General features: G+C 63.6%; 112 protein-coding genes and 2 tRNA genes (1 of these 114 running past the window's edge). 66 read left to right on the top strand and 48 right to left on the bottom strand.

The window, feature by feature from the left end; translation table 11 throughout:
- A partial coding sequence (locus tag HJO_RS18510; RefSeq protein WP_051617866.1) for a flavin-containing monooxygenase occupies positions 1–1,328 on the top strand: 1,328 nt, incomplete at its 5' end.
- A 4-nt stretch (positions 1,329–1,332) separates the two neighbouring features.
- Here HJO_RS18510 and HJO_RS00010 read toward each other — a convergent pair.
- From HJO_RS00010 to HJO_RS00060, 12 genes are all read right to left on the bottom strand, one after another.
- On the bottom strand, positions 1,333–1,812 hold the full coding sequence (locus HJO_RS00010; protein WP_206741783.1) for a GNAT family N-acetyltransferase: 480 nt from the start codon (positions 1,810–1,812) through the stop codon (positions 1,333–1,335).
- Positions 1,813–1,821: 9 nt separating this feature from the next.
- On the bottom strand, positions 1,822–2,544 hold the full coding sequence (locus HJO_RS00015) for an SDR family NAD(P)-dependent oxidoreductase (protein ID WP_035612309.1): 723 nt from the start codon (positions 2,542–2,544) through the stop codon (positions 1,822–1,824).
- 21 nt (positions 2,545–2,565) lie between these two features.
- Positions 2,566–4,017, bottom strand: a complete 1,452-nt coding sequence (purF, locus tag HJO_RS00020; protein WP_035612311.1) for an amidophosphoribosyltransferase — start codon at positions 4,015–4,017, stop codon at positions 2,566–2,568.
- 42 nt (positions 4,018–4,059) lie between these two features.
- Complete coding sequence (locus HJO_RS00025) at positions 4,060–4,605, bottom strand: CvpA family protein (RefSeq protein WP_051617868.1); 546 nt, start codon at positions 4,603–4,605, stop codon at positions 4,060–4,062.
- Entirely contained in the window at positions 4,598–5,980 is a 1,383-nt protein-coding gene (radA, locus tag HJO_RS00030; protein WP_035612313.1) for a DNA repair protein RadA, read from the bottom strand. Before radA ends, HJO_RS00025 begins: the two co-directional genes overlap by 8 nt.
- A 9-nt stretch (positions 5,981–5,989) precedes the next feature.
- Positions 5,990–6,583 (bottom strand): hypothetical protein, encoded by a 594-nt coding sequence (locus HJO_RS00035; protein WP_035612316.1) that lies wholly within the window; start codon positions 6,581–6,583, stop codon positions 5,990–5,992.
- A gap of 80 nt (positions 6,584–6,663) precedes the next feature.
- Entirely contained in the window at positions 6,664–7,428 is a 765-nt protein-coding gene (locus tag HJO_RS00040) for an ABC transporter ATP-binding protein (RefSeq protein ID WP_035612318.1), read from the bottom strand.
- Positions 7,425–8,237 (bottom strand): MlaE family ABC transporter permease, encoded by an 813-nt coding sequence (locus HJO_RS00045; protein WP_422120062.1) that lies wholly within the window; start codon positions 8,235–8,237, stop codon positions 7,425–7,427. The genes HJO_RS00040 and HJO_RS00045 overlap by 4 nt, the downstream gene beginning before the upstream one ends.
- Positions 8,215–9,267 (bottom strand): alanine racemase, encoded by a 1,053-nt coding sequence (gene alr / locus HJO_RS00050; protein WP_051617872.1) that lies wholly within the window; start codon positions 9,265–9,267, stop codon positions 8,215–8,217. The genes HJO_RS00045 and alr overlap by 23 nt, the downstream gene beginning before the upstream one ends.
- Positions 9,268–9,299: 32 nt before the next feature.
- Positions 9,300–10,751, bottom strand: a complete 1,452-nt coding sequence (locus HJO_RS00055; protein ID WP_035612321.1) for an MFS transporter — start codon at positions 10,749–10,751, stop codon at positions 9,300–9,302.
- Between the two features lie 91 nt (positions 10,752–10,842).
- On the bottom strand, positions 10,843–11,034 hold the full coding sequence (locus tag HJO_RS18300) for a NepR family anti-sigma factor (RefSeq protein WP_156945353.1): 192 nt from the start codon (positions 11,032–11,034) through the stop codon (positions 10,843–10,845).
- Between the two features lie 209 nt (positions 11,035–11,243).
- A complete protein-coding gene (locus HJO_RS00060) occupies positions 11,244–11,603 on the bottom strand; it encodes a hypothetical protein (protein WP_035612323.1) in 360 nt (119 codons plus the stop codon).
- Positions 11,604–11,901: 298 nt separating this feature from the next.
- On the opposite strand from HJO_RS00060, the gene HJO_RS00065 reads away from it, so the two are divergent.
- From HJO_RS00065 to HJO_RS00135, 15 genes are all read left to right on the top strand, one after another.
- Positions 11,902–12,363, top strand: coding sequence for a DoxX family protein (locus tag HJO_RS00065; protein ID WP_035612325.1), 462 nt, complete (start codon positions 11,902–11,904; stop codon positions 12,361–12,363).
- A 75-nt stretch (positions 12,364–12,438) separates the two neighbouring features.
- A complete protein-coding gene (locus HJO_RS00070) occupies positions 12,439–13,641 on the top strand; it encodes a DUF2336 domain-containing protein (protein WP_035612326.1) in 1,203 nt (400 codons plus the stop codon).
- 95 nt (positions 13,642–13,736) lie between these two features.
- Positions 13,737–14,225: a Na+/H+ antiporter subunit E gene (locus tag HJO_RS00075; RefSeq protein WP_035612328.1), complete on the top strand. Its 489-nt coding sequence runs from the start codon at positions 13,737–13,739 to the stop codon at positions 14,223–14,225.
- Entirely contained in the window at positions 14,222–14,530 is a 309-nt protein-coding gene (locus tag HJO_RS00080; protein ID WP_035612331.1) for an MrpF/PhaF family protein, read from the top strand. Before HJO_RS00075 ends, HJO_RS00080 begins: the two co-directional genes overlap by 4 nt.
- On the top strand, positions 14,523–14,897 hold the full coding sequence (gene mnhG / locus HJO_RS00085) for a monovalent cation/H(+) antiporter subunit G (protein ID WP_035612333.1): 375 nt from the start codon (positions 14,523–14,525) through the stop codon (positions 14,895–14,897). The genes HJO_RS00080 and mnhG overlap by 8 nt, the downstream gene beginning before the upstream one ends.
- Complete coding sequence (locus HJO_RS18580) at positions 14,894–15,532, top strand: DUF4040 domain-containing protein (protein WP_051617874.1); 639 nt, start codon at positions 14,894–14,896, stop codon at positions 15,530–15,532. Before mnhG ends, HJO_RS18580 begins: the two co-directional genes overlap by 4 nt.
- Positions 15,529–15,981: a Na(+)/H(+) antiporter subunit B gene (locus tag HJO_RS18585; RefSeq protein WP_035612336.1), complete on the top strand. Its 453-nt coding sequence runs from the start codon at positions 15,529–15,531 to the stop codon at positions 15,979–15,981. The genes HJO_RS18580 and HJO_RS18585 overlap by 4 nt, the downstream gene beginning before the upstream one ends.
- 3 nt (positions 15,982–15,984) lie before the next feature.
- Entirely contained in the window at positions 15,985–16,500 is a 516-nt protein-coding gene (locus tag HJO_RS00100) for a cation:proton antiporter subunit C (protein WP_035612338.1), read from the top strand.
- Entirely contained in the window at positions 16,497–18,029 is a 1,533-nt protein-coding gene (locus HJO_RS00105) for a monovalent cation/H+ antiporter subunit D family protein (protein ID WP_035612340.1), read from the top strand. The genes HJO_RS00100 and HJO_RS00105 overlap by 4 nt, the downstream gene beginning before the upstream one ends.
- Entirely contained in the window at positions 18,026–19,534 is a 1,509-nt protein-coding gene (locus tag HJO_RS00110; protein ID WP_051617876.1) for a proton-conducting transporter transmembrane domain-containing protein, read from the top strand. The genes HJO_RS00105 and HJO_RS00110 overlap by 4 nt, the downstream gene beginning before the upstream one ends.
- The gene (locus HJO_RS00115; protein ID WP_051617878.1) at positions 19,531–19,971 is read left to right on the top strand and encodes a hypothetical protein; all 441 of its coding nucleotides are present in this window, start codon (positions 19,531–19,533) and stop codon (positions 19,969–19,971) included. The genes HJO_RS00110 and HJO_RS00115 overlap by 4 nt, the downstream gene beginning before the upstream one ends.
- Positions 19,971–21,719: a Na(+)/H(+) antiporter subunit D gene (locus HJO_RS00120; protein ID WP_035612342.1), complete on the top strand. Its 1,749-nt coding sequence runs from the start codon at positions 19,971–19,973 to the stop codon at positions 21,717–21,719. The genes HJO_RS00115 and HJO_RS00120 overlap by 1 nt, the downstream gene beginning before the upstream one ends.
- A gap of 132 nt (positions 21,720–21,851) precedes the next feature.
- A complete protein-coding gene (locus HJO_RS00125) occupies positions 21,852–22,268 on the top strand; it encodes a Ros/MucR family transcriptional regulator (protein ID WP_084141269.1) in 417 nt (138 codons plus the stop codon).
- Positions 22,269–22,413: 145 nt separating this feature from the next.
- Positions 22,414–22,914, top strand: coding sequence for a PAS domain-containing protein (locus HJO_RS17415; RefSeq protein WP_051617880.1), 501 nt, complete (start codon positions 22,414–22,416; stop codon positions 22,912–22,914).
- A 101-nt stretch (positions 22,915–23,015) separates the two neighbouring features.
- Positions 23,016–23,360 (top strand): helix-turn-helix domain-containing protein, encoded by a 345-nt coding sequence (locus HJO_RS00135; RefSeq protein WP_051617882.1) that lies wholly within the window; start codon positions 23,016–23,018, stop codon positions 23,358–23,360.
- Between the two features lie 6 nt (positions 23,361–23,366).
- Here the strand turns inward: HJO_RS00135 and HJO_RS00140 are convergent, their stop codons facing one another.
- Positions 23,367–23,786, bottom strand: a complete 420-nt coding sequence (locus tag HJO_RS00140) for a SufE family protein (RefSeq protein WP_035612344.1) — start codon at positions 23,784–23,786, stop codon at positions 23,367–23,369.
- A gap of 91 nt (positions 23,787–23,877) precedes the next feature.
- A complete protein-coding gene (locus HJO_RS00145) occupies positions 23,878–24,855 on the bottom strand; it encodes a hypothetical protein (RefSeq protein WP_156945354.1) in 978 nt (325 codons plus the stop codon).
- A gap of 149 nt (positions 24,856–25,004) precedes the next feature.
- Here HJO_RS00145 and HJO_RS00150 point away from each other — a divergent pair, with 149 nt between their 5' ends.
- The 4 genes from HJO_RS00150 to HJO_RS00165 all read left to right on the top strand — a co-directional run bounded on the left by HJO_RS00150 (position 25,005) and on the right by HJO_RS00165 (position 29,180).
- On the top strand, positions 25,005–26,618 hold the full coding sequence (locus tag HJO_RS00150; RefSeq protein ID WP_035612348.1) for a sensor histidine kinase: 1,614 nt from the start codon (positions 25,005–25,007) through the stop codon (positions 26,616–26,618).
- 50 nt (positions 26,619–26,668) lie between these two features.
- The gene (locus HJO_RS00155; protein ID WP_035612350.1) at positions 26,669–27,016 is read left to right on the top strand and encodes a DUF1491 family protein; all 348 of its coding nucleotides are present in this window, start codon (positions 26,669–26,671) and stop codon (positions 27,014–27,016) included.
- 96 nt (positions 27,017–27,112) lie between these two features.
- A complete protein-coding gene (locus HJO_RS00160; RefSeq protein WP_035612352.1) occupies positions 27,113–27,487 on the top strand; it encodes a hypothetical protein in 375 nt (124 codons plus the stop codon).
- A 94-nt stretch (positions 27,488–27,581) separates the two neighbouring features.
- A complete protein-coding gene (locus HJO_RS00165; protein ID WP_035612354.1) occupies positions 27,582–29,180 on the top strand; it encodes a peptide chain release factor 3 in 1,599 nt (532 codons plus the stop codon).
- On the opposite strand, the gene HJO_RS00170 is transcribed toward HJO_RS00165, so the two are convergent.
- Entirely contained in the window at positions 29,177–29,650 is a 474-nt protein-coding gene (locus tag HJO_RS00170) for a PAN domain-containing protein (protein ID WP_162173734.1), read from the bottom strand. The genes HJO_RS00165 and HJO_RS00170 overlap by 4 nt on opposite strands.
- Positions 29,651–29,714: 64 nt before the next feature.
- A complete protein-coding gene (locus HJO_RS00175) occupies positions 29,715–31,529 on the bottom strand; it encodes an ABC-F family ATP-binding cassette domain-containing protein (protein WP_035612358.1) in 1,815 nt (604 codons plus the stop codon).
- A 354-nt stretch (positions 31,530–31,883) separates the two neighbouring features.
- Here HJO_RS00175 and HJO_RS00180 point away from each other — a divergent pair, with 354 nt between their 5' ends.
- Complete coding sequence (locus HJO_RS00180) at positions 31,884–32,846, top strand: peptidoglycan-binding domain-containing protein (protein ID WP_035612360.1); 963 nt, start codon at positions 31,884–31,886, stop codon at positions 32,844–32,846.
- Between the two features lie 213 nt (positions 32,847–33,059).
- Positions 33,060–34,127 carry a GGDEF domain-containing protein gene (locus tag HJO_RS00185; RefSeq protein WP_035612362.1) on the top strand — a complete coding sequence of 356 codons (1,068 nt, stop codon included), beginning with the start codon at positions 33,060–33,062 and terminating at the stop codon, positions 34,125–34,127.
- Between the two features lie 20 nt (positions 34,128–34,147).
- On the opposite strand, the gene HJO_RS00190 is transcribed toward HJO_RS00185, so the two are convergent.
- The 3 genes from HJO_RS00190 to HJO_RS00200 are packed head-to-tail and all read right to left on the bottom strand — an operon-like array spanning position 34,148 to position 37,926.
- Positions 34,148–34,849: a pseudouridine synthase gene (locus HJO_RS00190; protein WP_035612364.1), complete on the bottom strand. Its 702-nt coding sequence runs from the start codon at positions 34,847–34,849 to the stop codon at positions 34,148–34,150.
- The gene (locus tag HJO_RS00195; protein WP_035612365.1) at positions 34,846–35,886 is read right to left on the bottom strand and encodes a class I SAM-dependent methyltransferase; all 1,041 of its coding nucleotides are present in this window, start codon (positions 35,884–35,886) and stop codon (positions 34,846–34,848) included. The genes HJO_RS00190 and HJO_RS00195 overlap by 4 nt, the downstream gene beginning before the upstream one ends.
- Positions 35,887–35,931: 45 nt before the next feature.
- Positions 35,932–37,926: a transglycosylase domain-containing protein gene (locus HJO_RS00200; protein ID WP_084141273.1), complete on the bottom strand. Its 1,995-nt coding sequence runs from the start codon at positions 37,924–37,926 to the stop codon at positions 35,932–35,934.
- A gap of 233 nt (positions 37,927–38,159) precedes the next feature.
- Between HJO_RS00200 and HJO_RS17420 the strand changes: the two genes are divergently transcribed.
- Positions 38,160–38,582 (top strand): c-type cytochrome, encoded by a 423-nt coding sequence (locus HJO_RS17420; protein ID WP_051617885.1) that lies wholly within the window; start codon positions 38,160–38,162, stop codon positions 38,580–38,582.
- Between the two features lie 4 nt (positions 38,583–38,586).
- Here the strand turns inward: HJO_RS17420 and HJO_RS00210 are convergent, their stop codons facing one another.
- Both HJO_RS00210 and rsmI read right to left on the bottom strand, forming a co-directional pair.
- Entirely contained in the window at positions 38,587–38,958 is a 372-nt protein-coding gene (locus tag HJO_RS00210; protein ID WP_035612367.1) for a YraN family protein, read from the bottom strand.
- Entirely contained in the window at positions 38,951–39,874 is a 924-nt protein-coding gene (gene rsmI / locus HJO_RS00215; protein WP_084141274.1) for a 16S rRNA (cytidine(1402)-2'-O)-methyltransferase, read from the bottom strand. Before rsmI ends, HJO_RS00210 begins: the two co-directional genes overlap by 8 nt.
- Here rsmI and HJO_RS00220 point away from each other — a divergent pair.
- From HJO_RS00220 to HJO_RS00230, 3 genes are all read left to right on the top strand, one after another.
- Positions 39,868–41,166, top strand: coding sequence for a penicillin-binding protein activator (locus tag HJO_RS00220; protein ID WP_156945355.1), 1,299 nt, complete (start codon positions 39,868–39,870; stop codon positions 41,164–41,166). The two genes, rsmI and HJO_RS00220, sit on opposite strands and share 7 nt — an antisense overlap.
- A gap of 96 nt (positions 41,167–41,262) precedes the next feature.
- Positions 41,263–42,417 carry a molecular chaperone DnaJ gene (gene dnaJ, locus HJO_RS00225; RefSeq protein WP_035612372.1) on the top strand — a complete coding sequence of 385 codons (1,155 nt, stop codon included), beginning with the start codon at positions 41,263–41,265 and terminating at the stop codon, positions 42,415–42,417.
- 60 nt (positions 42,418–42,477) lie between these two features.
- The gene (locus HJO_RS00230; RefSeq protein ID WP_035612374.1) at positions 42,478–42,840 is read left to right on the top strand and encodes a SpoIIAA family protein; all 363 of its coding nucleotides are present in this window, start codon (positions 42,478–42,480) and stop codon (positions 42,838–42,840) included.
- On the opposite strand, the gene HJO_RS00235 is transcribed toward HJO_RS00230, so the two are convergent.
- From HJO_RS00235 to HJO_RS00250, 4 genes are all read right to left on the bottom strand, one after another.
- Positions 42,837–43,724 carry an alpha/beta hydrolase family protein gene (locus HJO_RS00235; RefSeq protein WP_084141278.1) on the bottom strand — a complete coding sequence of 296 codons (888 nt, stop codon included), beginning with the start codon at positions 43,722–43,724 and terminating at the stop codon, positions 42,837–42,839. The genes HJO_RS00230 and HJO_RS00235 overlap by 4 nt on opposite strands.
- A 113-nt stretch (positions 43,725–43,837) precedes the next feature.
- Positions 43,838–45,082, bottom strand: coding sequence for an acetyl-CoA C-acetyltransferase (locus HJO_RS00240; RefSeq protein WP_035612376.1), 1,245 nt, complete (start codon positions 45,080–45,082; stop codon positions 43,838–43,840).
- A gap of 155 nt (positions 45,083–45,237) precedes the next feature.
- Entirely contained in the window at positions 45,238–45,609 is a 372-nt protein-coding gene (locus tag HJO_RS17425) for a hypothetical protein (RefSeq protein WP_051617888.1), read from the bottom strand.
- Positions 45,610–45,760: 151 nt separating this feature from the next.
- A complete protein-coding gene (locus HJO_RS00250) occupies positions 45,761–46,594 on the bottom strand; it encodes a DUF2306 domain-containing protein (RefSeq protein WP_035612378.1) in 834 nt (277 codons plus the stop codon).
- Positions 46,595–46,698: 104 nt separating this feature from the next.
- Here HJO_RS00250 and HJO_RS00255 point away from each other — a divergent pair, with 104 nt between their 5' ends.
- Positions 46,699–47,727, top strand: a complete 1,029-nt coding sequence (locus tag HJO_RS00255; RefSeq protein ID WP_035612381.1) for an AraC family transcriptional regulator — start codon at positions 46,699–46,701, stop codon at positions 47,725–47,727.
- Here HJO_RS00255 and HJO_RS00260 read toward each other — a convergent pair.
- Positions 47,709–50,534, bottom strand: a complete 2,826-nt coding sequence (locus tag HJO_RS00260) for a phosphoenolpyruvate carboxylase (protein WP_035614092.1) — start codon at positions 50,532–50,534, stop codon at positions 47,709–47,711. The two genes, HJO_RS00255 and HJO_RS00260, sit on opposite strands and share 19 nt — an antisense overlap.
- 194 nt (positions 50,535–50,728) lie before the next feature.
- Between HJO_RS00260 and HJO_RS00265 the strand changes: the two genes are divergently transcribed.
- Entirely contained in the window at positions 50,729–51,151 is a 423-nt protein-coding gene (locus tag HJO_RS00265) for a hypothetical protein (RefSeq protein WP_156945356.1), read from the top strand.
- Positions 51,152–51,155: 4 nt separating this feature from the next.
- Here HJO_RS00265 and HJO_RS00270 read toward each other — a convergent pair whose 3' ends face one another.
- Positions 51,156–52,079 (bottom strand): hypothetical protein, encoded by a 924-nt coding sequence (locus HJO_RS00270; protein ID WP_156945357.1) that lies wholly within the window; start codon positions 52,077–52,079, stop codon positions 51,156–51,158.
- Positions 52,080–52,127: 48 nt separating this feature from the next.
- The gene (locus HJO_RS00275) at positions 52,128–52,946 is read right to left on the bottom strand and encodes a TrmH family RNA methyltransferase (RefSeq protein WP_035614094.1); all 819 of its coding nucleotides are present in this window, start codon (positions 52,944–52,946) and stop codon (positions 52,128–52,130) included.
- 114 nt (positions 52,947–53,060) lie between these two features.
- Between HJO_RS00275 and HJO_RS00280 the strand changes: the two genes are divergently transcribed.
- Positions 53,061–53,145, top strand: a tRNA-Tyr gene (locus tag HJO_RS00280).
- A 33-nt stretch (positions 53,146–53,178) separates the two neighbouring features.
- Positions 53,179–53,252: transfer RNA gene (locus tag HJO_RS00285), tRNA-Gly, on the top strand.
- A gap of 16 nt (positions 53,253–53,268) precedes the next feature.
- Here HJO_RS00285 and HJO_RS00290 read toward each other — a convergent pair.
- The 3 genes from HJO_RS00290 to HJO_RS00300 all read right to left on the bottom strand — a co-directional run bounded on the left by HJO_RS00290 (position 53,269) and on the right by HJO_RS00300 (position 57,090).
- A complete protein-coding gene (locus HJO_RS00290) occupies positions 53,269–54,114 on the bottom strand; it encodes an SMP-30/gluconolactonase/LRE family protein (protein ID WP_035612387.1) in 846 nt (281 codons plus the stop codon).
- A 92-nt stretch (positions 54,115–54,206) separates the two neighbouring features.
- Positions 54,207–54,800 (bottom strand): class GN sortase, encoded by a 594-nt coding sequence (locus HJO_RS00295; protein WP_051617892.1) that lies wholly within the window; start codon positions 54,798–54,800, stop codon positions 54,207–54,209.
- A gap of 115 nt (positions 54,801–54,915) precedes the next feature.
- Positions 54,916–57,090, bottom strand: a complete 2,175-nt coding sequence (locus HJO_RS00300; protein WP_162173736.1) for a marine proteobacterial sortase target protein — start codon at positions 57,088–57,090, stop codon at positions 54,916–54,918.
- Between the two features lie 316 nt (positions 57,091–57,406).
- Here HJO_RS00300 and HJO_RS18620 point away from each other — a divergent pair, with 316 nt between their 5' ends.
- Positions 57,407–57,964, top strand: a complete 558-nt coding sequence (locus HJO_RS18620; protein ID WP_206741784.1) for a hypothetical protein — start codon at positions 57,407–57,409, stop codon at positions 57,962–57,964.
- Positions 57,924–59,063, top strand: a complete 1,140-nt coding sequence (locus HJO_RS00310; RefSeq protein ID WP_035612393.1) for a DNA-packaging protein — start codon at positions 57,924–57,926, stop codon at positions 59,061–59,063. Before HJO_RS18620 ends, HJO_RS00310 begins: the two co-directional genes overlap by 41 nt.
- Here the strand turns inward: HJO_RS00310 and HJO_RS00315 are convergent.
- Both HJO_RS00315 and HJO_RS00320 read right to left on the bottom strand, forming a co-directional pair.
- Complete coding sequence (locus tag HJO_RS00315; protein WP_035612395.1) at positions 59,060–59,521, bottom strand: hypothetical protein; 462 nt, start codon at positions 59,519–59,521, stop codon at positions 59,060–59,062. The genes HJO_RS00310 and HJO_RS00315 overlap by 4 nt on opposite strands.
- Complete coding sequence (locus HJO_RS00320) at positions 59,518–60,402, bottom strand: ParA family protein (RefSeq protein ID WP_035612397.1); 885 nt, start codon at positions 60,400–60,402, stop codon at positions 59,518–59,520. Before HJO_RS00320 ends, HJO_RS00315 begins: the two co-directional genes overlap by 4 nt.
- A 339-nt stretch (positions 60,403–60,741) precedes the next feature.
- Here HJO_RS00320 and HJO_RS00325 point away from each other — a divergent pair, with 339 nt between their 5' ends.
- The 10 genes from HJO_RS00325 to HJO_RS00370 all read left to right on the top strand — a co-directional run bounded on the left by HJO_RS00325 (position 60,742) and on the right by HJO_RS00370 (position 68,543).
- Positions 60,742–60,990 carry a hypothetical protein gene (locus tag HJO_RS00325; RefSeq protein ID WP_035612399.1) on the top strand — a complete coding sequence of 83 codons (249 nt, stop codon included), beginning with the start codon at positions 60,742–60,744 and terminating at the stop codon, positions 60,988–60,990.
- A gap of 52 nt (positions 60,991–61,042) precedes the next feature.
- Positions 61,043–61,537, top strand: a complete 495-nt coding sequence (locus HJO_RS00330; RefSeq protein WP_035612401.1) for a GNAT family N-acetyltransferase — start codon at positions 61,043–61,045, stop codon at positions 61,535–61,537.
- A 158-nt stretch (positions 61,538–61,695) separates the two neighbouring features.
- Positions 61,696–62,568, top strand: a complete 873-nt coding sequence (locus HJO_RS00335; protein ID WP_035612402.1) for a DnaJ C-terminal domain-containing protein — start codon at positions 61,696–61,698, stop codon at positions 62,566–62,568.
- Positions 62,569–62,634: 66 nt separating this feature from the next.
- Positions 62,635–62,952: a PepSY domain-containing protein gene (locus HJO_RS00340; protein WP_051617893.1), complete on the top strand. Its 318-nt coding sequence runs from the start codon at positions 62,635–62,637 to the stop codon at positions 62,950–62,952.
- A gap of 34 nt (positions 62,953–62,986) precedes the next feature.
- Positions 62,987–63,670, top strand: a complete 684-nt coding sequence (locus tag HJO_RS00345) for a response regulator transcription factor (RefSeq protein ID WP_035612405.1) — start codon at positions 62,987–62,989, stop codon at positions 63,668–63,670.
- Between the two features lie 25 nt (positions 63,671–63,695).
- Entirely contained in the window at positions 63,696–65,123 is a 1,428-nt protein-coding gene (locus tag HJO_RS00350) for an ATP-binding protein (RefSeq protein ID WP_051617895.1), read from the top strand.
- Positions 65,120–65,731 carry a tetratricopeptide repeat protein gene (locus tag HJO_RS00355; RefSeq protein WP_156945358.1) on the top strand — a complete coding sequence of 204 codons (612 nt, stop codon included), beginning with the start codon at positions 65,120–65,122 and terminating at the stop codon, positions 65,729–65,731. Before HJO_RS00350 ends, HJO_RS00355 begins: the two co-directional genes overlap by 4 nt.
- A 67-nt stretch (positions 65,732–65,798) precedes the next feature.
- Positions 65,799–66,239, top strand: a complete 441-nt coding sequence (locus tag HJO_RS00360) for a cytochrome c maturation protein CcmE (RefSeq protein WP_035612408.1) — start codon at positions 65,799–65,801, stop codon at positions 66,237–66,239.
- 1 nt (position 66,240) lies between these two features.
- Positions 66,241–68,127, top strand: coding sequence for a heme lyase CcmF/NrfE family subunit (locus HJO_RS00365; protein WP_035612410.1), 1,887 nt, complete (start codon positions 66,241–66,243; stop codon positions 68,125–68,127).
- A 26-nt stretch (positions 68,128–68,153) separates the two neighbouring features.
- Positions 68,154–68,543, top strand: a complete 390-nt coding sequence (locus HJO_RS00370) for a cytochrome c-type biogenesis protein (RefSeq protein ID WP_084141284.1) — start codon at positions 68,154–68,156, stop codon at positions 68,541–68,543.
- Here HJO_RS00370 and HJO_RS00375 read toward each other — a convergent pair.
- Positions 68,540–69,085 (bottom strand): prepilin peptidase, encoded by a 546-nt coding sequence (locus tag HJO_RS00375; RefSeq protein WP_051617899.1) that lies wholly within the window; start codon positions 69,083–69,085, stop codon positions 68,540–68,542. The genes HJO_RS00370 and HJO_RS00375 overlap by 4 nt on opposite strands.
- A gap of 170 nt (positions 69,086–69,255) precedes the next feature.
- Between HJO_RS00375 and HJO_RS00380 the strand changes: the two genes are divergently transcribed.
- The 9 genes from HJO_RS00380 (at position 69,256) to HJO_RS00420 (ending at position 79,161) form a co-directional block, all read left to right on the top strand.
- Complete coding sequence (locus HJO_RS00380) at positions 69,256–70,500, top strand: bifunctional alpha/beta hydrolase/OsmC family protein (RefSeq protein ID WP_035612414.1); 1,245 nt, start codon at positions 69,256–69,258, stop codon at positions 70,498–70,500.
- An 87-nt stretch (positions 70,501–70,587) separates the two neighbouring features.
- Positions 70,588–72,123 carry a Do family serine endopeptidase gene (locus HJO_RS00385; RefSeq protein WP_035612416.1) on the top strand — a complete coding sequence of 512 codons (1,536 nt, stop codon included), beginning with the start codon at positions 70,588–70,590 and terminating at the stop codon, positions 72,121–72,123.
- A 36-nt stretch (positions 72,124–72,159) separates the two neighbouring features.
- Positions 72,160–72,831: a response regulator transcription factor gene (locus HJO_RS00390; RefSeq protein ID WP_035612418.1), complete on the top strand. Its 672-nt coding sequence runs from the start codon at positions 72,160–72,162 to the stop codon at positions 72,829–72,831.
- A gap of 33 nt (positions 72,832–72,864) precedes the next feature.
- On the top strand, positions 72,865–74,265 hold the full coding sequence (locus HJO_RS00395) for a sensor histidine kinase (protein ID WP_051617901.1): 1,401 nt from the start codon (positions 72,865–72,867) through the stop codon (positions 74,263–74,265).
- A 6-nt stretch (positions 74,266–74,271) separates the two neighbouring features.
- Entirely contained in the window at positions 74,272–76,959 is a 2,688-nt protein-coding gene (locus HJO_RS00400) for a bifunctional [glutamine synthetase] adenylyltransferase/[glutamine synthetase]-adenylyl-L-tyrosine phosphorylase (protein WP_035612420.1), read from the top strand.
- A 56-nt stretch (positions 76,960–77,015) separates the two neighbouring features.
- A complete protein-coding gene (locus HJO_RS00405; RefSeq protein WP_051617903.1) occupies positions 77,016–77,519 on the top strand; it encodes an EF-hand domain-containing protein in 504 nt (167 codons plus the stop codon).
- Between the two features lie 159 nt (positions 77,520–77,678).
- Positions 77,679–78,221, top strand: a complete 543-nt coding sequence (locus HJO_RS00410; protein WP_035612422.1) for an RNA polymerase sigma factor — start codon at positions 77,679–77,681, stop codon at positions 78,219–78,221.
- On the top strand, positions 78,218–78,664 hold the full coding sequence (locus HJO_RS00415; RefSeq protein ID WP_156945359.1) for a hypothetical protein: 447 nt from the start codon (positions 78,218–78,220) through the stop codon (positions 78,662–78,664). Before HJO_RS00410 ends, HJO_RS00415 begins: the two co-directional genes overlap by 4 nt.
- Entirely contained in the window at positions 78,661–79,161 is a 501-nt protein-coding gene (locus HJO_RS00420; RefSeq protein ID WP_035612426.1) for a periplasmic heavy metal sensor, read from the top strand. The genes HJO_RS00415 and HJO_RS00420 overlap by 4 nt, the downstream gene beginning before the upstream one ends.
- Positions 79,162–79,173: 12 nt before the next feature.
- Here the strand turns inward: HJO_RS00420 and HJO_RS00425 are convergent, their stop codons facing one another.
- The 5 genes from HJO_RS00425 to HJO_RS00445 form a co-directional block, all read right to left on the bottom strand.
- Positions 79,174–79,569: a GFA family protein gene (locus HJO_RS00425; RefSeq protein ID WP_035612428.1), complete on the bottom strand. Its 396-nt coding sequence runs from the start codon at positions 79,567–79,569 to the stop codon at positions 79,174–79,176.
- A complete protein-coding gene (locus tag HJO_RS00430; protein WP_035612430.1) occupies positions 79,569–79,781 on the bottom strand; it encodes a hypothetical protein in 213 nt (70 codons plus the stop codon). The genes HJO_RS00425 and HJO_RS00430 overlap by 1 nt, the downstream gene beginning before the upstream one ends.
- 15 nt (positions 79,782–79,796) lie before the next feature.
- Positions 79,797–81,245: an amidase gene (locus HJO_RS00435; protein WP_035612432.1), complete on the bottom strand. Its 1,449-nt coding sequence runs from the start codon at positions 81,243–81,245 to the stop codon at positions 79,797–79,799.
- Between the two features lie 57 nt (positions 81,246–81,302).
- Positions 81,303–82,349 carry a sensor histidine kinase gene (locus tag HJO_RS00440; protein WP_051617905.1) on the bottom strand — a complete coding sequence of 349 codons (1,047 nt, stop codon included), beginning with the start codon at positions 82,347–82,349 and terminating at the stop codon, positions 81,303–81,305.
- Positions 82,350–82,450: 101 nt separating this feature from the next.
- Positions 82,451–82,771, bottom strand: a complete 321-nt coding sequence (locus HJO_RS00445) for a YbjQ family protein (RefSeq protein ID WP_035614108.1) — start codon at positions 82,769–82,771, stop codon at positions 82,451–82,453.
- Positions 82,772–82,925: 154 nt separating this feature from the next.
- On the opposite strand from HJO_RS00445, the gene HJO_RS00450 reads away from it, so the two are divergent.
- On the top strand, positions 82,926–83,348 hold the full coding sequence (locus HJO_RS00450; RefSeq protein WP_035612434.1) for a hypothetical protein: 423 nt from the start codon (positions 82,926–82,928) through the stop codon (positions 83,346–83,348).
- Between the two features lie 16 nt (positions 83,349–83,364).
- Here HJO_RS00450 and scpA read toward each other — a convergent pair whose 3' ends face one another.
- The gene (scpA, locus tag HJO_RS00455; protein ID WP_035612437.1) at positions 83,365–85,521 is read right to left on the bottom strand and encodes a methylmalonyl-CoA mutase; all 2,157 of its coding nucleotides are present in this window, start codon (positions 85,519–85,521) and stop codon (positions 83,365–83,367) included.
- A 70-nt stretch (positions 85,522–85,591) separates the two neighbouring features.
- Between scpA and HJO_RS00460 the strand changes: the two genes are divergently transcribed.
- On the top strand, positions 85,592–86,245 hold the full coding sequence (locus HJO_RS00460; RefSeq protein WP_035612439.1) for an outer membrane beta-barrel protein: 654 nt from the start codon (positions 85,592–85,594) through the stop codon (positions 86,243–86,245).
- A 26-nt stretch (positions 86,246–86,271) separates the two neighbouring features.
- Here the strand turns inward: HJO_RS00460 and HJO_RS00465 are convergent, their stop codons facing one another.
- Positions 86,272–88,146: a methylmalonyl-CoA mutase family protein gene (locus HJO_RS00465; protein ID WP_035612441.1), complete on the bottom strand. Its 1,875-nt coding sequence runs from the start codon at positions 88,144–88,146 to the stop codon at positions 86,272–86,274.
- A 200-nt stretch (positions 88,147–88,346) separates the two neighbouring features.
- On the opposite strand from HJO_RS00465, the gene HJO_RS00470 reads away from it, so the two are divergent.
- Entirely contained in the window at positions 88,347–88,910 is a 564-nt protein-coding gene (locus HJO_RS00470) for a carboxymuconolactone decarboxylase family protein (RefSeq protein ID WP_035612443.1), read from the top strand.
- A 162-nt stretch (positions 88,911–89,072) separates the two neighbouring features.
- The gene (locus tag HJO_RS00475) at positions 89,073–90,173 is read left to right on the top strand and encodes a hypothetical protein (RefSeq protein ID WP_156945360.1); all 1,101 of its coding nucleotides are present in this window, start codon (positions 89,073–89,075) and stop codon (positions 90,171–90,173) included.
- 115 nt (positions 90,174–90,288) lie between these two features.
- On the opposite strand, the gene HJO_RS00480 is transcribed toward HJO_RS00475, so the two are convergent.
- On the bottom strand, positions 90,289–90,891 hold the full coding sequence (locus tag HJO_RS00480; RefSeq protein ID WP_035612447.1) for a TetR/AcrR family transcriptional regulator: 603 nt from the start codon (positions 90,889–90,891) through the stop codon (positions 90,289–90,291).
- Positions 90,892–91,059: 168 nt separating this feature from the next.
- On the opposite strand from HJO_RS00480, the gene HJO_RS00485 reads away from it, so the two are divergent.
- Positions 91,060–91,614, top strand: a complete 555-nt coding sequence (locus HJO_RS00485) for a carboxymuconolactone decarboxylase family protein (protein ID WP_035612448.1) — start codon at positions 91,060–91,062, stop codon at positions 91,612–91,614.
- 81 nt (positions 91,615–91,695) lie between these two features.
- Here HJO_RS00485 and HJO_RS00490 read toward each other — a convergent pair whose 3' ends face one another.
- On the bottom strand, positions 91,696–93,138 hold the full coding sequence (locus tag HJO_RS00490; protein ID WP_035612449.1) for an 8'-apo-carotenoid 13,14-cleaving dioxygenase: 1,443 nt from the start codon (positions 93,136–93,138) through the stop codon (positions 91,696–91,698).
- A 52-nt stretch (positions 93,139–93,190) separates the two neighbouring features.
- Between HJO_RS00490 and HJO_RS00495 the strand changes: the two genes are divergently transcribed.
- The 5 genes from HJO_RS00495 (at position 93,191) to glpK (ending at position 98,439) form a co-directional block, all read left to right on the top strand.
- The gene (locus HJO_RS00495) at positions 93,191–93,796 is read left to right on the top strand and encodes a TetR/AcrR family transcriptional regulator (protein ID WP_035612451.1); all 606 of its coding nucleotides are present in this window, start codon (positions 93,191–93,193) and stop codon (positions 93,794–93,796) included.
- 93 nt (positions 93,797–93,889) lie between these two features.
- Positions 93,890–94,891 (top strand): NAD(P)H-dependent flavin oxidoreductase, encoded by a 1,002-nt coding sequence (locus HJO_RS00500; RefSeq protein WP_035612452.1) that lies wholly within the window; start codon positions 93,890–93,892, stop codon positions 94,889–94,891.
- 119 nt (positions 94,892–95,010) lie between these two features.
- Positions 95,011–95,478 carry a hypothetical protein gene (locus HJO_RS00505; protein ID WP_035614109.1) on the top strand — a complete coding sequence of 156 codons (468 nt, stop codon included), beginning with the start codon at positions 95,011–95,013 and terminating at the stop codon, positions 95,476–95,478.
- A 47-nt stretch (positions 95,479–95,525) separates the two neighbouring features.
- Entirely contained in the window at positions 95,526–96,890 is a 1,365-nt protein-coding gene (locus HJO_RS00510; RefSeq protein ID WP_051617907.1) for an amidase family protein, read from the top strand.
- A 61-nt stretch (positions 96,891–96,951) separates the two neighbouring features.
- Positions 96,952–98,439: a glycerol kinase GlpK gene (gene glpK / locus HJO_RS00515; RefSeq protein ID WP_035612454.1), complete on the top strand. Its 1,488-nt coding sequence runs from the start codon at positions 96,952–96,954 to the stop codon at positions 98,437–98,439.
- 103 nt (positions 98,440–98,542) lie between these two features.
- Here glpK and HJO_RS00520 read toward each other — a convergent pair whose 3' ends face one another.
- Positions 98,543–101,548 (bottom strand): TonB-dependent receptor plug domain-containing protein, encoded by a 3,006-nt coding sequence (locus tag HJO_RS00520; protein ID WP_035612457.1) that lies wholly within the window; start codon positions 101,546–101,548, stop codon positions 98,543–98,545.
- A 432-nt stretch (positions 101,549–101,980) separates the two neighbouring features.
- On the opposite strand from HJO_RS00520, the gene HJO_RS00525 reads away from it, so the two are divergent.
- Complete coding sequence (locus HJO_RS00525; RefSeq protein WP_051617909.1) at positions 101,981–103,879, top strand: alpha/beta hydrolase family protein; 1,899 nt, start codon at positions 101,981–101,983, stop codon at positions 103,877–103,879.
- Positions 103,880–104,085: 206 nt separating this feature from the next.
- Here HJO_RS00525 and HJO_RS00530 read toward each other — a convergent pair whose 3' ends face one another.
- On the bottom strand, positions 104,086–104,865 hold the full coding sequence (locus HJO_RS00530) for a glycosyltransferase family 2 protein (protein ID WP_035612458.1): 780 nt from the start codon (positions 104,863–104,865) through the stop codon (positions 104,086–104,088).
- 386 nt (positions 104,866–105,251) lie between these two features.
- Here HJO_RS00530 and HJO_RS00535 point away from each other — a divergent pair, with 386 nt between their 5' ends.
- Both HJO_RS00535 and HJO_RS00540 read left to right on the top strand, forming a co-directional pair.
- Positions 105,252–105,689 carry a plasmid mobilization relaxosome protein MobC gene (locus HJO_RS00535; protein ID WP_051617911.1) on the top strand — a complete coding sequence of 146 codons (438 nt, stop codon included), beginning with the start codon at positions 105,252–105,254 and terminating at the stop codon, positions 105,687–105,689.
- Positions 105,686–107,005 carry a relaxase/mobilization nuclease domain-containing protein gene (locus HJO_RS00540; protein WP_035612460.1) on the top strand — a complete coding sequence of 440 codons (1,320 nt, stop codon included), beginning with the start codon at positions 105,686–105,688 and terminating at the stop codon, positions 107,003–107,005. The genes HJO_RS00535 and HJO_RS00540 overlap by 4 nt, the downstream gene beginning before the upstream one ends.
- An 18-nt stretch (positions 107,006–107,023) precedes the next feature.
- Here HJO_RS00540 and HJO_RS00545 read toward each other — a convergent pair whose 3' ends face one another.
- Both HJO_RS00545 and HJO_RS00550 read right to left on the bottom strand, forming a co-directional pair.
- On the bottom strand, positions 107,024–107,467 hold the full coding sequence (locus HJO_RS00545; protein ID WP_035612463.1) for a hypothetical protein: 444 nt from the start codon (positions 107,465–107,467) through the stop codon (positions 107,024–107,026).
- Positions 107,468–107,469: 2 nt separating this feature from the next.
- On the bottom strand, positions 107,470–107,988 hold the full coding sequence (locus HJO_RS00550; RefSeq protein ID WP_035612465.1) for an antirestriction protein ArdA: 519 nt from the start codon (positions 107,986–107,988) through the stop codon (positions 107,470–107,472).
- 381 nt (positions 107,989–108,369) lie between these two features.
- Here HJO_RS00550 and HJO_RS00555 point away from each other — a divergent pair, with 381 nt between their 5' ends.
- Positions 108,370–109,491 carry an AAA family ATPase gene (locus HJO_RS00555; protein WP_035612467.1) on the top strand — a complete coding sequence of 374 codons (1,122 nt, stop codon included), beginning with the start codon at positions 108,370–108,372 and terminating at the stop codon, positions 109,489–109,491.
- Positions 109,488–111,710 carry a S8 family peptidase gene (locus tag HJO_RS18030; protein ID WP_084141287.1) on the top strand — a complete coding sequence of 741 codons (2,223 nt, stop codon included), beginning with the start codon at positions 109,488–109,490 and terminating at the stop codon, positions 111,708–111,710. Before HJO_RS00555 ends, HJO_RS18030 begins: the two co-directional genes overlap by 4 nt.
- 48 nt (positions 111,711–111,758) lie before the next feature.
- Here the strand turns inward: HJO_RS18030 and HJO_RS00560 are convergent, their stop codons facing one another.
- On the bottom strand, positions 111,759–112,061 hold the final stretch of the coding sequence (locus HJO_RS00560) for a DUF3800 domain-containing protein (RefSeq protein ID WP_035612469.1). Its footprint extends 819 nt past the window's final position; 303 of the gene's 1,122 nt are visible here — the last part of the coding sequence; its start codon lies beyond the right edge, outside the window — the gene reads right to left on this strand; it ends in the stop codon at positions 111,759–111,761.

The following is a 112,061-nucleotide window of genomic DNA, read 5'->3' on the forward strand; positions in this document are numbered from 1 at the left end:
CCTGCCTGCAGACCGAGATCACGGGCCTGGCATGGGACGGCCAACGCAAGGTCTGGCTGGTCGAGACCGACCGGGGAGACCGCATGACGGCCAACCATGTCATCATGTCGAACGGGCCGCTCAACCGCCCGAAACTGCCGGGTATTCCGGGCGTCGAGACGTTCGCCGGGCACAGCTTTCACACCAGCCGCTGGGACTATGCCTATACCGGCGGCGACGCGTCCGGCGGGCTTGCAGGCCTCAAGGACAAGCGCATCGGCATCATCGGAACGGGGGCGACAGCGGTGCAATGCGTGCCGCATCTCGCCGAGGGCGCCAAGGCGCTCTACGTGTTCCAGCGCACGCCGTCGTCGATTGACGTGCGGGCGAACCGGCCGACCGATCCGGAGTGGGCAGCCAGCCTGGAACCCGGCTGGCACCGGCGGCGGATGGAGAATTTCAACACGCTGGTCTCGGGCGGTTACGAGCCGGAAGACCTGGTGATGGACGGATGGACCCATATCATCCGCAACCTGCTTTTCATTGCGTCGCAGGAAGGCAACCAGGATCTCGATCCGGCGAAGCTGGAAGAATTGGCCGAACTGGCCGATTTCCAGAAGATGGAACAGGTGCGCTCGCGGGTCGACGAGATTGTCACGGACGCCGCGACGGCCGAGGCGCTGAAGCCCTGGTACCGGCAGTTCTGCAAGCGGCCTTGCTTCCATGACGACTATCTCGCCGCGTTCAACCGGCCGAATGTCACGCTGGTCGATACCAATGGGCAGGGCGTGGAACAGATCACGGAGTCGGCGATCATCGCGAATGGTGAAACCTACGAGATCGACTGCCTGATCTATGCGACGGGGTTTGAAGTCGGCACCGAGTTCACGCGCCGGGCCGGCTATGATGTTGCCGGCGAGGGCGGGCGTCTCCTGTCGGACCATTGGGCCGACGGCTATCGCAGCCTGCATGGCGTGCATGTGAACGGGTTCCCGAACCTGTTCGTGATGGGCACGGTGCAGGCCGGGTTCACGGCGAACTATCCCCACCTGCTGGACGAGCAGGCCCGCCACATCAGCTATATCATCGGCGAGGCTGCCCGCCGGAAGGCCCGCACGATCGAGGTGACGCCCGAAGCGGAAGCTGCTTGGGTCGCCGAGATTGTCGACAATGCCCGACTGCGCGAAAGCTTCTTCGAGGAATGCACGCCGGGTTATTACAACAATGAGGGCAAGCTGAGCGACCGGGCGCGCCAGAATACGGCCTATGGCGCAGGCTCGAACGCCTATTTCGCCATTCTCGACCGCTGGCGCGAGAGCGGCGCGATGGAGGGGCTTAGCCTCAGCTAAGCGGTCATTCGTCGAGATTGAACCGCATTTCGGTGATGTGCGACGCGAACCCCGCCTTTTCGTAGGCGCGAATGGCTGGCGTATTCTCGCTGTAGACGGTCAACTGGATCTCCGGAAGGCCCTTCGCCCGCGCCCAATCGAAGAGGTGGTCGAGAAGGCGCTTGTTGATGCCTTGCCCCCGATGCTCGGGCACGACGTACATGAAGCCGAGAAAGGCAAAATGCATGTGCTTCAGGTAGTCCCTGGCCGATCGCTTGTGCGCATAGCCTGATGCGATGATGACGCCGCCCGCCTCGACCACGGCCACTTCCGCGTCGTCGGAATCAATCAGGGCGCCGAGGTCATAATAACTGATCGGGTCGGGTTTGAGCGTATGATCATATGGCCGCTCGGCTGTTATGATCCCCTGTTCGAAGGCTTTCAGGACAGGCAGGTCCGCCTGGCTGGCAGAGCGAACGGTCAGGCCTGTATCAGCGGGCGGCACGGCCTGGCCTCAAGCGGTTGTAGCAGCGATTTCGCGATAGCGGATGCGTTCGCCGGTCCGGGATTCTTCGGCCGCCACGAGCTTGACCAGTTCTGCGGCAACCTGGTCTGCGGTCGGCAGCGTCATCGGATCTTCGCCGGGGGCGGCGGTGGCACGCATTTCGGTGCGGGTGGCGCCCGGATCGAACAAGTTGACGCGCAGCGCCATTTTTTCGGTCTCGTCGGCCCAGCCGAGAATCATGGCCTCGAGCCCGGCCTTGGACGCCTGGTAGGGCCCCCAGAATGCGCGGGGGTGGGAAGCGACACTCGAGGTCACGAACACGGCCCGGGGCGCGGCGGCCTGGTGCAGCCAGGGGGCGAGCGCGGCGATCAGGCGCCAGTTGGCGGTGAGGTTGACCTCGATCGTTTCCTCGAAACTGCGCCGACCGCTGGTTTCCAGCGGGCCGAGGGTGCCGAGCACGCCGGCGTTGCCGATCAGGCCGTCGAGGCGGCCGAACTGATCGCCGATGACCTTGCCGAGGGTCTCGATGCCCTTGGCGTCCTTGAGGTCCAGCGGCACGAGGATGGCTTCGTTGCCCTCGGCGCGGATGGCGTCGTCGAGCTGTTGCAGTGCGGTCTTGGACCGGGCGACAGCAACGACCATATGGCCGGCGCGCGCGAGCTGGAGCGCAGCAGCACGGCCGATCCCGCGCGAGGCACCGGTAACGAGTATCAGTCTGGGGTGTTCAGTCATGCGGCGCGTTTAGCGCAGCGCTTACACATCGTCCAGCAGCGAGAGTTGCTGTTCCTTGTCGGATTCGTCGTGCTGGTGATCGACCAGCGCGGTCGGGTAGTCGCCGGTAAAGCAATGGTCTGCGAATTGCGGCTGCATGCCGTTGCGAACAGGTTCGCCAATCGCCTTGTAGAGGCCCGGAACGGAGAGAAAGCCGAGGCTGTCGACCTTGAGTTCACGCACCATTTCCTCATGCGTGTGGATGGCGGCGAAGAGTTCGGACTTGGCGGCCATGTCGATGCCGTAGAAATCCGGGTTCACGATTGGCGGGCTGGCCGAACGCAGGTGGACTTCCTTGGCGCCCGCTTCGCGAACCATCTGGACGATCTTCTTCGAGGTGTTGCCGCGAACGATGGAATCATCGACCAGGATGACGCGCTTGCCTTCGAGGACCGCGCGGTTCGGGCTGTGTTTCTTCGAGATTGCGGCCTGACGGCCGACATTGGTCGGCTGGATGAACGTCCGCCCGACATAGTGGTTGCGGATGATGCCCATGCCGAAGGGAATGCCGGAAGCCTCGGAATAGCCGAGCGCGGCAGGCACGCCGCTGTCTGGCACCGGCACGACAACGTCTGCCTCCACCATCGTCTCGGCCGCGAGATTGTGGCCCATGCGGCGGCGCACTTCATAGATGGACCGGCCCTGCACAACGCTGTCGGGCCGGGCAAAATAGACGTATTCGAAGACGCACGGGCTGGCCGTGCGCGGCGGGAAGGCCCGGATCGATTCAATGCCATCATCGGTGATGACGACGATCTCGCCATTCTCGACTTCGCGCACGAATTCGGCGCCGATAATGTCGAGCGCGCAGGTCTCGGATGCCAGGACATAGGCTTCGCCCAGCTTGCCGATCACGAGCGGACGCAGGCCGATCGGGTCACGCGCGCCGATCAGTTTCTTGCCGGTCAGGCCGACAAGGGCATAGCCGCCTTCGATCTGCTGAAGCGCGTCAACCAGGCGGTCGAGGAAGCGTGGCTTGGCGCTGCGCGCGACCAGGTGGAGGATGACTTCGGTGTCCATCGTGGACTGGAAGATCGCCCCTTCGCGCACCAGTTCGTGCCGCAGTTGACGGGAATTGGTCAGGTTGCCGTTATGGGCAACGGCAAAGCCGCCGAAGGAGAGGTCGGCGAAAATCGGCTGGATGTTGCGCAAGGTCGGCCGGCCTTGCGTGGAATAGCGGTTGTGGCCGATCGCGGCAAAGCCGGGCAGGCGGGTCCGCAGGTCGCCGCCGAAATGCTCGCCGACGAGGCCCATGTGGCGCTCGGACGGGAAGCGCTTCCCGTCAAAGGTGGTGATGCCGCAGGCTTCCTGACCGCGATGCTGAAGGGCGTGAAGCCCGAGCGCAGCGTAAAGACTTGCTTCGTTGTTGCCGTAGATTCCGAAAACACCGCATTCTTCACGGGGTTTGTCATCGTCATGATCGAATAGGATCATATGAGACCGGAGCCTCCCTCGTGCGTGACGGGTTCGTGACGTCTATAGGCCTGTTTCGGCCGTCGAGGGAAGGGCGGTTCGTGCATCCTGACCAACTTTCGTGGCATTCTCGTTCACATAATCAGCAACACTGCTGAGAGCGGGGTACACGGCAGCGTTCTGGATGAAGGCGGGAATCCTGCTCTCATCAAGGGCGAGGTGGAGGAGGACGACAAAGAATACAAGGGCGATTATGCCGCGGGCGACGCCAAAGGCCAGCCCGGCAAAATGATCGAACATGCCGATTCCGTCTGCGCCCTGGATGTTCTTCGACAGGCGCTGTCCGAACCAGGCAACAAGCACGTAGACCACGATGAAGGCGCCGACGACGAGTATTCCGTCCGCCAGCAATTCATGCGAGCCTTCGGGCAGCAGGGCCTGTAGCGGGTCATGCAGGAACTTGCGGGCATAGAAGGCAGCCGTCAGTGCGCCGATGAATGCGCCGAGCGTTGCAAGCTCTCTCAGGAACCCCCTGGCAAACGCCATGATGGCGGAAATGACGATAACAGCCACGGCGATGGCGTCGAAAGCTGTAACGGAATCAAGCATTCAGGGCGTCCGGGGCAAGTAGGTCCACAAGCTCGATAAGCCTCTTTATCGGGGTGATCGTCAAGCCATCGACTGTGGCCGGACTGCCTTCGGGCACATAGGCGCGGGTGAATCCGAGCCGTGCGGCTTCCTTCAGGCGCTGCTCGATCCGGGCCACTGGCCGGACGGCGCCGGAGAGGGCGACTTCGCCGAAGAAGACCGAGCGTTCCGGCGCGGCGGCGGCTGACAGCGAGGTCAGGAGGGCGGCGGCGGCGGCGAGGTCGCCGGCCGGTTCGCTGATACGATAGCCGCCCGCAACCGAGAGATAGACGTCCATCCCGGCGAGGCTGATGCCGCAGCGGGCTTCGAGTACGGCAAGCAGCATGGCGAGGCGGCCGGTATCCCAGCCGACAACGCTGCGCCGGGGCGTGCCATAGGCGCTCTTGGCGACAAGCGCCTGCACTTCGGCAAGGACGGGGCGCGAGCCTTCCATGGCCGCAAACACCGCCGCGCCGCCTTCGGCGCCGCCATCAGCCGACAGGAACAGGGCGGAGGGTTCCTTGGCCGGCGCAAGGCCGTACTGGTGCATCTCGAAAATGCCGATTTCGTCAGTCGGGCCGTAGCGGTTCTTCACCGCGCGCAGGATGCGGAACTGGTGGCCGCGTTCGCCTTCGAAATAGAACACGGTGTCGACCATGTGTTCGACCACGCGGGGGCCGGCAATCGTGCCCTCCTTGGTGACGTGGCCAACAAGAACGAGGGCGGCGCCGGAGCGTTTGGCCCAGCGTGTCAGTTCCTGCGCGCAGGCGCGGACCTGGCCGACCGAGCCGGGCGCGGCTTCAAGGCTGTCCGACCACATGGTCTGGATCGAATCGATCACGACGAAATCCGGCTGGGCCGCCTTGAGGGCGGACAGGATCTTGCGCAGGTCGGTTTCGGTGGCGAGCTGGACCGGGCTTTCGGCGACCTTCAGGCGCACGGCCCGCTCCTGGATCTGGGCGGCGGCCTCTTCGCCGGAGACATAGACGGTCTTCAGGCCGTTGCGGGCAAGGCGGGCCGCGACCTGCAGCAGCAACGTCGATTTGCCGATGCCGGGATCGCCGCCGATCAGCGTGGCGGACGCGGGCACCAGCCCGCCGCCGAAGGCGCGATCGAGTTCCTCGACCCCCATGACGATGCGCTGTGGCGCTTCAGTCTTGGCATTGAGGGCGACGAATTCGGTCTTGCTGGAGCGTTTGGTGCCGGATTTTGCCGGTGCGAGGCCACCGGGCACGGCGCCCACGGCTTCCTCGACCAGCGTGTTCCACTCGCCGCACCCATTGCACTTGCCGGTCCATTTGGAATGAACCTCGCCACAGGACTGGCAGACGAAAGCAGAGGTCGCGGTTTTGGCCATGCGCGCAAGCTAGGGCGTGTCGGCCGCGGGCGAAAGACCGTCAGCTGGCAAATCTCCCGATGCCGGCGGTACGCAGACGAAGGCGGGCACGCCGCCGGGCATCTTTCCGTCAGTCAGGCGCACGGCGCGGGCGGGGCCGCGGGCGTTGCCGGCGGTGAAGGCGAACGTGCCGTCCAGCACGTCGGCATTGCGCTGGTAGAAGGGCAGGTAGCCGGAGAACAGGCGCTTGGAGAGGGTCGGATGGAACTCGAAGCGGCCCGTGGAGGCGCGGCGGGCGCCCTCGAACCGGCCGGTCAGTGTGACCGAGTTGATTTCCTTGGTGCCGACGAGGCGGACCGGATAGCGCGCGGCAGCCGGAATGGGCTTGAACGCTTCCTCGATCTTCTCGCCATCGCCGACCACCGGGGCCGAGAGCGGGTCGTCCGACAGGAAGACGCGCCAGGCGAGGTGGAGGCCTTCATAGGATTCCAGGTCGGCCTCAACCGTGCAGGTGTCGATATGCCATTCGCCGTCGAGCCGGAATTTCTCGTATTGCAGCCAGCCGGTGAAGCCGAGCGAGAGCGCCGTGAACGCAATCGATACATACTTGATGAAGTCCATCATGGCATTGCTCCCCCCGCGGTGCCGTCAGGGAGCGTAACCCGGCGTTCCGCCGAGGCAAACCTCGCATTTCACCGTTGCTGTCAGATCGCCGGCTGGATCGGCCCGTCGGCGCGGCCGTGGACGAACTGGTCGACATATTCGTTGCCGCTGTGGTCGACATCGCTGGCCTTGCCGCGCCAGATGATCTTGCCCTCGAACAGCATGGCCACTTCGTCGGCGATCTTGCGGGCGGACGCCATGTCATGGGTGATCGACACGGTGGCGGCGCCCAGACTGCGCACCTGCTCGATGATCAGGTCGTTGATGGCATCGGCCGTGATCGGGTCGAGGCCGGTGGTCGGCTCGTCGAAGAAGATCAGGTCCGGTTCGGATATGATCGAGCGGGCCAGCGAGACGCGCTTCTGCATGCCGCCGGAAATCTCGGCCGGATAGAGCCCGGCGACATCAGAGCCGAGCCGTACCTTCTTCAGCGTGGCGAGGGCGCGCTCCTTGGCGTCACGGCGCTTGACGCCGTCAGCATGGATCAGGCGGAAGGCGACGTTTTCCCAGACCGTGAGACTGTCGAACAAGGCGCCGGACTGGAACAGCATGCCGACGCGGGCGCGCATGCGTTCGCGCGTCTTGCCCTTCGACTGGGTGACATCATGCCCGTCAAAGAAGACCTTGCCGGCGTCAGGCGTCATCAGGCCGAGCGCGTTCTTCAGCATGACCGACTTGCCGGAGCCCGATCCGCCGATCACGACAAGGCTTTGCCCGGGCGCAACATCAATGTCGACGCCGCGCAGGACTTCGTTGCGGCCGAATGATTTCACCACGCCTTCCAGTTTCAGGATGGGCTGGGTCACAGGCCAATCTCCACGAACAGGTTGGACATCACGTAATTGGACGCCAGCACGAGCACGGCGGCGCCGACCATGGAGAGGGTCGCTGCGCGGCCGACGCCGGTGGCACCAGCCTGCGACCGGTCACCCTGGTAACAGCCCATCAGCGCAATGACGCCGCCGAACACGACAGCCTTGATCAGGCCGACGATGATGTCTTCCGTCGTCACGAAATCCAGCGTGTTGCGCAGGTAGGTCGTGGAGTCGAACCCGAGGCTGTAGACGCTGACCAGCCAGCCGCCCATCACGCCGATAATGTCGGACGCGGCCACCAGGATCGGCAGGGTGATCAGGGCTGCGAGGAAGCGGGGGGCGTAGAGATAGCGATAGGGAGAGGCGGAGAGGGTTTCGAGGGCGTCGATCTGCTCGGTCACGCGCATGGCGCCGATCTCGGCTGAAATGCCGGCCGACACGCGCCCGGCCAGCATCAGGCCGGTGATCACCGCGCCGAGTTCGCGCGTGATGCCCAGCACGACGATGTTCGGCACGAACTGTTCGGCGCCATAGCGGCTGCCACCTGTGTAGATGTTGAGGGCGAGCGCCGCACCGATGAACACGGCCGACATGCCGACGACCGGGAAGGAATAGAACCCGATCCGGATCATCTGGCGCCAGATTTCGCCCCAGAACCAGCGCGGCGTGAAGGCTGCCAGCTTGACCCGGGCGGAGAAGACCGACAGCCGGCCGATCTCGGCGAACAGGCCGAGCACGCTGGCACCGATCCAGCGCAGGGGGTTGGGAAATCCGCTTTTATGCGTAGACACGTTCGACACGATTGCTGAGCCCTGTAAGTAGTTCATAGCCAAGCGTACCCGCGCGGGCGGCCTGATCCTCAAGTTTGGCATGCTCGCCGATGAATTCAACGCGCACACCGGCTTTTGCTTTGTCCTGTGCCTTTGTTACATCAATGATGGTCAGGTCCATGGAAATCCGGCCGACAACCGGACAGGCGACATCTCCGATATAGGCCAGCAGCTTTCCAGACCCGCTGCGCAGCAGGCCGTCGGCATAGCCGATGGAAACCGTCGCGAGCCGCGTGTCTTCGGTCAGTGTCTGCGTGGCGCCATACCCGACCGTTTCGCCTGCCTTCGCATCGGAGACGCAGAGGATTTCCGCGTCGAGCGTCACGCCGGGGCGGATCGTTACGCCTTCCGGCGGCACTGATCCGCCATAGAGGGCGATGCCGGGCCGGGTCAGGTCATAGCCCCAGCCCCGGCCGAGATAGCAGCCGGCGGAATTGCTGATGCTGGCCGGCACGTCGGCAAAGCTCTCGCAGATTGCGTCGAAATCGGCCCTCTGGCGGGCGTTCATCGGATTGCCGGGGTCATCGGCGCAGGCAAGGTGAGTCATCACCAGTACCGGCTGCAACTTGCGCAACCCGGCTGCGTCCTCGGCCGACAGGCCGCGGAAGCCGAGCCGGTTCATGCCCGTGTCGAACTGGATCGCACAACTGCCTTTCGGCGCCGTTGCCCATGCGGCCGCCTGGGCCCGGTTCGAGAGAACCGCCGTCAGCTGGGCGCCCTTGTATGTGCTGGCCTCGCCCGGCCGCGGGCCGTTCAGGACCAGAATGCGCGGGCCGAGCCCCAGTGCCTTTCGCAGCGCGAGACCCTCGGCCAGGTAGACGACGAAAAAGGTCGAGCAGCCCGCCCTCAGCAGCGCGCGCGCAACCGGCACGGCCCCGAGGCCATAGGCGTCAGCCTTCACCACTGCGGCCGTTGTCGTCCCGGGATGCAGGGCGTCCAGCGTCAGCCAGTTCGCGACGATGTTCGACAGGTGGATTGTGGCGCGCGGCATCGAATTCATGGCCGCCGATTTAGGACGCTTCGGGCCCGGTGTCACTTCTTCGCCGCATGCGCTTCCCAGGCAGCGCCTTTCATGTTCCAGACCGGCGTGAAGAAGATCATCCACAGAATGATCAGCGCCATGCCGCCAGCCGGAACGATGGCGATCTTCTGCGGGCCGAACAGGTCGACCAGCGCGCCCATCAGGGCTGCGCCGATGGGCGCCCCGGCCATGAATCCGAGCTGGTAGATCGACAGGACACGCGCCAGCTTTTCCTTCGGCGCGGCGTCCTGCACGATCGACCGGCTCATCGCGATCGAGATGCCGCCGGCCAGGCCCCAGGCGAACACGATGCCGAGAAAGGCCCAGTGGGGAATCTCCCACATCATGGCCAGGATGCTGCTGGACCCCAGCAGTTGCGCGATCAGCATGAGACGGCCCTGCCGCTTGATGCGCTTGAAGATCGACAGCACGACGGACGAGACAAAGGCGCCCATCCAGAACGTGACGAACATGTCGCGAATGCCGTCGGACCCAAAGCCGTAGACGTCCCGGTTGATGATTGGCAGCACGACAAGGAATGCGCCGATCACGAAAATGCCGACGCCAAACATCAGGGCCGTCATCGCCCAGAGCTTGCCGTCCGATCGCACGGCGCGGAATCCCTCGGCAATGTCACCGAAGGCAGCGCCCATGCCGCGCCGACCGGTGCGTACCTGCCGCCCCTTGGCGAGGTACAGCGCAAACATCGATCCGAACACGAGGATGATGCCCTGCGCCACCAGCAGCTTTTCCGCCGCGATCGGCCCGATTCCGAAGCCGCCCATCCATTGCGGCATCCGGGTCATCTTGTCAGCGTAGCCAGCCAGGATCAGGCCGGCGATCTGCGCCAGGAACTGTGCCATCGTGGCGAGCGTCACGCCGAGCTGGAGCGTCACGCCGGAGCCGACGCGCATCCGCCGTTCGACCACTTCGTTCACGATGGAATCCCGGGCCGGCATCATGAAGGCGCCGACCGTGCCGATCACAAGGCCGTAGGCGATCATCGCGGGATAGGACAAATGCCCCCGCGCAACCGCCAGACCGAGAATGAGGGCAGGCACAGCGGCCAGGAGATGGAGGATTATCAGCAGGCGCCGACCGTCCGCGCGTTCCGCGACAACGCCGCCCAGAAGAAGGAAAAGCACCGAAGGCGCCGACAGGGCCATATTGGCCAACCCGAGCGCCAGGCCGTCGAGATGCAGGTGGTTCTGGCCGGTGATCAGGTAGGGAAACAGCACCATCTGCAGGCCGAACGCCATGAACCAGCTGCACTGGACGAGCAGGTAGGCCGGCAATTCGATGCGCACGCCACGCCGCAATTGCCGGGCGCGCCAGTGTGAGGCGGTGGAGAGCAGCGATGCACCCGCGCCCATGGCTTCGCTGACGCCGCTGACCGGGGACGTCACGTCGCCAGCCGCGTCCTCGGCCATGTCGTCTACGAGTTCCTCGATGCGGTCTGTCATTCCTGCTCCCTGGAACAATCCCGACTGTAGGGATGCGGAGGGGGCAAGAAAAGGAAATTCCCCTCATGCGCAACGGGCGCTGGTGCCGCAGTCAGCGCCGCTTGTTTTCCGCCGAGCGGATATCCTGGAGCAAAGCCGCCAGCGTATCGGGCAGGGGTTCCTGAATCACGCTTTCGTATCGGGCGCGCAGGGCGGCGCGCAAATTCAGGGACAGGGCGTCGCTGCCGGTGTCTGACATGCCGTCGTGCACGGGCTCTCCCCAATTGTCGCTCTTGTCGTTCACGAGTGCGCCATTCCGTTCGTCCCCGCCGGGTCGTCTAGCGTTGATCGGTTGGAGACTCAACGCGCGAATTCGAATTTCGCAAAATGACAGGGCTAACATGTCCCAATGCGTGCAAATTGTACTGAATTCGGGCGGAAATGGTCTCAGGTCGAGCGTCTTGTGGCCTGTTCCGATCCAAGCCGGCCTGGCCGTGCACAGATGTGAAAGGCTTATTTCAGGATCGCCATCAGGTCGGTCAGCGGCATGTGGGCGATCGCATATGTGCCATCCTCATTGCGCGCCAGGTGAACCGGATGGACGCACGTATCGCGCACATCGTCGACATAGGCGACAAAGGCCGCTTCGAGTTCGTTCTCATCAACCGGGCCATTGGCAAACGCCGCGTCACGGTGAACGCGGCTTACGAAACCGGCGACAAGATTGAGGGCCTGCTCCGGATCTTTCACGACGAGAACGGCAACGGCGTGATAATGCGCGACAACGGCGTCGAGCGCATCCGGCAAGGATGCGTGGCGCCGGGCGCCAGTCCCGCTGGTGTCGGGCAAGATGGGTCGGGATGGCTTGTTCATGGTTGCGGTAGTTCCCTGAAAAATCATTCTCGCCTCTGTGGTCATCGTCCTCTGGCGGCCGCTGCGTTGGGGCATTCCCGGTGCTCCGGCCTGACCAATCAGTGGAACGGGTGGGATATCGGCTTTGTTCCGTCCACTTCGCACCTGCGCCGGCTGAGCGTGCGAGCGACAGGGGTGTACGGTCCGTTCCGTGACCGATTCGCCACACCTGATGCGCCAGTGTCAGTTGCCATCAGCGCCCCGGCTTTGTAGCGTCGTGGCGTGGCATCCTGCCTCAGCAAGCCATGGGTGGAGTAACATGAGACTGTTCCGGCATCTCGTCAGTTGGGCGTTGGCCCTGTTCCTGATCGCCATGTTTGTGCAGGCGACGATTCATCCTCTGCCCAATCCGCCTGCCGGATCGGTCAAATTCTTCGACCCGCCGGGGGAGAACATCATCTTCCAGACCATAGCCGAACGCTCCGGCCTGACGCTCTTCGAGCCTGCAGGGCGTGTCATGACGGGACTTCTGGAACTGGTGGCTGCGCTGTTCCTGCTATTGCCGATGACACGGCGGTTCGGTGCCATCCTGTCCACGATCGTTCTTGGGGGCGCTGTCGCGTTCCACTTGTCACCGTGGCTTGGCCGCGAGGTCCCGATTTCCCTTGATCCCGCAAGTACAGCTACAGATGGCGGCAGTCTGTTCATGCTCGCGATCCTGATGCTGGTGGCCAGCCTGCTGGTTCTGGTGGTGCATCCGGGCGCGCGGGGGCGCACCTGACATTTCCGGCTTATCGGCTACCCCTCGTTAACGGTTTACGGTCACTCTGGCGCGTACGTGCAACCGGGCCCGCATATGACTGTCCAGCAAGAGCCATTACAGCCACCGCGCATCGGACGCGCGCGGGACGCCCTTCTCAGGCGGCTGGTTGACCTTGTTGCCATGCCGGCATCGCGCCTGGCCCACCAGGATCGCAGCATGGTCGGCGATATCCTGCTGGACATGCTGTTCCACGCAACCGAACGCGAGCGCATGATGTGCGCCCACCGGCTGGCGGCGAGCCGGGAAGCGCCGCGGCGCCTGCTGCGCTATCTGGCCCAGTGCGAGTTCGAGATTGCCCAGCCCCTGCTGGAACAGAATGAAGCATTCGATTCATCGGACCTTTGCGAAATCGTCCAGGTGACAACGACCGAGCACCGCTTTGCCGTGGCCAACCGCAAGGTCGTGCCGCCCAGCGTCAGCGAAGCCCTTGCCGAGTACGGCGAGCTGCACGTCGTGCGCGAGCTGATCCTGAACGAGGGCGCCAGCCTGCCTGAACAGGCCGTCGACCGGTTGCTGGCACGCTCACGCGAAGAGGTGGAGTTGTGCCCGCTCCTGGTCGAACGCCTGGAACTCAGGCCGTCCCAGGCCATGGCGATGTTCTGGTGGTCCGACGGACTCACACGCCGCAAGATTCTCCAGCGCCACTCGGCCGACCGGCTTGAAGTCATCGAAACCTGCAAGGACGTGTTCGAGATGATGGCCGCCGAGAAATGGGCCGATCCGGTGGCGCGCAAGGCATTGCAGCTGATCGAGCGCCGCCAGCGCAACCGTTCGGCACTCGACCGCAGCGAATATGACAGCCTGGAAGGCGCCATCAACGCCGCCGCGATCGAGGGCATGAATCCCGAGCTGGCCCAGGAGATCGGTTTCATCAGCGGCGTGCGGCCCGTGACGATCGCAAAGATCATGTCCGACGCCGGCGGAGAGGGCCTGGCAGTCCTGTGCAAGGCCACCGGCGTGAAGCGCGACTTCCTGCCGGTGCTCTGGGCGGCGCTGCGGCGGCCGCTGGAAATCGAGGAAGGCCAGATCCACCCGCAATTCGCCATCGTCGCCGAAACCTACGAACTGCTCACCGTGGCGAAAGCGCAAACGACGCTGCGCTACTGGAACTGGTCGCTGTCGTCGGCCTTTTCGTCGCAGGCGTTGCGCGATGCCGAAGACATGGACACGCCTGCCAATGAAGAAGCCGCGTTCTCGACGTCACAACGCACCGCTCGACTGGTTTTTGGCAAATAGCTCCGGAAATTTCATGAAAGAGTCTTCCCAAGGCGTGCGCAGGCCATTAGGTCAGGCGTTCGTGAATCGGGTTGGTAAGGGAGCAAACGCGCATAGTGGCGTACTTTCTCGGGCTTTTTGTTGCACTCGTTGCGTTCTGGCTCGGCATGTCCGGTCATTACACGCCGCTACTCCTCTGTCTTGGTAGTGTTTCCGTCGCCCTCTGCCTCATCCTGGCGTACCGGCTTGACCTGATCGACAGCGAGGGATCGCCCTACGGCCGGATGCTCGGCTTCTCGCTTTATTTCCCATGGTTGATGAAAGAGATCATCAAGGCGAACTGGACCGTGATCCAGGCCTGCCTGCGCGCCGACCTCGATATCGCGCCGGCGCTGGTCAAGGTGAAATCGGTCTGTCGCTCTGATCTCGCCAAGGTGACGTTTGCCAATTCCATTACGCTGACACCAGGCACGGTCACCGTCGCCATCGAGGGTGACAAGTTGCTGGTCCACGGCCTGTACGAACAGGACTCCCAGCCAGAAGCGTTTGCCGAGATGGATCGGCGGTCAGCGCGTGCGATTGACGGGCGGGGTGCCACGACATGACCGCCGCCGCACTCATCGCCATCCTGCTCGGAATGGTCCTGCTTTTGATTCGCACGCTGCTCGGGCCGACGCTGTATGATCGCGTGCTCGCCGTGAACTCGTTCGGCACCAAGACCGTGCTGGCGCTGGGCCTGCTCGGCTTCGTCATGGGCCGGCCGGAATTCCTCGACATTGCGATCCTCTACGCGCTGATCAATTTCGTTTCGACCATCGCGATCCTCAAGTTCTTCCGCTACCGCTCGTTCCAGGTGCCGCTGACGGGGCGTACCGGCACAGGTGGCCAGGGAGGCAAGCGCAATGTCTGATTTCATCGCCAACCTGCAGGCCTGGTTTGAAGTGGTCCGCTACCCCGCCGGCGCGGCGGTCAGCCTGGCTGGCGCGCTGCTTTGCATGGTCGGCACGATCGGCGTCATGCGCTTCCCCGATTTCTACACGCGCCTGCACGCAGCCAGCATCACCGACACATCCGGCGCGACGCTCGTGCTGATCGGCATGGCGCTGATGGCGCCGGGCTGGCTGATCGTGGCGAAACTGCTGACGATCTTCCTGTTCATGTTCTTCACCAGCCCGACTGCCTCTCACGCCGTGGCCAATGCGGCACACACTGCCGGCCTGCAGCCGCTGATCGGCCCCATCAATGGGCGCCGGAACCGTGAGGAGGACAGCCAATGAGCGATCCTGTTCAGGCCGATATCGGCCTCGCGCTGGTCAATATCCTGCTGCTGGGCATCCTGTTCGTGGTGGCGCTCTCGATTGCGCGCATCCGCAGCCTGTTCGCCATCGTCATGCTTTCCGGCGTCTATTCGCTCGTGTCGGCTGTCTGGTATGTCGTGGTGGATGCTGTCGATGTTGCCTTTACCGAAGCGGCAGTCGGTGCCGGCATGTCGACCGTTGTCCTGCTGGGCGCAATGCTGCTGACCTCGCGGACGGTCAAGCCGGACAAGAAATTCGCCAGGCTTGGCCCGGCGCTCGTGGTGATCGCGACAGGCATCATGCTGATTTACGCCAGTGTAGACCTGCCGGCGCTGGGCGATCCGACATCGCCCGTCAATACCGGCGTCGGCCTCACCTACTTGCAGGTCAACTGGGCCGACACGGGCATTCCCAACGTCGTGACCTCGGTTCTGGGCAGCTACAGGGGCTACGATACGCTGGGGGAAACGTCGGTCGTGTTCATTGCCGGCCTGGCTGTGGCCCTGCTGCTCGGTTTCGGCGAGCGCTCCCTGGCCGATTCCATCCGCAAGGGCGATCGCCTGCCAACGCCGCGCGAGTCCGAGCCGGCCAAGGATGAGGACGACGCGTCATGAACAGCGACCACCACATCATCCTCCGCGCTGTCTCGAAGATGCTGATCCCCTTGATCATCCTCTACGCGTTCTATGTGCAGTTCCATGGTGATTTCGGGCCGGGTGGCGGCTTCCAGGCTGGCATCATCATTGCGGTTGGCATCATCCTCTACGCGCTCATTTTCGGCGTGCCGGCCGCGATGCGCGCCGTGCCGCCAGTGTTCACGCGGTCGCTCGCGGCAGTTGGCGTCATCATCTATGCCGGCGTCGGCTTCTGGGCCCTGTTCAGCGGCGGCAACTTCCTTGAATACCAGGCGCTCTTCCACGAGCCGCCGGGCGAACATCACGGCCAGCATATCGGCATCATGGTCATCGAGATCGGCGTCCTCTGCGGCGTCGCAGGCGCGATGCTCACGATCTTCTACGCGTTTGCCGGCCGTGTCGCTGAAATCAGAGATAAAGACTGGTAATCCATGCTGGAATTCTTTCTGGAACGCGCAAACTACTGGGCGATCATCGGGCTGATGATGATCGGCCTGTACATCACGTTTGCCAGCAACAACTTCATCAAGCGCCTCGTCGGCATCTCGCTGTTCCAGACATCCGTCTGCCTGTTCTATGTCACGCTCGGCAAGATTGCCGGCGGCACGGCGCCGATCCTGTATGGCCCTGATGCCGTGGAGCATGGCGGTGGCCATGCCGGCGAAGCCGTGCACCATGCCGTTGCCGTGCCGGGCGGCCATGCGATGGGCAATATCAGTGCGCCGGTCGAACTGGTGAACATCTATTCCAACCCGCTGCCGCACGTCCTGATGCTGACGGCGATTGTCGTGGGCGTTGCAACCTTGTCCGTGGGGCTTGCCCTGATCGTTCGTATCCGCGAGGCCTATGGCACGATCGAAGGCGATGAAGTCCGCGCAATCGACCTTGAAACGGCGCTTGCACAGGAAACCGAATTGGACGCCCAGTTGGGCGAGGCGGGCGCATGATCGATCTGTTGCTGAATTCCGCGCCGGCCTGGGCCCTTACCCACGCGGCGCCGCTGATGATCATGGTGCCGCTGATGCTGGGCGCCATACTGGCGCTGGTGCCAAGCGGCCGGATCGCCTGGATCGTCAGCATCGTGGCGACCCTGTCATCCTTCCTGCTGTCTCTCATCCTGCTGGGAATCGTGCAGACGAACGGCACCGGCATCGTCAGCTATGCCATCGGCAACTGGGCGCCGCCGCTGGGCATCGAACTGCGCGTCGATGCGCTGAACGCGATGATCCTCCTGCTTGTCGCCTCGATCGGCCTGCTGGCGTCGATCTTCTCCTGGCCGACGGTGGAATCGGAAGTCCGCAAGGAAAAGACGTCCCTGTTCTATTCGGCATTCCTGCTCTGTTTCGGCGGGCTTTGCGGCGTCGCGATCACGGGTGACGCGTTCAACCTGTTCGTCTTTCTCGAGGTCAGCTCGATTTCGACCTATGTGCTCGTCGCGCTCGGCGCAGGGCGCGACCGCCGGGCGCTGCCGGCAGCGTTCAACTACCTCATCATGGGCACGATCGGCGCGACCTTCTTCATCATCGGCGTCGGCTTCCTGTATGCCGCGACCGGCACGCTCAACATGGCCGACATTGCCGAGAAACTGCCGGCGGTTTCGGGCAGTCGCACGGTCCAGGCGGGCTTTGCGTTCATCGTCGTCGGGCTTGGCCTGAAGGCGGCCATGTGGCCACTGCACCAGTGGCTGCCGAATGCCTATTCCTACGGCCCGAGCTTCGTGTCGATGTTCCTGTCGGCGACCACGACCAAGGTGGCGCTATATGCGCTGATCCGCTTCCTGTTCAGCGTGTTCGGGCCTGAATTCTCGTTCGAGATTGCCAGCTTTACCTACCTGTTCATGCCACTCGGCATTGCCGCCATGGTGGCGTGCAGTTTCCAGGCCGTGTTCCAGAACGATGTACGCCGCGTGCTGGCCTATTCCTCGGTCGCCCAGGTCGGCTACATGATCCTTGGCCTGTCGCTCGGCACGGCAGACGGCCTCAGCGCCGGCCTGTTCTACCTGCTCAACCACGCGATGATCAAAGGCACGTTGTTCATGGCCGTGGCCGGCGTCGTGCTGACCTACAAGGGCACGACCATTCGCGATTTTGCCGGCCTTGGCCGGTCGGCGCCATGGACGATGACCGCCTTTGCCATTGCGGCCCTGTCACTGATCGGCATGCCGCTGACCGCGGGCTTCCAGTCCAAGCTGCAGCTTGGCTATGCCTTGTTCGAGCATGGCTGGTGGTGGGCCGTGCTGCTCGTCGTCTTCTCCAGCGCCCTGGCCGTGATCTACATGGGGCGCATCCTCGAGGCCGTGTTCTTCCAGCCGCCGGCCAATCCGCGCAAGACGCGCAAGGAAGCACCGATCGTGATGCTGGTGCCGCTTTGGGTCATGGCGCTCGCGAACATCTATTTCGGCATAACCACCAAGCTGCCGCTCGACCTCGCGCGTGACGCCGCCGCTGCGGTCTTCGGCATGGGGGCAGGACGATGAGCCCGGACATGTTGATTTTCGCCGCCCTTTGCATCCCGCTGCTGATGGCCATTGGCATCGCGGCAGCCGGGCGTTTCCCGAACGTGCGCGAATCCGTCACGATTGTCGGGGCGTTCATCCTGCTCGGCGTCGTGATTGCGCTGGTTGCCGACGTGGCGCGTGGCGGCGTGCCGGCACTCGACCTGGGCGAGGCGGCACCGGGCCTGTCCTTTGCGTTCAAGCTGGAGCCGCTCGGGGCGCTGTTCGCGGTCGTTGCCAGCGGTCTCTGGATCGTCAATTCCTTCTATTCGATCGGCTACATGCGGGGGAACCGCGAGCGTAACCAGACGCGTTTCTACATCTGCTTTGCCCTCTCCATCTTCGGCGCCATGGGCATTGCCATGGCCGGCAACCTGTTCACCCTGTTCGTGTTCTATGAAGTGCTGACGCTGGCGACCTATCCGCTGGTTGCCCACAAGGGCGACGCGGCGGCCAAGCGCGGTGGACGCATCTACCTGCTGACGCTGCTGGGCACATCGATCGGCCTGTTCCTGACGGCCGTGATGTGGACCTGGGTGCTTGCTGGGCAAAACCTCGATTTCGTGCAGGGCGGCCTGCTCGCAAATGTCGAGATGAGCCCGGTTGTAGCGACCTCGCTGCTCCTGCTGTTCGTCTTCGGTATCGGCAAGGCGGCGCTGATGCCGGTCCATTTCTGGCTGCCGAACGCCATGGTCGCGCCCACGCCCGTTTCAGCCTTCCTGCACGCGGTTGCTGTGGTGAAGGCCGGCGTGTTCGCGGTGATGAAAGTGTCGATCTACATTTTCGGGACAGACCTGCTGTACGCCACGCCGGGGCGTGAATTCCTTCTCGGGGTCGCCTGCTTCACCATCATCGTGGCGTCCCTGGTGGCGATGACAAAGGACAACCTGAAGGCCCGGCTGGCCTACTCGACGATTGCACAGCTGGCCTATATCACGGCTGGCGCCATGCTCGCGAACCAGGCCGGCTTCCTGGGGGGCAGCCTGCAGATCGCGGCCCATGCGGCGGGCAAGATGACCCTGTTCATGTGTGCAGGCGCGATCTATGTCGCCACCGGCGCCACCAACATTTCCGACATGCGCGGCCTTGGTCGGCGCATGCCCTGGGTGTTCATCGCCTTTCTTGTCGCCTCGCTGTCGATCATCGGCATTCCGCCCATGGCGGGCGCGTGGCCGAAATACGAGCTGTTGCGCGGCGCGATCGATGGTGGGAACGGGTATGTGGTATGGGTCCTGATCGGGTCGTCCATGCTCAACATCGCCTACCTCCTGCCGATCCCCATTCTTGCCCTGATGCCGCCGCCCGGATCGCCCGAGCCGAGACCGTTCAAGCGGCCCGGCGGCGCGCCTGCGCTGACGGTTGCTGCGCCGGTCTTCACGGCGATCCTTTGCGTGGTGCTCTTCTTCACCATAGGTGACATCGCAGACTTCCTTGCGCCCGCCCTCGGTGGGGCAGCCCAGGCCGTCATGACAGGAGGCCAGCCATGAGCAATGATAGCCCTGACGGTCGCGACACAGCGGGCCGTTTCATGAAACAGGCTGCCGAAAAGGCCCATCAGCTGCACACCGTCTCCGACGACGGCATGCATCCGATGGCGAAAATCCTGTTCGGCTGGACAGAGACGAAGCATATCGGCGCAATCATGTTCTGGGGCCTTGGCGTGTTCGGGGCCGGCCTGATCATCCTCGACCTTGTCGTCAACCGGCATGACTATTTCACGTTCGCCAATTCGACCGGGTTCTATGGCCTTTACGGTTTTGCCTGCTTTACCTTCGTGGTGCTGATGGGCTGGCCGTTGGGCAACCTGCTGCGCCGCAACGAGAATTACTATGGCGATGCCGGCGGCCCACCCGCCGATGTTGACCCGGACCTGCCGGAAACGCCCGACCTGCCGTCGCACCCAGACTATGAGGGGGATGAGTGATGTCTGCCATGCTCGCTGCCCTGAATCCCGGCTGGTTGCTGATCTTCGTTGGTGTCGTCGCCATGTTCCTGCCGGCGCGCCGCATCCGGCAGTCGCTGGCGATTGGTGCGCCACTCGTCGGCATCTTGATGCTGGCCCTTGCCGACCAGAACGTGAACCACCTGACGGCCAGCGTGCTCGGGCTCGATCTCGTGCTCTACCGCGTCGACGGGCTCAGCTTCGTGTTCGGCCTGGCCTTCCTCATCGCGGCATTGTTGAACGCCATCTACGCCTGGCATACCGACGACCGGATCCAGGACGGCATGGCGCTCGCCTATGGTGGCGCGGCGATCGCAGCCGCCTTCTGCGGCGACCTGATGACCCTGTTCGTTTTCTGGGAAATCACCGCGGTGACCTCGGTCTTCATGGTGCTCGGCGCCGGAACGCGGGCATCCTATTTCGCGTCGATGCGCTATCTCGGTATGCAGATCCTGTCCGGCGTGCTGCTGCTGGCAGGCATCGCCTATGTCTACCATGACACTGGCGATATCGGCCTGCAGGTGTTCGAGGACCTGGCCCAGCCCGGGGCCATGCTGATCTTCATTGCTTTCGGCATCAAGGCGGCCTTCCCCTTCCTGCACAACTGGCTGCAGGATTCCTATTCCAAGGCGTCCGTGGTCGGCGCGGTCGTGCTGTCCGCCTTCACGACAAAACTGGCCGTCTATGCCTTTGCCCGCATGTTCCCCGGCCAGGACTCGCTGATCTGGATCGGCGCGATCATGACCTGTTTCCCGGTCTTCTTCGCCGTCATCGAGAACGACCTGCGCAAGGTTCTGGCCTATTCGACCAACAACCAGATCGGCTTCATGATCTGCGCCATCGGCGTCGGTACGCCACTGGCCATGAATGGCGCGGTCGCACACGCCTTTGCCGACATCATGTTCAAGGGCCTGCTGTTCATGTCGATGGGTGCGGTCCTTTACCGGACGGGCACGACCAAGGCGTCCGAACTGGGCGGTCTCTTCCGCTCGATGCCGTGGACGACGCTGTTCTGTCTTGTCGGCGCGCTGTCGATTTCGGCCATGCCGCTATTCTCGGCCTTCGTGACCAAGTCCATGATCCTCAGCGCCGTGGCCCATGCCGGCCTGCCGATCATCTGGTTGATGCTGATGTTCGCTTCTGCCGGTGTGCTTGAGCACTCGGGGATCAAGATCCCGTACTTCGCGTTCTTCGGCCATGACAGCGGCAAGCGCGTCAAGGAAGCACCATTCAACATGCTGCTGGCCATGGGCATGGCGGCGTTCATCTCGATCGCAATCGGCATTCCCGCCCTCATTCCGGGGCTCGGCTATGAATGGCTCTACAACCTGCTGCCATACCGTCAGGAGGCGATGACCTACCAGCCATTTACCTTCGATCACGTGCTGACCCAGATGCAGTTGCTGGTGCTCGCGACATTCGCCTTCGTGCTGCTCAAGCGGTTCAACATCTACCCGCCCGAGAAGCGCGGCGAGATCCTGGATACCGACTGGGCCTATCGCCGCGTCGGCTTCAGCATGGCCAATTGGGCAGGCACGGTCTGGGGCAAGGTGGGGCCGGCGATGACGAGCGTGTTCTTCAAGCTTTCCAGCAGGGCCTATGACCGGATCGAAGCAACGTTCAGCCCGCGCGGCGAACTGGCCCGGGGCGGCCTGACCGGCGCGATGGCTGTTTGGACCGCTGCATTGCTCGGACTCGTCCTGTTACTTGCTTTCATCTCGGTGCGCTAAGCAACGCTGGTACAGGCGTGATATTTTAGTGTCACAACTGTCTGGATTCTGCAGTAGCGGCTGTAAATAATCGTTTTACTCTCCCTTCGCTTGGATTACCCAAGAATAAATTATCGATGGAGGGGTAAGATAATGGTCGATGCCACGAGGGGACATGTTCGCGACGGCATGCTTGTTGAACTCGCGGCAGAAATCGTATCTGCCTATGTGAGCAACAACGCCGTCGAGTCGGTCGATCTGCCGGGCCTGATCCGGAATGTGTATTCGTCACTCGCCGGAATTGGCAATCCCGACCTCGATACTGCCCGCCCGAAGCCGGCCGTTTCGGTCAAGCGCTCGCTCGGGGACGACTTCCTGATCTGCTTGGAAGACGGCAAGAAATTCAAGTCATTGAAGCGGCATCTTCGAACGAAATACGACATGTCTCCTGAAGAATACCGGGAAAAATGGAACCTGCCGGCTGATTACCCGATGGTGGCGCCGGGCTATTCCAAGCACCGTTCAATGCTGGCCAAGAAGATGGGGCTGGGCAAGGGCGAAAAGGCCTGAGTAATCGCGCGCCAATACTTTTCGTTGCCATAGCGAAATGAAATAATTTGGTAAGACTGGTTAAGAATTCCTGTAGTTGACTCTTGATCCGCGACTCCACTCGCGCGATAGGTGATTCTATCGAATCACCTGGGGGTGGCGAACGATGACCAAACAAGCAGTCTTTCAGGGCGTGACAATCGCCCAACGTACCTTGATCGAATACTGGCAACGCTTGCGCAGCGAGGCTGGTGCGGTCCCGCGCGACGCGATTGATCCTGGCGTCCTGCGCAGCATGCTGGCCAGCATCTCACTTGTACAGTTCGATGCATCCGGCGATGGCCGGTTCCGGATTGCCGGGTCGCGCCTTCGCGACATTTTCGGGATGGAGGCGCGCGGGCGCCGCGTCGCAGATGTTGTCGGCGATCATGGTGACACTTATTCACTCGGCCTGTCCGCAGCGCTCGAACGGCGCGCACCTGTTGGCGGTGTGATCGAGGAGGGCGGGTCTGTCCACGCCTGGTTGCGCCTGCCGCTCGCGGATGCAAACGGCCAGCTCACCATGGTGCTGTGCCATGACGAACTCCTGCCCAGTCGCCGGCTGGCCATCCCGTCGACCGGGTCGAACAGTACTGTCCACAAGTCTTCCTCGCGCGCGGCCGCCTGAATCACCCGCCAGCCCTGACCTTGGCTTGCTGATATAGGAAAGTTATCCTACACCTTCGATTGCCGGGTAGTCTTCTGCCTGTCAGACAGAAGGAGACGGTGATGGCGAAATTCGATCCAAGAAAAGACGAGGACCGGGCCTATCTGGCCGCTGCCCTCACGGCGTACGCGCTGGGGCTTCGCCTTGACGTCATCCTGTCACACGAACGCGGGCGACCGATCGAGTCCCGTGCCCGGCATATCGCGATGTACCTGACGCATGTTGCACTCGGCATGAGCCTGGCCCGCATTGCCCGCGCATTCGACCGCGACCGCTCGACCGTTGCCTATGCCTGCCACCTCATCGAGGATCGCCGCGACGATGGTGATTTCGACGACTGGATCGAGCAATTATCGGTCGGCCTGTCGAGCGTGGTGCTGCTCAGCGAGGCGCCCGCCGTCGCCTGAATCCGGTCAGGCCGCCAGGGCCTCGCGCGCATCCCGCTGGATCCGCTCGAGCATTGAGGCGAGGCCGTTTGAGCGTTGCGAGGTCAGGGCGCCGGAGACGCCGATCTCGTCCAGCAGGGCCTTCGCATCGAATGAAGCGACTTCAGACAGGCGCGCACCGGAATACAGCCGGATCAGCAGGGCGATCAGGCCCGACACGATCATCGCATCGGATTCCGCCCGCACGTTGAGGCGGCCGTCCGCAATGTCGGTAACGATCCAGACCTGTGACGTGCAACCGCGCACGCGGGTCTCCTCGGTCCGTTCACCGTCTGCCAATGCGGGGTTCTCCCTGCCGAGATCGATGATGTGCGCATAGCGCGCTTCCCAATCGTCCAGCCAGGAAAACTCTTCACGGATGTCGGCGGCGGTGGTCTCGATGCTCATTGCCCTGAAATGGGGCATCACCGGACAAAAGAAAACCCCCGGCACCGATCAGGGCAGCCGGGGGTCTTTGACGTGATGGGGTTTGGGTCGCCTACTGGTAGACGCCGCCAATGCATTTGCCGACGTCCGACAGGGCATGTTCGCCGATGCAGAACGGGACTTCGTACTGCTGGTTGGCCGCTGCGACACACTGCTGCAGGTTCAGGTTGGCCATGTTCAGGCAGCCCTTGGTCTCCCGCTCGGCCATGGCCGAATTGATCTGGCTGGAGTTCTTTTCGGTGCTGGAACCCAGCACGCGATAGGCAGCCAGTGTGGCAATCTGGTCAGCAATCGGTTCCTTGCCGAACTTCACGCGCTTGCGGTTGCCGGTCAGGCCGGACTTGACCGCGGCCGGAAAGCGGATGGCGCTTGCGGCACCGGACACGCTGTCCCACAGCGACGGCGCACCGGATGCGCCCGCCTGCAACAGAACGCTGTCGAAATCAGCTGCGTTCATGGCGGTCACCAGGCCCAGTTTCGCGGGGATACCAGCCGACTGGCTGCTGTCCAGCTTGCGGGCTTTCGCGCCGGAATTGCCGATCTTGGCTTTCGCCCAGCCGGCTGCCTGGAGCGAATAGGCTTGTTCCTTCACATAGGCTGCGGCGCTGTTCAGGCGCCGGCTGTCAGCCTCGGTGGCCATGAGGGCTGCGCTGACGGCATTGTCGCCGCCGCCCAGTGTGCGGGCATAACGCACATCGTTGCGCATGCCGCTTTCGAGCGCTTCACGGCCGTAAAAGCTTTCAATGTCGCGCACGGCGGCCCGGTATTCAGGGTCCTGTGACGCGATCAGCGCGGAATAGGCGATCCAGCCTTTCGACAGCTGGTCCGGATTGTGACCGCCCAGCGATGTCAGGGCATGGTCGATGTCGCCAGCGGACGAGAGCGGTTTTTCTTTTACCACTGTGACCTCGGACTGGTACGTCGCATAGACGGCGGCGGTATCGGAAATCGGGTCAGACCCCTGTGCAGACGCACCAGCAGCCAGTCCCAACCCGATAAGCGCGGCCCCGATCATTCTGATGGAATTCATGTCTCAACTCTCCCTCACGCAGTACGCGATACTCTTGCCCCATCTTCCCCCCGTGGGGAACCTCACCTTGCCTGCCCAAAGCATTACAAATACAGCAAGGGATGGGTAATACGTCCAGAATGCCTAATGAATCTCTATGGGATGTTAAGATGTCCCTGCGCATGATGCAGAAGCGATTACAGTTCGTTAATGTAGCCTGGCTCGCCCTCGTGGCGGCTGCCGGGCTCATTGCGGCGCTGCGTGGCATCGCGATTCTTCCGCTTGTCTGCGGCCTGGTTCTGGCGGCGTTGCCCAGTGTTGTGGGCCTTGTCTTCCTGCGGCCGGGGCATGCGCCCTCACCCTATGCCGCCCCCTTGCTGGTCATATCCTGGACCCTGGTGGCCGTGCTCAGCGTGGCACTGACCGGCGGGGCCGGCTCGTCGCTGACCATCCTGTTCGCCGTTGCACCGCTGGTCGCGCTGACCCTCGACGACACCGACATGGCCGCAGAATCGGCGATTTTCGGCGCAATGGCCTATTTCGCGACGCTGCTGATGGGGCGGTTCGACCTGTTGCCGATGACGACAGAGCTGTTTTTCCCGCTGACCGTTGCCGTCGGCTTTGCCGCGCTGGTCCTGACGGGGCTGCTGATCTGGACCGTCGTGCGCGCCCGCCGGGAGGAATTGCGCCCGGCTGCGGCGGCGCTGGTCGAGCCGGCTGAGCCAGCGCCGTCCAGTCTGGCCGCGCTGCCCGCATCGGCGGGCCTGCTGCTGCTCGATGTCACCCCTGAAGGCCGCGTCAGGCACGTCTCGGGCGACACGTTCGGCATTGCGGCGATCAAGCCCGGCGCCGTCCTGTCGGCCCTGTTCGATGATACCGCAGACCTCTCCTTGCTCCAGCCGGGCGAGGAGACGGTGAAGGGCGAGCTGAACCTGGAGGATGGCCGGCCGGTTGCCTTCACGGCAGAGGCGCACGCCACCGGCACATGGCTTGTCCTGCGCGACCTCAGCGACGCGCGCCAGCAGGCCGAGGAAACCGCCGCCGCGCTGGAATCCGCAGCTGGCCGCCTGAAGGACCGCACCGCGTTCTTCGCATCGCTGGGGCACGACCTGAAGACGCCGCTCAATGCCATCCTCGGCTATGCCGACATGATGCGGGCCGAAATTCGTGGGCCCATGCCCAAGGCCTATGCCGACTATCCCGGCATCATCCACGAAAGCGGGCAGGACCTGCTGCTGCTGGTCGACGACATCCTCGACCTGGCCAAGGCCGATGCCGATCGCCAGCGGCTCGAACCGGAGCCGGTCGATCTCGTCGCCTCGGCCCTTTCGATCGTCCGCCAGCTCGAGAACCAGGCCGACCGGGCAGGGGTGAAGCTGAAACTGAAGGCGGACGTGGAAGTCTGGGCCGAGGCTGACGCCCGCGCCGTTCGCCAGATCTGGCAGAACCTCGTTTCCAACGCGATCAAGTATTCCGAAAGCGGCGGCACGGTGACCCTGGACGCCTTCGAAGCAGGCGGCGCTGCCGTTCTCAGTGTCACCGACAAGGGCGCCGGCATGACGGAGGACGACCTGAAGCGGGTGACAGAGCCCTTCTCGCAGGGTGGCAATTCGCGCGGCCGCGTTGGCACCGGGCTTGGCCTTGCCGTCGTGCGCAGCTTTGCCGAACTACATGGTGGCCAGCTGTCGCTGCGCTCCCAGCCCGGCAAGGGCACCCGGGTCGAGGTGACGTTGCCGCTGGCCAATCCAGCCGACATCGCACCGCTCGAAGACGCCGCCGAATAGACAGGTCGAGGCCGCTTGCGGGGCCCGCCAAAACAAGAGACAGTCACCGTATGGAACGCCTCCCCACATGGCTCTGGGTCGATGCCCTCATCCGGCGCGTCGAAGTCGCTGGCGCATCTGCCTTTGTTGTCCAGAAGGGCGATCATTCGCGCGGCGATACCCTGATCAAGGTCGCGCGGCTCGACGGTACGGCCGCCGTGTACCTGCCCAGCACGAACCTTGATGGCGAGCGCGTGTTCCTCAACCTCATCGTGCAGGGCGTCGGACCGGACGAAGCGAGCGTCGACGCCTATGTCACCCGTGCCCGCCAGCGGGACAGCGACTTGTGGATCGTCGAAATCGAGGATCGCGAAGGCCGTCACTTCCTGACCGAAGAGGTCGAAGGCGACGCCGGCTAGGATTTCCAAAATCTTTGTAACGCGATTGGCGATAAACACTGTGTTAACCCCGTCCGGGCAGCCTTGAGACGAAATCACTGCTGGGGGTGGGCAGACATGTTGTTTCTTTTGAATGACAGGATTGCGGAAATCGACATTCCGGAGATCCATTTATCCAAGTGCTGGAAGACGCTGGGATGCGGCGATCCCTATGGATTGCGGGCACGTGACGCGCTCGATTTTGCGACGCGGGTGATTACCCAGCACGTCGCCGACAACCTGCCGCTCGAACCGGAACTGGTTGAAGACCTCGGGTCCCTGATCATCGCGAAGACCGGCGCCAATGCGGCCCTGTTCCCTGTCCAGGGCAACGCGGTGGGCGAACCGCGGCTGACGATCCTGCCCGAAGCCATCCTCCGCTCGCTGCAGCAGCGGGCCGAGGAAGAGGGCACATTGCCCGACATTGCCGAGATCTGGCCGCTCGCCGCCTGACCTCCCGACATGCCGGACGCGTTGCAGGCCTTCATTCCTGCCAGCAAATCGGCTAGGGGCTGGCGGGTGAACTAAATTTTACCCGGAAACCGCAATGTCCCACATCGAGGAAGCCGCCCGCCGGCGCACCTTTGCCATTATTTCGCACCCGGATGCGGGCAAGACGACACTGACCGAAAACCTGCTCCTGGCGGGCGGTGCCATCCGCGCAGCCGGTGAAGTCGCCGCGCGGGGCGCCCAGCGGCGCACACGGTCCGACTGGATGAAGATCGAACGCGACCGCGGTATCTCCGTGTCCGCGTCGGTCATGACATTCGAATACCGCGACCTTGTGTTCAACCTGCTCGACACGCCGGGCCACGAAGACTTTTCCGAAGACACCTACCGTACGCTGACGGCGGCTGACTGTGCCGTCATGGTGCTCGACGCCGCCAAGGGGATCGAGCCGCAGACTCTCAAACTGTTCGAAGTCTGTCGCTTGCGTGACATCCCGATCGTCACCTTCATCAACAAGATGGACCGCGAGGCGCTGGAGCCCATCGAACTGCTCGACGAAGTGCAGGACAAGCTCCAGCTCGACACGGCGCCGCTCTACTGGCCGGCCGCATCCGGCCAGCGCTTTGCCGGCATGAAGGATCTGACGACCGGTGAATTCTGCCAGTTCGACCGGCGGCCCGGCGAGGCGCCCGTCATCGGCCCCGCCCAGCGCATTCCCGGCAGCAATGAAGCCCTGATCGGCAAGCTGGACGATCCTGTCCATGCCGAGCTGGTTGAAGGCGTCGAGATGGTCACGGGCCTGCTTCCGAAATTCGATCCGGATGCCTTCAATGCCGGCAACATGACGCCCGTCGTGTTCGGCTCGGCCCTGCGCCATTTCGGGGTCGCGGAACTGCTCAACACGCTGCATGATTTCGCGCCTGCGCCGCGCGACCAGAAGGCCGAGCGCAAGGACGTGCCCGTGATGGTGCATCCGTCCGATCCGGCGGTGTCGGGTTTCGTGTTCAAGATCCAGGCGAACATGGACCCCAACCATCGCGACCGTGTCGCTTTCCTCCGCCTATGCTCGGGCGAATTCAAGCGCGGCATGCGCCTGAAGAGCGCCAGCGGCAAGCAGCTGAATATCCACAATCCGCTGATGTTCCTGGCGCAGGACCGCGAGATCGCCGAAACCGCCTATGCGGGTGACGTGATCGGCGTGCCCAACCACGGCCAGCTGCGGGTCGGCGACAGCCTCTCGGAAAGCGGCGAGATCCAGTTCGCCGGCATCCCGAACTTCGCGCCGGAACTGCTGCGCCGCGCGCGGGTGAAGGATCCGATGAAGGCGAAACACCTGCGCAAGGCGCTGGAAAGCCTCGCGGAGGAGGGGGTGACGCAGCTCTTCAAGCCGGCCATCGGTTCGGACATGATCGTCGGCGCGGTCGGCCAGCTGCAGTTCGAAGTCATGACCGAGCGTGTGGCAGCAGAATACAATCTTGAAGTCGTGTTCGAACCGGCGCCCTACAATGTCGCCCGCTGGCTCGCCTCCGAGGATCCGCAGAAACTTGAAGACTTCCTTGACCGGAACAAGTCGGCGTCGGGGACAGACCTTGATGGCGCACCGGTCTACCTGGCCAAGAACGCCTGGGATGTCGGTTACGCGCAGGAGAAGAACCCGGCCATCCGCTTTACGGCGACAAGGGAACGCTCGATCTAGTTGTCGGTCGGTACCAGGGCGGTCGGGCCGTCAATATCGACTTTTTCGATCTCGACCGTGATGGCCTTGATGTCACCGGCATCGGTGCCCGCTTCGGCGCCGAGCAATTCGTCCGCGGGCGTGGTTGGCTCCGGCGAGAACAGGGCTTCATGGCGCGGTGAGATGCCGGACGTGGCCGTCGGGTTGCGTTCCAGGCGTCCACCACTGCGTTTCAGTTCGCACCGGGCGTCTGAATCGCCTGCCGCGTCGATAAAGCTCCACGCCTTGCACACCTCGTCATCGGCGCACGCTGTTTGGCAGCTGAGGGCGGAATCCAGGTCTGTCACGCTGTAGGTGGCGCCGAACCGGTACAGGCCCTGCTCGTAGCCCACCGGCTTGGCGGCCACGGCATCGGCTTTCAGTGTCGGCGCGTCGGCCAGGGCCGGTGCGGCGAAACAGGCGGCAATCGCAAGCATCCATGTATGGCGCATCAGCGGGACTCCCATGTATCCAGGGCCGAAACCTAGGTGGCGCCGGTTAAGGAAGCTTTTACGCTCATCCCGCCAGCGTTTCACGCTTTTCCTCGATTTCCAGCCATTCGAGTTCCGCCGCTTCCAGTTCGCTGCGCGCTGCCCCCACCCGGTCGGACTTGGCCTGGAAGGCCTTGGGATCACGGGCATAGAGGTCAGCATCTGCCAGGGCCTTTTCCAGCGCGGCGATTTCGGCCTGCAGTTCCGGGATCAGCGCATTGATTTCCTTCTGGCGGTGCTCGTCCTTGAACGACAGCTTGGTCTGCGGCTTTGCCTTGGGCGCTTCGGCGGCCTTCGCCTTGCCGGCATTGCTCGCCGTTTCACGGTCACGCGCATGGGCCAGCTGGTCCTGTGCGTCTGTCCAGCCGCCCGCCGTCTGCACCCATTTGCCATCGCCCAGCGGGCACAGGCAGCTGGTCACCGTGGAATCGAGGAAGGCCCGGTCGTGGCTGACCAGCAGCAGCGTGCCTTCATAGTTCAGCAGCATGTCCTCCAGCAGGTCCAGTGTCTGCAGGTCCAGGTCGTTGGTCGGTTCATCCATCACCAGCAGGGTGGAGGGCTTGGCCAGGCCGATCGCCAGGGCCAGCCGGTTGCGCTCGCCGCCCGACAGGGCACCGACGGGCTGGCGCAGCTGTTCGGGCTTGAACAGGAAGTCCTTCGCATAGGCCGCAATGTGGCGTTGCTGGCCCTGCACCATCAGCGAGTCGCCGCCGGATGGCGCCAGCGCCTCCCAGATCGTGTCTTTCGGGTCCAGCGTGTCGCGCGTCTGGTCAAGATAGGTGACGTCCAGCGTCTTGGCATGGCGGACACTGCCTTCGTCGGGCTCGATCTCGCCAAGCAACAGGCGCACCAGCGTCGTCTTGCCCGCCCCGTTCGGCCCGATGATCCCGATGCGGTCGCCGCGCAGGATTTTCAGGGACAGGTCCCTGGCGATCACCAGCGGCCCGTTCGGGGTGTCGAATGTCTTCGACAGGCCCTTCGCCTCGATCACCTTCTTGCTCATCGAGTCGCCGACACCCGCGCTGAACTCGGCGGTGTTCTTGCGATCATTCAATGCCGCCCGCATGGCGCCATGGGTCGCGCGCATCTCGTGCAGCTTGGCGAGGCGCCCCTGGTTGCGTTTGCGCCGGCCGGTAACGCCGCGCGACAACCAGTGCTGCTCGGCCTTCAGCTGTGTCGACACGCGCTTCAGCTGGCGTTCTTCCTCGACCTCGATGGCTTCAGCCCACTGGTCGAATTTCACGTAGCCATCCGGCGATTTCAGCACGAGGCCCTGGCGCAGCCACAGCGTGTTGGTGGAAATGTTCTCGAGGAACCTGCGGTCGTGGCTGACAACCAGCACGACGCCGCTGAACGCCTTGAGGCGGCCCTCCAGGTATTCGATCATCGGCACGTCGAGGTGGTTTGTCGGTTCGTCCAGCAGGATAACGTCGGGTTCCGCCGCGAACGCCCTGGCCAGTGCCACGCGTCGCTGCTGTCCACCGGACAGTGTGGCCGGGTCGGCCGCGCCGTCGACGCCGAACTCCATCAGCTCGGCCTCGGCCATATAGGTGTATTCCAGTCCCTCGCTGACATAGTCGAGCACGGTGGCATAGCCGTCGAACCGCGGTTCCTGCACCACGGTTGCATAGGTTGTGCCCGGTTGGCGCCAGACCTGGCCGCTGTCGGCCTCCATCTGTTCGGAGATGATTCGCATCAATGTGGACTTGCCGGCCCCGTTGCGGCCCACAAGCGCAGCGCGCTCGCCTTTGGACAGGCTGAGCGTCACCCCTTCGAACAGGGGCTTTGCGCCCAGCGAGAGGCGGACATCGGACAGGGAAATCAGGGGAGGTTGAGCCATGCGCGCCAGATAGCGTGTGCCGGGGCGCCGCGCTAGGGGTGGCCTGCGCCGCGCCGGGGCCAGTCGCCCCGCCCGCGCGTCACTCATGTAAAGGCTTTTGGGCGGGTAAACTCCCCTGACACGCGAATGAGTGGCCGCCGGCAGGCAATCACAGCCATTTCTGTTCATATTCATATAAGGTTCATTACGGAACCTTCATGAGGGGCACATGTTGCTCAGTTGGCGGATAATTACCCGCAGCACTGTCCATGCGATATACCTAGTGGAGGTTGCGTTTGCGCGCGAGACTCCGATCACAGATTAAAACACAGATTGATCCGATTCCTGATGGGGCGGATATTTAAGGGGAATAATATGTCCAAGAAAATGCTTTTGATTTCGGTTGCCGCGACCGCGTTTGCCGGAATGGCGTTCGCACAAGGTTCGGCAGACTATCCGCCGGAATCCGATGCGGGTACATGCTATGCACGCGTGCTGACGCCTGAGACCACGAAAGTCGTCACCGAGCAGGTCATCGACCGCCCGGAAGGCACGGAAATCAAGCTGATTCCGGCGACTTACGAAACCGTGACCGAGCAGGTCCTGGTCAAGGAAGAATCCAAGGACGTTCGCGTCACGCCGACCATGTTCGAAACCGTGACCGAGCAGGTCCTGCAGACACCGGAGCGCACTGACACGGTCGTCATTCCGGCGCAATACGAAACGTATACGGAACAGGTCATGACCCGCGCTGCATACACGACGTGGAAGCCGGGCAACGGACTCTACGGTCGCGCCATTGATGCGTCAGTCTCCAACAATGGTGTGTCGACGGGCGAGCTGCTGTGTCGCGTCGAAGTGCCTGCGCAATACGAAACCGTCACCCGCACGCGCCTCGTTTCGCCTGAGCGCACCGAAGCCAAGGTGATCCCGGCAACCTACAAGACGGTTACCCGTCAGGTTGTCAGCCAGCCGGCACAAGTGACCGAAGAGGTCGTACCGGCTGTCTACGAAACCATTTCCGTCCAGAAGCTGGTGACCGCTGCGTCTGAAGAGACCATCGTCATTCCGGCCACGTACAAGACGCTCGAAAAGCGTGTTGTCAGCGGTGGTGGCAGCCTCGAATGGCGTGAAGTGCTTTGCGACACGAACGCAACGCCCGGCAAGATCTCGGCAGTCCAGACGGCACTGACCAAGGCTGGCTACAAGGCCCCGGTCGACGGCGAGTTTGGTCCGGGCACGCTCAAGGCCATGGAAGCTTACCAGCGCGCCAACAACCTGCCGGTCGGCTACCTCACCGTGTCCACGGTTGAATCGCTCGGCCTGACCAAGAACTAGAGTCAGTCCGCCGACAAGATTGGCCCTGCGAACCTCCGGGTTCGCGGGGCTTTTTTTGTCAGCGCGTACGCGGTGGTTCTGAAGCGTCACTCCAGCAGGGCACCTCTGCGTGAGCGGGGTCTCGGCATGGTTTACGGCCATTAATAATTGATAAAAGGTACGCGCGTAAATTCGGCGGAGGCCGAAGGCCGGGATCTGGGGACGCTTGATACGATGCAGACCACGCCAGTGAGTGAGGAAAACGCGTTGGCGCGCCCCGGCGCGAGCGGTGAATCGGCCGATGTGTATCACACGGCCGGCAAGGTATTCGACCTGATCCACCGGTATCGCACACCGCCAACACCGCAAACCTATGCGCTCTGGTATGCCTATGTGGCGGGGGCAGACCCGCTGCTGGTGGCGCGCGTGGACGAGCTGATCGCGGCCAAGGGCGAACTCAGCGCCTATGACATCGAGACGATCCATTGGGAATTCGTCGCAACCGGTGCCGATGATACCGACACGATGAATATCGGCGATGCAATCGAACGAGAGGTCGAGAGTGTTCTCGGCATCATCCAGCAAGGCGTCACCAGTAACGAAGTCTATCATGCCTCCCTCAGCGCGGTCGGCAGTCGCATACCCGAGGCGGCATCGGGCGATAACCTGTCCGCCCTCGTCTCCAGCCTCATCGAAGACAACCGGCGCATGGTTGAGACCACGCGAGAGCTGGGTGAGGGGCTGAGCGAATCCCAGAAACAGCTCGAGACGCTGAACAAGGAGCTGGAAGAGGTGCAGACCCAGTGCCTGCGCGATCCGTTGACAGCGGTGCCCAATCGCCGGGCCTTCGACAAGCGCCTCGAAGAGAATGTTGCCGAGGCATCCAGGACCGGCAAGAAATTGTGTGTCGCCATGGCCGATATCGATCACCTCAAGAAGGTGAATGAAATCTACGGGCGATCGGCTGGCGATGCCGTTCTGAAAATGTTCGGCGCGCTCATCACCCGCAACATCAAGGGCCAGGACATGGTTGCGCGGATTGGCGGCGAGGAGTTTGCGATCATTCTCCCGCAAACCGAAACCATCGCCGCGTACAATCTCCTGATAAAGATCAAGTCCATCCTGAAGGGGTCCGACCTGGTCCTCCATGACGGAACCCGGATTTCCAATCTCACCGCGTCGTTCGGTGTGGCATCCCTTGAGCCGGGAATGGACGCCAGGCAACTGGTCCAGCAGGCCGACACGTTCCTCTCGGATGCCAAGAAGGCCGGCCGGGACAAGGTCAAGACGCGCAGCTTCTAGGCGACCCCCGCGCCTGAGCGTCAGCCGAGGCCCGCCACTTCCTCCGGTGCCAGCAACCGCCACTCGCCTTCGGCCAGTCCGTCCAGCGTCAGGGCACCAAAGCGCGCGCGGTGGAGGGTTTCGACATGGTTGCCCACGGCGGCGAACATGCGGCGCACCTGGTGGTAACGGCCCTCGGTCAGGGTGACGCGCGCGGCGCGCTCTCCGGTCACTTCCAGCGTCGCCGGCTTCAGCGGCTTGTCTTCGCCGCGCAGCACCAGCGTGCCGCTGGCAAAGGCCTGGCCCTCGTGCCCTTCCAGCGGCCGGGCGAGCGCCACTTCATAGACTTTCTCCACCGCAGACTTCGGCGAGATCAGCCGGTGCAGCAACTGCCCATCATCGGTGAACAGCAGCAGGCCTGTCGTCGCCGCGTCGAGCCGGCCGACAGTCGAAAGGGCGGGGTCACGTTTCAGGTAGCGCGGCGGCAGCAATTCATAGACGAGGCTGCCGGCATCGGAGCGCGAGCAGGTGAAGCCCGCCGGCTTGTGCATCGCGATGACCATGCCGGGCGGCGGGTCCAGCGGCTCGCCGTCGAAGGTAACCTCCTCCCACGCCCCGCCCACGCCCACACCGGCGCCATCAATGCCCTTCACCCGCCCCCGCCGGATGGCCGTCTCGACCTCCTTGCGGCTGCCATAGCCGAGGCCTGCCAGGTATTTCGAAACGGCGCGGATATCCTTCATTTCTGGCGCTTCGGCCGATCGGCGCGGATCACCTTGTAGCCGCCTGAATCCTCAAGGATTTCATATTGCTTGAAGCAGGCTTTCACCGTCGCCTCATAGGGCAGGTGGCGATTGGCGACCATGTACAATGCCCCGCCCGGCTTCAGCGCCCGCGCGGCGGCCTGGATGAAGGCCTGGCCGAGGCCGGCGGCGTCCGCCCGTCCAACGTGGAAGGGCGGGTTCATCAGGATGAAATCGTAGCGGCTTTCCTGCGGGTCACGGGTGACATCGGCCCAGTGAATGGCGACGTTATCGATGCCTTCAAGCGTCTTCTCCGCGCAGGCGATGGCGCGGTGTTCGGCCTCGTAGAGGTCCATGTGGGTAATGCGGGGGCAATGGGCGAGCACCGCTTTGGTCAGATAGCCTTGGCCGGCACCGAAGTCGGCGCCTGCGCCCTTGATGTCCTCGGGAACGCTTTCGGCCAGCAGTTCGGACCCGGCATCTACCCGGTCCCATGAAAAAAGGCCCGGGCGGCTCCACATCTCGCCATCCGCGACAGGCTGTGGCTGGTCGGCGGCAACCCATGCCTCGGCGAGCGCCTTGTTGAAACGGGCGCTGTCCTTGCGGGCCCAGAAGGCGCGGCACTTGTTCTTGCTCAGGCTCTGCGTCTCGCCCGCAATCTCGCCCAGCGTCTTTTCGGCAGTCTTGGCGCCCAGCGTGTTCGGCAGGCAGGCCAGCACGGTGGCGCCCTCGGGCGCAGCCAGCATGGCGCGGGCATACAGGCCGCGCGCCTCGTCCTTCTGGCGGGGCGGAAGGATCAGCGTCAGTGCGGCGGGCCCGAACTGTTCGCTCCCGGGGGCAAGCAGCGTGTGTCCCGCTGCCTTGAGGGCGTCATGAGGCGGCTTGAACGTCTGCTGGCAGGTCAGCCGGGCGGTCGGCAAAAGCGAAAGCACAGGGCCCGGTTCGGCGCGGAGGAACAGGATGTCCCCCGTTTCCGGAACGGTCACGCCGCCGCCATCGAGGGCGAGCATCAGGGTGTCGAGAACATCAGTATCCATGGCCCAGCCTGTTAGGCGGAATGCAGCGCGCTGAAAAGCCCGGCTTTACTGCGGCGAGGAATTGCCCGCAGCGCGATTGGAGGCGGCGACGCTGAAGGCCTGGCTGAGACCGCGATAGAACGAGATGCGCTTTTCAGCTGCTTCGCTGACCACCATGCCACCCTCGGCACCGATCAGGCTTTCAGGCGGTTTGCCGGCATGGACGATTTCCATCATGTCCGACCAGAGATCAGCCGGCAGGCCACCGCCGGTAACGCGCTTCATCGCGCTGTCATCGTCATTGCCAACCCAGACGGCCCCGACATAGGCGGCGGTGAAGCCGACGAACCAGGCGTCGCGCCAGTCCTGTGACGTGCCGGTCTTGCCCGCGACGGTCCACTTGCTGATTTTGGCCCGCCCGCCGGTGCCGATCGGCGCGTTGACCACGCGGGCCAGCATGGCGTTCATGTCCTCGGCCAGTTCGAACGGGTAGACTCGTTCGCGGTCGTATTCCGGACGCTGGTACAGCACGTTGCCGCGCGAATCCTCGATCTTGTCGATGAGATAGGGGTCCAGGCGCAATCCGCCTGACTGGAACGCACCATAGGCGCGGACAAGTTCCCACATGGTCACTTCCTGGCTGCCGAGTGCCAGCGACGGGAAGGGCTGCATCGGGGTGGTCATGCCGAAGCGCTTGGCCAGCGCGATGATGCGTTCCTCGCTGGCGGCCTGTCCGAGCTGGGCTGCGACCGTATTGGTCGACCGGGTCAGCGCTTCGCTCAGCGTCATCGGGCCAAGAAAGCCGCCGCCGTAATTGGTCGGTTGCCACTTGTCGATCGTCACCGGCTCGTCGATCATCACGTCATAGGGCGAATAGCCGTCTTCCAGCGCCGCGGCGTAGACGAAGGGCTTGAAGCTGGAGCCCGGCTGGCGTTTCGCCTGGGTCACGCGGTTGTATTCCGACGCGGCATAATCCATCCCGCCCACCATGGCGACGACCCGGCCATCCTTGGCCATCACCAGCGCGCCGACCTGGCTGGCGCCCTGCGCCTTGCCGTCCTTGGTCATGCGTTCGGTGAGCATGGCCTCGACCTTTTCCTGCACCTTCGGGTCGATCGACACAGTGACCACAAGGTCGCCGGGCAGGCGCGGCAGCATGGCCTTCGCCCGCTCGCCGGCCGTGTCCAGCACATAGCCGAGCTGGGCGTCATAGACCGGCGCCTCGATGATGTTGATCCTGGTTTCCCGCGCGGCTGCGGCCTGCTCCTTCGTGATGAAGCCAAGATCGGTCATTTCTGTCAGGACGTAGGACTGGCGCGCCAGCGCGCCTTCGAGGTTATCGCGCAGGTTCAGTTTCGAGGGTGCCTTGGGCAGGGCCGCGAGCAGCGCGGCTTCCGGCAGGGCCAGTTCCTGCGGTGGCTTGCCGAAATAATAGCGCGCGGCCGCGTCAATTCCGTAGAGGCCGGCGCCGAAATAGACGCGGTTGAGATACAGCGACAGCACCTCGTCCTTGCTGATCCGCGTTTCAAGTTCGCGGGCAAGCTTCATTTCCTGCGCCTTCCGGCTCAGCGTCTGGCGATTGTCGAGGACGAGGTTCTTGATCAGCTGCTGGGTGATCGTGGAGGCACCGGACACGGTTTCGCCGGCGCGCAAGTTCGACAGCGCGGCCCGGGCAATGGCGGCGTCGTCGGCCCCGTCATGCTCGTAGAAGCGCTTGTCCTCGGCGGCGATGAAGGCCTGCGGGACAAATGCCGGCAGGGTGGAGATGTCGGCCGCCCGGCCATAGCGGGGGCCGCGCACGTCCAGCGTGTTGCCGTCGCGGTCGATGAACTCGAACGCCTGTTCGCGATGGGTTTCCCAGAGTTCGGACGTTTCCGGCAGCTGCGGCATGCCGAAATACAGCGAACGCCATTTGTAGAGGGCAAATCCGCCCGCCAGCAGCATGGCGACCAGCACGATCAGGATCAACCAGCCGCGCACCGTCCGGGGCCAGCGAAAGATCGGCTCGCGCGGCACCTTTATGGCGCGCGGCGGGGGCGGAGGCGGGGCGGATTTAGCCATGTCAGCCTGTCGATCGAATCATGAGCGATTTTGTACATGCGATTTGATTACGGCAGGGTGAAGGCGCTGTTCATGCGCATGGCAGCGCCACAATAATTCGCGCCTCGGGATCATTACGTATATGAGGGGGTGTCTGATACTTTATCCTCAGCACGACGTATTCCCGTCAACGCCATGCACGGACCGTAATCCAGGCGATCCGGTGTGTGCCGCAATCGAAAGGTGCCCCACCCATGACAGGATTCCACTTTCGCCCCGTTGCCCTTGCCCTGATCCTCACGGCCGGCATTGCGGCCTGCGACCGCGTTAAGGAGGGCGAGGTTCCCTTCACGATCATCAAGACCGATGCCCAGTCGATCGCAGACGGCCGCGTGATCGCCGAAGCGCAGTGCTCCAATTGCCATGCGCTGGACAATGACCCGAAAATCCGTCCGGAAGACCCGCCACCGCTGCGCTACCTGCTGGCACAATACAATCCGGACACGCTGTCCCAGGATTTCCAGGATGGAATCCATATCGGCCACGAGATGATGCCGGAATTCGTGTTTGGCCCGCTCGGTGCCGAAGTGCTGCTGGCCTATATCGCGTCGATCCAGCAGGAACCGCCTGCACCGGACCAGCCAACCACGCCGGACGAGCCGACCACGCCCGAATAGCGGGTCATCCCATGCCCGGCCGCCACGCGTCACGCACGTGCACCGGCAGGCGCCCGGGCTGCAACGCGACCAGGTCATAGCGCCAGCCGAAATCGGCATAGCGCGGGCGGCGGGCCATCCAGGCGTCCGCCGCGCGGGAGATGCGTTGCCATCCGGCGAGCGTGACGGCGGCGAGGGCGTGGTCGCGGTTGGCGCGCGCCTTCACTTCCACAAAGACGATGATCCGGCCCTTCCTGGCGATGAGGTCGATCTCGCCGACCGGTGTGCGCAGGCGGGTTTCGAGGATGCGGTAGCCCTTGAGGCGCAGCCACAGCGCGGCGCGCATCTCGGCAGCCCGGCCCCGGCGTTCCGCCCGCTGGCGTGCGGCTTCAGCCATTGGCTTTCAGCTGGAGGGCGCGCTGGTAGACATCCCGTTTCGGCAGGCCGAGCGCATCGGCCACGGCGCTGGCGGCGGCCTTGGTCGGCTGGTCCTTCAGGGCATCGCGCAGGGCCGCGTCGATGGAATCCTGCGTGATGTCCGTTTCGAGCGGTGGGCCGACCAGCAGCACGATCTCGCCGCGCGGCGGGCCGGCTTCGGCATAATGCGCGGCCAGCTGCGACAGCGTTCCCCGCCGGGTTTCCTCGAACAGCTTGGTCAGTTCGCGGGCAACGGCGGCCTGCCGATCGCCGCCAAGGGCAATGGCGAGATCTTCGAGCGAGGCGGCAAGGCGGGGCCCGCTTTCATAGAAAATCAGTGTGCCGGGAACGGCTTTCAGCGCCTCGGCGGCGGCGCGGCGCGCCCCGCTTTTCGGCGGCAGGAAGCCGGCAAACAGGAAATGGTCGCTCGGCAGGCCGCTGGCAACCAGGCCCGCCAGCATGGCCGAGGCACCGGGAATCGGGAAGACACGCACGCCCGCCTCAAGCGCTTCATGGGCCAGTTTCCAGCCGGGATCTGAAACCAGCGGCGTGCCGGCATCCGAGATGAGGGCGATTTTTGCACCCTCCTGCATGCGGGAAATCAGGCCTGGTCGCCGTTCCGCCCCATTGTGGTCATGGTAGGGGCTCAGCCGCACCTTAAGGCCATAGGCGGACATCAGTTTCCCGGCGACGCGGGTGTCTTCGGCCAGCACTTCCTCAACCGCGCCCAGGACATCAAGTGCCCGAAGCGTGATGTCGCGAAGGTTGCCGATCGGCGTTGAGACAACATAAAGGCCGGCGCCAAGTGCCTGCGCCGGTTGCCCGGCACGGAGGCTGCCCGTAGAGTCGCCTGAGGCATGAAGTGCTTCGGGCTTGGAAGGATCAGGAGATGACATTGCTGCAACCATTGCTCAGGAAGCTGAAAGCGCCAAGTCTTGTCCTGGCATCCCTCCTGTTTGCGACAGCCTGTGCCACGGCGCCGCCGCGGCCGCCAGTGCAGATCGGAACCGGCGGGCCGCGCGTCGACCCGGTCACCGGCGAGCAGATGAAACCGGGCGACATAGCCGAAAACGAGATTGAAGACCTGGCCTCGACCAAGCCGGTGCGCGGCGATGGCGGCCTGATCCCGCCCTTCATGGAGGGGCGTGACATCAAGCGCGCAGCTGTCCTGCTGCCATTCTCGCACCCCAATGCGCAGGTGCGCGCCGAGGCCGAGAGCATGCTGGCCGGCATCGAACTCGCCCTGTTCGAATATGCCGGCAACAGTTTCCTGATCCTGCCCAAGGACACGGCCGGCAAGCAGTCGGTGACCGAGGCACGTGTCGATGAAGCGCTGCACGAAGGCGCCGACATCATCCTTGGCCCCCTGTTCGGGGACAATGTGAAGGCCGTTCGCGAAACGGCCAATCGCAAGCAGGTGCCGATCATTGCCTTCTCCAATGACCGCAGCGCAGCCGGCGGCGGGGCCTATCTCGCCTCGATCTCGCCGGACGAGGAAGTCGCCCGCGTCATGCAATATGCGGCAGCACGCGGCGTGCGCAGTTTCGTTTTCCTCGGGCCCGCGTCCGAATATGGCCGTCAGGTCGATTCGGCGATGCGCTACCAGGCGTCGCTGCAGGGCGGGGTCGTGGTGGCATCCGCCTTCTATGACCCGGCGGGCGACGCGAGTGCCCAGGCCCGCCAGATCGCCACTGTCCTCCAGAAGGAAATCGAACGTGGCAAGGTGGCGGTGATGATCCCGGAGCGCGGCGTGAAGCTGCTCTCGGTGGCACCGCTGCTGCCCTATAATGGCGTCGACATGCGCCAGGTCATGCTGCTGGGGACCAGCCTGTGGGATGATTCGAGCATCTGGCGCGAACCGACCCTTGCCGGCGGCCTCTACGCCGCGCCGGACCCGGAAAACCTGGCCGGGTTCCGCCAGACCTACCAGCGCATCTACGGCAAGCGGCCGACAGACCTTGCGGCGGTGGCCTATGATGCGGCGGCGCTTTCGGTGCGTCTCGCGGCCGATGACAACATGCGGTACAATGGTGTCACCGACCCCGACGGTTTCATGGGGGTTAACGGGCTGTTCCGGTTCCGCATCGATGGCACGTCGCAACGGGGGCTGGCTGTCATGCAGATCCAGCCATCCGGCGTCTCCGTGGTCGAAAAGGGCATCAGCGTTTTTGGGCCGGGGCCGAGCTGATCTTCTTTACAATCTGCACGTTTCCCTTGCGAGCCGGGGTTAATCCCCCCACATGTCTCGCCACACGAGGGATAACGGGAAGACGGCTATCATACGATGAGTAAGCGCGATTATTATGAAATTCTCGGTTGTACGCGCGATGCCGATGAGAAGCAGCTGAAATCGGCCTATCGCAAGCTGGCCATGAAGTATCACCCCGACCAGAATGGCGGGAATCCCGAGGCTGAAGAAAGATTCAAGGAAGTCGGCGAGGCCTACGCAGTCCTGTCCAGTGCGGACAAGCGGGCGGCGTATGACCGGTTCGGCCATGCGGCCTTCGAAAATGGTGGCGCCGGCGGTGGCAATCCGTTCGGCGGCGGGGCCAACCCCGAAGACATTTTCCAGGACCTGTTCAGCCAGGTGTTCGGTGCCGGCGGGTTTGGCGGACGTCGCCGCGGCGGCCCCCAGCGCGGGGCAGACCTGCGCTACGATCTCGAGATCACGCTGGCCGAAGCCTATACCGGCAAGGACGAGAGCATCCACGTGCCCCAGGCCGTGGCCTGCGAGCCCTGTTCGGGCAGCGGCGCCGCGCCGGGCAGCACGCCCGAGACCTGTGACATGTGCGGCGGCGCGGGCCGTGTGCGCGCGCAGCAGGGCTTTTTCACCATGGAGCGCACCTGCCCGCGCTGTTCGGGCAAGGGCAAGGTTATCCGCAAGCCCTGCAAGGAATGCGGCGGCGCCGGCCAGGTTCGCCAGGAACGCCAGCTGTCAGTGAAAATTCCGGCCGGTGTCGAAAGCGGCATGCGCATCCGCCTGTCAGGCGAAGGCGAAAGCGGCACCGCGGGTGGATCGAAGGGCGATCTGTATATTTTCGTCGATGTGGTCGAGCATGACATTTTCGAGCGTGACGGACCGAACCTCTATTGCCGGGCACCCGTGCCGATGGCGACCGCCGCGCTTGGTGGCGAGATCGAGATTCCGACAATCGACGGCGGCCGCGCCAAGGTCGCCATTCCCGAAGGCGCCCAGACCGGTCGCAAGCTGCGCCTGCGCGGCAAGGGCATGCCGTCGGTGCGGTCCTCGGCCCAGACCGGCGACCTCTATGTCGAGATGTTCGTCGAGACGCCGCGGAACCTGACCAGCCGCCAGAAGGAATTGCTGCGCGAATTCTGCGACTGCACCGGCGCCGATTGCCATCCGGAAAGCGAAGGCTTCCTCGGTCGCATCAAGCGCTTCTGGAACGGCGCAGAGGACGAAAAGCGGGCGAACTAGGCAGGATACCCTGCGCCGGGTTCAGTTGCACCACCTGCATGGCGTACCCATGTGAAACGCATGTTCACGCCCATCAAAAACACCCCGCCCGGTCTCGTCGCGCTCGATGCGACGGGAAAGATTACGGATGCTGACTACAAGGACACGTTCGAGCCACAGCTGGATGCGGCTGTTGCCGCGCATAGCAAGGCGCGTGTCCTGATCCGGTTTGGTCCGGAATTCGACGGCTACAGCGCCCACGCTGCGCTGGATGATGCCATGCTCGGCATGAAGCACTGGAGCCATTTCGAACGCCTGGCTGTCGTCACCGATGTGGACTGGATCGAGCATGGTGTACGTTTGTTCGCGCCGCTGATTCCTGCGAAAGTCCGTATCTTCCCGGTTGGTTCTCTGGATGAGGCGCTGGCCTGGGCTGCGGCCTAGCGGCACCCCTCCGCCCAATCGAGCACCTCATCGATCAGCGCGTCCCGTGACCATGAAAACGAATGGTCGCCTGACAGGATTCTGGCGGTGAGGGTGATGTCCGGCGCGGCCTCGTAGGCCGCCACGAGCGGTTCGATCGCGGTGTCTGCGGGAACAGACGTATCCTTGTCCCCGCCGATGATGAGCACGGATTTGCCGGCGAGCCTGGGCGCAAGCAGGCGGGTATCGAAGGCGTCGCGATTGGCCATGATTTCCGCAACCGCGTTTTCGCCGGTCATGCCCGCCAGCATCTGCATCGTGTCGGCGTATCCCGTGAAGCCCTTGGCGCTGGCCGGATCAGCCTCGAACGCGTCGGCGATCAACCCCAGGTTTGCCGGTGCGATACCCGCGACGCAGGCAACTTGCGGGTCACGTGCCGCCGCTTCGAGCGCGGCGAACCCGCCCATGGAATGGCCGATCAGGATCAGCTTGTCCGGGTCGGCGCGATAGGTTTCGGTATTGGCGCGCAGCATGTCTGTCGCGGCCGCAACGTCTTCGATGACATGGGTGAAGCTGTAGGTACCCTCGCTGCCCCAGGCACCGCGATAGTGGAAGAAGAGGACATTGAAGCCATCGCTGCGCAGGTCCTGCGCAAGGTCCAGGTTGCGCTCATTGCCGGGGAAGCCATGCAGCAGCACGACGGTCGGGTGCGGGCCTTCGCCCTCGGCAAGGTAGGCGTGGCCGTTCAGGCGGTCACCGTGGCTTTCGAAATTCAGCTCCACCAGGGCGGGCGGGAAAGCGGCGTCCAGTGGTACCGGATCGACGGCGACCTCGGGCGCAGTGGCGCAGGCCGAGACGAGCATGAACGCGCCCAGCGACGCGGCTGTCGAGATGATGGTTCTCATGTGAGGTCCCCCTTGGTTTTTCAGCACTCTAGGGCGGGACGCGCGGCTGTGCCACGAAAAAGCCCGCCCCCGGATGCCGGGAGCGGGCTGATGGCCTGGCTTTCGCCGGGTGCCTAGATGCGTTCGATGATGATGGCCGGGGCCATGCCGCCAGCGGCGCACATGGTGACCAGGCCGTAACGGCCGCCGGAGCGTTCCAGCTCGTCAAGCGCGGTGCCGATCAGGATCGAACCGGTGGCGCCGATCGGGTGGCCGAGGGCCATGGCGCCGCCATTGATGTTGACCTTTTCACGGTCGAGTTCGAGATCGCGGATGAACTTTTCGGCAACCACCGAAAAGGCTTCGTTGATTTCCCAGACGTCGATGTCGTTCTTGGTGAGGCCGGCTTTTTCGAGCACTTTCTTCGCGGCGGGAACCGGCGCGTTGAGCATCAGGGTCGGGCAGTCGCCCATGTTCGCCGTCGCGACAATGCGACCGCGGGGCTTCATGCCGTGCTTGTCGGCATATTCTTTCGAGGTGAGCAGGAGCGCGGCAGCGCCGTCGACCACGCCGGACGAGTTACCGGCATGGTGAACGTGGTTCATCTTGCCTTCGAGTTCAGGGTATTTCCGCGTGACAAGGTTGCCATAGGTGTTGCCCTGGTCATCGACAGGGATGTCCATATAGGCCGGGAACACGGTGCGCAGGCCGGCCAGCGTTTCCATGGTCGTGCCGGGACGCGGGAATTCTTCATGGTCCAGGGCCAGCGTTCCGTCCTCGTTGTAGACAGGCACCAGCGACTTGTCGAAGCGGCCTTCCGCGATGGCCTTGGCGGCGCGCTGCTGGCTGGTGAAGGCCAGGCGGTCGACAGCTTCACGGTCGATACCTTCCAGCGTGGCGATGGCATCGGCGCAGACACCTTGCTGGGTTTGCGGGTGCGAGGCGCGCAGGCGCGTGTTGCCGGCGTCGAGCACGGGCGGGGCTTTCGGATCGGCCGTGGCCGCCGTGTAGCTCATCATTTCCGTGCCGCCGGCGATGACGCAGTCTTCCATGCCGGACATGACCTGCGCAGCGGCGAGGGCGACGGACGTGATGCCCGAACCGCAGAAACGGTCGAGCGTGACGCCTGAGGCCTTGATGTCATAACCGGCATCGAGGGCGGCCATGCGGCCAAGGTCGGCGCCCTGTGCGCCGCGCTGGCTGCTGGTGCCCCAGATGATGTCGTCGACCGTGGCGGTGTCGAGCTTGTTGCGCTCGGCCAGGGCTTTCAGCACGGTGGCGGCCAGTTGCTGGGGGTGGATATGGGCAAGCGCGCCCTTGCCCACTTTGCCGATGCCGCGCGGCGTGCGGCAGGCGTCGATGATATAGGCTTCAGCCATTAGGGTTTCTCCCGGTTCGCATCACTGTTGAAGGGTGTGCCGCAGGTTTACGCGCACGTAAGCGTCAGTGGAAGGGATGACGTTGCGAGAGGCAGCCAAATCGCCGCGATCCGCATGGCACCGGACCGGGCATGCCCGGCCCGGTGGCGTGGTGCCTAGCGCACGACGATCTTGATGAGCGCCGGCTGGCTGGCGCGCCCCTTGGGGGCCGCGACGAACTGGTAATACCCGCCGCGGCCAGCATAGACTTTTGACGGGCCGGTATAGACGCGGGGGCCATTCCGGAATGTCTCGCCCTTGGCGGGAATGAAGGTCCAGGCAGAGGCAGGGCAGTTCACCTGGCGCATGTCGCGCAGGTCTTCCCTGAGGTCGGCGCGGGATGTCGTGACGCGCTGGTCAAGCCGGTCTTCGACGAGGTCAGGACATCGCCGGGGATCAAGCCGCCATTCACCGGCGGACGCGGCGAGGGAAAAGCCGACGGCGAGGACTGACAGGCTGGCGGCTTTGAGGGCGAGGGACGGTGTCATGGCGGGTCTCCTGGGTTGATCGACAGACGTTCAACGGCGACCGGCGCCGGGTCCGTCGCGGCGCGCCTGACAATGACAGGGTTTTAACGAAACAGCCGTCCGGGCCCGCCTCCGGCAGGTGTCCCGTGGCGGCCTGGAACGCCCGGCGCGGTCATGGCCAGAGGTAGGCTTTCCACATGAACATGTAGGCGCCGAATATGCCGACCGCCATGACGAGGGTGGCCAAAGTGACGAGGCCGGCGACGGCATATTTGTGGAGGGCGGACCCCGTCGCACGGGCACGGAGGTAAAGCTCAAGTATCGCGAGCGGCAAGAGATAGCTGCCGACAACCCAGAAATAATCGAACCAGCCATCCATGTTGCTGGTCATGCCGACGGGGCCCTGGTTGATGATAATCCAGCCCATCAGGCCGACCCGGATGAACCACACGCCGCTGACCACGATGAACAGGCGCAGGGCCCAGCGCTGGTGCACGGCGATGTTCCGGGCGATGGCATGTTTCAGCGTCAGGAATGCGAACGCGAGAATGAGCACGGCGTTGAGCGAGATGGCCAGCGCGCCGGGTATGTGAAAATAGCCGCCGCGCACCCAGACGAGGTACAGGCCGCCGAGCGCCATGACGCAGGCTGTTACCATGTAGACGCGGCCGTTCCAGCGGTGGAACGTCCTGGCATGCGTGCGGATCTGCGGGATCAGCTGCAGCGTGCCGCCGAGCGTGATCAGCGCGGCCCCCATCATGTGCGCGCCGAACATGGCGTTGCCCGTGAAGTCGCCGGCGACATAGCCGTTGAACAGGCCGGTATTGCGGCTCCAGCCTTCGAAATGGCCCGTCACAGTTGGCCCGCCATAGAGCGACAGGATATAGGCGACGAACAGCGACTGTCCGATCACGACCGTGATGAACCAGAAGATTGACGCTGCCTTCAGGGCAAGCGCGCTGCGCGGCATTCGGACGGCGGGACTCAAATAGGTGGTTGGGGTCATGGGATTTCCTTGGTACTTACCGTTTACCGATAATAGTTCCGGGGATTTCGTCACATGACGGCTGGGCTCAAAAAAATGACCTTTGGTGACAGGAGGCAGGCCCGGTGAAGCAGCCAACCGTCTCGGCCGGCTATGCGAAAGCGCTGTTCGACTTCGCGATCAGGCAGGGCGCGAGCGCAGCGGAGCTGCAAAGCCGGTCCGGGCTGGACGCAGCGGTGCTGGGCGATCCGGACAACCGGGTGGCCTTGCAGGTCTATGTCGACCTGACGGCGGCGGCGAAGGACCTGTGCAATGATCCCGCCCTGCCGCTGCATCTCGGTGCGGCGCAGAATTTCACGGAGATCTCGGTGGTCGGGCTGATCTGCTATGCGGCGGACACGATGGGCGAAGCGCTGGCGGAACTGAACCGGTTCGGCCGGCTGGTCGCCGAACTCGACGTTCCGGGCAGCGATGAACGGTTCCAGGTCCAGCAGCGCGACGGCGGCCTCTGGCTGGTCGACACGCGGGCCGACCCCAACAGTTTTCCCGAAATGACGGAGGAGACCTGGTCACGGTTCATCTGCGAGACGGCGCGCAACTTTCCGGGCCACAAGCTGGCCAGGCAAGTCCACGTCACGCATGCCCGCCCTGCGCATGGTGATGCGTACGAGCGGGTCATGCAGGCCCCGGTCGTGTTCGGCAGCGACCGCAATGCCATCGAAATTGACGCCTCATGGCTGACCATGCCCACCAATCGCGCGAACGCCTACGCCTTCGGCGTGTTGAGCGAGCGGGCGGAAAAGCTGCTCGAGGAACTCCAATCCTCCGGCACGGTGCGGGGACGGGTGGAGCGCCTCCTGATCCCGATCCTGCACAAGGGTGACGCGACCATGGAGAGTGTCTCGGCGCAGCTGGGCATGAGCCGGCAATCCCTCTATCGGCGCCTGAAGGACGAGGACATCAGTTTCGAAGCCTTGCACGATGACCTGCGCCACCGGATGGCGGTTCATTTCCTCAACGCGCGGAAAGTGTCGGTCAACGAGACGGCCTACCTGGTCGGGTTTTCCGATCCGAGTTCGTTCTCGCGGGCATTCAAGCGCTGGACCGGCGAAAGCCCGGGCAGCTGGAAGCGCGCCTACCCGAACGCGCCATAGGCATGCGTGATGGCCAGGCTGATGCCGTGCAGGGCGCGGTCGATGTCTTCCAGCGGGCCGATAATGGTCTTGTTGATGCGGGCATAGCCATAGCTGGCACCGGACCGGGCCTCGCTGCCAGGTTCGGTGATCTCGCTGAACGGCGTTTCGGCATCCTGGGCCTGCGGGAAGATCGTGCCGAGCAGGTCGACGGCTTCGCGGATCCGCAACTGGGTGACCATCTGCAACAGGCCGCGGGCGTCGATGTCGTGACGCTCTGAAATGCGCGGCAGCTGGCCGACCAGCACGAAGGCCCGCATCATCAGGGCGAGCCGCAGGGCATGCAGGGCGTGCAGGTTCAGCCGGCCCTGATGGCGTTCCTCGGCAGACGGCGCATCGTCGAGCCGGGCCAGGAGGCGGTCGAACTTGCCAAGGTCGATCGAGAGGAGGTTGGCGATGCGGTTGATCGAGACCGAGGTCTCGTCATCGCGCAGGCCGTAATAGACGGCGCGATAGGCTGGTGCGCGGTCCGGATCCGCAAGGCGGGCGTGGGCGATCCAGACGCTGGCGTCGAACACGCTGGCATAGGCGCGCAGGGTGGGCAGGCTGGTCACGATGCGGGCCTTCAGGGCCAGCAGGATCAACCCGCGCATGCGCGGGCTGGCATTGATCAGCTGTACGAGGCGGTCATTCTCGCGCTGCAGGGACGAGCCGATGCCGGCGGCGGTGTTCACCGGGATGCCAAGCTGTTGCAGGGTGGCATTGTGCAGGATCGCGCGCAGGGCGCGGGGGCCGGTCGGCCCGCCGGTGCGGCGTCGCTGGCGCGAGCCGGCCTTGGCCAGCAGGCCGGCGGCGAAATTCCCGAACAGGCGGCCATAGTCCGGGTTGACGAACAGGCGCTCGTGCCAGGCACGCAAGGCACGGTAGAAATCCCAGACAAGGTCCGTACGCGTATAGAACGGGTCGGTCGACGTGTCGGCCGGTTCCGACAGGGCGTGCGTGCACCAGGCGGCATAGGTCGTGCCGGCCAGCGCTGGTGTTGCAAAGTGCAGGAAGCCGTCGCCACCCTGGAAGCTGACCTCGTGCATCAGCTGCAGGTGGCGGGCGCGGGCGCCGCCGCGTGTCCACGGTGTCAGGGCGTGGTCGAACCGCTGTTCGAAACTGCCGGGCCAGGCACCGCGGCCCATGGATTCGCCATGCGTGTTGAAGATCAGCAGCGCGACGCCGGTGGTCTTCGCGGCGAGCGCGCGGGCGATCAGGTTGTGGATGCGCTCGATCGCCATGTCGGCGGCGACCTGTCCGATGAAGCGGCCGGCATCGGAGAAGCCGAGCTGGATCGAGAGATAGCCGCGCTCTTCGACATAGCGCAGGAATTCCGGCTCCTCGAGCAGGCGTTCGATGAACCGGCCGCCGGTCTCCAGCGCTTCCGGCGTTTCGAACAGGGGCGAGATGTCGAGCTTTTCGGCGACGCCATACTGGCGGGCGAGATACAGTGCGCCCATCACGGTTGCGGGGTTCTCGCTCTCGGCGATGAGGAAGCGGATGACCGACCCGGAATCGATGTGCTTCAGGATCTGCGCGCACATCATGAACTGGCGCCGGGCGGTGGACTGTTCGAGGAACAGGTCGGCGAAATTGACCTGGACCGGCTTGGAGACACGGGCCTTCTGGGACAGTTCGGCCAGGGCGAGGCGGCCGAGTTCGCGGTCTTCCGTTTCGAGGCCGAGATCGCGATTGATGACGCTGCGCACCTGCGCGGCGTTGACCCGGAGGTGGATGCGGGCAGTGCCGAGCTGAAGCGAGTCCACTTCGGCGCGGAAGGCGATCAGCGCGGCGGCGAGGCCGGCTTCGGCGTCGGGGATGACCTTGTCGATCACCGCGGTGATCTCGTCGGCATTGTAGATCATGCGCTTGCTGTGGGCCGTCAGCGTATTGGCGGCGCGCACCAGGTTTTCCGGGTCGGTCAGGTCAACGGCGAAGAGCTCGGCCTGGCTTTCGGCTTCACTGGCGGCCAGGCGCAGGCGCTGGGTGAGACGGGCCAGGGCGGCGATCTTGTTGCTGCCGGGGATCGCGTCCAGCCGGTCGCTGTAGCGGGCAAGCTGCACCGCCTTTTCCTGCAGCCGGAATGTCAGCGACTGCGACCAGTGAATGTCGGTGCGCCCGTCAAGGTCGTAGCCGACCCAGCTGGCCAGTGTGGGCAGGAAGGGGCGAAGCGATGTCCACGTGTCCGGGAACGCCTTGCGGGCGACGTCCAGGACCAGCCGGGCATAGGTCGCCTGGGCGCTGGCCGCATTGACCAGCGCGGTCTGGACCTCGTCATGTTCGCCCTGGAGGTTGATCGCGGCGTTCCACGGGCGGCTGTCCTCGCGGATATGTTTCAGCAGCCCGGCACGGCTGGTCTTGTTGGGCCGCATGACATGGGCGGCAAATGCCTCGCGCAGGTCACGCGAGAGTGCGAATGTCGGGTGCGCGGTGAACACGATCCCGCCGGTCGGCTGTTCGACCGCCGCGCGGAAGGCGTCGAATCCCTTGCCTGCAAGCGATTCGAGCGCTGTCTGGACGCCTGACCAGGCCAGGGCCGGATCGCCGCCGGAGTGCTGCAATCTGAAGCGTTCTGCCCGTTCTTCGATCAGGGTGAGGTGCAGCTCGGCCGAGAAGCGGGACAGGTCGGCGACGCTGGCCTTGCCGGTCTCCATGTCGTGAAAATAGGTCTGGGCCAGTGCGAAGACCGAGTTGGTCATCGGGTCGACTTCGATGCGGGCAGACCGTTCGCGCAGGAAATCCTGAGCGGTATCAAGGGTCAGCGGGGAGGCGTCGTCAGGTTTCATGTCGGCACTGAAAGCCGCCTTTGAGCCCATTGTCAAAGGCGGATCGGCGGGAAAACCGAGAAAATGTTACCGTACGTCAACCCCTGCCGCCGATGCAGCCTGCCTGCACCAGATGTGGTGCAATTGGATAAGATGTCGTATTAGTCATGTGGTCGAGCACCGGACCGACTGATGGCCGGACGAGGGGCGTGTAGATGTACCAACGAGTGAAAGGCGGAATGCTGGCCGTGGCGGCCAGCGTGGTCATCCTCAACGGGCCGGCAGAAGGCCAGGATACGGCGCGCACGCCGGAGGCGGCGCCTGTCGCCGATATGCCGCTGCCCAAGGTAGTGTCGCCCAGGCCCTTGCCGACAGCCAATACGCCGGCGCCTGTTTCTGTTCCCAGCCGCGTGATCATTTCCCCGCCGGCGGTGTGCCGTATCCGGTCAGAGAACGAATGCCACCACGAAGCGGCAGCCTGCCTGACCGCGCGCGGCATAGACGACCTGTACGATGTCTCGTGGAAGGATGGCCGACCGGTTGTCATCCACGCTCACGGCGATGGTGTCGACGTGCCGGAAGACGACGCGCGCGGGTGTGCGACCGACCTGCAGCTTTGCCTCAGCGCGAGCTGCTGACCGCCTAGCGCCTGCCGAAGAAGCGAATGGCACCGAGCAGGCCGGCAATCGCCGATCCGAGACCACCGAGCAGCACGAAGAGCGGGTTGGCCTGGTCTGCGAACGCGATCGCGCGATTGATGCCCGACACCTGGACCGACACCGTGTCGCGGAAGGTGCGCAGGGGCACGACCGAATCAGCGTCGATGGCATAGATTTCGAACACGAGATCATGCTCGCCGGCCGACAGCGGCATGACCGACCAGCGCCAGATGTTCTCTGTCAGGGGCGACAGCGACTGGACGGGCGGGGACAGTTCGATGATCTCGAAATTGGCGCCGCTGACGCGGGCCTCGACCCGGTCTGACACTTTCGCTTCGCCGGTGACAATGTTGCCGCCACGGTTCGGCAGGGCGTCGACGGCCGTATCGTCGCCGGTTGCGTCAATTGCCAGTGTGACGTCGAAGGCGCGCTTGTATTCAGCGGATGTCGGCGTTTCGTGGGCGACCGGAACGGTCTGCAGCGTTTCAAGGAAGGCTTCGGTGCGCGATTTGGTGACCGAGGGCGAGGCGGCCGGGATCGGGCCGGTTATGCCGGCCACTTCGGCGACCGGGTCAGACGCGGTGCCGATTTCGCCGAGGCCACTTTCCATGAAGTCCTCTTCGGCTTCGGCCACGTCGAAATCATCGGCTGCACCGAACCCTCCGGATTCAGCTTCAACGCTTTTCGCCATCGACCGCGAGGTGGCCATTGGGGCGGTGTCCGGTGCAGGTTCCATTGCGGGTTCGGACATGGTTTCCATCGCCGCATCCGCGGTGTCGGCCATGGGCGGCGGTGCGGCCTCCGTCATGGCGTCGTGCGGGCGGTAGGATTCGAGCAGGGCGGCGCCACCAATACCGGCAACGGCCAGGCCTGCCAGCAGCAGCAGAATGGAAATCAATCTTAGCATCGCAGGTGCTCCCGTCTGGCGATTCCTCGCGTTAACCCTAGCAGAGCTTCATCCGGCTGGGAAACGCTGACGGCTGGCTTCATAGAACGCAATTGCGGCAGCATTGGACACGTTGAGGCTCTCCATTTCCGGCGCGATCTCGATACGGGCGAGTTCGGCGCAGGCCTTGGCAACGGCGGGGCGCAGGCCGGACCCTTCAGCGCCGAGCACGATGGCGACCTTTGCTGCGCCTGCAACAGCATCTGCCAGGTTGCGGCGGCCTTCACCGGCAAGGCCCACCGTGTGGAAACCGGCGTCGCCGAGCTGTTCGAGGGCGCGGGCAATGTTGACCACGCGGGCCTCGGCGACGGTTTCAACGGCGCCAGCGGCGCTCTTGGCGACAACACCGGTGACAGGCGGGGCATGGCGCGTCTGCAGGACAAGGCCGCCAAAGCCGAATGCGGCGGCAGACCTGTAGATGGCACCGAGATTGTGCGGATCGGAGACCTGGTCGAGCACGCAGATGCGGGTGAGGCCGCGGTCGATCAGGTCTTCGAGGCTGGCCGGGTTGAGCGGTGCCACCTTGATGGCCAGGCCCTGGTGGACGGCGCCGGGCGGCAGGCGATTGTCGAGATCCTTGCCGAGAATGATGTCCGGCGTGACCCGTGCCGGGCCGAGGCGCGCGGCGGCATTTTCGGTGGCCAGCAGCATGTGGATCGTGCGGGACGGGTTGGCGAGCGCCGCGCTGACAGCGTGCGTGCCCCACAGCCAGCCTTCGCCGCTGCCGCCGTGGCTGCGTTCGCGCGGCCCATCCTGGCGTGGGCGCTGTGCATCGCCGGGACCGGCAGGCCCGTGTGCGTTTCGGCGTTTTGGATGGTTGCGCGCCATTTGGTTCATCCCTATAAGGCCGTCTCCCGAAGCGGGTGCAGGATACGGGTTCGCCCGTGCCTTTAGGCGCTCCGGGGCGACGGCGTCAATTATCGTGAGTCGCAGGCAGCCCTTGGAGGGGTGGCCGAGTGGTTAAAGGCAGCAGACTGTAAATCTGCCCGCATAGCGTACACAGGTTCGAATCCTGTCCCCTCCACCACTGACTGTGCTAAGGATGAGAGACGTACCGGTTGCGGGTATAGCATAATGGTAATGCACCAGCCTTCCAAGCTGAGTATCTCGGTTCGATCCCGTGTACCCGCTCCAGTTTTTCCATTTTAATTCAGTAGGTTGGTGTTCCCGGCACCGCCACGTCGACCGTTTCGATGCGGGCAGAACGCAGGGCGCGGCATTTGTCGCGGTGCGTGGTTTCGGCGGTTGAGAGGAAGAGCGTCTTCCCGTCAGCGCCGCCAAGGGCGCAGGCGATGGCCTGGCGGCCCGTTGTGATGGTGTCGAGCACCTCGCCGCCCTCTTTCAGGCGGATACAGGTGCCGGTCGTGGGCGAGGCGGCCCAGACGGCACCTTCCGCATCAAGGCAGATGCCGTCCGGCACCGCGCCTTCGGGCAGGGCGGCCCAGTCGCGCTGGTTGGACAGGGTATTGTCGGCCCCGATGTCAAAGGCGGTCAATTTGGCACCGAAGGTTTCGGCAGCGATCAGCGTCTTGCCGTCCGGCGTGATGACCATGCCGTTCGGGAAGAGGAGGCCGTCGGCGGCCCGTGTGGCCGTTCCGTCAGGTGAAATGCCGGCAAGGGCGGCCGGGGCGGGCGCTTCGCCGGTGTCGAAATCGAAGCCGAAATTGCCGACCCAGGCATGGCCGGTCGACGCGACGACCATGTCATTGGCGCGGCGGGTGGCGATGGCGGAGAGGTCAGCATGCCGGACGAGCGCGCCGCCGGGTTCCTGGCGCAGGACCTGCTTGTCCAGCATCGAGACAACGAGGAGGCGGCCATCCGGCAGCCAGCCGAGGCCGGACGGGTTGCCCGGCACGTCTGCCATCTTTTCGGGCGCCTTGCCGGGAGCGGCGCGCCAGACGGTGTCGTCGTGCATGTCGGAAAACCAGAGGGCGCCATCGTGCCAGCGCGGGCCTTCGATGAAGGCGAATCCGTCGTGCAGGATGGTCGGGGTCATGGCGCGTTTCCTCGTCTTTTCCCCGAGGCTATTGCGGATCGGCGGGCGAGTCTCGCATTTCCTGATGGCGCAGAGCGGTGAGAGACAGGCCTTTATCCGACCGGGTCCGGGGCGGGGGTATTGTCGAGGGTCGCCAGCGCCACGAAGCGTTGGCTTGTCGGCGTGAGCGCGCCGAACGGGTAGCAGGTGGTGAGGGCGATCGTGGCCGGGCCGGTACCGCCGGGGGTGAGCGTGCTGGCATGGGCGTCGACGATGCGGGTTTCGGTGAGGGCATAGGTGTGGGGCGTGCCGTCCGGGCCGGTGAGGGTCAGCGCGTCGCCGATGCGGGCATGCTGCAGGAAGGCGAAATGGCTGTCGCGGTGGCCGGCCAGAAGGGTGAGGCCGGGCTGGCCGGGGGCGGCAGAGCCGGTCATCAGGCCGGGACCGAAGGCGAGGGCCTGTCCGCTGGTGCCGGCGAGAACGATGGCGGAGGCATGGAGGCGGGGAAGTTCGAGTTTCGCGGCGGGCGTGATGTCGGCCCAGGGCCACGGGCGGGCGTGCGTGGCGCCCTGCACCGTCTGCTGCCAGGCATGGGCGAGGAGCACCTGGGAGAGGTGCGCCTTGGCCTTCATGTACGCGCCGTTCCCGAACAGGAGGAGACCGGCGAGGAGGAGGGCTGTGGTGATTGACCTGAATCCTGTTTTCACGCGGCTTGCCCCCCCACCCCTGCTGCGGGGCAATCGATCCTCGATCGATTGCTGATCCCTCCGCAGCCCCCTTCCACGGGGAGGAACAGCCTGTTCCGCGGGGCGGGCTTGTGTGTCAGGCCGCATGGTGGCGGATCCGGCGGAAGACCAGTTTCAGCATGAAGGCCATGAGGACGAGGATGATGCCGGCGAGCAGTTTCAGGTCGGAAAAGGTGCCGGTATTGGGCAGGGGTACGCCGCGTTCCACCTGCATCGGGGCGTTGGCCCCCTGCGGATCCGGCTTGCGGACGGCGAGGGCGTCCACGGGGATCAGCGGCATGTCCGAGCGCAGGCCGTCATGGCCGAAGACCTTGCCGAAATCCCAGCCGGCGGGAAGGTTCAGCGGCACCTGCGCGCTGTCCAGGTCGGCGCCGTCCGGGCGGCTGGGCGTCACGTCCACCGCGACGAGGCTGGTCAGGCGCGAGACAAGATGATGGGCGAGCGCGGTGCCGAGAATCTGGTCGTCGATGATGTCGGGCAGCGTGTCGGCGCGGGCGCGATCCAGTTCCAGCGAGGCGATCTTCTTGCGGGCCCAGAGTTTCGAGATGCCGGCGCGGTCGGCGGCCTGCTTGAGGGGGAGGCCGACTTTCCACGGCTGGTCGCCATTGATGCCGGAGACCCAGACGAGGCCGTCCCTGGTCGCCGCATGCGCGGCGATGACGAGGGTTTCGCCGGAATAGACATCCGGCAGGGGCGACGGCCAGGCCTCGACGGCGGTGCCGTCCGGCCATGTCGCGGCAAGGTTGGTGATCGCCGGGCTTTCGAGCCGGGTGAACAGGGCGCCCATGCGGGTGGCGACTTCGCCGATATCGCCAATGTAGGTGTAGCTGCCCTGGCCGAGTTCGGCGGCGCGGGACATGAAGAAGCTGTTCGGGGCCGAACCGATGCCGACAGTGAAGATGCGGGCATCCTTGCGGTACTGGCTGATGGTTTCGAACAGCTGCTGCTCGTTGCCGATGGCGCCGTCGGTGAGGAAGACGACCTGGCGCAGGCGCCCGCCGGCATTGCGGTGGTCGGCGAGGGCTTCGCGCAGGGCGGGCAGCATTTCCGTGCCGCCGGTGGCCTCGAGATTGCTGACCCAGCGCGTGGCGCGGGCGAGATTTGCCTGCGTGGCATCACGGGGATGGTCGAACAGGGCGGTGGTGACGGAATTGAATTCGATCACGTTGAACCGGTCCTCCGGCTTGAGGCGCGCGATGGCCAGCGCGAGGCTCTGGCGGGCCTGGCGGATCGACTCGCCGCCCATCGAGCCGGACGTGTCGATGATGAAGGTGATCTCGCGCGGTGGCGGCGGCGCAGATTGCGCGGCGACCGGTGGGGTGACCATCAGGAGGTAATAGGGCTCGCCGTCGACGGTTTCGGTGAACAGGGCGGCGCTGGGCGCCTTCGAGGCCTTGGGTGTCCAGGTCAGTTCGAAGTCGCGATTGGCCGGCACGCTGCCGGCCGACAGCGTCAGCGTGGCGGCGCTGGCACCGGACCAGTCAGTGTCCATCGCGTGATAGGTCGACTCGAGCTTTCCGACCGGGAAACCGGCATCGAGCGAGACGTTCAGCGTAAGCGGGTTGGTGTCGCCGGTTTGCGGGTTGAGAACCGGCGGTGCGATACGCTCGCGGTCCGGCACGGGGTCGACCACGGCCCAGCCCTCGTCGCCGAGGGAGGCGGTGAGCACCTGCGGTTCCGGCATGTAGCGCGGGGCAACCACCATGGGGAAGCGCAGCGAGAACGTGTCGTCGGCGAGGTGGACGGTTTCCTGGTATTCGATCTGGACAATGATGGTTTCGCCGGGGCCGATATTGGCGACGGAATTGGTGAAAAGATTGGGACGTTCCTGTTCGAGCAGGGCGGTCTTCCTGCCCTCCGCCTTGGCCTGTTCGTAGATGGCTTTCGCCTTCTGGCGTTCCTCGATCATGCCTTCGATGAAGCGGTCACCGATCTGCATGCGGAGCGTGTCGACGGCGCTTTCATCCGGCAGGGGGAAGACATAGACGCCTTCGACCCAGCCATCGGTGGTGTTCTCGAAGCGCTGGGTGACGCGGGTGCGGGCGATCGGGCCTGAAATGTCGATCTGCACATCGGTCAGCAGGGCCGGGGCCTGGACGTACTTGCCGGGCGTGGAGGATTTCAGCAGCAGCGTGCCGGAGGTGGCGTCATTCGGCGTGACGAGGCGGGGTTCCTGGTCGGCCCAGGCCGCCCCGGCCGCGAAAGCCGCCGCCGTCAGGAGGGCACCAATCCACTGACCCGATCGGGACAACAAAGGGCTCCGGTCTGTGATCCTGGCGCGTATCCTGATGGCGGCGAGCATGGTCGTTTCCTTTCCTTGCGCATGTGCAATGACTGCAGGCTGCGCCCCGAATGCGGCGGGAAATGTCAGGCATTCGGGCAGGGGCGGGATATGTTCAGGGCGGTTTGGTGCGGGGATTGGGGCGAGGGTGTGCCGAAGGCTGACGAAATGGGGCGGAACGGGGGATAGCCCTGTTCCTGTCCGACCGTGGTGCCTGCGGCTGTATAGTCGGCGCATGATTACATCAGGCAAACGGCGGCAGGTGAGTGAGCGGGAGGGGCGGGAGATGCGCCTGTTCTGGTTGCTTGGGCATACGGGCAAGGCGATTGCGCAGCGGATGGGGCGGGACCGGAAAACGGTGTGCGCGACGATCCGCGAGCGCGGGCTGGATGCGCCGGAAGGGCCGTTCGAGATGGCGTGGCTGGTGATGAAGCGGGAACTGGATGCGATGGCAGAGGCGCTGGCCGGGGGTGGCGAGGTGGACACGGCGAAGATGCTGAGGCTGGCCGCCGAGCTGCGCCATACCGAGGCGGCGATGCGGGCAGCGGCGCGGGACGTGCTGGAGGATGAGGCAGATGCGGGGGAAGCGGATGACGCGCAGGGAATCTGGGAGCGTCTCGAAGCAGTGGAACAGCAACGCCGCCTGGACGCCGCAGGATTACCGGCTGAGGGAGCGGGCGATTCAGCAGGGTTTGAACAGTCTGACGCAGGAGATGCAGGATTACCTGAAACGAAATCCGTTTATCTTCGAAGCCCGCGATACGCAGGTTCCACCGCGGGGCCCCTGGCGGACATGGCTGTTCATGGGCGGGCGCGGCGCCGGCAAGACGCGGGCGGGGGCTGAATGGGTGCGCATGGCGGTGCGGGCCGGGTGCCGCCGCGTGGCGCTGGTCGGGCCGGCGCTCTCGGACGTGCGCGAGGTGATGATCGAGGGGCCGAGCGGATTGCGGCACCTGAAGGGCGCAGGCGGCACGCCAGTGTATGAAGTGTCGCGGCGGCGGCTGGTATGGCCGAACGGGGCGGAGGCGTTCGTCTTCTCGGCGGAAGACCCGGACAGTTTGCGCGGGCCGCAATTCGACGCGGCCTGGTGCGACGAGGTGGGGGCCTGGGCGAAGGGGGATGCGGTGTGGGACACGCTCCAGATGGGGCTTCGGCTGGGGCCGGGGCCGCGCTGTGTGGCGACGACCACGCCGCGCCCGGTGGACCTGGTGAAGCGGCTGGTGGGCGCGCCGGACAGCCGGGTGACGCGCAGCGCGACGCGGGAGAATGCGGTGAACCTGTCACCCGGATTCGTGGCGGCAATGGAGGCGGCCTATGCCGGCTCGTCACTGGCACGGCAGGAGTTGATGGGCGACCTTCTGGAAGACCCGAAGGGCGCGCTCTTTGTAAGGAGCATGCTGGACAGGAACCGCGTGTTCGCCGCGCCGGGGATGGCGGACATTGTCGTGGCCGTGGACCCGCCGGCGACGAGCGGGCCGCGGGCCGATGCCTGCGGGATCGTGGCGGCGGGCGTGGCCGAGGCGGCAGGCTTCGGGCGGCGTTGTTTCGTGCTGGGCGATGCCTCGGCGCCGGGGCTGCGGCCAGCCGACTGGGCGGGCCGGGCCGTCTCGCTGGCCGAGGCGGTGGGCGCGTCGATGATCATCGCCGAGGCCAACCAGGGCGGCGAGATGGTGCGCCAGACGCTGGTGAGTTCGGGCTGCCGGTTGCCAGTGCGGCTGGTGCATGCGCGGTTGGGCAAGCGGGCACGGGCGCTGCCGGTGGCGCTGCTGTATGAGCAGGGCAAGGTGGCGCATGTCGGGCTGCTGGCGACACTGGAAGACCAGATGTGCCGGTTCGGAGCGGACGGGTTCGCCGGCTCGCCGGACCGGGTGGATGCACTGGTCTGGGCCGTGTGGGCGCTGATGCTGGAGCGCGGCGAGGGGCCGCGTATCAGGGCGCTCTAGTTGCCGGCGCGGAAGGACTTGCGGCCGAAATAGGCGTTCTTCGGCGCATCGTCCGTGCCCGTCGGTTCAGTACCTGCGGCGGGGGTTTCGGCTTCGGCTTCGACCGCGGTTGCCTGCGGGGCGGTGGTCTCGCCGGCCATGACCTTGCGGATGTGCGCGGCAGCGGCGCCGGCAGTGGAGACTTCATAATCGTCGACCGCCTTGTCGAGGCGGCGGGCGAGCAGGCGAGCCTGGTGGGCCGTCAGTTTCTTCAGTTCGGTTTCGAAGATCTCGTGACCGACCGCCTCGCGCAGGGCGATCATGTCTTCGGTGGCCTGGCCGGCCGAATTCATGAGCTTGCGGACAAGCAGGCCGGCGGCATTGGCGAAGTCGCGGTCGGCAAGCCGGCTGAAACGGTCGCGATTTTCCAGCAGGGCCGCGAGCGCGGCGGCGCCGGCGGTCGGCGGTGTCAGGCTCATTTGAGGCGCTCCTGGACTTCGTTGAGCAGCTTCTGGATGGTGGACAGGGCATCGCCCGGCCATTTGGCCGCCAGGGTCGGATCGGGGCCGAGCTCGATCGGGTTGGTGGCAAAGCCGGTCTTGAGGGGGATGACCGTGTCGAACATCTCGAATTCGGCGTCCTCTGACTTGGCCGCTTCGCGCATGGCCTGAAGGACGACCTGCTGGTGCGGCGTGTTGTCGAACCGCGTCGCCAGCACGACCGGCAGGCTTTCGATGTCCCGGTCGCGCAGATTCGCCATGATGTCGCCAGTGAAGAGGTCGAGACCGAGCGTGGACATGAAATCCGGGATCGTGGGCACGATGATGAGGTGGCTGGCGGCGAGGACGCTTTCGGTCATCACCGAGATGCCGGGCGGGCAGTCGCAGATGATGACGTCATAATCGGCCTTGAGCAGGTTGAAATCGTCGCGCAGGCGGCGGCCGACCTGGCCCTGCAGGGCCTCCATCGAGTATTTCTTGGCGGTGAGTTCGTAGATCAGCTCGCGCTCGGTCTTGCGCAGGCGCGGGCTGGACGGGATGAGGTCGAGCGGCAGCGGCTTGCCGTCATGGCTGACATCGCTGGCATTGGTGACGACGAAGTCGGACAGGCGCTTCTGCTCATTGGCGAAGAAGTTTTCCAGCAGCCAGTCGGAAATCGTGGCGTAGTCATTGATGGCCTGGAACAGGTGTTCGTCGCCCTCGTGGCCGTAGACCAGCAGCGAGGCGTTGGCCTGCGTGTCGAGATCGACGACCAGCGTGCGGCGACCAGAGGCGGCGAAGGCCTCGGCCAGGCTGACGCAGGTCGTGGTCTTTCCGACGCCGCCTTTGGAATTGGCGATCGAGATGACGCGTGCCGACATTCTGCTAGCTCCTCTGCCCCGGACTGAAGCGCGGGACAAAGCAGAATTCAATGGGAATGGCTATCGCCGCAAGGTCACAAATTGCAGCACCCGCAATATGATTTCCCTCAGGTTTCCAACGTAGTGCCCGAGGATTCCTTGGAAAAATCCTTTTCGGTCCGACCGGCATCCCGGTCGCGGTAAATTCTCCCGGTCGAAACAAGTTCAACCGGGAGCGAGACAAGGCATGAATTGGACCTGGCCGTTTGCACGTCAAGGTGGTGAGTCGAAGGCGGCAATGCCGGGGGCGAGACACTGGCCTATGAGGACATTGGCGGCCGACCGTGGCCGGTCGCGCATGTGCGCCTGCGCGCCAGCGTGCTGGACTGGGTGCGCCGGGGCGCTGACGTGGCAGAGAGCTGGGCCTTCCCGGAGGCCGGGAATTCCGGGCGCTTTGCGGTTGAGGTCGACACCGGAAGCGGCTTTGGCGGGCGGTTTGATGTCGGCAGCCCGGTTGCCGAACTGGCGGAGGGCGTGCTGGCCGCACGGGTGGCCGAGATCGGACCGGACGGGCGGATCGGCCCGTGGGCGGTGATCACGAGCGGGTAGCAGAATCAGTTGGCCCCCGGTAAACTGCTGCAGACGCAAGAGGGTGGCGGGCATGTCTGACGATTTCCAGATCAGGGCGTTTCGCCCGGGTGACCTGACGCAGATGCAGGCCGTCCGCGAAGTGGCCTTCCGGCCCGTCTTCAAGTCACTCCGCCAGATTGTCGGTGAGGCGCTGGCGCCGGTCGTGTTCGCCGAAGCGGAACGGGCGCAGGCAGACCTTCTGGACCAGATATGCGCGGAGGATTCAGCCGACATCGTATTCGTCGCCGAACAGGCCGGCGACATTGTCGGGTTCTGTTCGCTGAAACTGGACCCCGAGACAAAGGTCGGCGAAATCGGGCTGAATGCCGTGGACCCGGTGGTGCAGCGCGAAGGTCTCGGCACGGCGATGTATGTTTACGCGCTTGATATCATGCGGGCGCAGGGCATGATCGCGGCGAGTGTCGGAACCGGCGGCGACCCGAGCCATGCGCCGGCCCGCCGCGCTTACAAGAAGGCCGGGTTCGCGCGGGCTGTGCAGAGCGTTTATTTGTACCGGACACTGTAGGGCCTGCCGGGGCCGGAGCCTCAGGTGCCGCGGCAGGTGTTCAGGCTGGCAGGACCAGTCTGGACGGGCGAACGGACGCAGGTGGGTTTCATTCAGGGCCGGAACACCCTAACTCATGGCGGACACGACGTTTTACCCAATCAGAGGAATACCCGACCTTGGCCCTTGATCCCTACAGCGTGCTCGGCGTTTCCCGCACCGCGAGCGATGCCGACATCAAGAAAGCCTATCGCAACAAGGCGAAAGCCCTGCACCCGGACCTGCATCCGGATGACGAAAAGAAGATGGAAGAGTTCAAGCGGGTCTCCCAGGCCTGGGACATCCTTGGTGACAACGACAAGAAGGCCAAGTTCGACCGCGGCGAAATCGACGGCGACGGCAACCCGGCCGGGTTTGCCGGCAGCTATCCCGGTGGTGGCGCGGGCCCGGGCGGCACCCATCGCTGGGAAACGCGCGGCGGCGCCCCGTTCGGGGCACAGGGCGATCCGTTCGAGGATATCCTGGGCGGCATGTTCGGCGGGCGCCGGCGCAGCCCCGGCCCGCAAAAGGGCCGTGATATCCGTTATCGTGTGGAAGTTTCGTTCGAGGACGCCGTGAATGGCGCCCGGCGGCGCATGACCATGGCCGACGGAACCGCACTGGACGTCAATATCCCGGCCGGGATCGATACCGGCCAGACCCTGCGCCTGAAAAGCCAGGGCCAGCCTTCACCCAATGGCGGGGCACCGGGCGATGCCCTGCTCGAAGTCGAGGTACGCAAGAGCACTGTCTGGCAACGCGACGGGCGCGATTTGCACATGGATGTGCCGATCGGCCTGAAGACGGCGGTCCTTGGCGGCAGCGTGGAAGTGAAAACACCATCCGGCCAGCTGACCCTGAAAGTGCCGGCGGGCTCGAATACCGGATCCCAGCTGCGCCTGCGCGGCAAGGGTGTGCAGGGCGCCAATCCCGGCAATCTCTATGCCCACCTCAAGATCGTGCTGGACGACCCGGCCGATGCCGGGTTGAAGCGATGGGCCGAAGGGCGTTAGGATCCTGAACAGTTCCAACACATACGTTCACTTCGCATTCAGGGCTTTGGACCTATAGGCTGAGCCATGAAACGGATTATTGCCTCCCTTGCGATTCTCGGCCTGTTTGCGGCCGGGCCAGCGCTTGCGCAGCCGAAATGGGGAGATTCCTTCTCTCCGGGACAGGCGCGTGAGGCCGTGCGCGACGGCAAGACCGTGCCGCTGAGCAAGATTTTCCAGAACCTGAAGCGGGAATATGGCGGCTACCAGCTGAGCGCGGACCTGTTCTCGAAGTCCGGGGGCGGCGCTGAATACCACATAGACTGGATGACCGGCGATGGGCACAAGGTGCGCTTTGTCGTCGATGCCCAATCCGGAACCATAACGAATCGTCGCGGTTCGTAATGTGTGATAATCCGTTACAAGGAAGGTAGTTCCCATGCGTATCCTCGTCGTTGAAGATGATGCAGACCTGCGTCGCCAACTGGCCGACGTGCTGTCGCAATCCGGCTATGCGGTCGATCTGGCCGCGGATGGCGAAGACGGGCATTTCCTGGGCGACACCGAACCCTATGACGCGGTGATCCTGGACCTTGGCCTGCCCAAGATGGACGGTGTCAGCATTCTCAAGAAATGGCGCGCGGACGGCAAGTCGTTCCCCGTACTGATCCTGACCGCCCGCGACCAGTGGAGCGAGAAGGTGGCCGGCTTCGATGCCGGCGCCGATGACTACCTGGCCAAGCCGTTCGTCACGGAGGAATTGCTGGCGCGCATGCGTGCGCTGCTGCGCCGCGCCGCCGGGCATTCGGCCGCGACCCTGGAAGCCGGCAAGCTGATGGTCGACACGCGCGCTGCCCGCGCGATGGTCAATGGTGAACCGGTCAAGCTGACCGCGCACGAATACCGCGTGCTGTCCTACCTCATGCATCATCAGGGCCGGGTCGTGCCGCGCACGGAACTGGTCGAGCATATCTACGATCAGGATTTCGACCGTGACTCGAACACGATCGAGGTGTTCATCGGGCGCCTGCGCCGAAAAATCGGCGTTGACCGGATCCAGACCGAGCGGGGCCTTGGCTACCGCCTGATCGTGCCGGAGAACGAAGCGCGCGTTGCCGGATAGGCGCGGGTCGCGCTAGACCGCCTGAATGGACGCACCGGCCAATCCTGTCACCCGATTCGCGGACCGCTGGTCCAGCGTGTCCCTGGCGCGCCGGATCATGATCGCCGCCGCGATCTGGGGCCTTGTCGTCCTGGTCGGCGGATCGCTGGCCCTGTCGGCCCTCTATCGCGCCCAGACGCTGGCCCTGCTGGAGGAAGACCTCGACCAGACGCTGGTCAGCCTGTCGCGCGACCTGGTGCGGGAACAGGCGTTCCTGCCGGACGGGCGGGTCACCGATACCGAGCGCGACCTGCTGAGCGGCGACACGCGGTTCCAGACTCAATATTCCGGCCAGTACTGGGCGGTTGTCGGCCTGACCGAAGACGGCCGGGTGGCTGGCGATTTCCGGTCCAAGAGCCTGTGGGACGAGCCCGTCCCGTTGACCGAAGAGCAGATTCACGCAGCTGTCGCCGGTCCCGGCACGACGCGGTTTGCCGACTTTGACGGCCCGGCCGACCAGCGCGTGCGGGTGGCGGCCAAGGCGATCCTTGTCGAGGGCCGGACGACGCCGCTGATCCTGATGGCGGCCGCAGACCGGACACCCAATGACGCCGCCGCAACGCGCTTCCGCAACATGCTGCTGGGCACGATGATCGCGCTTTTCGGCAGCGTGTTTGCGGCGATGGTCCTGGCGATCCGGTTTTCCCTGCGGCCCCTGAAGCGGATCGGGCAGGACATCGCGGAGATCCGCGAGGGCACACGGGCGACGCTGCAGCAGGACTATCCCCTGGAGGTGCGCCCGCTGACGGAGGAACTGAACAAGCTGATCGGGCACAACCGGGACGTTGTGGAACGGGCAAAGACCCATGTCGGGAATCTCGCGCATGCGCTGAAAACGCCCATTGCGGTCCTGCGCAATGAGGCGAAGGGTGGGACTCAGCTGGACGATGTTGTGCGGCGGCAGACCGAATCCATGCACGCGAACGTGGAACATTACCTGAAGCGGGCCCGCATGGTGGCCCGGGCAGAAGCCCTGGGCGCACGCACGGAGGTGACGCCGGTGGTGGAGGCGCTGGCGAGGTTGCTGAACCGGTTGTTCGATGCCAAGGGCATAAATGTCAGCGTCGAGGATGGCGCCGGTGCGGTGTTCCGTGGCGAGCAGCAGGATCTTGAGGAAATGATCGGCAACCTGATGGACAATGCGTGCAAATGGGCCGCGGCTGAAGTTGTGGTACGGGTGACCGACACGCCGGCCGCGCTGGAGATCGACGTTGAGGATGACGGGCCGGGCCTGTCGCCCGAAGAGCGCGAAGGCGCGCTGAAACGCGGCGTGCGACTGGACGAGACGACCCCCGGAACCGGGCTTGGCCTGTCGATCGTGACGGAGCTGGCCGAGCTGCACAAGGGCAGCCTGGACCTGGACAACAGCCCGATGGGCGGCCTGCGGGCGCGATTGAGGTTTCCGAAATCATGACACGAGCACACACAACCCGGATGCAGATGATCGTCATGGCCGCATGCCTGGTCATTGGCGTCGGCGGCTACCTGATGCTGGGGCGTCCAGGCATGGACGACATGCCGATGGACAAGCGCCAGCACGAAATCTCGGAGAAGATCCGGACCGCGCCCGAAACCCTGACGACGGCGGAAGCGCTGGCCAGCCTGGAACAGGCTGCGATCAACCAGCCGAATGCGCCGGAGCCACGCTATTACATCGGCGAGATGCTGCGCGGGCAGAACCGTCCTGACGATGCTGCGCGGGCCTACCAGGCGGCCCTGCGGCGTGACGAGACCTATGTGCCCGCACTGGTCGGGTTGGCCCAGGTGCTGGTCGACCTGGGCGACGGCCAGGTCGGCCCCGATGCGGCGCGGCTGTTTGCACGGGCTTATGAGCTGGATGATACGCAGGTTCGGGCAGGCATGTGGGCCGCGATGGGCGCGGCGCAGGCCGGTGACCAGGAAAAGGCAGCGCAGATGATGCGGGCCGTTTTCGCCAAATTGCCAGCCGACGATCCGCGCCGTGAACGCTTCGGGGCGATGCTGGACGTGATCGGCGATGGCGAGGCCCCCGCGGCAGAATAGCCGTCCTGTGCAGCTGCCACATCTGCCGCACTGTCTTTCCGGCCGTTTGGCGGTATAGACTGGCGGCATGAGAGCCCGGACCCGCAGATTGTGGACATTTGGCGTTGCCGCCGCCCTGTTGCTGGCCGCTGCGGCGCTGGCATTCGTGGCGCTGCGCCAGAATGCGAACCTGTTCTACACGCCTGAAACCCTTGCCGAAAACGGCGTGCCCGCAGCGGGCAAGGAAGTGAAGGTCGGCGGTTGGGTGGAGCCAGGCTCGCTGACCTATCCGGGCGATGGCAGCGAGATGGTGTTTTCGATCATCGACAACAGCCCGGCGAGCATCACGGTCAGCTTCACCGGCATCGCACCGGACCTGTTCCGCGAGGGGCAGGGCGTGGTCGCGATCGGGACGTTTGACGCCGATGGCCGGTTCACGGCGCGGCAAGTGCTGGCCAAGCATGACGAGAATTACCAACCCCGCGAGCTGAGGCCGCTGGGCGCCGGCCCGGACCAGAACGCCAGCTGACATGATTGAACTTGGCCACCTTGCGGCATTCCTCGCGCTGGCTGCTTCTCTGGCGCAGGGCGTGCTCGGCCTGACCGGTGCACGGGCGCTGGCCGGGCGTGCGGCCCTGGTGGCCTTCGCGGTGATGGTATTGTCTTTCCTGACGCTGGTGGTGGCGTTTGCGCGGTCGGATTTCTCCGTGGCGCTGGTGGCGAACAATTCCCACACCCTGAAGCCGATGCTGTACAAGATCGCCGGCGCGTGGGGGAACCATGAAGGCTCGATGGCGCTGTGGTGCCTCGTGACGATGGGCTTTGGCGCGGCCGGTGCGCTGTGGATGCGCACGGGGCGCGAGACGTTCGAGGCACGGGCGCTGGGCGTGCAGGGATGGCTGGCAACCGGGGCGCTGGGCTACCTCCTGTTCGCCTCGTCCCCCTACCTGCGGCTCGACCCCGCGCCGTTGCAGGGGGCGGGTCTCAACCCGATCCTGCAGGACCCGGCGCTCGCCTTCCACCCGCCCATGCTCTACCTCGGCTATGTCGGATACTCGTTCGTGTTCGCGCTGGCGGCAGCCGGGCTGATGGAGGCGCGGATCGACCGGGTCTGGGCCAAGGAGGCGCGGCGCTGGTCGCTGGCCGCCTTCATTCCCCTGACACTCGGCATCGCGCTCGGCTCCTACTGGGCCTATTACGAGCTTGGCTGGGGCGGCTGGTGGTTCTGGGACCCGGTGGAGAATGCCTCGCTGATGCCCTGGCTGCTGGGTGCCGCCCTGCTGCACTCGGTGGCGGTGACCGAAAAGCGCGGCAGCTTTGCCGCATGGACTGCGCTGCTGGCGGTGCTGGCCTTCCTGTTCTCGATCATGGGCGCGTTCCTGGTGCGCTCCGGCGTGCTGACATCGGTGCATGCCTTCGCCGTGGACCCGCGTCGCGGCCTGCTGCTGCTTGGCGGGCTGATCGCCTATGGCGGCTTCGCGCTCGGCCTGTTCGCGCTGAGGGCGCCGAAGCTGGAAGGCGGCAAGCCGTGGACAATCCTGAGCCGCGAAGGCGCGCTGGTGGTGAACAATGTCGTGCTGGTCGTGGCGGCGCTGACGGTGCTGCTGGGCACGCTGTTCCCGTTGATTGCCGAGGCGGCGGGGCGGACGATTTCCGTCGGCGAACCGTATTTCCGGCTGACCTTCGTGCCGATGCTGGCGGCGCTGCTGGCGATCCTGCCGGTGGTGCAGGCCTGGAGCTGGGGCAAGGCGGACCTCTCGACGCTGTGGAAATGGGCGGCAGGCGGCGTCGGCCTGGTCGTGATCTTCCTGCTGCTGGGCGTCGGCCTGTGGGACATTCCGCTGGGGGCGGCCTTCGGGCTGGCGCTGGCCTTCTGGCTGATCTTCGGTGCGCTGTGGGAGTTGCGCCGCCGGGCCGTGACCCTGGCGCGTGTCTTCCGCCTGCCATTGCGCGTGTGGGGCATGACGCTGGCGCATATCGGCCTTGGCGTGTTCATCCTCGGCGCCGTCGTGGAAACGACCCAGCGCTATGAAGCGACGCTGGCCCTGCCGGCGGGCGGGTCGGGCACGGTCGCGGGCTGGCATGTGACGCTGCATGACGTGCGGGCCATCGAAGGCCCCAACTGGTATGCCGACAAGGCCGACCTGACAGCGCGCAAGGGCAGCGCGCGGGCCGAGATGGCGCCGACGAAACGCTATTATCCGGCGGCGCGCATGCCGACGACAGAGACGGCGATCCACAAGACCGGCACGGGCGACCTCTACGTGGCGCTGGGCGACCGGCGCGACGTTGACGGCGAAACGCGCTGGGTGTTCCGGGTGTACTTCAATCCGCTGATCGATCTGGTATATCTGGGCGTGTTGCTGATGGGGCTCGGTGCCCTGTTCAGCGTGTTGCCAAGGAGGCGGAAGCCCTGATCTTCCTGCGACCCGTCCTGCTCGCGATTGCGGCCCTGGCCTGCGCGCTGACGTGCGCGGCGCAGGCGCTCGACGACCCTGCGCAGGAAATGCGGGCGCAGGCGCTGATGCGGGAACTGCGCTGCGTGGCGTGCGAGAACGAGCCGATCTCGCAATCCTCCGCGGCGATTGCCGAGGACATGCGCGCCCGTGTGCGGGTAATGGTGGGTGAAGGGGCGACCGACGCGGAAGTGCGCGACTGGTTCGAGAGCCGTTACGGCGAATTCGTCCTGTTCCGGCCCAAGGGCAAAGACCTGACCGGCCTGTTCCTGTGGAGCGCACCGTTCGGTTTCCTGGTTATCGGCGGATTGATCGCATACGGATTGACGCGCCGCAGGCGCGCCGGTGCCGAGCCGGTTGCGCCGGAAGACGCCTAGCCGAGCGCGCCGAGGGCTGGCTGCGCGAGCCAGACCACCCATCCACCCAGCGCGATCCACGGACCGAAGGCGATGCGGGTTTCGTACGAGACGGCCTGGCGTCTGGCGCGGCTCATGACGAGTGCTGCGACCAGCCCTGACAGGGAGGCGATCAGCAGTACCGGGGCGAGCCCCGGCCAGGCCACCCACATGCCGATGGCGCCCATGAGCTTTGCATCCCCCCGCCCGAGGCCGTCGCGCCCCTTGAAATGCCGGTAGGCGATTTCGATGGCGACCAGCGAGACATAGCCGATACCGGTGCCCAGCAGGTGGTGCGGCCACAGCGCCGGGCGGGTCAGGGCGACCATCGCGGCACCAAGCAGCAGCACGGCGACATTGAGGAGATCCGGCAGGCGATAGGTGGCAAGGTCGATGACGGCGAGGGCGACCAGCAGGGCACCGAGGCCGAGCGACAGGCCCCGCGTGCCGGGCGGTGCGAGCCAGATGGCGCTGGCGCCCATGACCGGGATGGCGAGCATCAGGAAGATGTGGAGCGGTTTCATTCAGTGTGGCGAAGCCCGGCTGTTGCAGTCTGGGCGCCACGAAAGGTGGGCCGGGCACCAGAAGTCAAGCTCGCGTGGCCCGGACGCTCACGCAATCGGGATGGCGACAATGCTTGCCCCGCGTCGCGCGGTGCTTCAGTTTCGGCACGTATTCATTGAAAGGATCCGGCATGACCAATCAGGCACGCGTAGAATTTCCGGGCCATGACGGCGCCCTGCTGGCCGCCCGTCTCGACGCGCCCGTGTTCGCACCGAAGGCATGGGCCCTGTTCGCACACTGCTTTTCCTGCTCGAAGGATGGCCTGGCCGCCCGCCGGATCACGGCCGCGCTGGTCGAAGCCGGCATCGGCGTGATGCGGTTCGACTTTACGGGCCTCGGCAATTCCGAAGGCGATTTTTCGAACACGAACTTTTCGACCAATATCCAGGACCTGGTTGCCGCCGCCGCGTGGCTGGAACGCGAAAAGGGCGGGCCGCACCTGCTGGTCGGGCACTCGCTGGGCGGTGCGGCGGTGATCGTGGCAGCCGCGGACATCCCGCAGGCGAAGGCCGTGGTGACGGTCGGTGCGCCGTCGGAGGCGTCGCATGTCATCGAATCGATCAAGGCGCATGTCGACACGATCGAGGCAGAGGGCGAGGCGGAGGTGCAGCTGGCCGGCCGGCCGTTCGTGCTGAAGCGGCAATTCCTGGACGATGTCCGCGCATCGAACGTGCGTGACGCTGCGGCGACTCTCAAGCGGCCGCTGCTGATAATGCATTCGCCGGTCGACGAGAGTGTCGGCATCGACAACGCGACCGGCCTGTTCGTGGCCGCCCGGCATCCGAAATCCTTCATCAGTCTCGACAAGGCGAACCACCTGTTGACGACCAATGGCGATGCCCGCCGGGCCGGCCGCATGATGGCTGCCTGGGCAGAGGCCTACGTCTTCGCGGCGGGGGTCGCCCAGCCGGACCATGCGACGGGCGGGACGCGGGATGTCGTGGTGACCGAGACCGGCAATGGCCTGTACGAGAACATGATTGTCACCGGCGAGCATTTTTCGCTGGCCGACGAACCGATTGCCGTCGGCGGCGGCGGACGCGGGCCTGACCCGTACGAATATGTCTCAGCCGGGCTTGGCGCCTGCACGTCGATGACGGTGCGGATGTATGCCAACCGGAAGAAATGGCCGCTGGAACGGGTATCGGTCGCGGTTCACCATGCCAAGGACTATGCCGTCGATTGCGAGCATTGCGAGGAAGGCGAGAAAATCTCCATTTTTTACAGGGATATCACGCTGACGGGGGCGCTGGACGCGGCACAGGTCGCGCGCCTGATGGAAATCGCCGACAAATGCCCGGTGCACAGGACGCTCGAAGCAGGCAGCCATGTGCAGACCCAGGGACAGGCAGTGGATACGCGCGAATCCACCTAACTGTCTTTTAATGACCATTATTCCCACGACATGACTATCTTGGGCAAACCGGCTAACCGATGCAAATTCAGTGACTTGGAGAATAGAATGAAGAAATTTGGCATTTCGAGACAGGCCCTCGTGGCAGCTGTCTTCGGCGCGGCGGCTATCGGCACGCTAACGCTGGCGCCGAAGGTCTTCAGCCCGGAAGCGGGCGCGCAGCCGATTGCCATCGAGGCGCCGACGGGCGCGCCGCTCAGCTTCGCGGACCTGATCGAGCGGGTCGAGCCTGCCGTGGTCAGCGTCAACGTGGTCAGCGAGCGCGAAGTCGGCAAGCTGGCCGACATGGAACAGTTCTTCGAGCAGTTCCGCGGCATGCCGGGCTTTGATGAATTCCTCCAGGATCGCCAGCGCAAGGAAGACGAGCGTGACGAGCCGGAGACGCAGGAATCCCGTTCGCTCGGTTCCGGGTTCCTGATCTCGAAGGACGGCTATGTCGTCACCAACAATCACGTGGTCGAGAATGCCGTCGAAATCGAAGTGACGCTGAAGGACGGGCGCGAGCTGGAGGCCGAACTGGTCGGCACCGATGCGCAGACCGACCTGGCTGTCCTGCGCATCAAGGAAAAGGGCACTTATCCCTATGTCCGCTTCGGCAATTCGCACGACATGCGCAAGGGCGACTGGGTCGTGGCCCTGGGCAACCCGTTCGGCCTTGGCGGAACGGCGACTGCCGGCATCCTGTCGGCTGACGGACGCAATATCGGCGCCGGCCCCTACACGGATTTCCTGCAGATCGACGCATCGATCAATCGCGGCAACTCGGGTGGCCCCACCTTTGACCTCAACGGCAATGTTGTCGGTGTGAATACGGCGATCTTTTCGCCGACGGGCGGCTCGGTCGGTATCGGCTTCGCCATTCCGGCCGAGCTCGCTGATGAAGTGACACAGGCGATCATCAAGGATGGCCGCGTGTCGCGCGGCTGGCTGGGTGTCGCCATCCAGGACCTGACGCCCGACATGGCGGAAGCCCAGGGCATGAAGGAAGACGACGGCGCGATCATTGCCGACGTCACGTCCGGCAGCCCGGCTGAAAAAGGCGGCCTTGAACGCGGCGACATCATCCTGTCGGTCAACGGCACGAACGTCACCGACGCGACCACGACCACCCGTGTCGTCGGCAAGCTGATCGCCAATACGGCCAACAAGTTCGAAATCATCCGCGGCGGCAAGCGCAAGACCATCGAAGTGACGGTCGGCGAACGTCCCGATGATCCGAACGCTGCGATCGTGCCGGCTTCCTCGTCGCCGGGCGTCAAGGCAGACCCGAACGGCACCGAGATCGACGAACTGGGCGTGACCTTCAAGCCGATGGACGACGCCTTGCGCACCAAGCTCGGCCTGCGTGCCGGTGACGCCGGACTGGTTGTGACCGACGTGGCCCGCAAGGGCGTGTTCGAGGACGCAGGCCTGCAGACCGGCATGGTGATCCTCGACGTCAACGGCCAGCCGGCAACGTCTGTCGACGCGTTCGAGAAAGCAATCGCAGCGGCCAAGAAGGCCGGGCGGACGAAAGTGCTGATCGCAGTGCGTATCGGCCAGATCACGAACTATCGCACACTCGACCTTTCGACAAAGGAATAGGATAGATTCATGCTCGACACAGTGGTGGGAGACTCAATGCGCGTTCTTGTTATCGAAGATGATGCCGAAATGGCGAGCTTCATTCAGAAAGTCCTGAGTGAAGCGGGCCATGACGTCGATACCGCAATCGACGGTGAGCGAGGCCTGGAAATGGCTCGCTCGGTCGATTTCGACGCACTGGTGGTCGACCGCATGCTGCCGGAGAAGGATGGCCTGACGCTGCTCAAGGAATACCGGGAGGCTGGCGGTACGGCGCCGGCCCTCTTCCTGTCGGCGCTGGGCGATGTCCAGAACCGCGTGCAGGGCCTGAAGGCCGGGGCGGATGACTACCTGTCCAAGCCGTTTGCCCCGTCGGAACTGGCGGCCCGGGTCGAAGCGCTCGGCCGTCGCCAGATGGGCGAGCAGCAGGTCACCTCGCTGAAGGCGGGCGATCTTGAAATGAACCTGCTGACCCGCAAGGTGACGCGGGCAGGCCAGAAGATCGACCTGCAGCCGCGCGAATTCCGCCTGCTGGAATACCTGATGCGCCATGCCGGCCAGGTTGTGACCCGCACGATGCTGCTGGAAAAAGTGTGGGATTACAATTTCGACCCCCAGACGAATGTCATCGATGTGCACATCTCGCGCCTGCGTGCGAAGATCGACAAGGAATTCGATGAGCCCCTGCTGCATACGGTTCGTGGCGCCGGGTATCGCTTGCAGGGCTAGACGGCCCGCTCCGGGGCTGGCACGAGGCAGGTCATGAAAATCGGCCTGCCGACCTTCCTGCGGACGACGACGTTCAAGCTGGCGCTGCTGTACAGCGCCATGTTTGCGGCGTTTTCGGCCGTGCTGATGGTCTATCTCTATTATTCGACGGTCTATTATATCCGCGCCGAAGCAGAGCGGCGGCTGGACCTCGAATTCGAGCAGCTCGGCAATGCCTATTTCACCGGCGGGATGGAGCGGCTCAGCCAGTCCGTCCTGGAGCGCATGACGCGGACGGGATCGACCTATTTCTACTATCTAGAGGATTCGTCCGGCGGGAAGATTGCCGGGCATTTCCAGCTGATGCCGGTGCCATTGACCGAGGCGAGTTCCCGCACGGTCTATTTCGACTTCAACCAGCCCTTGCCGGACGGGTCGTTCGTCGTGCGGTCTGCCGCCGGCAAGATCGTCCGGCTGCGCGATAATGGCGGGGCGCTGCTGGTCGCGTTCGATGCGGCGCAGCAGACGGCCATTGTGCGGCGTATCCAGCGGGCGATCTTCATCGCGGCGCCGATCGGCATTGTGCTGTCGCTGCTGGGCGGGGTGCTGATTTCGCGCGGCGCGGCGCGGCGGGCTGACGAGCTGGCGCGGACGGCCGAAGCGGTGATGGGCGGCGAACTGGGCCGGCGGGTGCCGGTGCGCGGGTCTGGCGATGAATTCGACCGGCTTGGCCAGCGCATCAATGCCATGCTCGACCAGATCGAGAAACTTGTCGACGCGACACGCCACACCGGCAATGCGATCGCGCACGACCTGCGCTCTCCGCTGTCGCGCCTGCGCAACCGCCTGGAGATTGCCCTTTCGCAGCCGCTGTCGCAGGAGGATGCGAGCGCGACGCTGAATGAAACGGTCGAGGAAGTCGACCGGGTGCTCACAACCTTCAACGCGATCCTGCGGCTCGCCCGGCTGGAAGCCGGTGCCGAAGGTGAACGGGTGCGCATGGACGTCAGCGAACTGGCCGAGGAACTGGCGGAACTGTTCGATCCGGCATGCGAAGAAGCCGGTCTCGCCTTCCGCAGCCAGATCGCCCGTCACCTGACCATTCTCGGCGACCGCGACCTGATCGGCCAGGCGCTGTCCAACCTGCTCGACAATGCCGTGAAATACACGCCAGCCGGCGGAACGATTTCCTTCACCGTGACGCGCGGGCCGGATGGCACGATCGATGTCGTCGTCGTCGATTCCGGGCCCGGTGTGCCGGCCGACCAGCGCAAGCGGGTGGTGCAGCGTTTCCAGCGAATGGATTCGGCGCGCACGCAGCCCGGCTCCGGCCTCGGCCTGTCGCTGGTCGATTCGGTTGCGGAGATGCATGGCGGCCAGCTGATCCTGCAGGATGCGGGCGGGCCTGAAGGCCAGCCGGGCCTCAAGGCGGTCCTGCGCCTGCCGCGGGCCTGACCTGTCATGCTGACGATCCGCCCCCTTGCTGACACGCCTGATGCGGCCCTGGCCGCCGCCTTGCCGCACGCGCCGTATCTCCGGCGCCTGTCGGATCGCGGTGTGGAGAGGGATTTCGATCAGGCCCTTGTCACCGTGCGGACCCTTCCGGGCGAGATGCCGATCGAAGAGGCGATGACGGTGCTGCGCAAGGCCAAGCTGGCGGCGCACCTGGCGCTGGCGGCTGACGACCTGGCGGGAACGCGTGACGTGATGGACGTGACGCACGCGCTGACCGACCTGGCGATCGAAAGCGTCCGCGCGGCCCTGCGTGTGGCGCTGGCCAGCCGCGCGCTGTCAGACCGGGGCCTGTTCATTGTCGCGCTCGGCAAGATGGGCGCCTACGAACTCAACTATTCAAGCGATATCGATATTGCGGCGTTCTATGATCCGGATGTCTTCGAGGGCGGTGAGCGCGCACCGGGCGACACGGCCCAAAGGGTGATCCGCGATGTCGTGCGCCTGCTCGATGAAACCACGGCGGACGGCTATGTGTTCAGGACCGACCTGCGCCTGCGCCCGGACCCGTCCTCGACGCCGCTGGCAGTGTCGACCGGCATGGCGGATCTCTACTACGAGAGCGTCGGGCAGAACTGGGAACGCATGGTCTGGATCAAGGGCCGGGCCGTGGCCGGCGATGACGCCACGGCGGCGCGGTTCCTGAAGCGCATGTCCAGCTATGTTTGGCGGCGCAATCTCGACTATTGGGCGATCGACGACATCCAGGCGATCAAGCGCATGATCAACACCAAGATCGGTGCCCACGCCCTGGCCGAACCGTCACCCGACATCAAGCTGGGGCCGGGGGGGATTCGGGAGATCGAGTTCTTCGTGCAGACGCAGCAGCTGATCATGGGGGGCCGCCAGCCGGATCTCAGGGACAATACGACGCTTGGCGCGATGCAGGCGCTGGGCGATGCCGGCATTGTGGGCGCAGACACGGTGAACCGCTTGTCGGCCGCCTACCGGGCGCTGCGCAACCTGGAACACCGCATACAGATGCGCCACGACGAGCAGACCCACAGGGTGCCTGCCGATGACGCCGAAAGGGCCGACGTCGCGGCGCTGTGCGGCTATCCATCACTGAGCCGGTTCGACCAGGACCTGCTGGAAACGCGCCAGGCTGTGCAGGCGAGTTACGACGCCCTTTTCGTGCACGAAGAAAGCACGATCGATGCACAGAGTATCGGCAACCTTGTATTCACCGGCGTCGACGACGACCCCGGCACGGTGGAGACGCTGTCGGCGCTGGGCTTCGGCGATCCGTCGATACCGATCAGCACGATCCGCAACTGGCACCGGGGCAATGTGCCGGCCACGCGGACCGTGCGCGGGCGCGAACTGCTGACGGCGATCCTGCCGCGCATGCTGAAGGCGATGGGCGATACGGGCGAGCCGGACGAGGCGTTCCGGTGGTTCTCGCGTTTTTTCAGCGGCCTGTCCTCGGGCGTGCAGACGCTGGCGATGCTGCTGGCCAATCCGGAATTGCTGGACGATCTTGTCGCGACCCTGGCGCTGGCGCCGCGGCTGGCGGAAATCCTGTCGCGCCGGCCCGACCTGCTGGAAGCGCTGGTCAGCGGGCAGGAGCCGGTGGCGCCGCAGATCAGCCCCGACACGAGTTTTGACGCGGCGCTCGATGACTGGCGGCGCTATCACCGCGACCAGAGCTTCCTGATCGGCCACCGCCTGCTGCACGGCCTGATCGATGCGTCGGATGCGGCGGGCCACTGGTCGCGCCTGGCCGATGAAACGATCCGCCAGATGGCGCGTGTCGCGACCGCCGAGACAGTGCGCCGCTATGGCGAGGCGCTGGGAACGTGCGGCGTGTTCGCGATGGGCAAGCTGGGCGGCGCGGAAATGACAGCCGGCTCGGACCTCGACATCATCGTGATCTATGACTCGCCCTCGCTGGACGGGCAGACCTGGTTTACCCGGTTCACGCAGCGCCTGATCACGGCACTGACGGCGCCGACGGCGGAAGGCGCGCTGTATGAAGTCGACATGCGTCTCAGGCCCTCCGGGCGGGGCGGACCTGTCGCCGTCAGCGTGCCGGCATTCGGGCATTACCAGAATGACGAAGCCTGGACATGGGAGCACATGGCATTGACCCGGTTGCGCTTCGTGGCCGGCGACGCGACCCTCGGCGAACGGGTTGCCGGTATCGCGAAGGCGGCGATTGCCGCGCGGGCCGCGAGCGACGACGGCAAGATTGCAGCCGACATTTCCGACATGCGCATGCGCCTGTTCCAGGAGAAGCCGGGCAAGGGCCTGTGGGACCTGAAGACCGATCATGGCGGCCTGATCGACATTGAATTCATCCTGCAGCAGGACATGCTGCTGTCAGGCGACCCGGCCCTTATCCGCGCCAACATGGCCGATGCGGTGGACGCTGTGGCGCGCAGCAAGCCGGACGAGGCCGGGACCTATGAGGCATTGGCGACCTCGCTGGCCTTCCTGCAGGCGCTGCAACAGGTCCAGCGGCTGGCAGTGGGCAGCGACATGGTGGCAGACGCCATTCCCGAAGGCCTGAAGCAACGGCTCTGCCGGGCCGTCGGTGCGACGGATTTTGCCTCGCTGGAGACCGATCTTGCGGCGGTGAAACGCCGGGTTTCGGCCATCGCTGCAGAAAAACTGCACCTGCCAGCGACGGATTAGCGGGCCCGCATCGTTGAACCTGTGATGGGGCAATCAACCATACGGAGTTCAATCTCATGAAACGCATTACACTCGCTACCCTGGTCAGCGCGGCCGCCGTGGCCATAGCGCTGCCAATTGCTGCGCAGGCCGCACCACATGGCGGTCATCACGGCGGTGACCATATGAAAGCCATGGACACCAATGGCGACGGCGACGTCTCCAAGGAAGAAAAGGCCGCTTTCCGCACGGCCATGTTCAACGAGGCCGACACCAACAAGGACGGCAGCCTGAGCCAGGCCGAAATGACGGCCCACCACGCGGCCAAGGAAGCCGCCCGCAAGGCGGAAAGGCAGGCCAAGATGTTCTCGGCCCTTGATGCTGACGGCGACGGCAGTGTCAGCGCGGAAGAATTCGCCAACCCGCCGATGCGAGGCCGGATGGCGAAGTTCGACACCGACGGTGACGGCACGCTGAGCGACGCTGAACGCGAAGCTGCAAAGGCGGCACGCCATGAGCGTCGCGGCAAGTGGCACGAGCGTCGCGGCGACAAGCCTGCGCCGCCGCCTGAAGCAGAATAGGCCGGGCCCAAGCCTGACGGGCCGGATGCATGATATGCGAAATTCTTCTCCCCCTTCGCAACACGCCATGTGTCCGGCCCAACCGGCCTTGCGGTCCAATGCCAGCCACGCGGATGAAGTCATTTCCCCTTCTGCGATGCGCAGGCTAGACAGACACCCGTGGCATTCACTTCGGACCTTGACCAGATCGCACGCGCGGCTGCCGGTGACCGGCAAGCCGCTTCGGCGCTGGTCAACCGCTACAGCCCCGGCGTGCTGGCACTTGCCTCGCGCATGCTGTCGGATCGGACAGAGGCCGAAGACGTGACACAGGAGACATTCATCCGGGCCTGGAAGGCCCTGCCTGACTGGGAACCAAGGGCCAAGTTCTCGACCTGGCTGCACCGGGTCGCGCTGAACCTGTGCTATGACCGCCTGCGCAAGCGGCGCGAGACATTGATGGACGAGCTGCCGGAACGCACAGATCCGGCGCTGATGCCGCACGAGGCGCTGGACCAGGCAGAACGCGTGCGGGCCGTCGAGGCGGCCATTGCCGCGTTGCCGGAGCGCCAGGCCGCCGCCTTGACGCTGTGCGCGCTGCAGGACCATTCTCAGGCCGAAGCGGCGGACATCATGGAGATCAGCGTTGAAGCGCTGGAGAGCCTGCTCGCGAGGGCACGGCGCACCCTGCGAACGGTACTGACGGAAAGGAGCGAAGCATGACACGGCAACCAATGACAGACGCCCGGCTGATCGACCTGATCGAAGCCTGGGGCGCCGACACGAACGCCTTTCCCGAAACGGAACGTGAGGCGGCTTCGCGCCGCCTGGCCGAATCACCAGAGACGTTCGCGGCGGCGCTGGACAATGCGCGCTCGGTGGACGGACTGCTGTCCGGCCTGCCGGAGATATTGCCGTCTGCGGCGCTGACGGCCCGCCTTGTTGAGAGCGCGCCGAAGCCGGCCCGTGCATCACGCAACTGGCTGGCCATGCTGCCGCGCTGGCCTGCCGTGGGCGCGTTCGCCTCGCTGGCCATCGGCCTCGTGATCGGCCTTAACGGAATCCAGCCGGCAGCGACGGATTCATCGGAAGACGCAGTCGATACGCTGGTCTACGCGGCACTCGGATATGACAGCGTGAGTTTTGACCAGGAGACCATCGAATGAGCGAGCCAGGCACACGGCGCCGCATCCCCTTCTGGCTGACGCTGTCCCTGATGGCGAACATGCTGCTGGTCGGCCTGCTGGTCGGCACGGTCGTGCGTTCGGGCGATGACACGCACCGACGCGACCGGATGATGTCAGAGCGTCCGCCCGTCATGGAACATGCCAGCCGCAAGGACCGCGAGGCCATCCGGCGCGTGATGATGGAATCGTTCAAGTCTGCCAGGGACGAGATGGATCACCGCAAGGCGGCGCGCGCCGAACTCGGCCGGGCCTTGCGCCTTGAACCCTATGATCCGGATGCGGTCCGCGCGGCGTTTGCCGAGCTGCGGCGCACTGACGAAGCGGTGCATGCCGTGACGCATGAATCGCTGGCGACCCGGCTGGGTGACCTGTCGGCGAGCGAGCGTGACGGTCTTGCCCAGTTGCTGTCCCGCGAACCGGGAGAGGGCCGCCGCGGCCGGCATCCCGGCGGGCCACCCGGACCCGAACGGGACTAGGACAGCCCGCCCTCAATCCTGCGACTTGTGCGCCAGGGCGGCGGCATTGGCCTCCCAGTTCTGGCCGTCAAAGGCGTTGACCGTAACGTCGAAGGCCTGCCAGGCGTCAAGGCACCGCCAGGTCACCGCAATCCCGTCGGGATTGGTGCGCGGCACATAAAAACTCTTCACGCCGCAATGCCTGCAGAACAGGTGGCGGGCCACGCCCGTGTTGAACGTGTACGCGCTGAGACTGTCTTCCCCCTCCAGCAGGCGGAAGCGGCTGGCCGGGACGATGACGTGCAGGTTACCGCTCATGATGCATATCGAGCAGTTGCAGGCCTCGACCTCGATGGCGTCGGGCAGTTCGACTTCGAACCGGACCGCGCCGCAATGACAGCCGCCGGCGCGCGTCGCCAGGCCAGGCATCAGTCAGGCTCCCGCATGTGCGAAGCGAAGGCCGTCAGGATCAGTGCGACCAGTTTCAGTTCGTTCGCGGCAAGGTCGTTGTCGCGCGCCACCGGGACCGAATAGGGAATTTCCAGCGAATAGGTTTCTGCGCCCGGCGGGTCGAGCGGCGTGGCGTCGGCAGCACCGGCAAGGCAGGCGCCTGCGAGGATCAGGCAGATGCGGCTGAACATTCAGGAGGCCTTTTTCTATCCGACCCAGACGGGCGGGCGGCGATGGGTCCAGGGACGGGCGCGTTCGAGCTGGCCGGCGAGCGAGAACAGCAGGCTTTCGCTGCCATAGCGGCCGCCGAACATCATGCCGACGGGCAGGCCCAGGGGCGCGGTCGGGGTGGGAGGGGTCCAGTGCAGGGGCACGGACATGGCGGGGGCGCCCATCTGGTTGAACACCGGGCAATGCGGCGAGAAGCTGGCCACCGCCGCGCCCATCGTGTCCGGGTCTGCCGTCAGCGCCAGGACGCCGAGCTTTTCCGGCGGGCGCGAGATGGTTGCCGACAGCGTCATGTCGAACCCGCCCGCGTCGAGGAAGCGCTCGTAGACGATGGCGGCGGTCTGGAATGCATTGTTGGCCTTGGCGAGTTCGACCATCGGCACGGTGCGCCCGAGGGAGGCCATCTGGAAGGTGATCGGTTCCAGCTCGTCCTCGCGCACGGCGCGGCCGAGCGCGGCGCTGCGATCGTCGACCATGGCGGCGATGTTGGCCGAGATGGCGAAGAGGGCTGCCTTGCCAAGGGCCTCGCCGTCCATCACGGGGGCGGCTTCGACAACCGTATGGCCGAGCTCTTCGAGCAGCTGCGCCGTGGCCTTGAGGCCGGCTTCGGCGTCGGCGTCGGGCTGGGTGCCGTTGGGGGCGGTGCGCCAGAGGGCGATCTTCAGGCGCCGGGGATCCTGGCCGAGTTCGTCGAGATAGGGCCGCACCGGCGGCGGGGCATGATAGCGGCTGCCGGTCTCGGGGCCGTGGGTGGCATCCATCAGGGCCGCATTGTCACGCACGCTGCGGCTGACGGCATGGACGGTGGAGAGGCCGTTCCAGCCTTCGGTGCGGCCAGGGCCCATCGGCATGCGCCCGCGCGAGGGTTTCATGCCGAACAGGCCGCAGCAGGCCGCCGGGATGCGGATCGAGCCGCCGCCGTCGCTGGCCTGGGCGGCCGGAAGGACGCCTGCCGCGACACAGGCTGCGGCGCCACCGGACGAGCCGCCGGAGGTGCGCGTCGTGTCCCAGGGATTGCGGGTCTGGCCGTGCAGCGTGGATTCCGTGGTGGTGGTCAGGCCGAACTCGGGCGAGGTCGTGGCACCGAAGAAGACCAGCCCGGCCTTGCGATAGCGGCTGGTCAGGGTGGAATCCTCCGCCGCGATATTGCCCTTCCAGGCCACCGACCCTTGCGTGATCGGGGCACCTTTCACGTCGATGGCGAGATCCTTGGTCGCGAAGGGCACACCGGCGAACGGCCCGTCGCCGAGCGGGGCCGCAAGCTGGTCATGGGCGAGTTCCGGGAAGAGCGCGGAAAAGCAGTTTATCTGTTCCTGCGCGCCTTCGGCCCGTGCCAGCGCGGCATCAAGCAGTTCCGATGGCTTGACCTTTTTCGTGCGCACCAGGGCCGCGAGGCCGATGGCGTCATAGTCTGCAAAATTGTCCATTCCGGACTCCCTTGTTTTACCGGCAGTCTGGAACCTCGTGGCCCGAAAGGAAAGGGCTCATTCGGTGTCGGGCAGGAGTTCGGTCTCAACCAGGAGGACACGTGTGCCGACGGCCGGCCGCTCGACGGTGAGTTCGCCGCCTGCCTTGCGGGCGAAGGCGTCCATGAGGCGCGAGCCGAGCCCGCTGCGGCCGTCAGGCTGGGCAGGTTCGGACGGCATGCCCTTGCCATCGTCGACGATCGACAGGACCCAGCGCCCTGACGGCGGTTGCCGGAACTCGACACGGATTTCGCCGGACTGGCCGTCTTCAAAGGCGTGCTTGGCGGCGTTGGTGACGACCTCGTTCATGACGAGGCCGATGGCCACTGCCCGGTCACGCGGAAGCGACACGGCATCGCAACCGAGACTGATCGTCACCGTGTCGCGCATGAAGAGTGCGTCGGACAGCATGCGTGTCAGCGAGGCGAGATAATTCGGCATGCTGATCTCGTCGACATAATCGGCGCCACTATAGATCGAGTCATGGATCGCCGCGAAACTGTGGACGCGCGCGCCGGCAACGGCGAGCGCTTCCTGGACTTCTTCGGACTCATGATGCCGGCGCTGCATTTCCAGCAGGCTGGCGACCATGGCGAAATTGTTCTTGGTGCGATGGTCCAGCTCGCGCAGCAATAATTGATGGGTCTCGAGTTCGCGGTCCCGCTCGGCGGCGGCCCGGCGGATGGCGCGGCGGAACAGTTCGGCGAATATCGCAATGACGACAGCAGCGGTGCCGTTGACCAGCGTCCTGGGGCCGTCGGACGGGTTGAGGAAATGGAAGGAATGGGTGTCCGGCAGAACGAAATACCAGGCATAGGCGAACGTGCCCACGAAGGTGATCAGGCCGGCCTGCCATCGGCCGAACAGGGTGGCGATCAGGATGGCGGGATAGATCGGTGCATAGGGGCCGGCATCGGGGGCGAACATGTTGACGCCATAGCGCGCCATGATGGCCGCGAGGACACACAGGGATCCGAACAGGAACTGGACCGGCAGTGCCGGCATGAGCGGCGAGAACCGCTCAACAAGATCGAGTTCGCCGAGCCTCCTGCGTCGGTAGGGCATTCCGACCAGCTCCTTGCATGCGGGGTAAACCGGCTCATATCGGCTAGCAGAATGCGTGTATATAACTATTGTTATCGACAGGCCGGGCGACCTGTGCCGCGTCAGGCCAGGGCGACGGCCGTGCCGGAGACGGCGACCATCATCATGGACCCGTTCTGACCGATGACGGTGTAGTCGAACTTCGCCCCGACAATGGCATTCGCGCCCAGCTTGCGGGCCTCCTCGATCATCTCGTCCATGGCGCCGTCGCGGGTTTCGCGCAGCGTGCTCTCATAGGCATTGGACCGACCGCCAACGAGGTTGGTGAAGCTGGCCAGGATGTCCTTGCCGAGATGCGCGCCGATGACGACCTCGCCGCAGACAATGCCCTTGTAGGCGGCGATCTCGCGGCCCTGGATGGTGGGTGTGGTGGTGATGATCATGTGGAACTCCGATTTGCCGGTAAGGCGGGTTGGGCCATTTCTAAGCGAATTCCCGCGCGAAAGCACCATGACGTGATGAGATGTCATCGGGCGTGATTTGCTGAGGGGCGTGTACAGACCTAGACGGGCGGGTCAGACATCAGGAGATATCATCATGCTGAAGCCGCTTTCCCTCTTTGTCCTTCGCCTTGGTACGGGCGGGTTGATGGTCCTGTGGGGCATGATGAAGGTCGTTTCGCCGGCCAGCTCCATCGGCGTGTCGCAGAAATACTATGGCGGGGCCCTGAACGCCGAGATGATCCAGATGCCGCTTGGCGCATTGCAGGTGGCGCTCGGCGTTGCCGTCATTGTCGGCCTCTGGCGCAAGGTGACCTATCCGGCAGTTGCGGTCGTGACCGGTGTCGGCCTGCTGGCGATCTGGAAATATATCGTGGACCCGATGGGCCTGTACCTGCTGACCGAGGGAAACAACAATCCGCTGTTCTTCCCGTCCCTGGCGGTTTTTGGCGCCACGCTGGCGATGATGGCGTTCCGCGCAGACGATGCGTGGAGCCTGGACGCCAAGCTGTTCAAGTAGCGCCGGACGGCTGCGTCTATTCCGCAGCCGTCTTGGTGGCGTCATCCTCCAGCACTTCCAGCATCTTGATGGCACTGTCGGCGATGACGGTGCCGGGGGGGAAGATGGCAGTGGCACCAGCGGCGTAGAGCGCATCGAAATCCTGTTGCGGGATGACGCCGCCGACGATGATGCGGGCGTTGGCCGCGCCTTCATTGCCGAGGGCGCGTTTCAGTTCCGGCACCAGTGACAGGTGGCCTGCCGCAAGCGATGAGGCGGCGACGATGTCGACCTCGGCCTTGCGGGCGTCTGCAGCGGCCTCTTCCGGGGTCTGGAAGAGCGGGCCGATCTCGACATCCCAGCCGAGGTCCATGAGGGCCGAAGCGACGACCTTCTGGCCGCGGTCGTGGCCGTCCTGGCCCATCTTGGCGATGTAGATTTTCGGGCGGCGACCGTGTTTCTTTTCGAACACGGCGGCGAGCGACTTGGCCGCGTCGGCCTTGTCGTCGCCTTTGACGCCGCCGCCATAGACGCCCTTGATCGAACGGATGACGGCGCTGTGGCGGCCCTGGCTGCGCTCGACGGCCTCTGAGATTTCGCCGACCGTGGCCTTGGCGCGGGCGGCGTCGACAGCGAGGGCGAGCAGGTTGCCCGTCGTGCCCGCAGCGGCATCGGCGATGGCATCCAGCTTGGCGGTGACTTCGGCTTCGTCGCGGTCAGCCTTGAGGCGCGCCAGCTTTTCCAGCTGCATGCGGCGCACGGCGGCATTGTCGACCTTGAGGACGGGGACGTCTTCGTCTTCATCGAGATGGAACTTGTTGACGCCGACCACGGTCTGCGTGCCGCTGTCGATGCGGGCCTGCGTATTGGCGGCGGCTTCCTCGATGCGCAGCTTCGGCAGGCCTTGCTCGATGGCCTTGCGCATGCCGCCCATTTTTTCGACTTCCTCGATATGGGCGAGGGCCCTGGCGGCGAGGTCGTGCGTCAGGCGCTCGACGTAATAGGAGCCACCCCACATGTCGATCGTCTGGCAGGCGCCGGCCTCCTGTTGCAGGAAGAGCTGTGTGTTGCGGCTGATGCGGGCGGAAAAGTCTGTCGGCAGGGCGAGGGCTTCGTCGAAGCTGTTGGTGTGCAGGGACTGCGTCTGGCCGCCGGTGGCGGCAACCGCCTCGAGGCAGGTGCGGATGACGTTATTGTAGACGTCCTGCGCGGTCAGCGACCAGCCGGAGGTCTGGCTGTGCGTCCGCAGGCTGAGGGATTTGACGTTCTTCGGCTTGAACTCCTGCTGCACCAGTTTCGCCCAGATCAGGCGTGCGGCGCGCATCTTGGCGACTTCCATGAACGTGTTCATGCCGATGGCCCAGAAGAAGGAGAGGCGCGGGGCAAACTTGTCGACATCGAGACCGGCGGCGACGCCGGCGCGGATGTATTCGATACCGTCGGCCAGCGTGTAGGCGAGTTCCAGGTCTGCCGTCGCACCGGCTTCCTGCATGTGATAGCCGGAGATCGAGATGGAATTGTATTTCGGCATGTTCTGCGAGGTATAGGCGAAGATGTCCGAAATGATCCGCATGCTGGGCTTTGGCGGATAGATATAGGTGTTGCGGACCATGAACTCCTTGAGGATGTCGTTCTGGATCGTTCCGGCCAGCTTGTCGGGCGTGACGCCCTGTTCCTCGGCGGCGGCGATATAGAGCGCGAGGATCGGCAGCACGGCGCCGTTCATGGTCATCGACACAGACATCTTGTCGAGCGGGATGCCGGAGAAAAGCGTGCGCATGTCGTAGATGGAATCGATGGCGACGCCCGCCATGCCGACATCGCCGGAGACGCGCACGTGATCGGAATCATAGCCGCGGTGGGTGGCAAGGTCGAAGGCGACCGAGAGGCCCTTCTGGCCGGCGGCGAGGTTGCGGCGGTAGAAGGCATTGGAGTCTTCAGCGGTGGAGAAGCCGGCATACTGGCGCACGGTCCAGGGCTGGTTGGTGTACATGGTCGGGTAGGGGCCGCGGCCGAACGGGGCGAGGCCGGGATAATCGTCGAGATAGTCGAGGCCCTTGGTGTCGGCGGCTGTGAAGGCCGTCTTGACGGCGATGCCTTCGGGCGTATCCCAAGGTGTGCCGAGGGCGGGCGCGTCTGCCGCTGCCTTGGGCGTGTCGAGATCCAGTTGGGTGAAATCGGGAAATTTACGCATCGGTTGCAAGCCTTGCATTATGGTGTGACTGGCGGGTCAATGCCCGTCCGGAACAGGGAGATGTGCCAGCATGGCGGGACTGAAAATCGCAGCGCGACTCGGCGTGGTGGCGGCGCTTGCCACGCTGGGCGGAGCGCCGGCCGAGGCGCAGGCCGCTGACGGCCCGGCCCAGACCGGATTCTATGCGGCCCTGCGCGGGTATGGTTCGATCGAGGACCAGAACAATTTCATCTTTGAAAACAGCCGGGAAATCGCTGTTGCGCTCGGCTACCGGGCGGCGCCGTCTGTCCGGCTCGAGGCCGAGTTCGGGTCTCGCCGGTCTGACATCGTGGGCCTGAATGGCGGGACAGGCGTGCGCGGCGATGCCAGCGTCCAGACGCTGGGCCTGCATGCCTTCTACGATTTCCGGGCGGGCAAGAAGATTCGTCCGTTCGTTGGCGTCGGTGTTGGCGGCGCGGTGCTGGATTTCAGCTTTTCCGGGCCGGCGGATATCAGCCCGGGCTTCATCGTGACCGGCGACGACCAGGACTTCAGTCATTATTTCGATTTCTTCGCTGGCACGTCCTATCACATCAACGACCGCTGGCGCCTGTCGGCCAGCGCCGAGTACGTCACGTTGCGCGACGATTCGATCGACTCCAATATCGGCGAGATCGACGGCATCAACCGCGCCTACAATTATACGGTCGGCGTGCGCTATTTCTTCGGCGCGAACGACCGCTAGGGCGGGACGGGCAGCCAGCGGGCGCGTCATCGCAGCAGCCCCAGTTCGGCGTGCGCGAGCTTTAGTGTGTGCAGCACATCGCAGCCCATGAAGATGTTTGCGTCGACGTCCGGCGTTTCGAACTTTCCGGCGAGCCAGAGGTGGCTGACACCGGCGGCCTTGAGGGCGGCAGCAGCGGCGCCAGCCTCTTCAGCATAGCGCGTGTCATTGCCGCAGAGGACAGCGATCCGGCAGCCGGACGCCTTGAAGGCGACCGCCAGTTCAGCAGCGGATTTCGGGGCAACCGGCGGTTCCTTCGCGGCGAGGCCGCCGGCGGCGAAGAGGTTGCGGGCAAAGTCTGCGCGGGCCGAATGTTCGGCGACGGGGCCGAGCGTGGCGAGGAAAATGGCGGGCTGCTTCTTCGCACCGGCAGCGGCATCGCGCAGCGCCTCGTAAGGGGCAGCGATATGGATGGGGGCGAGCGGAGGGCAGGTGAGGGCAGGCGCGGGCGCTGGTGGGGCCGGTTTCGGCTGGAACGGATCGGCGGTGGGCGCGGCGATCTCGTCGAGCAGCGGGAACTCGCTGATGCCGGTGATCGGCACCTTGCGTCTGGCAATGTCCTTGGCGCGGGCGTCGCGGATGGTGGCGACACGGTCCTGGAAGGCACCGGAGACGAGCGAGTCGGCGTATCCGCCTTCGCGTTCGATGTTCTGGAATTCCTCCCACGCGGCGGCGGCGAGATCCTGGGCGAAGGTTTCGGTGAACCATGCACCGCCGGCCGGGTCGGCGACGCGGCCGAGCTGGCTTTCTTCCATGGCGATGATCTGGGTGTTGCGGGCGATGCGGCGGCCGAGTTCCTCGGGCACGCCGATGGCTGAATTGAACGGACGGACGGTGACAATGTCCGCGCCGCCAATGGCGCCGGCGAAAGCAGCGGTGGTGCAGCGGAGCATATTGGTCCAGGCGTCAAAGCGGGTCAGCATGCGTGCAGATGTCGTGGCCTGGATGCGCATCGGCACGGGCGCCACGTCAAGCACTTCAAGGCAACGGGCCCAGATGCGGCGCGCGGCGCGCAGCTTGGCGACGCCGAGGCCGTAATTGGCGTCGAGTGCGACAGAGAAGGTGATGTGCGGGGCGAGGGCGGCAATGTCGGCGTCTGGCAGGCGGCGCAATGTGTCCACGGCGCTGGCGATCAGGGCGCCGAGTTCCTGCGCGTCCGATCCGCCGGCCTCGTGCACCATGCGGGCATCAATGCGGAGGCGGCCAGCGGCGGGCAGGTGTGCGGCGAGGGTGGCAAGCGTGTGGGCGAGGCGTTCGAACGTCTCTTCGAGGCTGGCATCGAGGCCGCCGGTGCGCGCCAGGGCGCCGAGCGGGTCGAGATTGACGTCGAGTTTCAGGGCGGACGTGTTGTCTTGCGCCTGCGCCCATTCGATGAGCTGTTCGGCGGCGTCGAACCCGGCATCGCGCGTGTGGTCCAGCGCGACGGGGGCCATCGCGGCGTCGACGCCGTCAAGGACGGTTGTGAGGCTGGCAAGGTCCGTGACCTGGACACCGCTTGTGCCTGCCGGGTCGAGGGTCAGTTCCACGGAGGAGACGCCGCGTTCGAGATCGCGGAGGATTTCGGCATTGGTGGTGGCAGGATCCGGGTGGGAGAAAGCCTGGCGGATGTCCCAGGGCAGCCAGCGGTTCGGGGCGGCGGTGGGGCCGCGCAGGTAAGGCGCTGCGCCGGGCGCGCCGAGCGGGTCGGTGGCCGAGGGGAAATCGCTCTCGCGGTAGAGCGGTTTCACGGCGAGACCGTCAGCGGTGTGGCGCGTGATCGTGTCGATGCCCTTGCCCTTGAGCGCCTTGTCGACGGCGGCCAGCCATTCGGCTTCGGTGGCGTCCTTGAATGCGTTGCTGAGGGGGAGGATGTCGTCTGCCATATATCGGAATGCCTGTTTTCACCTGTTTGCCTAGGTAATGGAGTTGACGCCAACGTAAGGTCAAGGGCTTGCGCAGGGGCAGCTGTGCGGCCGGAAGGCGTCGCGGCGCGCTTGTGGCCTGATGTGTATGCGTATTTACTGCAGAAACAGGGAAGAAACCGGCGAGCAGACAGGCCGCCATGCAGAAAGGCACGTCACCCATGAGATTAAACAAACCGAGGATCGCGCCGCTGACAGACGCGGAAATGGACCCGGACCAGAAGGCGGAGCTGACCAAGACGTTCCAGGGCCGGCCGGTATACAACATCTTCCGGACGCTGAGCCGCGCGCCGAAAGCGTACAAGTCGTTCATGCGCTGGGGCGGCTATATCCTGTCGGATCACAACAGCCTGGCCCCGCGCGAACGCGAGATTGTCATCCTGCGCACCGGGTTCAACTGGAAGTCCGGCTATGAATGGGCCCAGCATGTGCGGATCGGCAAGGAAGTGGGCCTGACCGATGTGGAGATCGAAGCGATCAAGGAGGGCCCGCTGTCGCCGGACTGGAAACCGATCGACAGCGCCATGATCCGGGCCGTGGACGAGCTGACCAGCGACGCGTTCATTTCCGAGCGGACATGGGGCGAATTGTCGGAACTGACCGAGAAGCAGCGCATGGACCTGGTGATGACCGTCGGCCAGTACACGCAGGTGTCGATGATGCTGAATTCGTTCGGCGTGCAGCTGGATGACGACCTGGAACTGGACCCTGACTTGAAGGGATAAAGGGGCGGGGGCCTCACACCAACCAGATACGGCCAATCCGTTGGACGCCGGCGCTTCACCATGTTCCGGAATGGCGAAGGCGCCACACGGCGTCGCGCGGGGGACAGGGCCGGAGAATTGAGGGCGCTGCCGAGCGCCTGCTTTGATATCAAGGGGACGCATATGAGCAAATGGACCAAGGACCGGATCAAGGACCTGAACCGGGTGAATCTGGAAGACGTGTCGGATGGGGGCCTGTTGTTGACCCGGGAAGACCTGAATGCCGGCTCACTCGTGCTGGAAGAGCTGGACGACGAGCTGAGACGGCGCGGGTACGGTGATGACGCCGATTTTTCCGATGTGAAGGATCAGTATTTCAACTTTCCGCCCAACCGCAGGCGCTTCCCGGGACCGGCGCAGTACAATTACCAGCGGGCGAAATACCTTGTCGCGAAATATGCCATTCCGGCCAGCTGGGTGTTTGCGATTCCAGTCATTGGGCCACTGAACAATAATGAGGGATGGGCGATGGCCGTGTTCATGTTCCCGCTCTTCGCATGGATATTGGTCATGTTTGTCTTCGGGTGGATAAATTTTGGCGGGCCGCCCAAGATCGTCTCCTGCCTGCGCCCGTTCGATGACAGGAAACTGTCTGTCCCGTTGAAGCGGTTCCTTCGGAAATACCTTGGCTTTCGTGCGCATACCTACACGCTGGCCGACAAGGGCATCAAAGCGAATACGGCCATGTCCATCGGGTCTGTATTGTCGCCCTTCGTTGGCATCATATCGGTCCTGCTGGGGGGCGCGCTGGCTGCGGGTGCGCTGTTCCTGGCGATGGTGTCACCCTGGATTCGGCAGTCCCTGCGGGTGCTCAAGCTTGGTGCGCCTTCAGCCTTTGTGCATGTCGACAAGCAGCTTGAGAAAAGCGTCGTGCGATCTGCGCAGCAGACATTCTCCGGCGGCACGCCGTTCAATATCAAGTGCCCCCACAATGGGTGGAGACCCTGTGTTCAATATCTCGCTCACAAGAGTGACGTTATCGTCATTGATCTGAGCAATATCGGGCCGAGTGTCGGCTGGGAACTCGGCTATATCAAGGCGCGAGACCTGTTGGGCAAATGCGTGTTTGTCTGCCAGCAGGGGCGGGAGGTGTCGAAGAGCGCCCTTGCCCAGCTCGGATTGGGGAATCCGGTCGTATACGCGTATTCCGCAAAGGGCCTGCTGGACCAGGCGGACGATGCGGAAGCGAGTTTCCAGCAGGCCGTGGTCGCGGCCGCGCGCTGACGTTCCGGTCTCCGAGGTGCGCAACCCGGTGGTCGCCAGATCCCGGGCCTTGCGCTCTGTCGGCGTGCGCCTTCCGGTTGGTGGCGGCGGCGCGCGGGTCGGCCAGCTGTCGGCGTCAGGCTGGCGTGACGCGCAAGGCTTCGAACTGGCTGGCCATGTCGTCTGCAAGGGCAGCGAGTTCGTCTGCGTCCGTGCCACGGTGCATCTCGATCTTCAGGGCAGAGATGTCTGACTGGTAGCGCCGGGCGAGGCGGCGGCAATCCGTGTCGGCCGGAAGTTCGCCGAGTCGTTTGGAGCGTTCGAACTGGGCTTCGAATTCTGCCAGCATCCTGTCGAGATACTGGCGGGCATCGTCGGCGATGATGTCATCAGCCGATGTGATGCCGAGTAGAGTCTTGACCAGCATGCAGGCCGCCTGTTGGGGATTGTCCGGAGCGGACCGCGGCATGACGCGAATATATCCGGCGAGCGCGGCGAGTGGCGATTCGGCATCGTCGAGGTCGGAGCGCAGGGCGCGGTTCATGGTGGTGAAGTATTTTTCCAGCGCGGCGCGGAAAAGCGCTTCCTTGCTGGAGAAGGCCGCATAGATGCTGCCGGGCTTCATGCTGAGCGCTGATTCCAGATCCTTGAGAGAGGTCGCATGATACCCCTTGGCCCAGAAAAGGGTCATTGCCGCGTCGAGCGCGGCGTCACGGTCATAAGGGTGTGCGCGTGCCATGCCCTGTAAATAGGACGTGTTTCCGGGCCTGTCGCGACCAAACCGTGGGTATTGCGGGTCACATTTGAGTGATCACTCAAATTATACCTTGGGTGATCGCTCAAGCATTCATAGGTGCAGGGCGTCCCACCAAGGGCAGACGATCCACCCCAACTCCCGGAGACCGACATGACGACTTTCACCCTGCACACCGAAGAAACTGCCCCAGAAGACAGCAAGGCCATCCTGGCCCAGGCGCAGAAGGAGACCGGGATGATCCCGAACCTGTACGCCACGATGGCCGAAGCGCCGGGCCTGCTGAAAGCCTACAAGTTCCTGCACGAGCAGTTCGCCGCATCCAGCTTCGACAAGGATGAGCTGACCGTCATCTGGCAGGCGATCAATGTGGAACATGCCTGCCACTATTGCGTGCCCGCACACACCGCCATCGCGAAGAGCATGAAGGTCGACGACGCCATCACTGATGCCTTGCGCAACGAAACCCCGCTGCCGAACGCGCGGCTTGAAGCGCTGCGCACGTTCACGCTGAACGTGGTGCGTGGACGCGGGAACGTGGATGACGCCGCCGTGCAGGCTTTCCTCGATGCCGGGTTCACACAGCGCCAGATCCTGGAAGTCCTGATCGGCGTCGCCCAGAAGGTGATGTCGAACTATACCAACCACCTGGCGCAGACGCCGGTGGATGCTGCGTTCAAGGCACTCGAGTGGCACAAGGCCGCTTGAGCCTGTTGACGCAGTCGGATCAAAAAAATGGCCTGCTCGGAAAGGGCAGGCCATTCTTGATTCGAAAGGTGGCTGTTGACGCTATTCCGCCGGGGCCCAGTTGCCGTGGAAGCCGGGCGGGATGCGGTGAGGCACGTGGACCAGGGCGACAGGCGGCGCGGTGAAGTTCATCGCGTCGATGATGGCCAGGTCTGTCGTGTCCGTGTTGGTGTCGACGACATAGCCCATCAGCCAGCCATCGCCTTCGGGCGCATCATCGGTGCGCGGAATGAAGACGAATTCGCCGGGCACGCGGCCGGGGCCGAAATCGTGGACTTCACGCGTTCCGGCATCAAGGTCATGCTTGTAGAGCTTTGTCTGGTCGAACACTTCGAAGCCATGATTTTCGGGCAGCGCCATCGTGTAGGCATAGCGGTATTTCTTGCCGATGAAGCGTTCGTCCGGACGCGGGAATTCCTGCGGGGCTTCGTCCAGGGTGGTGCGGGTGACCTTGCGGGCAGCCGGATCGATGATCCAGCGCTCGAACGTGACCTTCTCTGAATCCGGGCCCTGCATGCTGTCGGCGAACATGGTGTCGTGGACGCTGACATCCATGATGACGGTGCCGTCGTCGGCCTCGTAGGCATTGCAGGGGTGGAAGACGTAGCATGGCTCGACATCGCACCAGATGACATCATCATTGCTGCCGTGGCGCGGCATCAGGCCGATGCGGGCCTTGTGGGCGGTGTTCCAGCGATAGGGGAAGGACTGGCCGGCCAGCAGGGTCTTCATCGAGAACGTGACCGGCAGGTCCATGATGACGACATATTGCTTCGTCACGGCGCAGTCATGGATCGAGGGGCCGTGCTCGACCTTGATCGGTTCCTCGCGGATGACCTTGCCGCTGGCATCGACCACGGTGTGGTGGATGGTGGCCGGGTCGAGCGCGTAATAGGTGATGGCGTGCATCTCGCCGGTTTCCGGGTCGAGGTGGGGGTGGGCGGAGAAGGAGTTCTTCAGCGTGCCGCCAAAGGGATCGTGGGCGAGCGTGTCGAGTTCGTCATTCAGGCGGACCGGCCAGGCGCCGGCCTCGACGAGGGCCCATGTGTTGCCATTGTGGCCGATGACATTGGTGTTGGCATTGTCCTGCGTGCCGCGGCGCGGGCCGGGTGCGGGGGCCTCGCCAAGCGCGGCGGACACCGCATTCGAGCGAACCCAGCGGTTGCGATACCACAGGGCCTTGCCGTCTTTCAGGCTGACGCCGTGGATCATGCCGTCGCCGGAGAACCAGTGATAGGTGGCCGGGTTGGGCTTGGCGACAGGGTTGGGCCCGATGCGCAGGTAGCGCCCGTTCAGGGCGGCGGGGATTTCGCCGGTGACGGCCAGGTTTTCCAGCGTCATCTCTGCTTCGACCGGCGTGTGGATGCCGGTGAGGAATGTATTCGTCTTCTGGCCCATCCGGGGGCGGGATCGGTTGAACTCGACGATCTTCATGATGCCTTGGGTCACACTCTTGCGAATGACGGTTTCGACGGGGCTGGCCATTGGGGGATCTCCGGGGCTTGAAACGCGCGTGAATTATGTTTACAGCACTAACATGACTTCGAAAGGTAACACTGTCAACATAAATACGCCCAAGGGCGCCTACCATCATGGCGACCTGCGCTCGGCGCTGATCGAGACCGGATTGAAGCGCCTGGAGCAGGGCAGCGCGGAATCGCTGAGCCTGCGCGACATTGCGCGGGAGATCGGCGTCAGCGCGACGGCGATCTATCGCCACTTCCCGGACAAGGACTCGTTGCTGGCGGCGCTGGCAGCCGAAGGGCTGGCCAAGCTGGCACGTGAACAGAAGGCGGCCGGCATGGCGGGCGGCAAGCAGGGCTTTGCCGAGATGGGCCGGGCCTATGTACGGTTCGCGATGCGCCATCCCGCGCTGTTTCGCCTGATCTATTCTTCGCTGCCGCCGACCACGGACCCTGCCTGTCAGAACCCGGAGGAGTCGCCGGGCTGGCTGTTGCGCCAGACCGTGTCAGATCTCGCCGGGCCGACAGCCAGCGACGCGCAACGCCGCACCGGCGTGCTGCGCGCCTGGGCCCTGGTCCATGGCCTGGCCATGCTGATGCTGAGCGGCCAGATCGCCGCCAAGGACGCCGACAAACTGATCGACGAGGTAATCAGCGTCGACAGCCTCAAGCTGGGATAGGCGGCACGCTGCCTGTCCCGACGTTACCGCTTGTCCCGCATCGCGGGGCGCCTAGTTTCAATCCGAAGACCAACAATCCTGTGAGGAAATTCCATGGCCCTGCCGCCCATCCTGCAAAACCTGCGTATCCCGGTTATCGGGTCGCCCCTGTTCATCATCTCGAACCCTGACCTGGTGATCGCCCAGTGCAAGGCCGGCGTTGTCGGCAGTTTTCCGGCGCTGAACGCCCGGCCTGGCCCGGTGCTGGATGAGTGGCTGGACAAGATCACCACGGAACTGGCCGAATGGGACGAGAAGAACCCGGATCGCAAGTCCGCCCCCTATGCCGTCAACCAGATCGTGCACAAGACGAACAACCGGCTGGAGCATGACGTCGAGATGTGCGTGAAATGGAAAGTGCCGGTGGTGATCACGTCGCTCGGTGCGCGTCAGGAAGTGAATGACGCGATCCATTCCTATGGTGGCATCGTGTTGCACGACATCATCAACGTGGTGTTCGCCCACAAGGCGCTGGAGAAGGGCGCTGACGGCCTGATCGCGGTGGCCAGCGGCGCAGGCGGCCATGCCGGCACGCTATCGCCATTTGCCCTGATCCAGGAGATCCGCGAGTTCTTTGACGGGCCGCTGGCCCTGTCCGGTTCAATTGCGACCGGCAATGCCGTGGCGGCCGCGCAGGCCATGGGGGCAGATTTCGGCTATATCGGTTCGGCCTTCATTGCGTGCCACGAGGCCAACGCGATGGAAGGCTACAAGGACATGATCGTCGACTCCAAGGCCGGCGACATCATCTATTCGAACCTGTTCACCGGCGTGCACGGCAACTACCTGGCGCCGTCAGTTGCCAGGGCCGGTCTCGACCCGAACAACCTGCCGGAATCCGATCCGTCGGCGATGAATTTCGGTTCGGGCGGCAATCAGGAAGCCAAGGCCTGGAAAGATATCTGGGGCTGCGGGCAGGGCATCGGTGCGATCAAGACGCGGATGTCGACGGCCGACTATGTCGACCAGCTGGAGCAGGAATATGATGGCGCGCGCGCCGCGCTGGCCAAGCGCCACGCCTATACCGCCGCCAAGACACCCGTCGCTGCCGGATAGGCACGGCCCTTTGCGGCAAGTCAGTCGCCCGTCCGCCCCGTCACACGGGCGGGCGGGCGAAACTTTTCCGACCTGGTGTCCGGTGGGGCCATGATGGTGCCTGAGCGGAGGGCATGGTCATGGCGGACATTGCAGGGCTGGCAGCGAGCGCGGCTGGCGGCGGAATATTCGGTTTGATCGGGTCGGTCGTCGGGCGGGCCGCAAACCTTGTCGAGCGCCGGCAGGAGCAGGCGCAGGAACGCGCGCGCTGGGAGCACGAGACCCGCCTGATGGACCTGCAGATGCAGGCACGGCGCGCCGCCAGCGCCGACGACCTGCGCCTGGCTGACGTGACGGGCGGCTGGCAGGGACTGGCCGCATCCATCGCAGCGGAGGAGGCGATCGGCGAGAGCTATGCATGGGTCAATGCCGTGCGCGGGCTGACCCGGCCGGGGCTTACCGTGCTCCTGTGGGTCATCACCGGCCTCGTCTTCCTCGGCAGTGGCGCGGCGGCACGTGGCGAAATTGTCGAGACGGCGACCTTCGCGGCGACGGCTGCGACGCTGTGGTGGTTCGGCGACCGGGGGCCGCGACGCGAGCCGCGTTGATTGCCGCAAGCGGCGTGCTACGCTCGTTTCCAAACGAGGAGAACGCCATGACATTGAAGGACGGGATGGACCTTGCATCGGCCGGCGCGCTGGAAACCGCTGCGGCGGTGAGGGCGGGAGATGTGTCGGCGCTCGAGGCCTGCGACGCGGCGATCGCGCGGATCGAGGCGCGTGACGAGCCGATCAATGCGGTGGTCGTGCGTGACTTCGAGCGGGCGCGGGCGGCCGCGAAACATATCGACAAGACGCGCCAGCCCGGCGATGCGCGCCCCCTGCTGGGCGTGCCGATGACGGTGAAGGAATCCAATGATGTTGCCGGCCTGCCGACGACCTGGGGCATGGACGTGTTCAAGGACCTGCCGGTCGAGGAAGACGCGGTGGTGGTGGCACGGTTGAAGGCTGCCGGCGCGGTGATTCTCGGCAAGACCAATGCGCCGGTGGCGCTGGCCGACTGGCAGACGGAAAACCCGGTCTATGGCCGGACGGTGAACCCGTTCGACCCGGCCCGGTCTCCGGGCGGGTCGTCAGGCGGGGCTGCGGCGGCGCTGGCCAGCGGCATGGTGGCGCTGGAAATAGGCTCGGACATAGGCGGATCCATCCGTATACCCGCGCATATGTGCGGTGTATTCGGGCACAAGCCGACCTATGGCGTGGTGCCGGCAAAGGGGCACGGGTTTCCGGGTACGGACGGCGTGGATGTGCCGCTGGCCGTTGTCGGGCCGATGGCGCGCAACACGCGCGACCTTGCGGCGGCCATCGATGTGATCGCCGGGCCGCAGGCAGGGGCGGGCTATCGGCTGGACCTGCCGGCAGCGCGCCATGACAGCCTGGCGGACTATCACGTGCTGGTGCTGGATCACCTGCCGAACCTGAGCGCGGATGCAGACACACGGGCGGCCGTCGCCGGCCTGGCGGATGCAATGGCGGAAGCAGGCGCGGATGTGTCGGACGATACGGGATTGCTGCCAGACTTGCGCCAGATGCACGAGACCTATGTGAAGATGCTGAACACCGTAATCATGCGGGGCGCGCCGGGCGCCCGGCCGGTGGACGCGCATGAGTGGATGGAACTGGTCGACGAACAGATGCGGACCATACGCGCCTGGCGCGATGTGTTCGAGACGTTCGATGTGATCATTGCGCCCGCTTTCAGCACGCCAGCCTTCCCCTACCAGACCGATCCCGACTGGAGCAATCGGACCCTGATGATCGACGGAAAACAGACCGCCTATGGTGCGCAGCTTGCCTGGGCCGGGCTGGCGACATTCCCCGGCCTGCCGTCGACGTGCACACCGGTTGCGCGAAGTGAACAGGGCCTTCCGATCGGCCTGCAGGTGATCGGCGCACCTTATGGTGACCGCACGACGCTGGGCTTTGCCGGATTGCTGGAAGCGGCCGGGCTGACGCTCTGACTGGCGGCTTGCGCCGCGCCGGCGGCTGGGACAGGATCACACGTTTAGCGGGAGGAACAGGATGGCGGGACCGGACAAGCTGCTGGTGATCGACGAGGGAACGACATCGACGCGGGCCATCGTGTTCGATCGCGATTTCGCGCAAGTTTCCCTGGCGCAGCAGGACCTGACGCTGTCCTATCCGGCCGACGGGTGGGTGCAGCAGGACGGCGAGGAAATCTGGGCGCGCACGCTGGCGGTGTGCCGCGAGGCCGTGGCGGCGGCAGGCGGAATTGCCGGAATTGCAGGCATTGGCATCACCAACCAGCGCGAAACGACGCTGGTGTGGGACAGGGCGACCGGCGTGCCGATCGCGCCGGCCATCGTGTGGCAGGACCGGCGCACCGCGAAGGCGTGCGAGGCGCTGAAGGCGGCGGGCCATGAAGCGGCGGTGCATGCAGAGACCGGCCTGTTGCTGGACCCCTATTTCTCGGCGACCAAGATCGGCTGGATCCTTGATTCGGTGGATGGCGCGCGGGCGCGGGCCGAGGCGGGTGACCTGGCGTTCGGCACGGTCGAGAGCTTCCTGATCTGGAAACTGACCGGCGGGCGGGTGCATGCCAGCGATGTGACCAATGCCTCGCGCACGCTGCTCTACCGGCTGGGTATCGGGGCGGATGGCGGCTGGAGCGAGGAGATGGCGGCGCTGCTGGATGTGCCGATGGGGATGCTGCCGGAGGTGAAGCCGAATGCGGCCGATTTCGGCACCAGCGACGCAGACCTGCTCGGTGCGGCGCTGCCGATCCTGTCAGCGGCGGGCGACCAGCAATCGGCGCTGGTGGGGCAGGGGTGCCTGCAGCCCGGCATGGCCAAGATCACCTATGGCACCGGGGCATTCCTGGTGGCGAACACGGGCGCCGTGCGGCCCGATTCGCAGCACAGACTGCTTGGCACGGTGGGCTATGAAACCGCAGGCGGGGCCGCGATGGCGCTGGAAGGCTCGATCTTCAATGCCGGCACGGTGGTGAAATGGCTGCGCGACGATCTCGGAATCGTCGCTTCGGCACAGGATACCGAAAGCATGGCGGCTGGCCTGGACGGCAATGGCGGCGTCTATATCGTGCCGGCCTTTACCGGGCTGGGCGCGCCGCACTGGAATGCCGACGCGCGCGGCACGATCAGCGGCATCACACGGGCGACGAGTGCGGCGCACCTCGTACGGGCGGGGCTGGAATCGGCAGCCTACCAGACGCGGGACCTGCTGGAGGCATTCGCTGCAGACGGTGCGCAGATTCGGGAATTGCGGGTCGATGGCGGCATGGTGGCGAATGACTGGCTGATGCAGTTCCTGGCGGACATTTGCGACCGGCCGGTGCTGCGCCCCGACTATCGCGAGATGACGGCCCTGGGGGCGGCGGCCCTGGCGGCGATCCAGCTCGGCTGGATCAGCGTGAAGGCCTGGACCGAGCGGCCGGTGGCCGGCACGCGGTTCGAACCCCTGATGGCAGATGCAGAGCGGGCCGGCCTGCTGAAGGGCTGGCAGGATGCCATGCGCCGGACGCTGGCCTGAATGCCGGGCTGAACTCGCGTTTCGGCTGGCGCCTTCACATTCCGGACAAAAAAAGGCCGGCGGAACAATGTTCCGCCGGCCCCTGATTCTGGTGTTCGTCTGACTAGAACTTCTTGCTTACGTTGACGAAGGCACGGCGGCCACGGACGTCGTAACCTGTCGCGCTCAGCGGTGTGTTACCGGCGCTGAGCTGAACAATGTCGGACACCTGCGGTGGGTGCTCGTCGAAGATGTTACGCACGCCGCCCGTAAGCGTCCACGTATCACCCGACCAACGAACGGACAGGCCGTGCGTCCACTGTGCTTCCGTGTAGACCTTGTAGAGGCCTGTCAGAGCAAAGTATGCCTGCGGATCGTTGTAGTCAGCGCTGTAGTAGCGGTTGTCATCCTGACGGCCGATGAAGTCGGTGAACCAGGTGTATGTCCAGTCACCGCGATCAAGACGGATCGATGCGTCACCGACAACGCTCGGATAACCGATCGTGCCGTTGAAGTCGTTGTCCGCAATTCCGGACACGAAGTCAGAACCGAACACGTTGATGTAACGTTCGAAGGCCCAGTTGACGGAGCCGTCGACAATCAGCGTGCCGAAGTTGAATTCGTTCGTGTAACGGACTTCGAGGTCGATACCGTTCTGCGACTGGGAATCAACGTTCAGGGTTGGCGCCTGGATGTTGTCCAGGTTGTAAGCACCGATCGTTGCCGTGCCCGGGTTCCGTTCGAACAGGTCACAGAAGTCGTTCGGGTAAACCGTCGTTGCGTAGCAACCACCAACGATCTGAGCAGCCGAGAGGCTGGTGATCTGATCTTCGATCTCGATCTCGTAATAATCGACAGCGATGTTCAGGTCGGCAAAGGTTGGTGTCCAGATGATACCGGCTGTGAACGTGTCACCGGTTTCTGGCTCCAGCAGTTCACCACCACCGGACGTGATCACGAGCGCCGAAGAACCGGTGCCTGTGTAGTTGTCCGGAACACCCGCAGCCGAGCAGTTTGCGCGGACGTTCGGGCTGGTGCTGTCAGCCCAGTTGACGCAGGGGTCAATGGACGTCTGGCTCTGGAAGCCGGTCTGGTCTTCGAGGAAGAGCTCGAACAGGGCCGGTGCGCGGTAGGACGTGCCGTAGCTCGAACGAGCACGCAGGACCGGGTTGATCTGCCAGTTGAGGCCGACTTTGTAGATCGAGCCCGAACCACCGATGTCGTAGTCAAATGCACGGACGGAGCCCGAGAATTCGACATCTTCAGCCAGCGGAGCGCCTTTCAGAAGCGGAACGTTGATTTCGGCAAATACTTCCGAAACGCTGTTCGTGCCTTTGGTCGGGCCAGCTGTCGAGGAACCCCAGATGTCGCCACCCTGGGTGAGGACACCCGGCTGGTCGTCGATCGAGAATTCACGATACTCAGCACCGAAACCGACGCCGAGTGCACCAGCAGGCAGTTCCATCAATTCACCGGCGAGAACGCCTGTGAACGTCGTTTGTTCGTAGATCGTGTTACCGGTCTGGTACCCACCAATCGCCGCAACGAGATCGCTGACATTTGCGCCGGACAGGATGCCGGGGCTCAGGAAGTCGATGCTCGGTGGTGCGATCGTGTCGGGATTGCCGTCACCATCGATGTCGGCAACGCCGTCATAGTTCCAGTCGCCCGACTTGGAGAGCAGGATCTCGCTGCCGCCGTAGCTGCCTTCGCCGCGCGAGTAGCTGCCGTCGACTTTCCACGACCAGGAATCCATGACGCCCGGTGAGAAGCCGCCGGAAAGCGACGTGCTTGCGTAGTAGTAGTCAAGCTCGATGTCGTCGGTCGTTGGGAACGGGGCAACGATCTGGACAAGGCCGTCGACCGAGTTCGAGTAGGTCGGGTCGCTGATGTAGCCGTAGTTCGGGCTGTTGCCAGCTGCGTTCGTAGCAGAACCGACAACCGGGAAGAACTGACGCCAGCCTTCGACATTGGTTTCGCGACGGCTGTACAGCAGTTCCGTATCCCAGGCCATGCCGCCCAGGTCGACGTCAGCCGTAGCGAAGAGGGAGATGTTCTCGTTGCGCGGGATGAAGTCCCGGTTGTTGAGGAAATCACCGTTCAGGTAGTCTTCGAAATAGGCTTCGCCAGTTGGCAGGTAGCCGGTGCCGACGCGCGGGCGATAGCCCGGGATGCTGACGCCGGTCGCCGTTGCGCCCGTGATGCCGTCAGGCGATGGCACGAGACGCTGGCCAGTGAACGAGTCAATGGCCGTGTTGTAGTAGAGGTTGTTACAGTTGTCCGTTGGACGACGGCCATCTGCCGAGAGGTTCAGACGGTCGATCAGACCGCCACCGTTGACATCGCGCACGTAGTCACGTGGGCAGTCGAGGTAATCACGCTCGCTCGTGTCGAGCTGCTCGGACATGCGGTATTCAGCCGAAATCGTGAAATCAGCATAGTCGCCAAGCTGGAAGCCGTAGGCACCGCTGACCGAATACTGCTCGCCGCCGCTGTCGAACGGACGCGTCATCTGGGCGTTCAGCTCAAGGCTGTCGACCGTGTCACGGGTGATGATGTTGACAACACCGCAGACAGCGTCCGAACCGTAGATCGTCGACGCGCCGTCCTTCAGGACTTCGATGCGCGAGATGATCGACTGTGGAAGCACGTTCAGGTCGAGGGCGGCGATGGAGCCGCGCGTACCGGCCGGGCCGGGGCGCTTGCCGTCAACCAGGACCAGCGTACGGGTGTCACCACACCCGCGAAGGTCGATGGTCTGTGCGCCGATGCCGCCGTTCGTGACGAAGTTCTGGAACGTGTTGTTCAGCTGGGTCGAGCCCGAAGCGAGCGACGAACCCTGCAGAAGCGCAGCCGTGTCAACGAGACCTTCCAGCGTTGCGACTTCGGCCGTGATGACCTGGATTGGCGATGCTGAAGCGAAGTTGTCGCGTGCAAGAAGCGAACCGGTGACAACAATCTTGTCCTGGCGCGATTCAGCTTCTGTCGGGACTTCCGCGACGGTTGAAATGACAGTGTCGTCTTCAGTGCTGGCTGGATCTGCTTCTTGCGCGTTTGCTGCGCCCGAGAGAACCAGCGCGCTGATAGCAACGCCACTGAGGACAGAACGACGAATGGGTCGTCTAATCATTGGTTATACCCCTACCTGTTTTACCTCAAGAATTCACATATTGGCTCGTATCGCACGCCGACTGCTCGCAGTAATGCGTTCGAGATAGGATACGTTGAGCCGGTCGCGCCGCTCCTGACAAGCCTTTATGACAGAATCTTAATATGGCGGACATTTCCACCGGCGTGTGTGATTTTTGAGCAACATTTTGCCCGACGCGATATCCCCAAGAAATTGAATTCACTAAAAAATCCCCATCCTCAAAGTGCGCGCGAGGCTTGACGCCCACCGGCCCGGAAAATACTGGAGATAGTTAACTTTGGAGGGACTTAGATGTTGAAACGCCTCGTTGCGGTGGGTTGCACCACACTTTTGGCCAGCGCGTTAATGGCGCAAGCCAAGCCTCTTTCAAGCGAAGATTTTTCCAAATATCCCAGTGTTTCAAGTGTTTCCATGTCGCTCGAGGGTGACATGCTCGTGGGGGTCATTGCTGATCCGTCGCAGGATGGCGAGACAACCGCTGCAGCCTATTGGGACCTTTCCGGCAAGATCGACACGACCAAGCCGCTCGTGCCGGCGGCGATCACGCCAAATAGCGGGAAAACAACATTCTACGCCGCAGCGGCGCTGAAGGACAAAAAGTCAATCTGGTACACGGTCCAGCCCTATATCGGCGCGCTGTATGGCTGCGGCGAAGGCCGCGACACGGGCGCGACGAAAAAGTATCTTGTGAAAGCCTATATGGGGAATGAGAAGATCACGAAGATCGACGACCTGCCCAATGGCCGGGCCGAGATCGGTGCCAACAAGGACACGTTGCGTTGCTTCGAACTCACGGGCCAAACCCAAACTGAGTCACTCCTGCCCCTGGACCCGTCCAAGATCGTGATTTCGCGCGCGTCGACCAAGAACGGCACCAGCTTCTTTACGCACGACCTGTCCAATGGCCGTGAAAAATTCCTCTACAAGGCCAGCGACACGCAGGCGATCCAGATTTCCGACAGGGACGGCATGCCGGTTGCCCGCACGGAACTGGAATATGAGGGCGGCGCCTGGCGGCAATACATCAGCCTTCCCGATGCCAGTGGCAAGTTCAATCGTGCAAACGCGCTGACGACCGAGATCGCCAATCGGTACACAATGAATGTCGTCGAACGCCAGAATGGGACCGGCAAGTATTTCGTGATTACCGACAAGTTCTCGGACAAGACCGCAGTCTACCTCTACGATGCGGAAGCGAACACGTTCAGCGATACGGCCGTGCTGGCCCATCCCGAATTCGATATTTCGAGCCTGATCTTCTCGCGGCGCGCGCAAGACTTTGGGGACCTGATCGGCTTCACCTATGATGGCCCGACAAGCACCGCTTACTGGCTTGATCCCGAATTGAAGGGCATCCAGGAGGGGCTCGACGCGGCCTTCCCGGGCAAGCATGTCTCGCTGACCGACTACACGGCAGACCGCAACCGCGTCCTGTTCCAGGTCTCGGCCCCCAATTCGCCGCCAGCCTATTACCTGCTGGTCGACAAGGCGAAAGTGGCCGTCATCGGTTCACAGCGTCCGTGGATCGACGAGGACTCCCTCGGCAAGGGCGACTTCGTCTATTACACCGCCCGCGATGGCATGAAGATTCCGGCGATCATCACCTATCCGGCCGGCTACAAGGAAGGCGACAAGGCGAAGGGCGCCATCATCGTGCCGCACGGCGGCCCGTGGGCGCGTGATTATGCCGATTTCGATTCATCGGGCTGGACACAGTTTTTCGCCAGCCGCGGCTATATCATCATGCAGCCCCAGTATCGCGGCAGCTCCGGTTGGGGACGTGCGCTCTGGCTGGCCGGTGACGGCGAGTGGGGCCAGAAAATGCAGGACGACAAGGACGATGGCGCTGCCTGGCTGGTTTCGCAGGGCTATGTCGATGCCGACAAGATTGCCATCCACGGCTATTCCTATGGCGGGTTTGCGGCGATTGCCGCGTCGGTTCGCCCGAACAGCCCGTACCAGTGTGCAATCGCCGGTGCCGGTGTCGGCAACCTGGCCAAGCTGTCGAACGAATGGGGCGACAATCGCATCCAGCGCATCGTCCAGGGCGACACGGTCAAAGGCATGGATCCGATGCAGAACACCGACAAGGTGAACATCCCGATCCTGATCTATCATGGTGACTATGACGTGCGCGTGCCGATCTTCCACAGCCGCGATTTCTACAACGCGATCAAGGACAAGCAGCCCGACAGCGAGTTCATCGTGTACAAGCAGATGGGGCACCAGGGGAACAAGTGGCTGCCCGAGGCGAAGGGCGACATCCTGGACCAGATCGATCGCTTCCTGACCACCAAGTGCAACATGTAGGCACATGCGCCGGTCCGGACGGACCAGCCTGAATCACCAAGCGTCCCGGTGCCCTGGCATAGGGACGTTTTTCATTGTGGGGGCAGCCAGCGACGCGGGTGGCTGCAACCCTGCCTCTTGTTCAGGTTGAGTCTGTGCGGTTTTGGAGTATCAACACCAGGGTGAAATAGGCTTCCTCGGGACGCCGGCAAAAGCGGCCGACACGATCATGCTGAAGCGCGAAGTGACAGAGATGCGCCTTGCGCTTCACCCACGAGGCTGCTCAGCCGTGTGTCCTGCGCTGTGCAGGCCGCGTCGTTGCGATCAAAATAGTCCCACGTCCTGACGCCGTCATTTTCCGCTTTGGAGGCATCGCCGCGCACCATCTTCACAGTGCGCCAGTATTCCCGGCTCTGCGTGATATAGTGGTTCAGCTGGAGCTCCACATTGTTGGATATGATGCGGCGGCTGTCGAGGTCGCGCACCTTGTGAGTGTACATCCAGTCGGCATTCAGGGCGGCCGTGCGCGCGATCCACTTGGTGTTTTCATGTGCAGCCAGATTCGGCCGGCAGGAGAGAAGATCGCGCCGCAGGCTCTCTGGATGCTCATCGTGGCCGCTCGAGCCGAACACCGTCCAGTTGGTGTAGATCAGGTCGACGGCCTGCATCTGCTTGTCCAGCAGGGCCTTCAGGCTGGACCCGTCCTTGACGAACCAGAACTCGTCGAGGTCGGCCATGATGAGCCAGTCGACCTGACTGCCAATGTCCAGCGTGGCGTAGACTTCGCGATAGTGGCCCACCTGGTTGTGCGGCTCGGACCGGGCGACAAGTTCGATGCGGTCCCGGAAAGGGTGGGCCTCCACGCGCGCGATCGTGTCGTCGGTCGAACCGTTGTCGATCAGGAAGATGCTGTCGCAGCCCAGCCAGACATAGTGGTCCAGCCATTCCGTGATGTTCATCGCCTCGTTTTTCATGATGGCGAGTACGCCAAGTCTCGTGTTGTGCATGGACTCAAAATCTCATTCAGGTTGAATTTATACGTGCGCACGAAATTCAACACTAGAGTGAAATTGGTTTTGTGGTGTGGCTGCCTGTCGCGGGGCGCCCGTCTGGCGTCTTCCTGGCTTGGGGTGGGCTGGCGTGTATCGGGCCGCTGCCGGGGCCCGCGCAGGGACCTGATTGCCCGGGGATTGCCCGCGCGTCGGGCGTCCTGGCGTGGCCGTGCATGTGACGGGCATGGCAAAGCGGCCTGTGACACGGCGCGATCTGCTGTAGATGCTGATGGATGGCTGGTGCCGCCGGACGGAGTGGACTTAAACACTCTTTTCGACGAACTAGCTCTCATTGAAACACAACTTGAGCCCTTCAAGCAAGAACTTGAGGAGCTGGGACTATGAGACGACCCGGCGGACCCAAAACCTATGTGACATTCTCGAAAGCGGCGAGCTATGAGGAGATCGCAGCGCGTATTCCAATTCCTAAAAGGACCGCGCCATTTTCGCTTCGCCTGAGCGAACAAGAACGAGCCGAACTCAAAGCCAACGCCGATGGCCAACCTTTGGGCGCTTACATCAAGTCGCGGCTATTCACGGGGCCGCAATACCGCTCCCGTGCGCGGCAGGTGGATCGTGAGGTTCTCGGCAAGGTTCTGGGGGCATTGGGGCAATCGCGGATATCCCAGAACCTTAATCAGATCGCCAAAGCGGCCAATATCGGCGCGCTGCCTCTCACACCAGATTTGATCGAAGAGCTTCACGAAACTTGCGCAGAGTTGAAGTCTCTTCGGCAGGATATCATGGCTGCGCTTGGCTTGCAGGGCCGCTCGCCATGATCCTGCATGGCAATGCCAGAGGCGGTGGAAGTGAGCTTGCTGTCCACCTGATGCGCACAGATGAAAACGAGCATGTTCAGGTGCATGACGTATCGGGCTTCATGTCCGATGACGTGCGGGGTGCGTTTCTGGAAGTTGAAGCATTGGCGAAAGGCACGCGGTGCCAGAAGCCGCTTTTTTCTCTCAGCCTCTCGCCGCCAAAAGATGCCAATGCCAGCGCGAAGGACTTTGAGCAGGCGATTGCCAAGGCTGAAGAGGCTCTCGGGCTATCAGGCCAGCCGCGCGTGATCGTTTTTCATGAAAAAGGCGAGCATAGGGATCGGCATTGTCATGTGGTGTGGAGCCGCATCAATGCTGAGCAGATGCGCGCTATCCCCATGCCATTCAATCGACTCAAGATGCGCGATGTCAGCCGCGACCTCTTCATTGAGCACGGATGGGATGTTCCGCGCGGCCTGATCAATTCTCAAGAGCGCAATCCCCTCAACTACACGCTTGAACAATATCAACAGGCTAAGCGCATTGGTCGCCATGCCGATGAGATCAAGGCCGATATCCAAGCGGCCTGGGCGATGAGCGACACGCGCGCCGCCTTCGAACACGCACTACAGGATAAGGGCTTTAAGCTTGCACGCGGGGATCGGCGCGGCTTTGTTGTGGTCGATCACGAAGGGGAAGTGATGAGTGTCCCGCGCTGGGTTGGCGTGAAAACCAAGGCCGTGCGTGAGCGACTAGGTTCAGAAAAAGACCTTCCTGACATTCAGGCCGTCCAATCGCAATATGCTCGGGAGATGGCCGAAAAAATGAGTGGCTTCGCCAACGAGTTGAGAGTTCGTAACGCTGAACGACTGGCTGAGCGCACCGCCCGAAAGCAGACGTTTATCGAGCGGCAGCGCTCTGAGCGCGCCGAAGCACTCAAGCGCATTCAAGAACGCAGCATCAATGAAGCGCGCGAGCGGCAGGCCAAGTTTCCGAACGGCGTGTTGAAGCGCGCATGGTCATGGCTGAACGGTGAGAATGCACGGATCAAACGCGAGAACGAGGCAGAAGCCTTGCAAGCCAAAGCGCGCGACGAGGCGGAAAAGAAAGCACTCATTCAACGGCAACGCGAGCAAAGGACGTTCTTTCAGCGGCGCGAGGTCGAAAAGCGCGATAAACTGGTGGTGCAGCATCGCGAGATTTCAAAGGAGCGCGCTGAATTCGAGAAGCGAGCGGAGCCGACGCGCGACGAACAAAGAGAGGCCTTCAAAGAACGCCGCCGCGCATCGGCGGCGCGCCGTCCAGCGCGGGATCGAGACCCGTCCCATGATGTCTGAGCGGGTGCGACGCAGCGGCTAAAAGTCAAATAGGTCTGCCTGCTTCGCCAGCAGTTCATCGAGCAGTATCAGGTGAGCGAAGTTGTTGACCATGTGATTGTGCTTCAGGCTCAACGCCGTGTGGATGTCGCCGCTGGACACAACCTCTGACCCGTCAGGAATTTTCCAATCTGTTTTGCGAAGCTGCCTGACGCATTCACGGTATCGGCTGATGTCTCTGGCTAGATCGGCTTTGAACTTGTCACGCATAGCCCGCAAGGTTCCCGAGCGTTTAGGCTCTGCCATCCCGTCAGCGGCTTTGATGTCTTCGCGGGCATGGCCCTGATAGCCGTTCTGGCGGGTTACTTCGAGAATTTCCCGTGGACGGCGTGGCCGCCCGCCGAGAAAATAATACCATGGGTGGCCTGGGCAGTAGCCTTCATGTTCGTAAGCTTCGGATGTGGTGAATTGTCGGGCGGTCATCTTTAAGCCCTCCAGAACACATGGACGGCCTCAAAGCCTGTCTCGATGGTCATGATGTCATTGATTTCCCAGTCCCGCGCCATTGCGCTCCAATCGATGTAATATTGGAGGCTTTCGGGGATATCGGTGCCTTGTTCGGTTGTCTCCTGCACGAAGTCGGCGGTGGAGCGATACTCTCCCGCATACTGATCACTGATTGCGTCTTGCGCATCTTTGAGGCTGCCGAAATACTCGATCAGCTTGCCGCCAAGCTCGCCATGCTCTGAAATAAAGGCGGCAATCTCTGAGACACGCTCAAAGCTTTCCCATTCGCTGATAGAGGCGCCTTCAAAGCCTTCATAGTCGTGAATTGACCACTCTTCCGTCTCTTCAATCGGCGAGGCTTTCAGCATCGTTGAGACCTCGTCCCAGATTTGCCAAGCATCTTGATCGGCGTTGATCCAACGCCCGTGCAGGATGCCGTTATTGTACGCCGCTAAGCAGGCGACATATATTCTGATTTCACTCGTTTGGTCTTCCATTTTACTGATCTCCCGTAGGGTATGGGTTGCACATGCAACCCTGCCTCGTGGCGAACAGCGGGTGTCCAAGCGGAGTGAAAAATCGACGGCGGGCGCAGCAGCTATGCTGCGAGCCTCGGGAGACCGTCTATCTTTTGCGAAGCGCGGTGAGGGCGGAGCCCTAAGCCTTAACGCAAGGGATCGAAGCCGGATGACCAAGCCCGCTAGCGGGCTTGGTTCACGAGAGCCCGGCCTGTAAGGAAGTACCGGAGATGGCGCATTGTTCTTCCAGTGTAAGTCGTTGTAAAATATTTAAAAAAATATCATTTGGAAGAATTTATAAAAATAATGGAATTTTCTTCCGCATTCGATTATGATGATTCTTTAAGAGAAAGACATTGAATGAGCAGTCCAGAAAACAAGCTTCAAAAAGACTTTTCCGACTTGGCGCGTGTGGCCCTCACCGGACGAACTCAAGATGTCCAGGTTTTGCTTCAGCGAGCGATTAAGAGGCATCGGGACCAACTCCCAGGCCTCACTGACAAGTTAATGGAATTGCTCCGCGAGTCGCCTACACGTTCCTCACCGCTTCGCAAGCAGGCAAGTCTTTCACTGCCTGTTGATGCAGACTCAAGACTGCATTTGATCCGAGTTGAAGATAATCCAGAACTGAGTCACGAGCCAGTTTACTCTGAAAAAATCCGGACGGTTCTTGATCGTGTGGTTGCAGAGCGACATCGTATTGAGGCACTTCTAAAGGCGGGCGTAGAACCTACGCGCACTGTCATTTTCACGGGACCACCCGGTGTCGGCAAGACGCTTACTGCCCGATGGTTGGCAATACAGCTAAAACGCCCACTTATCATATTAGATCTGGCTGCCGTGATGAGTAGCTATCTCGGCAGGACAGGGGGCAATCTCCGTCAGGTTCTGGACTTTGCCAAGAGTGTAGATTGCGTACTTCTGCTTGATGAGTTGGACGCCATTGCCAAACGCCGAGACGATAATAGTGAAGTGGGAGAGCTCAAGCGTCTTGTCACCGTGCTAATTCAGGAGATTGATGATTGGCCTGCAACAGGCCTACTGCTAGCGGCCACAAATCATGCCGAACTATTGGACCCCGCGATTTGGAGAAGGTTTGACGAGCGGGTTGAGTTCTCTCTTCCGAACAGTGAGGCCATCCAGAACTTTGTGATGGCGCAGCTATCTGAAGAGTCCGTCGATGCAAAGTTGTGGTCACGAATTCTATCTTTAAGCTTTAAAAAAAGCTCTTTTAGCGACGTAGAGCGAGCGTTGAAAAACGCGAGGCGTGGAGCAGCTCTCAACGGAGGCGATTTGCACAAGCATCTTCTCTCAGTTGTTAAGAGTGAAGGTTTGGATAAGGGCGAGCTCATAAGCCTCGCAACAGAGCTGGTGCACAGCAAGCTCATGACCCAGCGTTCTGCGCACGAATTAACAGGGGTCGCCAGAGACACAATTCGAGCACATATGCATGATCGTCAGAACAGCGAGGGCGCTCAATGACAAAACGCAATTTTTTATTGGGAAAAGGGGAAAGGCTTACTGAGGATGTCGTCGTAAAAGGCGGTGGCGGTCCCAAGGATCATCCGTATACCTTTGATGAGGCCGTGGCGCGATTGTCCCCTATGCTTGCTTCGACTGTGACGACCATAATGGACTTACCAGCAGTAGCCTGCCCCGAGAACAAGGCGATAGCCTCCCTAACAATCAATCCTGAGTATCTCGCAAAATCGTACTTCCCATCTGCGCTGCTAAGGTCACTTGGCGTGGAAGCTGTGGGTAGCAAGCAGAAAAAAATTACTCCTGAAAAGCGATCGCGCGAGAGGGCGCCAGAAGAAAAGCTCACCACTGAGCTATTTGTGATGGGCAAGCGTGAGGCCTTTCAGCGATGGAACGATAGTATTGCAAGCATGGATCCGGCCTCACAAGAGGCTCAGGAGTTACTAAGAATTGAAGAGATTTCTGCTCCGACGCCAAAAAGTAAGATCAAAGGCACTCTGCCGAGATCTGGTAAAGGCGTATTCGAAATAGTTCTTCATGCGGATGAATTATTCGGGGAACAAATCGTTCTTCCGGAACTCAGAGCATACCTCCAGAGTTTGGAGTTGGAGCCATCGCTTCAAAAGCGTTTTTATGCCGGAGGTTTAGGCTTTATCGAGCTGGACGCCCCCGCCGAACAGATTCTAGATATCGCAAAATTCAGCGCCTTGCGGGCTGTGCGTCAAATGCCAAGATTGCGAATGTTGCGCCCTCCGGTGAAATCAGCAAGCATTCCAGCGCCCGCGCCTGTGCTTCCGGCTGATCCTCCGGTTAATTTGAACATTAAGGCCGCTATTTTTGACGGCGGAATTCCTGACGACCATCCTTTGACGCACTGGGCCACGCCCATTGAAACTTCAGGGCTGGGAGATGAACATGCAGAGTTTGTCTCGCACGGGGTTGGAGTCACTTCAGCCTTTCTATTTGGCCATATTACGCCAGGTGCGGATCTTCCGCGTCCGTATTGCTATGTCGATCACTATCGCGTTCTTGATGCAGAGCCAGGCGCAGATCCACACGAGCTTTACGAAGTCCTTGAGAGAATAGATGCTGTTCTTAGCGCCGAAGAATATGACTTAGTAAACTTAAGCTTAGGCCCATCGGTTCCTATCGAAGATGATGAAGTTCACGCTTGGACCGCTGTATTGGATGATCGGTTTGGTAAATCAGATACGCTTGCGGGTATTGCGGTTGGCAATGACGGTGAGGGCGACGCTGATTTAGGACTAAACCGCGTACAGGTTCCTTCAGACTGTATAAATGCGCTTGCTATTGGGGCATGTGACAGTCGTGAAAGTTCATGGAAGCGTGCAAGTTACAGTTCAGTTGGACCGGGGCGAAGCCCTGGCATAGTGAAGCCAGATTTGGTCGATTTTGGCGGGGCTTTGGATCGCCCCTTCCTAACTCTTGGTATCAGTTCCACACCTTCTCTAGAGTCAACAGGGGGAACATCTTTTGCTACTCCAAGTGCATTGAGAGCGGCAGCAGGAATTCTCGCCCATTTTGAGACTAACATTAGCCCTTTATCGGCGAGGGCGCTTCTGGTTCATGGCGCGGAATGTGATGAGCATGATCGAAAGGAAGTTGGATGGGGAAGAATTCCACAATCCTTAGATGATATAGTGATCTGCGACGACGATACAGTGAGGATTGTCTATCAGGGCTCAATTTCGCCTGCGAAGTATCAGCGCGTGTTTGTGCCGATGCCGGATGGACTGATATCAGGCAAGGTCGCCATTACAGCAACGATTTGTTACAAGTCTCGTACAGACCCGCATCATCCTGGAAATTACACTCAAGCAGGACTAGACGTTTCTTTTCGTCCACATGATCAGAAGTTCTCAAGAGCGGGCCAGCTGCATCCTGACACGAAGTCGTTTTTCGGTAAGAACAGTGCTGGCTTGTTTGAAGATGAGCAGCGTCGTGATGCATGGAAGTGGGAAAACTGCTTGCACGACAGTCACACGTATATGGGCAAATCATTGAAAAACCCGTGCTTCGATATCCACTACAACTCACGCCTAGAAGGGCGCGATTTTAGGCCGGATGTTTCATTGCCGTATTCAATGATTATTTCGGTCAGAGCTAAAAGTATAGACGACTTATATGACCAAGTTGTGCGTAAATATGCTACCCGCCTTGAACCGATAAGGCCGAGTATCGAAATACCAATCAGAACCTAGTGCGTACGGTCAATTTCAGTTTAGTACCTGAGCCGAGGTGTGGGAGAGCTAGATCGACCGATTTTCTGAGAGTCGAAGAAACAGGTTCATCTTGTCCACATCATTTATGCTGGCGACGTGGTTGAGGAATGCAATATTGACCTTGTGTGAGGTATTGATTAGAGCGCGTAATAGTTCCGTATTCTGCAAGCTCGTCCCGCTCAGCGCGCTCCTGTCTGCAGTGATGTTGTCATGAGTGGTCTGCGCAAAATAGGTATGCATCTTTCCAATTAAACCGACCATGATGTCGGAAATCTGAATCCCTTCCTCGGACTTGGAATCCGCAAATCTGTAGTTTTGCAATGGTTGTCC

It is taken from the genome of Hyphomonas johnsonii MHS-2 (genome assembly GCF_000685275.1).
In the GTDB taxonomy this organism is placed as follows: Bacteria; Pseudomonadota; Alphaproteobacteria; order Caulobacterales; family Hyphomonadaceae; genus Hyphomonas; species Hyphomonas johnsonii.

Coding starts and splice junctions, on each gene's coding strand:
- HJO_RS00015 (WP_035612309.1), bottom strand. CDS start 2,544: ATGACTGAACACCCCAGACTGATACTCGTTACCGGTGCCTCGCGCGGG.
- purF (WP_035612311.1), bottom strand. CDS start 4,017: ATGATCCTATTCGATCATGACGATGACAAACCCCGTGAAGAATGCGGT.
- HJO_RS00025 (WP_051617868.1), bottom strand. CDS start 4,605: ATGCTTGATTCCGTTACAGCTTTCGACGCCATCGCCGTGGCTGTTATC.
- radA (WP_035612313.1), bottom strand. CDS start 5,980: ATGGCCAAAACCGCGACCTCTGCTTTCGTCTGCCAGTCCTGTGGCGAG.
- HJO_RS00035 (WP_035612316.1), bottom strand. CDS start 6,583: ATGATGGACTTCATCAAGTATGTATCGATTGCGTTCACGGCGCTCTCG.
- alr (WP_051617872.1), bottom strand. CDS start 9,267: ATGAATTCGATGCCGCGCGCCACAATCCACCTGTCGAACATCGTCGCG.
- HJO_RS00055 (WP_035612321.1), bottom strand. CDS start 10,751: ATGACAGACCGCATCGAGGAACTCGTAGACGACATGGCCGAGGACGCG.
- HJO_RS00060 (WP_035612323.1), bottom strand. CDS start 11,603: ATGAACAAGCCATCCCGACCCATCTTGCCCGACACCAGCGGGACTGGC.
- HJO_RS00065 (WP_035612325.1), top strand. CDS start 11,902: ATGAGACTGTTCCGGCATCTCGTCAGTTGGGCGTTGGCCCTGTTCCTG.
- HJO_RS00070 (WP_035612326.1), top strand. CDS start 12,439: ATGACTGTCCAGCAAGAGCCATTACAGCCACCGCGCATCGGACGCGCG.
- HJO_RS00080 (WP_035612331.1), top strand. CDS start 14,222: ATGACCGCCGCCGCACTCATCGCCATCCTGCTCGGAATGGTCCTGCTT.
- mnhG (WP_035612333.1), top strand. CDS start 14,523: ATGTCTGATTTCATCGCCAACCTGCAGGCCTGGTTTGAAGTGGTCCGC.
- HJO_RS18580 (WP_051617874.1), top strand. CDS start 14,894: ATGAGCGATCCTGTTCAGGCCGATATCGGCCTCGCGCTGGTCAATATC.
- HJO_RS18585 (WP_035612336.1), top strand. CDS start 15,529: ATGAACAGCGACCACCACATCATCCTCCGCGCTGTCTCGAAGATGCTG.
- HJO_RS00100 (WP_035612338.1), top strand. CDS start 15,985: ATGCTGGAATTCTTTCTGGAACGCGCAAACTACTGGGCGATCATCGGG.
- HJO_RS00105 (WP_035612340.1), top strand. CDS start 16,497: ATGATCGATCTGTTGCTGAATTCCGCGCCGGCCTGGGCCCTTACCCAC.
- HJO_RS00110 (WP_051617876.1), top strand. CDS start 18,026: ATGAGCCCGGACATGTTGATTTTCGCCGCCCTTTGCATCCCGCTGCTG.
- HJO_RS00115 (WP_051617878.1), top strand. CDS start 19,531: ATGAGCAATGATAGCCCTGACGGTCGCGACACAGCGGGCCGTTTCATG.
- HJO_RS00120 (WP_035612342.1), top strand. CDS start 19,971: ATGTCTGCCATGCTCGCTGCCCTGAATCCCGGCTGGTTGCTGATCTTC.
- HJO_RS00125 (WP_084141269.1), top strand. CDS start 21,852: ATGGTCGATGCCACGAGGGGACATGTTCGCGACGGCATGCTTGTTGAA.
- HJO_RS17415 (WP_051617880.1), top strand. CDS start 22,414: ATGACCAAACAAGCAGTCTTTCAGGGCGTGACAATCGCCCAACGTACC.
- HJO_RS00135 (WP_051617882.1), top strand. CDS start 23,016: ATGGCGAAATTCGATCCAAGAAAAGACGAGGACCGGGCCTATCTGGCC.
- HJO_RS00140 (WP_035612344.1), bottom strand. CDS start 23,786: ATGAGCATCGAGACCACCGCCGCCGACATCCGTGAAGAGTTTTCCTGG.
- HJO_RS00145 (WP_156945354.1), bottom strand. CDS start 24,855: ATGAATTCCATCAGAATGATCGGGGCCGCGCTTATCGGGTTGGGACTG.
- HJO_RS00150 (WP_035612348.1), top strand. CDS start 25,005: ATGTCCCTGCGCATGATGCAGAAGCGATTACAGTTCGTTAATGTAGCC.
- HJO_RS00155 (WP_035612350.1), top strand. CDS start 26,669: ATGGAACGCCTCCCCACATGGCTCTGGGTCGATGCCCTCATCCGGCGC.
- HJO_RS00160 (WP_035612352.1), top strand. CDS start 27,113: ATGTTGTTTCTTTTGAATGACAGGATTGCGGAAATCGACATTCCGGAG.
- HJO_RS00165 (WP_035612354.1), top strand. CDS start 27,582: ATGTCCCACATCGAGGAAGCCGCCCGCCGGCGCACCTTTGCCATTATT.
- HJO_RS00170 (WP_162173734.1), bottom strand. CDS start 29,650: ATGCGCCATACATGGATGCTTGCGATTGCCGCCTGTTTCGCCGCACCG.
- HJO_RS00175 (WP_035612358.1), bottom strand. CDS start 31,529: ATGGCTCAACCTCCCCTGATTTCCCTGTCCGATGTCCGCCTCTCGCTG.
- HJO_RS00180 (WP_035612360.1), top strand. CDS start 31,884: ATGTCCAAGAAAATGCTTTTGATTTCGGTTGCCGCGACCGCGTTTGCC.
- HJO_RS00185 (WP_035612362.1), top strand. CDS start 33,060: ATGCAGACCACGCCAGTGAGTGAGGAAAACGCGTTGGCGCGCCCCGGC.
- HJO_RS00190 (WP_035612364.1), bottom strand. CDS start 34,849: ATGAAGGATATCCGCGCCGTTTCGAAATACCTGGCAGGCCTCGGCTAT.
- HJO_RS00195 (WP_035612365.1), bottom strand. CDS start 35,886: ATGGATACTGATGTTCTCGACACCCTGATGCTCGCCCTCGATGGCGGC.
- HJO_RS00200 (WP_084141273.1), bottom strand. CDS start 37,926: ATGGCTAAATCCGCCCCGCCTCCGCCCCCGCCGCGCGCCATAAAGGTG.
- HJO_RS17420 (WP_051617885.1), top strand. CDS start 38,160: ATGACAGGATTCCACTTTCGCCCCGTTGCCCTTGCCCTGATCCTCACG.
- HJO_RS00210 (WP_035612367.1), bottom strand. CDS start 38,958: ATGGCTGAAGCCGCACGCCAGCGGGCGGAACGCCGGGGCCGGGCTGCC.
- HJO_RS00220 (WP_156945355.1), top strand. CDS start 39,868: ATGACATTGCTGCAACCATTGCTCAGGAAGCTGAAAGCGCCAAGTCTT.
- rsmI (WP_084141274.1), bottom strand. CDS start 39,874: ATGTCATCTCCTGATCCTTCCAAGCCCGAAGCACTTCATGCCTCAGGC.
- dnaJ (WP_035612372.1), top strand. CDS start 41,263: ATGAGTAAGCGCGATTATTATGAAATTCTCGGTTGTACGCGCGATGCC.
- HJO_RS00230 (WP_035612374.1), top strand. CDS start 42,478: ATGTTCACGCCCATCAAAAACACCCCGCCCGGTCTCGTCGCGCTCGAT.
- HJO_RS00235 (WP_084141278.1), bottom strand. CDS start 43,724: ATGAGAACCATCATCTCGACAGCCGCGTCGCTGGGCGCGTTCATGCTC.
- HJO_RS00240 (WP_035612376.1), bottom strand. CDS start 45,082: ATGGCTGAAGCCTATATCATCGACGCCTGCCGCACGCCGCGCGGCATC.
- HJO_RS17425 (WP_051617888.1), bottom strand. CDS start 45,609: ATGACACCGTCCCTCGCCCTCAAAGCCGCCAGCCTGTCAGTCCTCGCC.
- HJO_RS00250 (WP_035612378.1), bottom strand. CDS start 46,594: ATGACCCCAACCACCTATTTGAGTCCCGCCGTCCGAATGCCGCGCAGC.
- HJO_RS00260 (WP_035614092.1), bottom strand. CDS start 50,534: ATGAAACCTGACGACGCCTCCCCGCTGACCCTTGATACCGCTCAGGAT.
- HJO_RS00265 (WP_156945356.1), top strand. CDS start 50,729: ATGTACCAACGAGTGAAAGGCGGAATGCTGGCCGTGGCGGCCAGCGTG.
- HJO_RS00270 (WP_156945357.1), bottom strand. CDS start 52,079: ATGCTAAGATTGATTTCCATTCTGCTGCTGCTGGCAGGCCTGGCCGTT.
- HJO_RS00275 (WP_035614094.1), bottom strand. CDS start 52,946: ATGGCGCGCAACCATCCAAAACGCCGAAACGCACACGGGCCTGCCGGT.
- HJO_RS00290 (WP_035612387.1), bottom strand. CDS start 54,114: ATGACCCCGACCATCCTGCACGACGGATTCGCCTTCATCGAAGGCCCG.
- HJO_RS18620 (WP_206741784.1), top strand. CDS start 57,407: ATGCGCCTGTTCTGGTTGCTTGGGCATACGGGCAAGGCGATTGCGCAG.
- HJO_RS00310 (WP_035612393.1), top strand. CDS start 57,924: ATGGGCGGGCGCGGCGCCGGCAAGACGCGGGCGGGGGCTGAATGGGTG.
- HJO_RS00315 (WP_035612395.1), bottom strand. CDS start 59,521: ATGAGCCTGACACCGCCGACCGCCGGCGCCGCCGCGCTCGCGGCCCTG.
- HJO_RS00320 (WP_035612397.1), bottom strand. CDS start 60,402: ATGTCGGCACGCGTCATCTCGATCGCCAATTCCAAAGGCGGCGTCGGA.
- HJO_RS00330 (WP_035612401.1), top strand. CDS start 61,043: ATGTCTGACGATTTCCAGATCAGGGCGTTTCGCCCGGGTGACCTGACG.
- HJO_RS00340 (WP_051617893.1), top strand. CDS start 62,635: ATGAAACGGATTATTGCCTCCCTTGCGATTCTCGGCCTGTTTGCGGCC.
- HJO_RS00345 (WP_035612405.1), top strand. CDS start 62,987: ATGCGTATCCTCGTCGTTGAAGATGATGCAGACCTGCGTCGCCAACTG.
- HJO_RS00350 (WP_051617895.1), top strand. CDS start 63,696: ATGGACGCACCGGCCAATCCTGTCACCCGATTCGCGGACCGCTGGTCC.
- HJO_RS00355 (WP_156945358.1), top strand. CDS start 65,120: ATGACACGAGCACACACAACCCGGATGCAGATGATCGTCATGGCCGCA.
- HJO_RS00360 (WP_035612408.1), top strand. CDS start 65,799: ATGAGAGCCCGGACCCGCAGATTGTGGACATTTGGCGTTGCCGCCGCC.
- HJO_RS00365 (WP_035612410.1), top strand. CDS start 66,241: ATGATTGAACTTGGCCACCTTGCGGCATTCCTCGCGCTGGCTGCTTCT.
- HJO_RS00375 (WP_051617899.1), bottom strand. CDS start 69,085: ATGAAACCGCTCCACATCTTCCTGATGCTCGCCATCCCGGTCATGGGC.
- HJO_RS00380 (WP_035612414.1), top strand. CDS start 69,256: ATGACCAATCAGGCACGCGTAGAATTTCCGGGCCATGACGGCGCCCTG.
- HJO_RS00385 (WP_035612416.1), top strand. CDS start 70,588: ATGAAGAAATTTGGCATTTCGAGACAGGCCCTCGTGGCAGCTGTCTTC.
- HJO_RS00390 (WP_035612418.1), top strand. CDS start 72,160: ATGCGCGTTCTTGTTATCGAAGATGATGCCGAAATGGCGAGCTTCATT.
- HJO_RS00395 (WP_051617901.1), top strand. CDS start 72,865: ATGAAAATCGGCCTGCCGACCTTCCTGCGGACGACGACGTTCAAGCTG.
- HJO_RS00400 (WP_035612420.1), top strand. CDS start 74,272: ATGCTGACGATCCGCCCCCTTGCTGACACGCCTGATGCGGCCCTGGCC.
- HJO_RS00405 (WP_051617903.1), top strand. CDS start 77,016: ATGAAACGCATTACACTCGCTACCCTGGTCAGCGCGGCCGCCGTGGCC.
- HJO_RS00415 (WP_156945359.1), top strand. CDS start 78,218: ATGACACGGCAACCAATGACAGACGCCCGGCTGATCGACCTGATCGAA.
- HJO_RS00420 (WP_035612426.1), top strand. CDS start 78,661: ATGAGCGAGCCAGGCACACGGCGCCGCATCCCCTTCTGGCTGACGCTG.
- HJO_RS00425 (WP_035612428.1), bottom strand. CDS start 79,569: ATGCCTGGCCTGGCGACGCGCGCCGGCGGCTGTCATTGCGGCGCGGTC.
- HJO_RS00430 (WP_035612430.1), bottom strand. CDS start 79,781: ATGTTCAGCCGCATCTGCCTGATCCTCGCAGGCGCCTGCCTTGCCGGT.
- HJO_RS00435 (WP_035612432.1), bottom strand. CDS start 81,245: ATGGACAATTTTGCAGACTATGACGCCATCGGCCTCGCGGCCCTGGTG.
- HJO_RS00440 (WP_051617905.1), bottom strand. CDS start 82,349: ATGCCCTACCGACGCAGGAGGCTCGGCGAACTCGATCTTGTTGAGCGG.
- HJO_RS00445 (WP_035614108.1), bottom strand. CDS start 82,771: ATGATCATCACCACCACACCCACCATCCAGGGCCGCGAGATCGCCGCC.
- HJO_RS00450 (WP_035612434.1), top strand. CDS start 82,926: ATGCTGAAGCCGCTTTCCCTCTTTGTCCTTCGCCTTGGTACGGGCGGG.
- scpA (WP_035612437.1), bottom strand. CDS start 85,521: ATGCGTAAATTTCCCGATTTCACCCAACTGGATCTCGACACGCCCAAG.
- HJO_RS00460 (WP_035612439.1), top strand. CDS start 85,592: ATGGCGGGACTGAAAATCGCAGCGCGACTCGGCGTGGTGGCGGCGCTT.
- HJO_RS00465 (WP_035612441.1), bottom strand. CDS start 88,146: ATGGCAGACGACATCCTCCCCCTCAGCAACGCATTCAAGGACGCCACC.
- HJO_RS00470 (WP_035612443.1), top strand. CDS start 88,347: ATGAGATTAAACAAACCGAGGATCGCGCCGCTGACAGACGCGGAAATG.
- HJO_RS00475 (WP_156945360.1), top strand. CDS start 89,073: ATGAGCAAATGGACCAAGGACCGGATCAAGGACCTGAACCGGGTGAAT.
- HJO_RS00480 (WP_035612447.1), bottom strand. CDS start 90,891: ATGGCACGCGCACACCCTTATGACCGTGACGCCGCGCTCGACGCGGCA.
- HJO_RS00485 (WP_035612448.1), top strand. CDS start 91,060: ATGACGACTTTCACCCTGCACACCGAAGAAACTGCCCCAGAAGACAGC.
- HJO_RS00490 (WP_035612449.1), bottom strand. CDS start 93,138: ATGGCCAGCCCCGTCGAAACCGTCATTCGCAAGAGTGTGACCCAAGGC.
- HJO_RS00495 (WP_035612451.1), top strand. CDS start 93,191: ATGACTTCGAAAGGTAACACTGTCAACATAAATACGCCCAAGGGCGCC.
- HJO_RS00500 (WP_035612452.1), top strand. CDS start 93,890: ATGGCCCTGCCGCCCATCCTGCAAAACCTGCGTATCCCGGTTATCGGG.
- HJO_RS00505 (WP_035614109.1), top strand. CDS start 95,011: ATGGCGGACATTGCAGGGCTGGCAGCGAGCGCGGCTGGCGGCGGAATA.
- HJO_RS00510 (WP_051617907.1), top strand. CDS start 95,526: ATGACATTGAAGGACGGGATGGACCTTGCATCGGCCGGCGCGCTGGAA.
- glpK (WP_035612454.1), top strand. CDS start 96,952: ATGGCGGGACCGGACAAGCTGCTGGTGATCGACGAGGGAACGACATCG.
- HJO_RS00520 (WP_035612457.1), bottom strand. CDS start 101,548: ATGATTAGACGACCCATTCGTCGTTCTGTCCTCAGTGGCGTTGCTATC.
- HJO_RS00525 (WP_051617909.1), top strand. CDS start 101,981: ATGTCGCTCGAGGGTGACATGCTCGTGGGGGTCATTGCTGATCCGTCG.
- HJO_RS00530 (WP_035612458.1), bottom strand. CDS start 104,865: ATGCACAACACGAGACTTGGCGTACTCGCCATCATGAAAAACGAGGCG.
- HJO_RS00535 (WP_051617911.1), top strand. CDS start 105,252: ATGAGACGACCCGGCGGACCCAAAACCTATGTGACATTCTCGAAAGCG.
- HJO_RS00540 (WP_035612460.1), top strand. CDS start 105,686: ATGATCCTGCATGGCAATGCCAGAGGCGGTGGAAGTGAGCTTGCTGTC.
- HJO_RS00545 (WP_035612463.1), bottom strand. CDS start 107,467: ATGACCGCCCGACAATTCACCACATCCGAAGCTTACGAACATGAAGGC.
- HJO_RS00550 (WP_035612465.1), bottom strand. CDS start 107,988: ATGGAAGACCAAACGAGTGAAATCAGAATATATGTCGCCTGCTTAGCG.
- HJO_RS00555 (WP_035612467.1), top strand. CDS start 108,370: ATGAGCAGTCCAGAAAACAAGCTTCAAAAAGACTTTTCCGACTTGGCG.
- HJO_RS18030 (WP_084141287.1), top strand. CDS start 109,488: ATGACAAAACGCAATTTTTTATTGGGAAAAGGGGAAAGGCTTACTGAG.